This window comes from Plantibacter flavus, assembly GCF_900177615.1.
In the GTDB taxonomy this organism is placed as follows: Bacteria; Actinomycetota; Actinomycetes; order Actinomycetales; family Microbacteriaceae; genus Plantibacter; species Plantibacter flavus.
Genome location: NZ_FXAP01000005.1, coordinates 228,584 through 342,069, shown reverse-complemented (window position 1 = coordinate 342,069; position 113,486 = coordinate 228,584). Strand labels below are relative to the sequence as shown.

Annotated in this window: 99 protein-coding genes and 1 tRNA gene (2 of these 100 running past the window's edge); 58 read left to right on the top strand and 42 right to left on the bottom strand. The window is 70.4% G+C overall.

All coding sequences use genetic code 11. From position 1 onward, the window contains the following. Nucleotides 1-939, top strand: partial view of a sugar transferase gene (locus B9Y95_RS16330; RefSeq protein WP_159453435.1) — the 3' portion only. The gene continues 507 nt to the left of window position 1, outside the view; the window shows 939 of its 1,446 coding nt (coding positions 508-1,446); its start codon lies beyond the left edge, outside the window; the stop codon is at nt 937-939. A 22-nt stretch (nt 940-961) separates the two neighbouring features. Here the strand turns inward: B9Y95_RS16330 and B9Y95_RS16325 are convergent, their stop codons facing one another. Genes B9Y95_RS16325 through B9Y95_RS16315 form a run of 3 tightly spaced genes read right to left on the bottom strand, consistent with a single transcriptional unit; the run spans nt 962 to nt 4,909 of the window. Further along, on the bottom strand, nt 962-2,239 hold the full coding sequence (locus B9Y95_RS16325) for an O-antigen ligase family protein (protein WP_085513407.1): 1,278 nt from the start codon (nt 2,237-2,239) through the stop codon (nt 962-964). Nucleotides 2,240-2,246: 7 nt separating this feature from the next. Beyond that, nucleotides 2,247-3,674 (bottom strand): O-antigen ligase family protein, encoded by a 1,428-nt coding sequence (locus tag B9Y95_RS16320; protein WP_085513405.1) that lies wholly within the window; start codon nt 3,672-3,674, stop codon nt 2,247-2,249. A 56-nt stretch (nt 3,675-3,730) separates the two neighbouring features. Next, nucleotides 3,731-4,909 (bottom strand): acyl-CoA dehydrogenase family protein, encoded by a 1,179-nt coding sequence (locus B9Y95_RS16315; protein WP_085513403.1) that lies wholly within the window; start codon nt 4,907-4,909, stop codon nt 3,731-3,733. Between the two features lie 196 nt (nt 4,910-5,105). Here B9Y95_RS16315 and manA point away from each other — a divergent pair, with 196 nt between their 5' ends. Continuing rightward, complete coding sequence (gene manA / locus B9Y95_RS16310) at nt 5,106-6,305, top strand: mannose-6-phosphate isomerase, class I (RefSeq protein WP_085513401.1); 1,200 nt, start codon at nt 5,106-5,108, stop codon at nt 6,303-6,305. A gap of 31 nt (nt 6,306-6,336) precedes the next feature. On the opposite strand, the gene B9Y95_RS16305 is transcribed toward manA, so the two are convergent. After that, complete coding sequence (locus B9Y95_RS16305) at nt 6,337-7,317, bottom strand: GlxA family transcriptional regulator (protein WP_085513400.1); 981 nt, start codon at nt 7,315-7,317, stop codon at nt 6,337-6,339. Between the two features lie 93 nt (nt 7,318-7,410). On the opposite strand from B9Y95_RS16305, the gene B9Y95_RS20740 reads away from it, so the two are divergent. The 5 genes from B9Y95_RS20740 (at nt 7,411) to B9Y95_RS20735 (ending at nt 13,984) form a co-directional block, all read left to right on the top strand. Beyond that, entirely contained in the window at nt 7,411-7,554 is a 144-nt protein-coding gene (locus tag B9Y95_RS20740; protein WP_159453434.1) for a hypothetical protein, read from the top strand. A gap of 54 nt (nt 7,555-7,608) precedes the next feature. Continuing rightward, nucleotides 7,609-8,571: a UDP-glucose 4-epimerase GalE gene (galE, locus tag B9Y95_RS16300; protein ID WP_085513398.1), complete on the top strand. Its 963-nt coding sequence runs from the start codon at nt 7,609-7,611 to the stop codon at nt 8,569-8,571. A 186-nt stretch (nt 8,572-8,757) separates the two neighbouring features. Further along, complete coding sequence (locus B9Y95_RS16295) at nt 8,758-9,087, top strand: WhiB family transcriptional regulator (protein WP_079002812.1); 330 nt, start codon at nt 8,758-8,760, stop codon at nt 9,085-9,087. 111 nt (nt 9,088-9,198) lie between these two features. Further along, complete coding sequence (locus B9Y95_RS16290) at nt 9,199-12,561, top strand: glycosyltransferase (RefSeq protein WP_085513396.1); 3,363 nt, start codon at nt 9,199-9,201, stop codon at nt 12,559-12,561. Beyond that, nucleotides 12,551-13,984 (top strand): DUF5719 family protein, encoded by a 1,434-nt coding sequence (locus B9Y95_RS20735; protein ID WP_085513394.1) that lies wholly within the window; start codon nt 12,551-12,553, stop codon nt 13,982-13,984. Before B9Y95_RS16290 ends, B9Y95_RS20735 begins: the two co-directional genes overlap by 11 nt. Before the next feature lie 16 nt (nt 13,985-14,000). On the opposite strand, the gene B9Y95_RS16280 is transcribed toward B9Y95_RS20735, so the two are convergent. Then, nucleotides 14,001-14,438, bottom strand: a complete 438-nt coding sequence (locus B9Y95_RS16280; RefSeq protein ID WP_064295223.1) for a metallopeptidase family protein — start codon at nt 14,436-14,438, stop codon at nt 14,001-14,003. A 95-nt stretch (nt 14,439-14,533) separates the two neighbouring features. Between B9Y95_RS16280 and B9Y95_RS16275 the strand changes: the two genes are divergently transcribed. Next, complete coding sequence (locus B9Y95_RS16275) at nt 14,534-14,755, top strand: DUF3499 family protein (protein ID WP_064295224.1); 222 nt, start codon at nt 14,534-14,536, stop codon at nt 14,753-14,755. Between the two features lie 82 nt (nt 14,756-14,837). Next, nucleotides 14,838-16,328, top strand: coding sequence for an adenosylhomocysteinase (ahcY, locus tag B9Y95_RS16270; RefSeq protein ID WP_085513392.1), 1,491 nt, complete (start codon nt 14,838-14,840; stop codon nt 16,326-16,328). A 22-nt stretch (nt 16,329-16,350) separates the two neighbouring features. Here the strand turns inward: ahcY and B9Y95_RS16265 are convergent, their stop codons facing one another. Continuing rightward, the gene (locus B9Y95_RS16265) at nt 16,351-17,211 is read right to left on the bottom strand and encodes an RDD family protein (RefSeq protein ID WP_085513390.1); all 861 of its coding nucleotides are present in this window, start codon (nt 17,209-17,211) and stop codon (nt 16,351-16,353) included. 67 nt (nt 17,212-17,278) lie between these two features. On the opposite strand from B9Y95_RS16265, the gene B9Y95_RS16260 reads away from it, so the two are divergent. Further along, a complete protein-coding gene (locus B9Y95_RS16260) occupies nt 17,279-18,274 on the top strand; it encodes a stage II sporulation protein M (protein WP_085513530.1) in 996 nt (331 codons plus the stop codon). 3 nt (nt 18,275-18,277) lie between these two features. On the opposite strand, the gene B9Y95_RS16255 is transcribed toward B9Y95_RS16260, so the two are convergent. Beyond that, nucleotides 18,278-18,673: a DUF5997 family protein gene (locus tag B9Y95_RS16255; protein WP_056012681.1), complete on the bottom strand. Its 396-nt coding sequence runs from the start codon at nt 18,671-18,673 to the stop codon at nt 18,278-18,280. Nucleotides 18,674-18,771: 98 nt separating this feature from the next. Here B9Y95_RS16255 and B9Y95_RS16250 point away from each other — a divergent pair, with 98 nt between their 5' ends. Continuing rightward, nucleotides 18,772-19,638: a LysR family substrate-binding domain-containing protein gene (locus B9Y95_RS16250; RefSeq protein ID WP_085513388.1), complete on the top strand. Its 867-nt coding sequence runs from the start codon at nt 18,772-18,774 to the stop codon at nt 19,636-19,638. Between the two features lie 60 nt (nt 19,639-19,698). Here B9Y95_RS16250 and B9Y95_RS16245 read toward each other — a convergent pair whose 3' ends face one another. From B9Y95_RS16245 to B9Y95_RS16225, 5 genes are read right to left on the bottom strand one after another with little or no spacing between them, the layout of a single operon-like run. Next, nucleotides 19,699-21,006, bottom strand: coding sequence for a DUF58 domain-containing protein (locus B9Y95_RS16245; RefSeq protein ID WP_085513386.1), 1,308 nt, complete (start codon nt 21,004-21,006; stop codon nt 19,699-19,701). Beyond that, the gene (locus B9Y95_RS16240) at nt 21,007-21,996 is read right to left on the bottom strand and encodes an AAA family ATPase (protein ID WP_079707257.1); all 990 of its coding nucleotides are present in this window, start codon (nt 21,994-21,996) and stop codon (nt 21,007-21,009) included. It abuts the gene before it with no gap. Next, nucleotides 21,993-23,210: a DUF4350 domain-containing protein gene (locus B9Y95_RS16235; protein WP_123539732.1), complete on the bottom strand. Its 1,218-nt coding sequence runs from the start codon at nt 23,208-23,210 to the stop codon at nt 21,993-21,995. Before B9Y95_RS16235 ends, B9Y95_RS16240 begins: the two co-directional genes overlap by 4 nt. Further along, a complete protein-coding gene (locus tag B9Y95_RS16230; protein ID WP_085513383.1) occupies nt 23,207-23,875 on the bottom strand; it encodes a DUF4129 domain-containing protein in 669 nt (222 codons plus the stop codon). Before B9Y95_RS16230 ends, B9Y95_RS16235 begins: the two co-directional genes overlap by 4 nt. Continuing rightward, nucleotides 23,872-25,335, bottom strand: a complete 1,464-nt coding sequence (locus B9Y95_RS16225; protein WP_085513381.1) for a DUF7847 domain-containing protein — start codon at nt 25,333-25,335, stop codon at nt 23,872-23,874. Before B9Y95_RS16225 ends, B9Y95_RS16230 begins: the two co-directional genes overlap by 4 nt. Nucleotides 25,336-25,498: 163 nt before the next feature. Between B9Y95_RS16225 and mtrA the strand changes: the two genes are divergently transcribed. The 5 genes from mtrA (at nt 25,499) to hpf (ending at nt 31,194) form a co-directional block, all read left to right on the top strand. Continuing rightward, the gene (gene mtrA, locus B9Y95_RS16220; protein WP_064295232.1) at nt 25,499-26,182 is read left to right on the top strand and encodes an MtrAB system response regulator MtrA; all 684 of its coding nucleotides are present in this window, start codon (nt 25,499-25,501) and stop codon (nt 26,180-26,182) included. A 6-nt stretch (nt 26,183-26,188) separates the two neighbouring features. Beyond that, nucleotides 26,189-27,880: an MtrAB system histidine kinase MtrB gene (gene mtrB, locus B9Y95_RS16215; RefSeq protein ID WP_085513379.1), complete on the top strand. Its 1,692-nt coding sequence runs from the start codon at nt 26,189-26,191 to the stop codon at nt 27,878-27,880. After that, complete coding sequence (locus B9Y95_RS16210; RefSeq protein WP_159453433.1) at nt 27,873-29,612, top strand: LpqB family beta-propeller domain-containing protein; 1,740 nt, start codon at nt 27,873-27,875, stop codon at nt 29,610-29,612. The genes mtrB and B9Y95_RS16210 overlap by 8 nt, the downstream gene beginning before the upstream one ends. A gap of 94 nt (nt 29,613-29,706) precedes the next feature. After that, on the top strand, nt 29,707-30,408 hold the full coding sequence (locus tag B9Y95_RS16205; RefSeq protein WP_143736526.1) for a ComF family protein: 702 nt from the start codon (nt 29,707-29,709) through the stop codon (nt 30,406-30,408). 141 nt (nt 30,409-30,549) lie between these two features. Continuing rightward, nucleotides 30,550-31,194, top strand: coding sequence for a ribosome hibernation-promoting factor, HPF/YfiA family (gene hpf / locus B9Y95_RS16200; RefSeq protein WP_064295235.1), 645 nt, complete (start codon nt 30,550-30,552; stop codon nt 31,192-31,194). On the opposite strand, the gene B9Y95_RS16195 is transcribed toward hpf, so the two are convergent. Continuing rightward, nucleotides 31,169-31,789 (bottom strand): PadR family transcriptional regulator, encoded by a 621-nt coding sequence (locus B9Y95_RS16195; RefSeq protein ID WP_085513371.1) that lies wholly within the window; start codon nt 31,787-31,789, stop codon nt 31,169-31,171. The two genes, hpf and B9Y95_RS16195, sit on opposite strands and share 26 nt — an antisense overlap. 227 nt (nt 31,790-32,016) lie before the next feature. Here B9Y95_RS16195 and secA point away from each other — a divergent pair, with 227 nt between their 5' ends. Further along, the gene (secA, locus tag B9Y95_RS16190; protein ID WP_085513369.1) at nt 32,017-34,845 is read left to right on the top strand and encodes a preprotein translocase subunit SecA; all 2,829 of its coding nucleotides are present in this window, start codon (nt 32,017-32,019) and stop codon (nt 34,843-34,845) included. Between the two features lie 94 nt (nt 34,846-34,939). Here the strand turns inward: secA and B9Y95_RS16185 are convergent, their stop codons facing one another. Beyond that, entirely contained in the window at nt 34,940-35,440 is a 501-nt protein-coding gene (locus B9Y95_RS16185) for an Rv3235 family protein (RefSeq protein ID WP_200811431.1), read from the bottom strand. Nucleotides 35,441-35,587: 147 nt separating this feature from the next. Between B9Y95_RS16185 and B9Y95_RS16180 the strand changes: the two genes are divergently transcribed. Further along, nucleotides 35,588-36,178 carry a hypothetical protein gene (locus B9Y95_RS16180; RefSeq protein ID WP_085513367.1) on the top strand — a complete coding sequence of 197 codons (591 nt, stop codon included), beginning with the start codon at nt 35,588-35,590 and terminating at the stop codon, nt 36,176-36,178. 33 nt (nt 36,179-36,211) lie between these two features. Here the strand turns inward: B9Y95_RS16180 and B9Y95_RS16175 are convergent, their stop codons facing one another. Then, complete coding sequence (locus B9Y95_RS16175; protein WP_085513365.1) at nt 36,212-36,508, bottom strand: helix-turn-helix domain-containing protein; 297 nt, start codon at nt 36,506-36,508, stop codon at nt 36,212-36,214. Nucleotides 36,509-36,697: 189 nt separating this feature from the next. Between B9Y95_RS16175 and B9Y95_RS16170 the strand changes: the two genes are divergently transcribed. The 4 genes from B9Y95_RS16170 (at nt 36,698) to B9Y95_RS16155 (ending at nt 40,803) form a co-directional block, all read left to right on the top strand. Next, nucleotides 36,698-37,354 carry a hypothetical protein gene (locus B9Y95_RS16170; protein ID WP_143736524.1) on the top strand — a complete coding sequence of 219 codons (657 nt, stop codon included), beginning with the start codon at nt 36,698-36,700 and terminating at the stop codon, nt 37,352-37,354. Beyond that, complete coding sequence (locus B9Y95_RS16165; RefSeq protein WP_085513361.1) at nt 37,354-38,619, top strand: CpaE/TadZ family protein; 1,266 nt, start codon at nt 37,354-37,356, stop codon at nt 38,617-38,619. The genes B9Y95_RS16170 and B9Y95_RS16165 overlap by 1 nt, the downstream gene beginning before the upstream one ends. 209 nt (nt 38,620-38,828) lie before the next feature. Further along, a complete protein-coding gene (locus B9Y95_RS16160) occupies nt 38,829-39,164 on the top strand; it encodes a histone-like nucleoid-structuring protein Lsr2 (protein WP_085513359.1) in 336 nt (111 codons plus the stop codon). Nucleotides 39,165-39,303: 139 nt separating this feature from the next. Next, entirely contained in the window at nt 39,304-40,803 is a 1,500-nt protein-coding gene (locus tag B9Y95_RS16155) for a sensor histidine kinase (RefSeq protein WP_079002802.1), read from the top strand. 77 nt (nt 40,804-40,880) lie between these two features. Here B9Y95_RS16155 and B9Y95_RS16150 read toward each other — a convergent pair whose 3' ends face one another. Then, nucleotides 40,881-41,129, bottom strand: coding sequence for a WhiB family transcriptional regulator (locus tag B9Y95_RS16150; RefSeq protein ID WP_056012627.1), 249 nt, complete (start codon nt 41,127-41,129; stop codon nt 40,881-40,883). A 193-nt stretch (nt 41,130-41,322) separates the two neighbouring features. Here B9Y95_RS16150 and B9Y95_RS16145 point away from each other — a divergent pair, with 193 nt between their 5' ends. Next, entirely contained in the window at nt 41,323-41,748 is a 426-nt protein-coding gene (locus B9Y95_RS16145) for a hypothetical protein (RefSeq protein ID WP_143736522.1), read from the top strand. Between the two features lie 38 nt (nt 41,749-41,786). On the opposite strand, the gene bcp is transcribed toward B9Y95_RS16145, so the two are convergent. Genes bcp through aroA form a run of 3 tightly spaced genes read right to left on the bottom strand, consistent with a single transcriptional unit; the run spans nt 41,787 to nt 44,695 of the window. Then, entirely contained in the window at nt 41,787-42,266 is a 480-nt protein-coding gene (bcp, locus tag B9Y95_RS16140; protein ID WP_085513355.1) for a thioredoxin-dependent thiol peroxidase, read from the bottom strand. A gap of 13 nt (nt 42,267-42,279) precedes the next feature. After that, nucleotides 42,280-43,341: a ribosome small subunit-dependent GTPase A gene (gene rsgA / locus B9Y95_RS16135; RefSeq protein WP_085513352.1), complete on the bottom strand. Its 1,062-nt coding sequence runs from the start codon at nt 43,339-43,341 to the stop codon at nt 42,280-42,282. Between the two features lie 4 nt (nt 43,342-43,345). After that, nucleotides 43,346-44,695 carry a 3-phosphoshikimate 1-carboxyvinyltransferase gene (aroA, locus tag B9Y95_RS16130; RefSeq protein WP_085513349.1) on the bottom strand — a complete coding sequence of 450 codons (1,350 nt, stop codon included), beginning with the start codon at nt 44,693-44,695 and terminating at the stop codon, nt 43,346-43,348. Nucleotides 44,696-44,738: 43 nt separating this feature from the next. On the opposite strand from aroA, the gene B9Y95_RS16125 reads away from it, so the two are divergent. Further along, nucleotides 44,739-45,428 (top strand): sigma-70 family RNA polymerase sigma factor, encoded by a 690-nt coding sequence (locus tag B9Y95_RS16125; RefSeq protein WP_079707243.1) that lies wholly within the window; start codon nt 44,739-44,741, stop codon nt 45,426-45,428. Continuing rightward, the gene (locus B9Y95_RS16120; protein ID WP_079707242.1) at nt 45,425-45,676 is read left to right on the top strand and encodes a zf-HC2 domain-containing protein; all 252 of its coding nucleotides are present in this window, start codon (nt 45,425-45,427) and stop codon (nt 45,674-45,676) included. The genes B9Y95_RS16125 and B9Y95_RS16120 overlap by 4 nt, the downstream gene beginning before the upstream one ends. A 16-nt stretch (nt 45,677-45,692) precedes the next feature. Here B9Y95_RS16120 and B9Y95_RS16115 read toward each other — a convergent pair whose 3' ends face one another. Continuing rightward, nucleotides 45,693-47,396, bottom strand: a complete 1,704-nt coding sequence (locus B9Y95_RS16115) for a cation:proton antiporter (RefSeq protein ID WP_085513347.1) — start codon at nt 47,394-47,396, stop codon at nt 45,693-45,695. Nucleotides 47,397-47,550: 154 nt separating this feature from the next. Next, entirely contained in the window at nt 47,551-51,318 is a 3,768-nt protein-coding gene (locus B9Y95_RS16110) for a multifunctional oxoglutarate decarboxylase/oxoglutarate dehydrogenase thiamine pyrophosphate-binding subunit/dihydrolipoyllysine-residue succinyltransferase subunit (RefSeq protein ID WP_200811430.1), read from the bottom strand. 134 nt (nt 51,319-51,452) lie between these two features. Here B9Y95_RS16110 and guaB1 point away from each other — a divergent pair, with 134 nt between their 5' ends. After that, nucleotides 51,453-52,892 (top strand): GMP reductase, encoded by a 1,440-nt coding sequence (gene guaB1 / locus B9Y95_RS16105; RefSeq protein WP_085513526.1) that lies wholly within the window; start codon nt 51,453-51,455, stop codon nt 52,890-52,892. 48 nt (nt 52,893-52,940) lie between these two features. Beyond that, complete coding sequence (locus B9Y95_RS16100) at nt 52,941-53,240, top strand: hypothetical protein (RefSeq protein WP_085513341.1); 300 nt, start codon at nt 52,941-52,943, stop codon at nt 53,238-53,240. A gap of 15 nt (nt 53,241-53,255) precedes the next feature. Here the strand turns inward: B9Y95_RS16100 and B9Y95_RS16095 are convergent, their stop codons facing one another. Then, nucleotides 53,256-54,101: a LysR substrate-binding domain-containing protein gene (locus B9Y95_RS16095; protein ID WP_085513524.1), complete on the bottom strand. Its 846-nt coding sequence runs from the start codon at nt 54,099-54,101 to the stop codon at nt 53,256-53,258. 203 nt (nt 54,102-54,304) lie between these two features. On the opposite strand from B9Y95_RS16095, the gene B9Y95_RS16090 reads away from it, so the two are divergent. From B9Y95_RS16090 to B9Y95_RS16080, 3 genes are all read left to right on the top strand, one after another. Further along, complete coding sequence (locus tag B9Y95_RS16090; RefSeq protein WP_085513339.1) at nt 54,305-55,618, top strand: MFS transporter; 1,314 nt, start codon at nt 54,305-54,307, stop codon at nt 55,616-55,618. A gap of 149 nt (nt 55,619-55,767) precedes the next feature. Beyond that, a complete protein-coding gene (locus B9Y95_RS16085; protein ID WP_085513336.1) occupies nt 55,768-57,087 on the top strand; it encodes a hemolysin family protein in 1,320 nt (439 codons plus the stop codon). Then, complete coding sequence (locus tag B9Y95_RS16080) at nt 57,084-58,133, top strand: hemolysin family protein (RefSeq protein ID WP_064295254.1); 1,050 nt, start codon at nt 57,084-57,086, stop codon at nt 58,131-58,133. Before B9Y95_RS16085 ends, B9Y95_RS16080 begins: the two co-directional genes overlap by 4 nt. A 75-nt stretch (nt 58,134-58,208) precedes the next feature. Here B9Y95_RS16080 and B9Y95_RS16075 read toward each other — a convergent pair whose 3' ends face one another. Continuing rightward, nucleotides 58,209-59,285 (bottom strand): NADH:flavin oxidoreductase/NADH oxidase, encoded by a 1,077-nt coding sequence (locus tag B9Y95_RS16075; protein WP_085513334.1) that lies wholly within the window; start codon nt 59,283-59,285, stop codon nt 58,209-58,211. Between the two features lie 140 nt (nt 59,286-59,425). Here B9Y95_RS16075 and B9Y95_RS16070 point away from each other — a divergent pair, with 140 nt between their 5' ends. The 7 genes from B9Y95_RS16070 (at nt 59,426) to B9Y95_RS16040 (ending at nt 66,482) form a co-directional block, all read left to right on the top strand. Then, complete coding sequence (locus B9Y95_RS16070) at nt 59,426-60,289, top strand: ADP-dependent NAD(P)H-hydrate dehydratase (protein WP_085513332.1); 864 nt, start codon at nt 59,426-59,428, stop codon at nt 60,287-60,289. Between the two features lie 149 nt (nt 60,290-60,438). Beyond that, entirely contained in the window at nt 60,439-60,966 is a 528-nt protein-coding gene (locus B9Y95_RS16065) for an FMN-binding protein (protein WP_119863552.1), read from the top strand. 20 nt (nt 60,967-60,986) lie between these two features. Further along, entirely contained in the window at nt 60,987-61,874 is an 888-nt protein-coding gene (locus tag B9Y95_RS16060) for an FAD:protein FMN transferase (protein WP_085513329.1), read from the top strand. 58 nt (nt 61,875-61,932) lie between these two features. Next, a complete protein-coding gene (locus B9Y95_RS16055; protein WP_085513327.1) occupies nt 61,933-63,474 on the top strand; it encodes an FAD-dependent oxidoreductase in 1,542 nt (513 codons plus the stop codon). Between the two features lie 89 nt (nt 63,475-63,563). Next, nucleotides 63,564-64,793 carry a glycosyltransferase 87 family protein gene (locus B9Y95_RS16050; protein ID WP_085513520.1) on the top strand — a complete coding sequence of 410 codons (1,230 nt, stop codon included), beginning with the start codon at nt 63,564-63,566 and terminating at the stop codon, nt 64,791-64,793. Nucleotides 64,794-64,795: 2 nt separating this feature from the next. Continuing rightward, nucleotides 64,796-65,104, top strand: coding sequence for a thiamine-binding protein (locus tag B9Y95_RS16045; protein ID WP_064295260.1), 309 nt, complete (start codon nt 64,796-64,798; stop codon nt 65,102-65,104). Between the two features lie 76 nt (nt 65,105-65,180). Further along, nucleotides 65,181-66,482 carry an MFS transporter gene (locus B9Y95_RS16040; RefSeq protein ID WP_085513325.1) on the top strand — a complete coding sequence of 434 codons (1,302 nt, stop codon included), beginning with the start codon at nt 65,181-65,183 and terminating at the stop codon, nt 66,480-66,482. A 211-nt stretch (nt 66,483-66,693) separates the two neighbouring features. Here B9Y95_RS16040 and B9Y95_RS16035 read toward each other — a convergent pair whose 3' ends face one another. From B9Y95_RS16035 to B9Y95_RS16015, 5 genes are all read right to left on the bottom strand, one after another. Continuing rightward, a complete protein-coding gene (locus tag B9Y95_RS16035) occupies nt 66,694-67,344 on the bottom strand; it encodes a response regulator transcription factor (protein ID WP_056012577.1) in 651 nt (216 codons plus the stop codon). Beyond that, nucleotides 67,341-68,573 (bottom strand): hypothetical protein, encoded by a 1,233-nt coding sequence (locus tag B9Y95_RS16030; RefSeq protein ID WP_085513323.1) that lies wholly within the window; start codon nt 68,571-68,573, stop codon nt 67,341-67,343. The genes B9Y95_RS16035 and B9Y95_RS16030 overlap by 4 nt, the downstream gene beginning before the upstream one ends. Continuing rightward, complete coding sequence (locus B9Y95_RS16025) at nt 68,570-69,727, bottom strand: sensor histidine kinase (protein ID WP_159453432.1); 1,158 nt, start codon at nt 69,725-69,727, stop codon at nt 68,570-68,572. The genes B9Y95_RS16030 and B9Y95_RS16025 overlap by 4 nt, the downstream gene beginning before the upstream one ends. An 88-nt stretch (nt 69,728-69,815) precedes the next feature. Next, on the bottom strand, nt 69,816-71,021 hold the full coding sequence (gene metX, locus B9Y95_RS16020; RefSeq protein ID WP_085513319.1) for a homoserine O-acetyltransferase MetX: 1,206 nt from the start codon (nt 71,019-71,021) through the stop codon (nt 69,816-69,818). Nucleotides 71,022-71,306: 285 nt separating this feature from the next. After that, on the bottom strand, nt 71,307-72,632 hold the full coding sequence (locus B9Y95_RS16015) for a bifunctional o-acetylhomoserine/o-acetylserine sulfhydrylase (RefSeq protein WP_085513318.1): 1,326 nt from the start codon (nt 72,630-72,632) through the stop codon (nt 71,307-71,309). 204 nt (nt 72,633-72,836) lie between these two features. Between B9Y95_RS16015 and B9Y95_RS16010 the strand changes: the two genes are divergently transcribed. Continuing rightward, the gene (locus B9Y95_RS16010; RefSeq protein ID WP_200811429.1) at nt 72,837-73,613 is read left to right on the top strand and encodes an SDR family NAD(P)-dependent oxidoreductase; all 777 of its coding nucleotides are present in this window, start codon (nt 72,837-72,839) and stop codon (nt 73,611-73,613) included. A 71-nt stretch (nt 73,614-73,684) separates the two neighbouring features. Here the strand turns inward: B9Y95_RS16010 and B9Y95_RS16005 are convergent, their stop codons facing one another. Continuing rightward, entirely contained in the window at nt 73,685-75,223 is a 1,539-nt protein-coding gene (locus B9Y95_RS16005; RefSeq protein WP_085513316.1) for an MFS transporter, read from the bottom strand. Nucleotides 75,224-75,268: 45 nt separating this feature from the next. On the opposite strand from B9Y95_RS16005, the gene B9Y95_RS16000 reads away from it, so the two are divergent. From B9Y95_RS16000 to B9Y95_RS15970, 7 genes are all read left to right on the top strand, one after another. Further along, entirely contained in the window at nt 75,269-75,766 is a 498-nt protein-coding gene (locus B9Y95_RS16000) for a phosphoribosyltransferase (RefSeq protein WP_071262460.1), read from the top strand. Nucleotides 75,767-75,806: 40 nt separating this feature from the next. Continuing rightward, complete coding sequence (locus tag B9Y95_RS15995; protein ID WP_085513314.1) at nt 75,807-76,544, top strand: Type 1 glutamine amidotransferase-like domain-containing protein; 738 nt, start codon at nt 75,807-75,809, stop codon at nt 76,542-76,544. A gap of 3 nt (nt 76,545-76,547) precedes the next feature. Then, nucleotides 76,548-77,267, top strand: coding sequence for a uracil-DNA glycosylase (locus tag B9Y95_RS15990; protein WP_085513312.1), 720 nt, complete (start codon nt 76,548-76,550; stop codon nt 77,265-77,267). Between the two features lie 65 nt (nt 77,268-77,332). Continuing rightward, a complete protein-coding gene (locus B9Y95_RS15985; RefSeq protein WP_085513310.1) occupies nt 77,333-77,914 on the top strand; it encodes a GNAT family N-acetyltransferase in 582 nt (193 codons plus the stop codon). 171 nt (nt 77,915-78,085) lie between these two features. Continuing rightward, nucleotides 78,086-79,516, top strand: coding sequence for an amidase (locus B9Y95_RS15980; protein ID WP_085513308.1), 1,431 nt, complete (start codon nt 78,086-78,088; stop codon nt 79,514-79,516). Nucleotides 79,517-79,600: 84 nt separating this feature from the next. Next, nucleotides 79,601-81,082, top strand: a complete 1,482-nt coding sequence (locus B9Y95_RS15975) for an NtaA/DmoA family FMN-dependent monooxygenase (protein ID WP_234994140.1) — start codon at nt 79,601-79,603, stop codon at nt 81,080-81,082. A 75-nt stretch (nt 81,083-81,157) separates the two neighbouring features. After that, complete coding sequence (locus B9Y95_RS15970) at nt 81,158-82,123, top strand: oxygenase MpaB family protein (protein WP_234994139.1); 966 nt, start codon at nt 81,158-81,160, stop codon at nt 82,121-82,123. 182 nt (nt 82,124-82,305) lie between these two features. On the opposite strand, the gene B9Y95_RS15965 is transcribed toward B9Y95_RS15970, so the two are convergent. Genes B9Y95_RS15965 through B9Y95_RS15945 form a run of 5 tightly spaced genes read right to left on the bottom strand, consistent with a single transcriptional unit; the run spans nt 82,306 to nt 87,241 of the window. Then, nucleotides 82,306-83,091 carry an ABC transporter ATP-binding protein gene (locus tag B9Y95_RS15965; RefSeq protein ID WP_085513305.1) on the bottom strand — a complete coding sequence of 262 codons (786 nt, stop codon included), beginning with the start codon at nt 83,089-83,091 and terminating at the stop codon, nt 82,306-82,308. After that, a complete protein-coding gene (locus B9Y95_RS15960) occupies nt 83,084-83,872 on the bottom strand; it encodes an ABC transporter ATP-binding protein (RefSeq protein WP_085513303.1) in 789 nt (262 codons plus the stop codon). Before B9Y95_RS15960 ends, B9Y95_RS15965 begins: the two co-directional genes overlap by 8 nt. Further along, on the bottom strand, nt 83,869-84,780 hold the full coding sequence (locus tag B9Y95_RS15955; protein WP_085513301.1) for an ABC transporter permease: 912 nt from the start codon (nt 84,778-84,780) through the stop codon (nt 83,869-83,871). The genes B9Y95_RS15960 and B9Y95_RS15955 overlap by 4 nt, the downstream gene beginning before the upstream one ends. Next, complete coding sequence (locus B9Y95_RS15950; RefSeq protein WP_079707217.1) at nt 84,777-85,736, bottom strand: ABC transporter permease; 960 nt, start codon at nt 85,734-85,736, stop codon at nt 84,777-84,779. Before B9Y95_RS15950 ends, B9Y95_RS15955 begins: the two co-directional genes overlap by 4 nt. Further along, nucleotides 85,733-87,241 (bottom strand): ABC transporter substrate-binding protein, encoded by a 1,509-nt coding sequence (locus B9Y95_RS15945; protein ID WP_085513298.1) that lies wholly within the window; start codon nt 87,239-87,241, stop codon nt 85,733-85,735. Before B9Y95_RS15945 ends, B9Y95_RS15950 begins: the two co-directional genes overlap by 4 nt. A gap of 273 nt (nt 87,242-87,514) precedes the next feature. Here B9Y95_RS15945 and B9Y95_RS15940 point away from each other — a divergent pair, with 273 nt between their 5' ends. After that, nucleotides 87,515-87,970 carry an SIP domain-containing protein gene (locus tag B9Y95_RS15940; RefSeq protein ID WP_159453431.1) on the top strand — a complete coding sequence of 152 codons (456 nt, stop codon included), beginning with the start codon at nt 87,515-87,517 and terminating at the stop codon, nt 87,968-87,970. Nucleotides 87,971-88,016: 46 nt separating this feature from the next. Here the strand turns inward: B9Y95_RS15940 and B9Y95_RS15935 are convergent, their stop codons facing one another. The 5 genes from B9Y95_RS15935 to B9Y95_RS15915 form a co-directional block, all read right to left on the bottom strand. Further along, on the bottom strand, nt 88,017-88,427 hold the full coding sequence (locus B9Y95_RS15935; RefSeq protein WP_064295281.1) for a hypothetical protein: 411 nt from the start codon (nt 88,425-88,427) through the stop codon (nt 88,017-88,019). Continuing rightward, on the bottom strand, nt 88,424-89,839 hold the full coding sequence (locus B9Y95_RS15930; protein WP_085513293.1) for a dihydrolipoyl dehydrogenase family protein: 1,416 nt from the start codon (nt 89,837-89,839) through the stop codon (nt 88,424-88,426). The genes B9Y95_RS15935 and B9Y95_RS15930 overlap by 4 nt, the downstream gene beginning before the upstream one ends. Beyond that, entirely contained in the window at nt 89,836-90,696 is an 861-nt protein-coding gene (locus tag B9Y95_RS15925) for an arginase family protein (RefSeq protein ID WP_085513290.1), read from the bottom strand. The genes B9Y95_RS15930 and B9Y95_RS15925 overlap by 4 nt, the downstream gene beginning before the upstream one ends. 79 nt (nt 90,697-90,775) lie before the next feature. Then, the gene (locus B9Y95_RS15920) at nt 90,776-91,549 is read right to left on the bottom strand and encodes a PspA/IM30 family protein (protein WP_085513287.1); all 774 of its coding nucleotides are present in this window, start codon (nt 91,547-91,549) and stop codon (nt 90,776-90,778) included. 74 nt (nt 91,550-91,623) lie between these two features. Then, nucleotides 91,624-93,696, bottom strand: coding sequence for a TPM domain-containing protein (locus tag B9Y95_RS15915; protein ID WP_085513284.1), 2,073 nt, complete (start codon nt 93,694-93,696; stop codon nt 91,624-91,626). Between the two features lie 277 nt (nt 93,697-93,973). Here B9Y95_RS15915 and B9Y95_RS15910 point away from each other — a divergent pair, with 277 nt between their 5' ends. Further along, nucleotides 93,974-94,720 (top strand): gamma-glutamyl-gamma-aminobutyrate hydrolase family protein, encoded by a 747-nt coding sequence (locus B9Y95_RS15910; protein WP_085513282.1) that lies wholly within the window; start codon nt 93,974-93,976, stop codon nt 94,718-94,720. A gap of 184 nt (nt 94,721-94,904) precedes the next feature. Next, complete coding sequence (locus tag B9Y95_RS15905) at nt 94,905-95,735, top strand: DUF3097 domain-containing protein (RefSeq protein ID WP_071262446.1); 831 nt, start codon at nt 94,905-94,907, stop codon at nt 95,733-95,735. A gap of 225 nt (nt 95,736-95,960) precedes the next feature. On the opposite strand, the gene B9Y95_RS15900 is transcribed toward B9Y95_RS15905, so the two are convergent. Next, the gene (locus B9Y95_RS15900) at nt 95,961-97,295 is read right to left on the bottom strand and encodes an aminotransferase class III-fold pyridoxal phosphate-dependent enzyme (protein WP_412458834.1); all 1,335 of its coding nucleotides are present in this window, start codon (nt 97,293-97,295) and stop codon (nt 95,961-95,963) included. Nucleotides 97,296-97,454: 159 nt separating this feature from the next. On the opposite strand from B9Y95_RS15900, the gene B9Y95_RS15895 reads away from it, so the two are divergent. Beyond that, the gene (locus B9Y95_RS15895) at nt 97,455-101,459 is read left to right on the top strand and encodes a Pls/PosA family non-ribosomal peptide synthetase (RefSeq protein ID WP_085513277.1); all 4,005 of its coding nucleotides are present in this window, start codon (nt 97,455-97,457) and stop codon (nt 101,457-101,459) included. Next, nucleotides 101,459-102,793, top strand: coding sequence for a M1 family metallopeptidase (locus tag B9Y95_RS15890; RefSeq protein WP_085513274.1), 1,335 nt, complete (start codon nt 101,459-101,461; stop codon nt 102,791-102,793). The genes B9Y95_RS15895 and B9Y95_RS15890 overlap by 1 nt, the downstream gene beginning before the upstream one ends. Before the next feature lie 5 nt (nt 102,794-102,798). Here the strand turns inward: B9Y95_RS15890 and B9Y95_RS15885 are convergent, their stop codons facing one another. Further along, nucleotides 102,799-103,467, bottom strand: coding sequence for a 4'-phosphopantetheinyl transferase family protein (locus B9Y95_RS15885; RefSeq protein WP_085513272.1), 669 nt, complete (start codon nt 103,465-103,467; stop codon nt 102,799-102,801). A 55-nt stretch (nt 103,468-103,522) separates the two neighbouring features. Beyond that, nucleotides 103,523-103,597 (bottom strand) — tRNA-Arg (locus B9Y95_RS15880). Between the two features lie 90 nt (nt 103,598-103,687). On the opposite strand from B9Y95_RS15880, the gene B9Y95_RS15875 reads away from it, so the two are divergent. The 8 genes from B9Y95_RS15875 to rho form a co-directional block, all read left to right on the top strand. After that, nucleotides 103,688-104,521, top strand: coding sequence for a transglutaminase-like domain-containing protein (locus tag B9Y95_RS15875; protein WP_085513270.1), 834 nt, complete (start codon nt 103,688-103,690; stop codon nt 104,519-104,521). 60 nt (nt 104,522-104,581) lie between these two features. After that, on the top strand, nt 104,582-106,252 hold the full coding sequence (locus B9Y95_RS15870; protein WP_064295369.1) for an arginine--tRNA ligase: 1,671 nt from the start codon (nt 104,582-104,584) through the stop codon (nt 106,250-106,252). A 118-nt stretch (nt 106,253-106,370) separates the two neighbouring features. After that, complete coding sequence (locus tag B9Y95_RS15865) at nt 106,371-106,952, top strand: hypothetical protein (protein WP_085513269.1); 582 nt, start codon at nt 106,371-106,373, stop codon at nt 106,950-106,952. Between the two features lie 37 nt (nt 106,953-106,989). Beyond that, on the top strand, nt 106,990-107,757 hold the full coding sequence (locus B9Y95_RS15860) for an LmeA family phospholipid-binding protein (RefSeq protein WP_085513266.1): 768 nt from the start codon (nt 106,990-106,992) through the stop codon (nt 107,755-107,757). 323 nt (nt 107,758-108,080) lie between these two features. Further along, a complete protein-coding gene (gene lysA / locus B9Y95_RS15855) occupies nt 108,081-109,487 on the top strand; it encodes a diaminopimelate decarboxylase (protein ID WP_085513263.1) in 1,407 nt (468 codons plus the stop codon). Continuing rightward, nucleotides 109,484-110,803, top strand: a complete 1,320-nt coding sequence (locus B9Y95_RS15850) for a homoserine dehydrogenase (RefSeq protein ID WP_079002763.1) — start codon at nt 109,484-109,486, stop codon at nt 110,801-110,803. The genes lysA and B9Y95_RS15850 overlap by 4 nt, the downstream gene beginning before the upstream one ends. Nucleotides 110,804-110,868: 65 nt before the next feature. Beyond that, nucleotides 110,869-111,825, top strand: a complete 957-nt coding sequence (thrB, locus tag B9Y95_RS15845) for a homoserine kinase (protein WP_085513261.1) — start codon at nt 110,869-110,871, stop codon at nt 111,823-111,825. Between the two features lie 232 nt (nt 111,826-112,057). Continuing rightward, nucleotides 112,058-113,486 carry the 5' portion of a transcription termination factor Rho gene (gene rho, locus B9Y95_RS15840; protein WP_085513258.1) on the top strand. It continues 791 nt past the right edge of the window, so only the first 1,429 of its 2,220 coding nucleotides appear in the window; its start codon is at nt 112,058-112,060; its stop codon lies beyond the right edge, outside the window.

The following is a 113,486-nucleotide window of genomic DNA, read 5'->3' as shown; positions in this document are numbered from 1 at the left end:
GCTGAACGCATGCGCCGCGGCGACTGGGCAGGACATCTGGTGGTCGGTGTCGCGACCCCGGGCATCGTCGACGACGACCGCATCGTGGGTGCCCCCGTGCTCACCGGGAGACCCTCGATCGTCGATGCCGCCGAGGAGGTCCAAGCGGACACGGTGATCCTCGTCGGGCCCGACGAACTCACCCCGGTAGAGCTCCGACGCGTCGGCTGGGACTTGAGCGAGCGCGGGGTGAAGTTCATCATCGCCCCGACGCTCACCGGTGTGGCTCCGATGCGCCTGTATCTGCAAGCGGTGGCCGGCATCCCACTCATCCACGTCGACCACCTCGAGATGTCCGGTGGGAAGATGGCGGCGAAGCGGACGTTCGACATCCTCGGTTCCGCGACGCTGCTCGTGGTCCTGGCGCCGGTGATGCTCGCTGTCGCGGTGGCGGTGAAGACGACGAGCCGGGGGACCGTGCTGTATCGGCAGGAGCGCATCGGCTTGCGCGGGCGCCCGTTCCGGATCCTCAAGTTCCGCTCGATGGCCGCCGAAGCCGACGCCGGGGCCGCTCTGGCGGTGCAGCAGCATGCTGACGAACTGCTCACGAAGACGCAGGACAACCCACTCGTGACACCCGTTGGACGGATCCTCCGGAAGTACTCGCTGGACGAGCTGCCGCAGTTGTTGAACGTGCTGGGCGGTTCGATGAGCCTCGTCGGCCCGCGGCCTCACCGGGGGTGGGAGGTCGAACGGTACGACCTGCTCGCCCAGCGACGGCTGCTGGCCAAGCCGGGTATGAGCGGACTCTGGCAGGTCAGTGGGCGGTCCAACCTCTCCTGGGACGACTCGGTCGATCTCGACCTGTACTACGTGGAGAACTGGTCGGCCGCGGTCGATCTGAAGATCCTCGTGCAGACGGTGCGAGCGGTCGTCGCCCCCGGAACCGATGCACGGTGATCCGGCGCCGCGCGGGCCGGGTTCAGCGTTCCGGGAGCTTGCGCCGCCAGCTCAGCCCGCCGGCACCGATGACGGCGCAGACGACGAGGAGCAGCCAGCCGCCGCTCAGCAGCAGGCTGCTCTCGGCAGCGCCTGATGCGAGCAGGGTCACGACGATGAGCGCAGCCCAGACGTGCACGACGCTGCGCCGGTTGGTCGCGATCAGCCAGGTCCGGACGAGGGCCAGACCGGCGAGGAGCAGGAACAGGGCGAGCCCGATCAGTCCGAGCTGCAGGTACACGTCCAGGTAGGCGTTCAGCGCCGAGTCGTTCGTGCGGCCGAGGCTCGCGTCGATGAACCGGTACGGGACCGCATCGGAGACCCAGCCGCCCGTCCAGCCCCAGCCGTTGAGCTCGCTCGGGGCCAGGCGTCGCAGGGTCTCCTGCCAGAGTGCGTAGCGCTGCTCGATCTCGAGCCCGAGACCGAGGGCGCGGAACACCTCGGATCGGAACAGGTACCCGATGAGGCCGACGAGCGCGAGGACGGCGAGGAGGACGAACTGCCAGGTGCGGCGAGGTTCCGGTCGGAGTTGCCGGAAGACGTAGAGCACGGCGGTCGCGATGCCGAGGGCCGCGGCGAGGAGCGCGATGCTCGGCGAGCGCGTGCCGAGGATGAGGCCGGCGGCGAGCGCGATGGAACCGATCGTCACCCCGTGACGCACGGAACGGGTCCGCCATTCGACGACGAAGGTGACGAGACCGAGCAGGGCCGCGATCCCGAGGGCGCTCCGGGTTCCGAAGACCCCCTCCAGCGGACCGCCGAAGGCGAGGTTCCCGCTGATCCCGAGGAACGGCAACGGGGTGTCGATGAGGACGCCGCTCAACACCTCGAGCGCGAGAGACGTGCCGAGCAGGGCGCGGAACGCGCTCCCCGTCGCCCGGACGATCTGGATGGTGTCGCGCGTCAGCGCGATCACGATCGCGATGAACGCCCATGCGAGCTGGCCACCGACGGCAGGCACGGTCGCGAGCGGCGTGGCGCTCCACACCACCGACACCGCGCTCCACGCGAGGAAGAGCAGGACCGAGATCGGCAGGAGGCCCCGCCATTCGATGATGGGTAGGCGGGCGAGGAGGATGCCCGTACCGATTGTCGCGAGACCCACGAGCATCGCACTGAAGCCGGGGACACCGATCAGACTGGTAATGAGATGTTCGCCGAAGGCGGTTGCGACGGCGATGGCGGCGAACGCGGCGGCCAGCGGCGCGGATGACAGGACGCGCGCTGCGGTGGAGAACGCGTCGAAGTCCGCCGGTCTCACGCCGCGCTCATCCGCCGACGACGTCGCGGCGGGTCGCGGGTGCGAGGTCGGACGAGGCTGCGACGGCGGGGATCGGCCAGGCGGGTTCCTGCTTCGTCTTCACGACGAGGAGCACGAGGAGCACCCACCCGGACTCGATGAGCAGCCTGCTCTCCGCGACGGACTGCACGACGAGGGAGACCGCGATGAGGACCGGGGCGAGCGAGAGTGCCGTGTACGGCCGGTGTGCGTCGAGGTCGACGCGTGGGCGGTCGACGGCCAGGAACCAGGTGCGGGTCAACATGGACAGGACGACCGCGGCGAAGAGCACGAGGCCGACGACGCCGAGTTGGAACCAGACGTCGAGCCAGGCGTTGTGCGCCTGGAGCTGGCGGACGCCGCGTCGGATGACGAGGTCGGTGAAAAGCGGCTCCCACGGTGCCCACGGGCTCGAGAAGCCCCAACCGAAGACCGGCCGCTGTTCGATGAGGCGCCAGACGGTCGCCCAGATGTCGAGTCGACCGGTGAGGTCCGGGCTCTTCCCGAGGAGGCCGAGGAGTTGCGTCCGGAAGACGACCGCTCCCACCGCGCCGACGACCCCGATGCCGAGGAAGCCGAGGTACACCGGTGTCCTCGCCTCCGGGCGAGGTGCCCGGCGGATGGCGAGTGCAGCTGCCAGCACCACCGCCGTCACCACGGCGGCGAGCAGGATGGTGGTCGAGAAGCTCAGGAGGAACATCACGACGGAGAGACCGAGTCGGATGAGCAGGGTCCAGCGACGCTCCGGGCCGATCAGCGTGGCTGCGCCGGGCTCGTCGCGCCGTGCCGCCAGCCGGAGCCCGAAGACGATGATCCCGAGCAGCGCCACCACGGCGAGGAGGTTGGCGTTCCCCGAGATGCCCTGGATGCGCCCTCCGGAGAACAGGAGGTCCCGCGACCAGTAGTCGAGCAGGGGCGGGTCCGCCGCGTCACCGGCGTAGAAGTTCGGCAGCACCGGGTGGCGGATGATCGCCGCGACGACGAACTCGAAGACGAGGGAGAGTGACAGCACCCACGTCACGGCACGTCCGAGGACCCGGATGACCTCGGGCCAGGAGAAACAGCCGGCGAGGGTCATCCCGAGGATGGTGCACAGCCCCGCACCGAGCAGGGTCGCGGCCGTGCCGCTGGGGTAGGCGGACCAGGCGAGCGACACGACCGACAGTACCCCGTAGCCGACGAGTGACCATGGCACCCTGGTGCGCCGCCAGTTCGGGCGGACGGCCATCAGGCACGCGAGCGCGGCGCCACCTGAGACGAGCGCCACCGCCGTGTAGCCCCAGATGGTGAAGAGGTTCGTCCAGAACGTCCCGGCGAGCACCGCGAACGTCGCGAACACGGCGACGTGCCTGACGACGAGTGCGCGTGTCGTCAGCGCTGCCGGTGGGTGGGGCGGGGCGGGTTCGGTGGACAGCATCGTGCCCCCAGGGTAGCGGCTGCGGCCGCCACCCTGGCCCTGGTCCCGCGCGGTGGTCAGACGAACGCCGCGGTGCCGGTGATGGCCCGCCCGACGATGAGCGCGTTCATCTCCCGCGTGCCCTCGTAGCTGTAGAGGGCTTCGGCATCGGCGAAGAACCGTGCGGCGTGGTAGTCCAGCACGATGCCGTTCCCGCCCATGATCTCCCGTGCCCAGGCGACCGTCTCGCGCATGCGCGCGGTGCAGAACGCCTTGGCGAGCGCCGAGTGCTCGTCGCGCTGGGTGCCCTCGTCGAGCATCTGCGAGACCCGGACGCACATCGCCATCGATGCCGTGATGTTCCCGAGGCACTTCGAGAGGAGGTCCTGGATCAGCTGATGGCCCGCGATCGGCTTACCGAACTGTACGCGCTCCTTGGCGTAGGCGACCGCCGCCTCGTACGCGCCGACGGCGACGCCGACACTCGACCAGGCGACGCCCGCGCGCGTGAGTCGCAGCACCTTCGCCGTGTCGCGGAAGGAGTTCGCGTGCTGCAGTCGGAGGCGCTCGGGGACCCGGACGTCTTCGAGGGTGATGTCGGCGTTCTGCACCATGCGCAGGCTGATCTTGCCCTCGATCTTGGTCGCGGAGTAGCCGGGGGAGTCGGTCGGCACGATGAAGCCCTTCACCTGACCGTCGGCGGTGTCCTTCGCCCAGATGATCGTGATGTCGCTGAAGGTCGCGTTGCCGATCCACCGTTTCGAGCCGGACAGGATCCATTCGTCGCCGTCCCTGGTTGCTGTGGTGCGGAGCCCCTGTGCACTGTCCGACCCCGACTGCGGCTCGGTGAGACCGAAAGCCCCGAGGACCTCGCCCGAGGCGAGTTTCGGAAGCCACTCGTCCTGCTGCTCCTGGGAGCCGCACTCGCTGATCGACCCCATGGTGAGACCGTCCTGCACCCCGACGAAGGTGGAGATCGACGCGTCGATCCGGGAGAGCTCCATCGAGGCGAGGCCGCGGAACACGGCGCTGTTCTCGAACGGCGTCGTCTCCGGCCAGGCCCACCGGGCGACATCGAGCTCGAGGAGCGGGGTGATGAGGTGCTTCGGGAACTCGGCCCGCTCCCAGTACTCGTTCACGATCGGCTTCGCCTCGGTCTCGGCCCAGGCTCGGAGGCGGGCGATGGCCTCCTGCTCGGGAGCCGTCAGGAGGCTCTCGAAGCCGTAGAAGTCGCTGGCGAGGGGTTCGAAGATCATGGTCCGTTGCTCCATTGCGTCCGCTGGCGCCGGATCGGCGTCTCGGCCAGCCTAGGCAGGTGTGCTCGGCGCGGACAACGGCTTGGTAGTTTGGTGCACGGTGCCGGTCGACCGCGTCGCACGGCTTGTAGGACGACGCCAAGCGGCCCCAGGGTCCGGCTGGCGCGTCACCCTCGTCCGTCGAAAGGGCCCCACCATGTTCGTGCCGCTCCGTGCCACTCCCCGTGACTACGCGTGGGGGTCGTCGACGGCGATCGCGGAGGTGCTCGGGTCCGAGCCCTCAGGACGTCCGGAGGCGGAACTCTGGCTCGGCGCACACCCCGGGGCCCCGACGGCGATCGCGGATCCCTCGACGGTGGGGGGATACGCCGACCTCGAACGTTGGCTCGCCGCCGATCCCGCCGCGCTCGGCGGGCGCGGCTCGCTGCCGTTCCTCCTCAAGGTCCTCGCAGCGGCCCATCCGCTCTCGCTGCAGGCCCACCCCGACCTGGACCGGGCCGCCGCGGGCTTCGCCGCCGAGAACGCGCGAGGTGTGCCGCTCGACGCTCCGCACCGCAACTACAAGGACGCGCTCCACAAGCCGGAACTCATCGTCGCGCTCCGGGACGGCTTCGAGGCGCTCTGCGGGTTCCGCGAGCTCGCCGCGACCGATGCGCTGCTCGTCGAGCTGGTGGCCTCGGCACCCGATCCGGCTGCGGCAGCGCGCATCTCCATGCTCCGCGGGATGCTGGCCGCCCCCGACGGGCTCCGCGACACCGTGCGGATCCTGCTCGAACAGCTCCCCGGCGGGCTGCTCGACGCTCTCGTCGCGTCCGCCGCGGCTCCTGGTTCGGGTGCATTCGACGCCGAGCGGGCCCTGGTCGGACGGCTCGCGGAGGGGTATCCGGGTGATCCCGGCATCGCGGTCGCCCTCCTTCTCAACCTCGTCACGTTGCGAGCGGGGGAGGCGCTGTATCTCCCTGCAGGCAACATCCACGCCTACCTCCGCGGCATCGGCGTCGAGCTCATGGCCGCGAGTGACAACGTCCTGCGCGGTGGGCTCACGCCGAAGCACGTGGACGTGCCCGAGTTGCTCGAGGTCCTGGAGTTCGAGCCGCGGCCGGTGCCCTGGCTGACCCCGACGGACCTGGGCGGGGGATTCAGCCTCTTCGTCCCGGACGTGCCGGACTTCGAGCTGTTGCGGGTGGATCTGCCCGCCGAGCCGTCCGAGCGGGATCCCTCGTTCCGGCTGCCCGGACCCGGCATCGCCATCGTGACCGACGGTTCGGTGCGGCTCGCCGGAGCCACCTCGTCCATCGAGCTCGGTCGAGGTGGCTACGCGTTCATCACGCCCGATGAGGCGGAGCTGCGCTTCTCCGGGACCGGGACCCTCTTTTTGGCGACCACCCAGGCCTGATCGCCCGGGCGGGTGGTCCGGTCCACCCAGCTCAGGCGCTCTCCCGCACCCCGAAACTCCGCCGGTAGGCGGCGGGCGTGGTGCCGAGGACGCGGTCGAAGTGGTGACGGAGGACGGCTGCGGTGCCGAACCCGGTGTCCGCCGCGATCCGCTCGACACCGTGGTCGGTACGTTCGAGCATCTCCTGCGCTCGGAAGAGACGTTGCCGGTTCAACCAGGCGGCCGGCGTGCTGCCGAGTTCCGAGCGGAAGCGGCGTGCGAAGGTCCGCTCGGACATGTGCGCCTGCCGTGCGAGACGCCCGATGGGCAGGTCCTCGGCGAGGTGGTCGAGCATCCAGTCGACGACCGGGGCGAGCGACTCGCACTGCTGCGCCGCGACGGGGGAGAGGACGTACTGCGCCTGACCGCCGTCGCGCTGTGGCGGGACGACCATCCGGCGGGCGATGACGTTGGCGCTCGCCGCGCCGTACTCCTGTCGTACGAGGTGCAGACACGCGTCGATGCCGGCAGCGGTTCCCGCGCCCGTGATGACCTTGCGGTCCTCGACGAACAGCACGTCGGGGTCGACGGTGGTGCCCGGGAACATCGTCTGCTGCTCGCTGGTGTACATCCAGTGGGTCGTGCTGCGCCGACCGTCGAGCAGCCCCGCCTGACCGAGGACGAACGACCCACTGCACACGCTGAGGACCCAGGCGCCCCGCGCCTCAGCCGCTCGGAGGACGTCGAGGTAGGCCTCGTCGACCGCTCCGCCACGCGCTCCACCACGACCCGTGATCACCACGAGGTCCGCCTCGGCCGCGAAGGACAGGTCGTCGTCGACGATCATGTCGAAGCCCCGCGCACCGTCGTCGCTCAGGTTCATCCGGACCGGACCGGGGTCCTTCGTGACGATGCGGAGGTCGAAGGCAGGACCGCCCTGGTCCGACCGGTCGATGCCGAAGACCTCGCAGACGACGCTGAACTCGAACGGCTGGAGCCCCGGAATGGCGAGCAAGGCGACCTTCGACAGCATGGGACCTCCGGATGATCGATTTGACAGGAATGTGCTGCTTTGCGTACATCCTGCCACTGGTGGCAGTTTTTCGCCATTCCTAGAGTTTCAGACATGTCCATCATCGCACTCGTCGTCGGCCTCATCATCGTCATCGTCGCGGTCGGCGCCTCCGCCGCGACCGTCCGTGCCGTCCTGACCGACGGCTATCGCCGCGTCCCCAGCCGTCCCGCCGCACGGCGCACGCGCCTCCAGTAGTCTGGTCACTCCGTCTGCAGCAGGGCAGGCGGAGGACTCCCTGGAGGAAGCATCGTGGCGTGGCTGGTGACGGGCGGAGCCGGATACATCGGAGCCCATGTGGTTCGGGCCTTCCAGGCGGAGGGGATCGACGTCGTCGTCCTCGACGACCTGTCGAGCGGACACGAGCGCTTCGTCCCCGCCGGAGTGCCGTTCGTCCGAGGGACCCTGCTCGACGGTTCGGTCCTGGAGCGCACCTTCTCCGAGTTCGAGCTGAGCGGCGTCGTCCACGTCGCCGGGTACAAGTACGCGGGTGTCTCCGTGCAGCGCCCGCTCCACACCTACGCCCAGAACGTCACGGCCACCGCGATGCTGCTCGCTGCGATGGAGGAACACCGGGTGGAGCGCATCGTCTTCTCGTCGAGCGCCGCGGTCTACGGGACCACGGACGTCGACCTCGTCACCGAGGACACCCCGAAGGCCCCTGAGTCGCCCTACGGCGAGTCCAAGCTCATCGGCGAGTGGCTGCTCCGCGACCAGGGCGTCGCCACCGGGCTGCGCCACACCTCGCTGCGGTACTTCAACGTCGTCGGCTCCGGGACGGACGAGGTCTACGACACGAGCCCGCACAACCTCTTCCCGCTCGTCTTCGACGCACTCCTCGCCGGACGCACCCCCCGCATCAACGGCGACGACTACCCGACGCCGGACGGCACCTGCGTCCGCGACTACCTGCACGTCGCGGATCTCGCGGCCGCGCACGTCGCCGCAGCGAAACGGCTCGATGCGCATGAGTCCCTCGAGGCGGCCTACAACCTCGGGAGTGGGGACGGGTCGAGCGTCGGCGAGATCATGACCGCGATGGCAGACGTGACCGGGATCGACTTCACCCCCGAGATCATGCCGCGGAGGGCGGGCGATCCCGCACGGATCGTCGCGTCCGGCGCGCTCGCAGCTCGCGATCTCGACTGGCGGATGCGACACGATCTGCGCCAGATGGTGGAGAGCGCGTGGCGGGCGAGGCGCGCCGCCGACTGACGTCGCGCGGCCGCACGATCCGCCCCGACAGGCCCCGACACCCAGTTCGGGTCACGCCCGGCGCGTCGCGAACCCTCACCTCGTGATTGAGGCTTTACGATGTGCGACTTGACTCGACCATAACTACAAGGGTGTAATTATGTATCGCGCCGCGTGGCGCAGGGTACGACTAGGTGGGGAGACGGTATGGCGATTCCTGAGTATCGTGCCGGAGTACCCGACGACTGGTTCGTCGATCCGGTCAATCTCGGAGTCCCCGGCGTCCGTCAGCCCGCTGCGGAGGGCGAAGACGACACCCAGCTCTCCTGGCAGACCGACGCCCTGTGTGCTCAGACCGACCCCGAGGCGTTCTTCCCCGAGAAGGGTGGATCCACTCGCGACGCGAAGCGGATCTGCACCAGCTGCGACGTCAAGTCGCAGTGCCTCGAGTACGCGCTCGCGAACGATGAGCGCTTCGGCATCTGGGGCGGCCTCTCCGAGCGAGAGCGACGCAAACTGCGCAAACGCGCCGTCTGACGCTTTGCCGTACGCTGACCGTACTGCTGTCGGCTCACCCGAACGCCCCCGATTCGGGGCGCGCCCGCTCGGTTCCCGGTCTTCTCGCCGGACCCGCTTAGTCTGAATCCGATGTCTCCCCGAGTAACGGCGATTCTCGTGGTGCGCGACGGCTCAGAGCCGCTCGCACGCACGCTCGACGCCCTCCGTGCCCAGACCCGTCCGGCGGACGGGGTCATCGCCGTCGCCATACGCGGGAGCGAGGCGACGATCGAGGAACTCGGTCGCGTCCCCGGCACGAAGGTCGTGACCTCGACCGAGGACCTCAGCTTCGCGCAGGCCGTCGCCGCGGGCGTCCGCGTCACCGACCAACCGGAGGACGCCGAGCAGATGCTCTGGTTGCTCTCCGAGGACACGGCTCCCGAGCCGACGGCGCTCGCCGCCCTGTTGGGTGCCCTCGAGGTCTCGCCGTCCGTCGGTGTGGCAGGCCCGAAGATCCTCGACTGGGACGACGCGTCGTTCCTCCGTCGCTACGGCGAGACGATCACCACTCTCGGCGCGGCGGTCCCGGTGGTCGAGGACGAACTCGACCAGGCGCAGCACGACACGATGAACGACGTGATGGCGGTCGGCCCGGCCGGCATGCTCGTGCGTCATCAGCTGTGGGACCAGCTGGGCGGCTTCGACCAGGCCCTCGTGGCGGACGACGCCCTCGACTTCTGCATCAGGACCCGCCTCGCGGGCTATCTCGTCGCGGTCGTTCCGACGGCACGGGTCGCCTCCGCCGGTGAAGGGATCGCGGGGCCCTCGTGGTCGAACCGGCTCGGCGCACGTCGTCGTCGGCATCGCCAAGCCCGCGCAGCGCAGCTCCACCGTCGTCTCGTCTATGCGCCCGGGATCATGGTCCCCGTGCACTGGCTCAGTCTCGTGCCCCTCGCGATCCTGCGCGTCATCGGTCACTTCGTGAAGAAACAGCCCGAGCTCGTGTTCGGCGAACTGTCGGCGGCGTTCGCCGTCGCGTTCTCCGGGATGAAGGTCGGGAACGCGCGCCGCCAACTCGCGAAGAACCGGACGTTGGGCTGGTCCAGTATCGCGGGGTTGCGGATGCGACTCGACGAGGTGCGGCGCAAGCGCGCGCTCGCGCGGGAGGCGACGCAGATCGGCTTCATCGGCGAGGAGCGCGACCTCCACTTCTTCTCCGGCGGGGGTGCTTGGGTCGTCCTCGCCACCGCGGTCATCGGTGCGGCGATCCTCGTGCCGCTGCTCGGAGCCACCTACCTCACAGGCGGAGGGCTCCTCCCGCTGTCGGCGACGGTGGGCGACCTCTGGCAGCACATCGGCTTCGGGTGGCGCGACGTCGGTCTCGGTTTCGTCGGTGCCGCCGATCCGTTCAGCGCCGTGCTCGCGGTGCTCGGGACGATCACCTTCTGGCAGCCCTCGTTCTCCCTGGTGCTGCTCTTCCTGCTCGCACTGCCACTCTCCGCCCTTGGCGCCTGGTTCGCTGCCACGAGGCTCACGGAGCGCAGCGGTCCGCGCGCGGTCGCCGCGTTGCTCTGGGCGCTCGCCCCGACGCTCCTGACCGCGCTGGCCGAGGGCCGACCAGCGGCGGTCATCGTCCACCTGCTCCTGCCCTGGCTCTTCTATGCGGGTGTGGTCGCGTCCCGATCCTGGGCCGCAGCCGGCACGAGCGCCTTCCTGTTCGCCGCGATCGTCGCGAGTTCGCCGTCCCTCGCCCCGGCGTTGCTCGTCATCTGGGTCGTGGCGATGGTCTTCGCCGGTCGGGGCGTGGCCAGGGTCGCACTCGTCCCGATCCCCGCCCTCGCACTGTTCGCCCCGCTCATCTGGCAGCAAGGGATCCACCGCGCCAACTGGCTCGGGCTCCTCGCCGACCCGGGTGTCGCGACGCCCGCGACGGCGGCGTCAGGCTGGCAGCTGTCCCTCGGCTTCCCGGCAGGCAGCCTGGGCGGGTGGAGCCAGCTCGGTGCAGCGCTGGGGCTGCCGGGTGCGGCTCCGGCCATCGTGGTACCGGCGTTGCTCGCGCCGCTCGCGATCGTCGCGCTGGTGGCATTGTTCCTCCCTGGCTCCCGTCGGGCCATCCCGTTGCTGATCGCGGCGTTCCTCGGCCTCGTCTCGGCCGTGCTCGCCACGCACCTCCTCCTCGCCTCCGCCGGTGGAACGTCCGTGCCCGTCTGGGCCGGCGCCGCGATCAGCCTGTACTGGCTCGGCATCCTGGGCGCTGCGACGCTCGGCCTCGACCGCATCCCGAGGTTCAGGGCGATTCCTGCGCTCGTCATGGTCCTCGCCGCCGCGGTGATCGCCGTCCCGCTCGCCCTCGCCCAGCCGCTCGGCACCTCGGTGGTCCGCGAGAGTTCCGGTCGCCAGCTGCCCGCATACGTGACCGCCGCGACGCAGACCGATCCACGGCTCGGGACCCTCGTGATCACGCCCGGTGACGACGGATCGATCACCGCGGTCGTCATCCGTGGGCAGGGGGAGACCCTGGACGGTCAGTCCACCATCGCCCAGACAGCCCCCGGGATCTCCTCGGACGACCGCGTCGTCGCCGAACTCGCCGGCAACCTCGCGTCGCAGAGCGGACTGGACCCGACGAAGACCCTCGTCGAGCACAGCATCGCATTCGTGCTGCTGTCGCCGGTCGCCGACGGTGAGGAGCAGACGGTGGTGGGACAGACCGCCGGTCGCGCTGCGAGTGCGCTCGACGCCAACGCCGCGCTGGTCGCGGTGGGCGACACGACGAGCGGGACGCTCTGGCGCACCGTCGCGGATGTCGGGACGGGTCCCGAGCTCCCCAAGTCCAACCTGTTGGGCACCCTGATCGGTGTCGGCCTGGCCGTCGTGTTCCTCATCACCCTGCTGCTGAGCATCCCCAACGGTGCGTCGCGCGACGGTTACCGTGCGGGGTCTCGGAAGCCACCGAAGCTGAAGGGCCGCGCCGCCCGCAAGGCGGCCGCGTCCGGAGCCACGGTCGCGGTGATCGACGACGACGCGGCCGGCACCTACGACGACGAAAGACCGACCGCCGATCTCGACGACGAGGCGGCGGGATCCGAGCCGGCCACCACCGCCGACGCATCGAGCCGCCCGTCCAAGCCGCGCTGGTGGCGTCGGGGGCAGACCTCCGCCGGGGAGCCCGCTCCCGTGGCGGTGCAGGCCGAAGCAGCCGATGACGCCGTGTCGGGCGATGACCCTGCGTCGACCGCCGACGCCGCGTCGGCCGACGACACCGTCGCTCGCGATGGAACCGAGTCGGTCGCCGACGACGTCGTCGACGCGGACCGCGACGTGACCGGGTCGACGCCAGCCGCCGACGCGGACACGAACACCCCAGCCGACCAGGTCCCCGACGATCCGGCGGTCGCCGCGCGCGATGCCGCCGTTCCCGATCCGGATCCGACCGACTCGACCGAGACGACGCCGGATCCCGACACCACCCGCCGGGACACCCCGGGAACGGAGCAGCCGCATGCCCAGTAAGCGCGGAGTCGCCATCACCTCCGGCCGGATCGTCACTGGCCTCGTCGGGATCGGGATCGCTGCGGTCACGATCGCAGCGGCCGGGCAACTGCCCCTCCCGACGGTCGAGATCGCCCCTCAGGACATCCGAGTCACCCCGGTGGCCGGCGACCAGTCGGTCGTGTGCCCGGGGCCGCTGCTCGCCCTGGCCCAGGACGCGACGGCCGCCACGGCAGCCGGCTCCTTCGGCCCGGCAAGGGTCGACTTCGGAGCGAACGGGGTGACGCCCACGACGAGTGAGCTCACCGCACCCGACAACACGAGCGGCGGGGCGGACGGCGGACCCACCGTGATCACCGTCCCCGGCGCGACTGACGGGACGGTGACGCCGCTGAGCGGCGCGCAGTCGCAGATCGCCGCTGAGGCCGAGGTCGCCGGTCTGGCGGCCGCCGCCTGCACGCCGGCGTCGGCCGAGAGCTGGCTCGTCGGTGGTTCGAGCGACATCGGTCGTACCACCCTGATCCTCCTGAGCAATCCGTCGGCCGTCGACGCCAACGTGACCCTCCAGGTCTTCGGTGCCGCCGGACGGATCGACGCCCCGGGTGCCGCCGGGATCGTCGTCGCCACCGGTACGCAGCGGGTGATCGCCCTCACCGGCCTCGCACCCAACGAGCCGACCCCGGTCGTGCATGTGACGAGCGAGGGCGGCCAGGTGGTGGCCGCGCTCCAGCAGAGCACGGTACGCGTGCTCACCCCGGGCGGTGTCGAGGTCCAGGGGCCGACCGCGTCGCCCTCGACCGATCTCGTGATCCCGGGCGTCGTCGTCACTGCCCCGGCGGCCGCAGGGGCGAGCTCCGACACCGCGTCCGTCGACGACCGGGCCACGGCCCTCAGACTGTTCGCGCCGGGATCCGAGGCAGCGGACGTCGTGATCACTGCGACTCGTGAGAACGCGAAGGACGAGCCGATCGTCATCGACGCGACCATCCAGCCGGGCGTTCCCGGTGAGATCGCCCTGGCCGAACTCCCGGCCGGCGAGTTCTCGTTGGAGGTCACCTCGACCCGACCGGTGGTCGCCGCGGCCAGGACGAACTCGCGCGGTGACACGCTCGAGGACTTCGCCTGGTTCGGAGCGACGCCCGCACTCGACGACACCGCGGCCTTCACGGTCCCCACCGGGCCGGGGCAGAAGCTCCACGTCTTCAACCCGTCTGGCTCCGACGCCGAACTCACGTTGACGGGGGCTGACGGCAAGGAGACCACGGCGAAGGTCGGAGCCGGAGCGGCGGTGACCATCGGCGTCGGCGCCGGTCAGAGCTACGTCCTCGCCGGGGCCGACGGCCTCCACGCCTCGATCAGTCTCGCTGCGGCGGGGCGGCTCACGTCGCTGCCGGTCACTCCGCCGAACCCGCTGGCGGCGCCGATCAGCGTCTACCCGCGCTGACCGCAGTGGCCTCGGGTCAGAGGAACCGGTAGCGCTCCGGCCCGAGGTCCCAGGGGTCCTTGCCGAGGAGTTCGGCGACGGCGCGGAACACGCAGCTCTCCACCATCATGCGCTGATGCAGCTCGTCGTTCCGGTGGAGCTTGCTCATCCGCTGGATGGGCAACCGGTACAGGATGATGCGTCGGCGTGCTCGGTCGACGAACCAGCGGTCGACGCCGTCCGTCCCGGAGTTCTGCGCGGGCATCGCGCCGACCTCGAACCGGACGTCGGCGAGTTCGGCGGGCCAGGCTCCGCGGAGGTAGTCGGCGGTGGTGGCGACCGTCAGGTCGAACTGGTCGATCCGGGTGTCGATCGGTGGCACGTCCGGTCCGACGACGCTCGAACGACCGTTGCGACCGTGCCGTGATCGGCGGCGCGAGAGGGCGCCTCGCGTCTCCTCGTCAGCCTGCGCCATGCGTCCAGTCTAGGTGTGGTCGGCGGCCCGGTTCAGACCCGCTCGATCGGCGAGCCGGACGGTGCCGTCGGCGCCTGCGGGCTACGCTGGGGCAAATGGTTGACAGGATGTGTTCGAAGGTCGGCTGCTCGCGCGAGCCCGTGGCGACGCTGACCTACGACTACCGCGACTCGATGGCCGTCCTCGGTCCGCTGAGCATCGAGAAGAGCCCGCACAGTTACGACCTCTGCTCCATCCACGCCGTACGGCTGAGCGTGCCGCAAGGCTGGAGCGTCGTGAAGCACAGCGTCCTCGGCGACGTCGGCTACGGCTCCTGACCGTCGGCACGCCACCGCGCCGTGCCGATCTCGGGCCCGACATGAAGGTCCACGACGCCTGACGTTCTGCGAGAATGGCGTCATGAGTTCTTCCGCACCGTCTGCCCCCACGACCACCCTGCCCTTCAAGGTGGCCGACCTGTCGCTCGCCGAGGCCGGCCGACACCAGCTCCGCCTCGCCGAGAACGAGATGCCCGGCCTGATGGCCCTCCGCGAGGAGTTCGGCGCGAGCCAGCCGCTCGCCGGCGCCCGTATCGCCGGTTCGCTGCACATGACGGTGCAGACCGCGGTGCTCATCGAGACCCTCGTCGCACTCGGTGCCCAGGTGCGTTGGGCGAGCTGCAACATCTTCTCGACCCAGGATGAGGCGGCGGCCGCCGTCGCCGTCGGGCCGCACGGGACCGTCGAGGCACCGGCCGGTGTTCCGGTCTTCGCCTGGAAGGGCGAGACGCTCGAAGAGTACTGGTGGTGCACCGAGCAGATCTTCGACTGGTCGACCGAATCGGCCACCGCCGGCGCCGAGTGGACCGGCCCCAACCTCATCCTCGACGACGGTGGCGACGCGAGCATGCTCGTCCACCAGGGCCGTCGGTTCGAGCTGGCCGGAGCGGTCCCCGACACGACCGACGCCGACAGCCACGAGTACAGCATCGTCCTCGACGTGCTCCGTCGTTCGCTCGCCGGCAGCAGCGACCGTTGGACGAAGGTCGCCGCCGACATCCTCGGCGTGACCGAGGAGACCACCACCGGTGTCCACCGCCTCTACGAGCTGGCGAAGCAGGGTGAGTTGCTGTTCCCCGCGATCAACGTGAACGACTCGGTCACGAAGAGCAAGTTCGACAACAAGTACGGCATCCGGCACTCGCTGCCGGACGGCCTCAACCGCGCGACCGACGTGCTCATCGGTGGCAAGGTCGTCTTCGTCGCGGGCTATGGCGACGTCGGCAAGGGTGCGGCCGAGGCCCTCCGCGGCCAGGGCGCTCGGGTCATCGTCTCCGAGGTCGACCCGATCTGCGCCCTCCAGGCGTCGATGGACGGCTTCCAGGTCGCGACCCTCGAGAGCGTCGCCGACCAGGTCGACATCATCGTGACGTGCACCGGCAACTTCAACGTCGTCACCCTCGACCACATCCTCGCGCTCAAGCACCTCGCGATCGTCTCGAACGTCGGGCACTTCGACAACGAGATCGACATGGCCTCGCTCGAGGCGCTCGAGGGCGCCGAGAAGATCGAGATCAAGCCCCAGGTGCACGAGTGGCGCCTCCCCACGGGGCGCAGCGTCCTCGTGCTCAGCGAGGGACGACTCATGAACCTCGGGAACGCGACGGGGCACCCCTCGTTCGTGATGAGCAACTCGTTCACGAACCAGGTGCTCGCTCAGCTCGAGCTCTGGACGCGGATCGAGGAGTACCCGATCGGCGTGTACGTGCTGCCGAAGCACCTCGACGAGAAGGTCGCGCGCCTGCACCTCGACGCGCTCGGCGTGCAGCTGACGACGCTCACGGGCGAGCAGGCCGACTACATCGGTGTGCCGGTCGAGGGCCCGTACAAGGTCGACCACTACCGCTACTAGGCGGTGCCGCCGGTTCCCCGCCTCAGCGGTCGGGGAACCGGTGCGGTTGACCGCTCAGCACCGGCTGGAGGAGCGACAGGCGCTGACGGGCGGCGAGCTGGGCCTGGTACTCGCGCTCCCGGCGGATGACGGAGACCCCGACGAGGAACGCCTCCGGCGGAGCGATCGGCAGCGGCGACACGAATCGGGACACCTCTGCCGCGAGTTCGGCCGCCAGTCGGGTCCTCGTGGCCGGAGTGAGCGATCCGGCCTGTTTGAGGAACTGGGTGACGCGCCGCGCCAGCGGATCGGGTAGCCGGGCCACGTCGGCGCCGCCGGCCCAGGCGGCGAGCTGCGGTGGGATCATCGCGACGGGCTCCACCACCCGCGGCAGACGCTCACGTTGGCTGTAGGTCCCGGCGAGCACGTCGCCGAGACGCTTCGAGCGAGCACTGAGCAGACCCGTGAGCGCGGCGATGCCGCCGGCTGTGGCGTAGATCTCGAAGTACCCGGTGAGGGCACGGATGAACGCGTGCCGGAAGCCGGGTGCACCGCCGTCGTCCCGGACGATGCGGGCACCGACCACGAGTCTGCCGAGCGACCGCCCGCGGGTGGCGATCTCGACCGCTGCCGGCAGGACGACGAGGCAGAGCACCGTCAGGCCGAGCACGATGGCGGTGAACATCGCGGTGTCCATGGCGACCCCGGACAGGATCCAGGAGAACATCGCGAGCATGAGGCCGACGAACACGAGGATCGACACCACGTAGTCGATGATGGCGCCCGCCGCGCGCAGGATGAATCCGGTGGGCCGCACGTCGAGGGCGACCGCCTCGCCGGTGATCAGCTCGGTGCCGTCGTCCAGCGTCGTCTCGTGCAGCGGGACCCGGGCCGGTTCGGACATGTGCTCCATTCAAGCAGATGCGCGGGGGACCGGCCATGGAGCGCCACCACCGCGTAGCATGGCTGCGATGGACCTCGACGCCTACTCCGCAGCCCACCGCCAGGAATGGGACCGCCTCGACGCGCTCGGCAAGCAGCGGTTCTTCAGCGGGCCGGAGGCCGACGAGCTGATCGACCGCTATCAAGCCGGGGCGACCCAGCTCTCCGCGATCAAGACGACGGCCGGATCGACCCTCGTCGGCGACCGCCTCTCGGTGTCGCTGTCGCGGGCGCGACTCCGGTTCACCGGGGCCAGTGCGAACGTGTTGTCGAGTGTCCCGCGGTTCTTCGTCCTGGCGCTGCCGGCCGCGCTCTACCGGGTCCGGTGGGTGACCCTCGCGGTCGCGGTCGCGACGGTCGTCATCGCAACCCTGTACGCCGTGTGGATCGCCGGCAACCCGCAGGTCCTCGCGAACCTCGGCACCGACGCCCAGCTCAAGCAGTACGTCGAGGACGACTTCGTCGCCTACTACTCCAACAACCCGGCCGCGAGCTTCGCCGGCCAGGTGTGGACGAACAATGCGTGGATCGCAGCGCAATGCGTCGCGTTCGGCATCAGCGGTGTCTGGGTCCCGTACATCATCGTCACCAACGCCCAGGGGGTCGGGCAGGCCGCAGGGGTCATGTTCGCCTACGGCAAGGGCGACGTGTTCTTCGAGTACATCCTCCCGCACGGCATGCTCGAGCTCACGGCGGTGTTCGTCGCGGCAGCGGCGGGTCTCCGCATCTTCTGGGCCTGGGTGGCACCGGGGTCACGGACGAGGGGCCAGGCGCTTGCCGAGGAGGGCCGAGCACTGTTCACGATCGCCATCGGGCTGGTGATCGTGCTCTTCGTCTCGGGGCTCGTCGAGGGCTTCGTGACGCCGGCACCGTGGCCGTGGGCGGTCAAGATGATCATCGGCGGGGGAGCGCTCGCCGCGTTCCTGACCTACATGTGCTGGTGGGGCGGCCGCGCGTACCGCTCGGGCGAGCGCGGCGACCTGGCTGAGTTCGAGGCCGGCGCGAAGCGGATCGTCGCCGGCTGACGACTACTCGCCGGCTTCGGATCGTGCGCGACGCTCGGCGTTCCTGGCGTTGACCCGGGCGTTCTCGGCGTTCACCTCGGCGTGGACGGCGCGCTCCTGCACGAGCCAGGCGGGCAGCGTGCGGAGGAGCTCCTGGATCTGTTCGGTGGTCAACGCCTCGGTGATCTCGGCGCGGGCCAGACCGGAGGTCGACACGCCCAGCTTGCGGGCGACGACGTCGCGCGGGTGCGGTCCGTTCTTTCGGAGCTCGACGAGCCAGTCCGCCGGGTTCGCCTGCAGTTCGAGGAACGCCGACCGCGTGATCGGCTCCTCCTGGAACGACGCCGGGGTCGCCGGAAGGTAGACCCCGAGCTTCTTCGCCGCGGTCGCCGGTTTCATGATCTGTTCGCTCGCACCCATCCGCTCAGCGTACCTCGCTGCGGTGTCCTCGCCCAACCGGCCGGATCACCCGTCGACTGAGCTGCAGTAGTGTGGCAAGCCGAGCAGTGGAGGCTTCGATGGACAGGCAGGACGACCAGGTCGACGGGATCGATGTCGGCGACGACGGGCTCGGTGCCGACACGGCGCCGGAGGTCGTCCCGCCGGCGTTGACCGTCGCCTACGCGCGCGGCGTGAACCCGGGGAAGTGGGCGCGCATCTGGAGCGAGCGCCGTCCGGACGACGAACTCCGCCTGATCCGGGTGGACCTCGACGAGCAGCGAGCGGTCCTGATCACCGGTGCGGCGGACGTCGTGCTCGCCCGGGTCCCGATCGACCAGGACGGGCTGAACACCATCGCCCTGTTCGAGGAGCTCCCCGTCGTCGTGTTCGCCAAGGGCGCTGCCCTCGGAGCCGAGGACACGGTCGGGATGGCCGCACTCGCCGACGAGCAACTGATCATGACGCCGCTCGTCCTCGAGTGGGCCGAACGTGCCACAGCGCTCGGGTTCGACGCCCCGGCGGCCCCGTTGACCGCCGACCCGGAGGCAGCGGTCGAACTGGCCGCGTCCGAGGTCGGGATCGTCGTGGTCCCGCAGTCGGTCGCGCGACTGCACCAGCGGAAGGACGTGGAGTACCGTCCGATCGCCGATCTTCCATCGATCCCGGTCGTGCTGGTCTGGCCGCAGGACCGCGAGGACGAAGCCGTGGAAGAGTTCATCGGCATCGTGCGCGGACGCACGGCCAACAGCTCGCGACGGTCCGCCCCGACCGAGCAGGCTGCCGCTCCTGCACCGCAGCAGGCCGCGAGACGACGGAAGAAGCCGAAGGCCGGTTCGACCCAGGGCACCGCCGCCGGGACGAGCCGAGGCGCCCAGCTCGCCGCGCGCAAGGCCAAGCAGGAGGAGCTCGCCCGGGAACGCCGCAAGAAGCGCAAGGGCCGCTGATCCGTCCTCCCGGGTCCCACCGGCACGCGGAGGGAGCCGGTCCATCGGCGACGGATCGGGCTAGAGCCGACCGGAGGCCTTGAGCGCGATGTAGGCGTCGGCGAGCGCCGGGGGCAGGGTCTCCGGCGAACCGGTGACGACGTCGGCCCCGAGCTGTCTGATCGCCGCCGACACGCGTTCGATGTCCAGCAGGGCGCGTTCGGCCGCTGCGGCGCGGTAGACGGTCTCGCGGTCGCCGCGGTCGCGCGTGGCCTCGAGGGTCGCCGGGTCGACGACGCTCGTCACGACGACCGTGTGGCGCTGCGTGAGCTGGGGGAGGACGGCGAGGAGCCCGCGCGCGGCCCCGGGGGCGTCGATCGAGGTCTGCAGGACGACGAGGGCGCGCTGGTTCGTGATCTGCCTGACCTGGCCGGGGACGGCGTCCCAGTCGGTCTCGATGAGTTCCGGGTCGACGAGCGCCATCGCGTCGACCATCCTGGAGAGGAGTTCGGCGCCGGTCGCGCCCTGGACACGACCGCGCACCCGACGGTCGTAGGCGAGATAGTCGATGCGGTCCCCGGCTCGCGTGGCGAGGGCGGCCAGGAGGAGCGCGGCTTCGAACGCGGTGTCGATGCGCGGCTCGTCGGCGATGCGGGCGGCGGAGGTGCGGCCGGTGTCGGTGACGATGACGACCCGGCGGTCGCGCTCGGGCCGCCAGGTGCGGATCATGACGTCGCCGCGTCGTGCCGTGGCACGCCAGTCGATCGAACGGACGTCGTCACCTCGCACGTATTCGCGGAGAGAGTCGAACTCGGTGCCCTGACCGCGGACCATGACGCTCGTCGCGCCGTCGAGCTCGCGGAGGCGTGCGATCCGGCTCGGGAGGTGCTTCCGGGAGGTGAACGCCGGCAGGACCCGGAGGTGCCCGGGGCTGTTGAGCGTCGCCTGTCGTGCGAGGAGACCGAGCGGGCCGAACGACCGCACCGTGACCTGGGACACCCGTCGCTCGCCCCGACGGAACGGGGTGAGCACCAGGCTGACGCTCCGCCGCTCACCGGGCGGGAGGTCGACGCGGAGCCGCTCGGTGGGCGCGCCGGCCGACGGTTGCCAGGCGTCGCGCACCAGCGCCCGGACGCGGCGACCTCCGCGGTTGGTGAGGAAGAGGGTGCTCGTCGCCGAGTCACCGAGCCTGACCCGGGACGGCAGCTGCCGTTGCAGGACGATGTCCCGAGGCGAACCGGCGACCACGAGGTCGAGCGCTCCGAGCGCGGCGGCGAGCACGAGCCACACGATGAACGCCGGAGCGGCGTCGCCCGTGAGCACGCCGAGCACCACGATCGGCACGATGCCGAACGCGACGAGCGCGACGAACCTCCCGGTGACGGCCATCTAGATGGGCACCTGCACCTGCTGCATGATCGAACGCAGGATCGCGTCGACCGAGACACCCTCGAGCTCGGCCTCCGGTCGCAGCTGCATGCGGTGGCGCCACACCGGGAGGACCATCGTCTGCACGTGGTCGGGGGTGATCGACTGGTAGCCGCTCAGCCAGGCCCAGGCCTTCGCCGACGCGAGGAGGGCGGTCGTCCCTCGGGGGCTGACCCCGAGACGGACGGACGGGCTGCGCCGCGTGGCGCGCGCGAGGTCGACGATGTAGGCGAGGACGTCGGCGCTGGCACCCACCCGACCGACCTCGAGCTGCGCCGCCCGGAGATCGGCCGCGCCCATGACCGGCCTGACACCCGCAGCCGTGAGGTCGCGCGGGCTGAACCCGGCGGAATGGCGTCGGAGCACCTCCACCTCGACGTCGCGTTCGGGCACGTCGAGGACGAGCTTCAGCAGAAAGCGGTCGAGCTGCGCCTCGGGGAGCGTGTAGGTGCCCTCGTACTCGATCGGGTTCTGCGTGGCGGCCACGATGAACGGGTCGGGGAGGGGCAGCGAACGGCCGTCGACGCTGACCTGGCGCTCCTCCATCGCCTCCAGCAGGGCGGACTGAGTCTTCGGGGGTGTGCGGTTGATCTCGTCGGCGAGCAGGATGTTCGTGAACACCGGGCCCTCGCGGAACTCGAACTCGCCGGTCTTGGCGTCGTAGACGAGCGAGCCGGTGACGTCGCCGGGCATGAGGTCGGGCGTGAACTGCACGCGCTTCGTGTCCAGACTCAGCGCGTGGCTGAGCGATCGGACGAGGAGCGTCTTCGCGACGCCGGGGACGCCCTCGAGAAGCGCGTGGCCCTTGGCGAGGAGCGCGATGACGAGCCCGGTGACGGCGGCGTCCTGACCCACGACGGCCTTGCCGACCTCGACGCGGACCTGGGCGAGTGCTCGCCGGAGGTCGTCGGGGTTCGGTGCGGTGGATCCTGGCACGGGGGCGTCGGTCATGGATGGTTCCTTCCGGTGAGGTCCGTGGCGCGCGCGACGGCGGCTTCGAGATCGAGCAGGTGATCGGACAGGGAGACGAGGTCGGCGTCGCTCGTCGGTACGGCGTCGAGCAGGACGGACCGCACGTGCCGAGGGTCGAGCCCGGCGAGTCCGGCGACCGTGTCGGCGACCTCGACGACGGAGGCGTGGCGGGAGAGGCCTGTGGCGACCGCGAGGCGGGACACGGTGCCGATCCGCAGCGCGTCGAGCGCCCGCTGACGGTTGCCGGACCGCTGGTAGAGGCGCGCGCGCCCCTCCATCGTCTCGCTCGCGCGGACCGCGACGGGCAGGTCCTCGATGACGAGCGGGCCGAAGCGTCGCCCGCGCCAGAACATGGCCAGGATCGCCGTGACGACGACGGTGCCGGTGACTCCGGCGACCCAGCTCGGCGTCAGCTCGTCGAGGCTCGGGGGACCGGTGACGGGCACGTCGGCGAGGCTCGGCAGGTACCAGACCAACTGCTCGGTGGAGCCGAGCAGGCCGAGCGCGAGGGCGGCGTTCCCCGCACGGTCGACGACGTCGTTCGTCAGGGCGTCGGCGGAGCCGAGCAGCACCCGTGCGCCGTCCGCCTGCGTCACGACCGCGCTCCCGCCGCCGTCGGCGGTGAAGCAGCCCTCGGCGTCGGCGTCAGTGGTCGTGTACAGCGTCCAGCCACCGGTGACCGTCCCCGCCCGCTCGGCGGTGGGGTCGCCGCAGTCGGACGACAAGACGTCGGCGGTGTCCGAGCTGCCTGCGAACGAGACGCCGGGGAACAGGGTGCGGAGCGCCGCGGCTCGCGGGGTGACGACGACGAGTCCGGTGTCGGCGTCGCTCAACCGCTCGAGCTGCGAGACGTCGAGTAGTCCACTGGGGTCGAACAGGAGGACGGTGCTGTCGGTGTCCTCGACCGCCCCGAGCGTCGCATCGAGCGTGGTGGTCTCCGTCACGGTGACGCCCTCCTGACGGAGCACCTGCGCGAGCGCGCGACCGCCGTTCGGCGTCTGGTTGCCCGGGCTGAGCAGGGCCGCGTCGATCGACGCGCCTCGGGTCGCGAACATGAGCACGAGGGCGATCCCGACCGCGAACACCGCAGCGATGATCCAGAACCGGTTCCTCCGCAGCCGGGTTCGCAGCCGAGGCGTGGCGACGTCGGGCTCGGGCTCCCGCTGCATCGTGGGCTTCGTCGCGAGCGTCACCGGACCAGCTCCTCGGGGTCGGCGAGCAGCTGCGGCGCGGCGACGATGAGCCGGGCGTCGAGCGTTTCGAGCTCCCGGTACTGTGCCTCGGTGCCCGTCGCCTCGAGGTAGCGGACGGCGTCGAAGACGTCCGCGGCCTCCGCGAGCGCGCGCCCGTCCTGCGGGAACGCGGCCGCAGCCCGGGCGGCGAAACCGTGCGCCGTCGTGCCGGGGGTGACCACGACGATCGTCCGCTCGGACAGTCCGCGAGCGATCGCCCGATACAGCTCCTGGAGCGCGAGGGTCCAGTCGCCGGCCGCGGCGGCGGTCCTCGCGTCCTGGCGCAACCGATCGGCGGTCCGATCGTCGCGTTCGCCGAAGAGGTCGAGCTGACGGGCGCTCCGTCGGTTGAGGCGGGGGACGCCCCACACGATGAACGCGATGACGATCCCGACGACGACCACGGTCATCGCGATGATCGGGAACAGGCCCGTGAAGGGGCCCTCACCCGGCACCCGGAGCGAGTTCACCCAGTCCCAGAACGCCTTCGACACGATGTCCCACAGCGACGGTTGCGCTGTCTGGTATTCGGGCTTCGACAGCTCACGCTGCAGGAGGTCCCGGGCGCCCGGTGCATCCGGGACCAGCGGGACGTCGAGGCGCGACGCGAGGAACAGCGGGCTCATCGGGTCGCTTTGCCTCCGGCGGCGGCGACGTCGAAGGGGTTGTCGACCGTCTCGCGACCGCCGGCGCGCGCCTCGACGAACCGCGCGAGGTCCAGGTCGAGCCCCTCCTTGCGCATCCGCAGGTCCACATAGATGACCGCCGACGTGGCACTGATGACGACGACCGTGATCGCACCGATGATGACGGAGACGAGCAGGGACAGGCCCTGCGCGGCGATGGTGGCGACGATCATGGTCGCCTCCGAGTCCACCCCGACGAACAGCACGGGGACGAGACTCGCGAGCAGGCTGATCGGGGTCGCGACGACCTGCGACGCGACGCTGACGACCGAGGAGACGAGGAACTGGACGCCGAAGGTCCGCCAGAAATAGCCGTCGGTCAGGCGCCAGGAGCGGGCGAGCGAGGGGAAGACCTTGCCGTTCTCGAGGACGATGATGCTCGGTGTGAGGGAGAACTTCGTCCCGAGCCACACGGAAGCGGCTATCAGGACGAGCAGCGCGCCGATGCCCATGACCACCGTCAGGGCCACGCCCGCGGTCCCGCCGAGACCGGTCAGCACGAATCCGAGGCCCACCGCGACGGCGATGAACACCGTCACGACACCGATCAGGAGGAAGGTGTAGCCGATGAGTGGCACGAACCGCGCCTTGGTGCGCCGCCAGAGCACGCCGAGCGGCAACTTCTCGCCGAGGGTGCCGCGAGCGACCTCTTGCGCGATGATGCCCTGCAGGATCGCGCTGCCCGCGATCGAGACCGCCACCGGGATGAGGAAGGACAGGATGATGGCCGTGATCGCCCCGGCGCTGATGGCGTCCTCCTCGCCGGGCGCCGCCTGCGACAGCCGGCTCAACGAGAGCCAGGTGACGACGCCGACGATGACGAGGGAGAGGACGGCGGTGAGACCCTGCAGCAGCAGGGCGCTCCCGAACGTCGCCTTCGGGTTGCGTCGCAGCACGAGGAACGGGGCGCCGAACAGGTCGCTGAAGGACAGCGGCCGAAGCGGGATGAGCCCAGGCTTCGGCGGTGGGGCCCATCCCTGCTGGGGACCGGGGGCCCACGGCGCACCGGTCGCGTACGGGTTCGCGTCGTAGGCGGCGGTCGGAGCCGAGGGAAAGGTCCCGTACCCGGGCTGCTGAGCCTGAGGGTACGGCTGGGTGTACTGGGGCGGGACCTGCTGCGGATACGGCTGCTGGCCGTATCCCGGCTGTGGGTACGCCGACTGCGCCGGAAACCCGGGTTGCTGTGGGTATCCCTGCTGCTGCGGATACCCGGGTTGCGGTGGGGCCCCCTGCGGCGGCAGCGGCGGATAGCCGGGCTGCTGTGGATACCCCTGCTGCGGTGGGGGCGGCTGCGGTGTCGCCTGCTCCGCCGCCACCGGCTGTTGTGGCCCCTGCGGCGTCGCCCACGGGTTCGGATCCTGATCGCCCATCTCGCCCCCGGCTCGCTGTTCCGTGTCCATCAGCAACACCCCCTCGCCGTCTCGAACCCCTCCATGTTGTCACACCGAGCCTGCCCGCGACCGGCGCTTCGGCGGTTCTCCTGGACACTTCGACTACGCTGAGGCGAGACGTAAGGACACCGGTCAGGCAGCGCGGCCGGCCGGTCACACCCGAGACGGAGCTATGAACGCACGCATTCTCGTCGTCGACGACGACACCGCACTCGCCGAGATGATCGGCATCGTGCTGCGCACCGAGGGCTTCGAGCCGTCGTTCTGCGCGGACGGCGGCGGCGCGCTCCAGGCGTTCCGCGACACCAAACCCGACCTCGTCCTCCTCGACCTCATGCTCCCGGGGATCGACGGGATCGAGGTGTGCCGCCTGATCCGTCAGGAGTCCGGCGTCCCGGTCATCATGCTGACCGCGAAGTCCGACACCGCGGACGTGGTGAAGGGGCTCGAGTCCGGTGCCGACGATTACATGGTGAAGCCGTTCAACCCGAAGGAGCTCGTCGCCCGGATCCGCACGCGGCTGCGCGCACCGGCCGCTGACCTCGCGGAGACCCTCCGCATCGGCGACCTCACGGTGGACGTCGCCGGCCACGAGGTCCGTCGCGCCGACGGGGTCATCGGGCTCACGCCGCTGGAGTTCGACCTCCTGCTCGCACTGGCGAGCAAACCGCAGCAGGTCTTCACCCGCGAGATGCTGCTCGAACAGGTCTGGGGATACCACTACAAGGCCGACACCCGACTCGTGAACGTGCACGTGCAGCGGCTCCGCGCCAAGGTCGAGGAAGACCCCGACAACCCGAAGATCGTCATGACGGTGCGTGGCGTCGGATACCGCGCCGGCGCGGTCACCGGCTGATCCGACATGGCCTCCCGACTCGCCGGCTGGGCGGCCGACTGGCGGCTGTGGCGGAGGTGGCCGCAGCAGGTGCGCTCGCAGTGGCGGCGCTCGCTGCAGTTCCGGACGGTCGCCATCACGGTCGGCCTCTCGGGACTCGCCATCCTCCTGACCGGTGCCTACCTCTCGTTCAGCATCGGCAACGACCTCTTCCAATCCCGACTGCAGCAGGCGCTCGGCGGCTCCGGTCGTGCCATCGCGTCCGCGCAGAGCATCCTCGACGCCTCCGACGCTAGCGAGCGCGTCGCCCTCCAGCAGCTCATGGGGACCGTCCGGACCGATCTCCAGACGACCTCCGGCAGCAGCCTCATCGCCGCCTACCGAGCTCCGGGCCAGGACTTCAGTCAGGTCACGCCGCCGGGCTTCGAGTCCCCAGGGCTCGGCGGCGGCGTCATCTCCGACGCGCTGACCGCGGCGGTCCGGGCCGACCCGGACACGCTCCAGTGGCAGTCGGTCACCCTCACCGAGGCCGACGGCTCGTCGACGGCCGGCATCGTCGTGGGCTCGGAGGTCTCGATGCCGACCGCCGGCTCCTACGAGATCTACCTCGGCTACGACCTGAGCGAGTCGGAGCAGACGCTCGGCTTCGTCCAACGGACCCTCTTCGTCGCGGGCGTCGGCCTCATGATCCTCGTCGGTGGTGCCGCGTGGTTCATCGTCCGCTTCGTCGCGACACCGATCCGGTTCGCCGCCGAGACGAGTCAACGTCTCGCCGGCGGCGACCTGGACGTGCGGATGCCCGAGAAAGGCGAGGACGAGCTCGCCATCCTCGCCCGCTCCTTCAACGGGATGGCCGCCAGCATGCAGAAGCAGATCAAGGAACTCGCGGAGCTCTCGCTCGTGCAGCAGCGCTTCGTCTCGGACGTCTCGCACGAGCTGCGCACGCCCCTGACGACCATCCGCCTGGCCGGCGACGTGCTCTACGACCAGCGCGACTCCTTCCCACCGGCCACCGAGCGGACGGCCGAGCTCCTCCACGATCAGGTCGGGCGGTTCGAGGTCCTGCTGGCCGATCTGCTGGAGATCAGCCGCTACGACGCAGGCAGCATCGAACTCGAACTGGAACCGACGAGTCTCGTCCATCTCGCCGAGGAGGTCGTGGAGGAGCTCCGCCCACTCGCCGAGCCGACCGGCTCGGACCTCCGGATCGTCGCACCGGGTGGCTACTCGGCGGTTCCGATGGACCCGCGGCGCATCCGGCGGATCGTGCGCAACCTCGTCGGCAACGCCATCGAGCACGGCGAGGGCAAACCGATCGTGGTGTCGGTGGACAGCAACGAGTCCTCGGTCGCGATCGCGGTGCGCGACTACGGCCAGGGGATGACGGGTGAGGCGACCGAGCGCGTGTTCGACCGCTTCTGGCGCGCAGACCCGTCCCGCAAGCGCACCATCGGCGGCACCGGGCTCGGACTCGCGATCTCCCTCGAGGACGCGGTCCTGCACGAGGGGTGGCTGGAGGTGTGGTCGGAGCCCGCCGCCGGCTCGTCCTTCCGCCTCACCATCCCACGCGAACCCGGGACGGAGATCGTCCGCTCGCCCATCAGCCTGCCGCCCGACGATGCGATCGAGTCCATCGTCGACGAGCTCACCACGCCGACGACCCGCTCACTCCCGACCGTACGATCGGCCGACGACGACAAGGAGGGTGCTCGTGGTTGACGTTCCTGCACCCGCACGATCGCCGAGACGATGGTCCGCAGTACGTCGGATCGCTGCGGCGGCACTGCCGATGCTCCTCGTGGCGGTGCTCAGCGCCTGCGTGGGCATCCCGCGGGGCGGTTCCGTGCAGGACGGCGGCACGGTCGAGGGGGACGGCGGTGACGTCGACGTCAACTTCATCGCGCCGGGCCCCGCCGAGGGGGCGACGCCGGAGCAGATCCTCCGGGGCTTCATCGATGCCGCCGCGAGCCCGCAGAACAACTACGAGATCGCGCGGGAGTTCCTCGCACCGGCGCTCCGGTCCGACTGGGATCCCGACGCCGGAGTGACCATCGACCAGGGCGGCCGCACGTTCGCCCCGGTCGCCGACACGGTGCAACTCACCGTCAGTCCCGTCGCGGCGGTCGACGACCGGGGTGAGTACCGCGAATCGGGGAACTCGTCGCCGCTGAGCTGGACCTACTCCTTCGAGCAGGTGCGGGGGGAGTGGCGGATCGCGGCCGCTCCGCCGGGCATCGTGCTCGAGTCCTCGACGTTCGCCGACGTCTTCGCGGCCTACTCCCTGAGCTACTTCGACCCGAGTTTCACCCGCCTCGTGCCCGACCAGCGCTGGTTCCCCTCGCGGGCGTCGACCGCGACGAGGATCGTCGGGGCGTTGCTCGACGGACCGGCGGAGTGGTTGAAGGGCGCGGTGGCGACGGCGTTCCCCGAGGGGACCTCGCTCACGAGCGACGCCGTTCCGGTCGAGGCCGGGACCGCGCGTGTGGACCTGACCAAACCGGCTCTGCAGGCGGACGCGGTCACCCTCCAGCGGATGCAGCTCCAGCTGAGCAGCAGTCTCGTGCAGCTGTCGGGCAGCGTCGGTGGGGTCGCCGCCGTCTCGAACGTCGCGATCACCGTCGTCGGCAACTCGACGCAGACGGTCTCGCCGCTGTCGCTCGCCGCGCCGCGGGTCGACCCCCGGGCGCTCGTCCAGCGCGGGGACGAGTTCGGCTTCGCCTCGGGGAACCGGCTCGAGGCCGTGCCGGGGATCTCGACGGCTGTCGTGGCGGCCGGGGCCGACGCGGCCGTGCTGTCCGCCGACCATGATCAGGCAGCGGTCCGTTCCGCCGCCGGTGTCACGGTGATCCAGGCCGACGGCGACATCCGCCTCGTCGACAACCGCCAGGGGCTCCTCCCGCCGACGATGGACCCGTTCGGCTTCACCTGGACCGTGCCGGCGGCGGCGCCGTCCGCATTGCTCGCGCACGACGCCGCGGGTGGCACGGTGCAGGTCGCGACGAGCTGGACCGGCGCGTCCACGATCGATTCCATCCAGGTGTCGCGGGAGGGTACACGCCTCGTCGCGCTGCTCCGGGACGGGACGCAGTCGCGGCTCGTGGCTGCCGCGATCATCCGTGGTGACCGGAACGCGCCGTTGCGACTCGGCGATCCCGTGGAGCTCCGGGTGATGTCCACGGGGGCGACGGCCGTCACCTGGGTCGACGACATCACCGTCGCCGTCCTGCTGGGCGGCGCTGACGCGACGACGATCGTCACGCAGCAGATCGGCGGCCGCTCCGCACCCGTGCCGAAGCTGGCGGACGTCACGAACCTGGTCGGGGGCAACGGGCCGACGCAACTGCGTGCCCTCACGAGTGACGGCCGGCTGTTGCTGCCACGCGGGTCGAGCTGGCAGGAGGCGGGCAGCGACGTCCGGTTCATCGCGACCCAGCTGGGGTCGCCCGACTGAGTGAGCGCGCTCCACAGGGCGTCCGGACCTCGGAGCCGTCTCAGGCCCGGGCGATGCACCACCGGACGCGCTGCGTGGGCGCGACCATCGGATGATGCGATCCTCGTCGAGTCGAAGCACACCCCTCGCTCATGCCCGCGAGGCCTGCCTGGACGCGTGGGCCCTGCTCGTCCCGGCGACATGCGCCGGATGCGGTGCGCCGGACCGTGGGCTGTGCGACGACTGCCACGGGCGTCTGGTCCGGCCGGCGGCCTTCGACGACGACGCCCACCTCGTGCGGTGGAGCGATGCGGACGGTACCCCCGGTCTCGCCGCCCGTCGCTACGACGAGTTCGTCGGCGCCGTCCTCCTCGCCTACAAGGTGGATGCCCGGACAGGCCTCGTCCGACCGCTGGCCGCCGCGCTCGAACCGGCGTTCCGGCTCGCCCTCCTCGAGGCGAGCCGGGCGATGGGCGGCGTCTCGCCGGAGATCACGACGATCCCGGCCAGGCGACGCGCCGCCCGCGATCGGGGCTTCCACCCGGTGGAGCAGCTCGTGCGCCGACTCGGCGCCAGACCGTCGCGCCCGCTGCGATGGGCACGGCAGCCAGCCGACCAGCGGGACTTCGGCCGGGCCGAGCGTCTGGAGAACCTCGCGGGGGCACTGGTCGCGCCACGGCGGCTCGGCGGGCGCCGTTTCCTCCTCGTGGAGGACGTCGTCACGACAGGGGCCACCGTCGGGGAAGCCGTCCGGGCGATGCACGACGGCGGTGGCCTCGTGATCGGTGTCGTGGCCCTCGCCAGGGTCGGACCGTGAACCGACGACGGGTCACGAGGCCGGTAGATGAACGTTCCCTGAACACCGCTGATGACTTCCGCAGGCTCGGGCACTACGGTTGCAGAACGGCGTGAAAGGACCGCCCGGGACCGGGTGGTCAGCCGGATGAGGAGGTCGAACGTGGATATCAACATCGTCGGACTTGGACTCGGCATCACCGATCGGTTCCGCGAGTACGCGACCGAGAAGGCGGAGAAGGTCGCCCATCTGGTCGAGCAGGCGCAGTCGCTCGACATCAAGGTGTCCCGCCATCACGACGCCAACGGGCGCAAGGGCGAGGACCGCGTCGAGCTGACGCTCGTCGGCCCCGGACCGTTGGTCCGTGCGGAGTCGACCGGCTCGGACAAGTACGTGGCCTTCGATCTCGCGATCGCGCGGATGCTCGAGCGCGTCCGCCGCTCGAAGGACCGCAAGAAGGAGCACCGTGGCAAGCACCGCACCTCCCTGCACGCCGCCAGCAGCGAGGGGTTCAGCGGCGTCGACATCACGCCTGCCGCGCCGGAGCTGCTCGAGCAGGTCGCGACCGGCAGCGTCGCGACGCTGACCCACGAGGACGAGGAGCAGGAGGCGTACTCGCCCGTCGTCATCCGCACGAAGGAGTTCCCCGCGGAGTGGATGAGCGTCGAGGACGCCGTCGACCGCATGGAACTCGTCGGCCACGACTTCTTCCTGTTCATCGACGCCTCGTCGGAGCGGGCGAGCGTCGTGTACCGCCGCAAGGGCTGGGACTACGGCGTGATCAGCCTCGAGGACGGCTCGAACTAGCGTCCTGCACTCCGACCGACGCGGTCGCCCGGTTCGCCGGGCGGCCGCGTCGTGGCATGTCGGTGGCGACCTCGAAGACGGCGTCGTGCATGCGCAGGCGGGCCGAGGTCGCCTCGAGCCAGTCGAGCTCGGCAAGGGAGCGTCGCCGTCTGGCTTCGAGCCCGATCCACGCGATGTCACCCTGCGGCGTCGGGGGGAGCGCCGACAGATTCGCGTCGAGCTGCTGCACGAGATCGAGCGCCCACGCGCGTTGGACGGCGATGACCCCGAACACGTCCACGCCGTCGAGCGACGCCGCGAGGGCGACCTTGTTCGGGAGTTCGTCCCGCGAAGCGCTCGCCGTGACGGGTGTCGCCCACCAGCGTTCGAGGACGTCGCGCCCGTCGGCGGTGATGCGGTAGAAGACATGTCCCTGTGCATCCACGGCGGCGCGCTCGACGAGCCCGTCCCGCTCGAGACGATCGAGGGTCGCATAGGCCTGGCCGACGTTGAGCGGTGTGTCGGGCGTCGTCCGCCGGTCGAACTCACCGCGCAGGCGGTACCCGTAGTCGTCACCGAGCGCGAGGATCGCGAGCAGACCGTGCTTGACCGACATCGAACCTCCAGGAAATACCTACGCCGTAGGCTGTCGCCAGCCTAGCGAGCCGTCCGTCCCGCGCTGCTTCGGCGCTCCGTCGACATCCGTCCGCCCCTCGATACACAGCGTCCACTCAAGGGACTCCCCGCTAACATGTTCAGAGGACTGCCCCGTTCTGGTGCACCCCGTCCGTCCCGGTCAGTCGACCAGGACGGAGATCAGGAACACGTAATGGAGAGCAATTCGTGGCCTCACCACTTGAGAAGATCCTTCGCGTCGGCGAAGGTCGCATCCTCCGGAAGCTGACCAGCCTCACGAAGGCGGTCAATGCCCTCGAGGACGACTTCACGGAGTTGAGCGACGAGGAACTGAAGAGCGAGACCGTCGAGCTGCGCGAGCGCTTCGAGAACGGCGAGACCCTCGACGACCTCCTCCCCGAAGCCTTCGCCGCGGTGCGCGAAGCTGCACGCCGCACGATCGGCATGCGCCACTTCGACGTGCAGATCATGGGTGGCGCCGCACTCCACCTCGGCAACATCGCCGAGATGAAGACCGGTGAGGGCAAGACGCTCGTCGCGACCCTCCCGGCCTACCTCAACGCCATCGCCGGCAAGGGCGTGCACATCGTCACGGTGAACGACTACCTCGCGTCGTACCAGTCGGAGATCATGGGGCGCGTCTTCCGTGCGCTCGGCATGACGACCGGTGTGATCGTCGAGGGGCAGACGCCGGAGCAGCGCCGCGAGCAGTATGCGGCCGACATCACCTACGGCACGAACAACCAGTTCGGGTTCGACTACCTCCGCGACAACATGGCGTGGCAGGCGAAGGACATGGTCCAGCGCGGTCACTTCTTCGCCGTCGTCGACGAGGTCGACTCCATCCTCATCGACGAGGCGCGGACCCCGCTCATCATCTCGGGGAAGGCCTCCGGCGAGGCGAACCGCTGGTTCCAGGAGTTCGCCCGGCTCGCGGTACGACTCGAGTCCGGAGAGGACTTCGAGGTCGACGAGAAGAAGCGCACCGTCGGCGTGCTCGAGCCCGGCATCGAGAAGGTCGAGGACTACCTCGGCATCGACAACCTCTACGAGTCCGCGAACACCCCGCTCATCTCCTTCCTGAACAACGCCATCAAGGCCCGCGCGCTCTTCAAGAAGGACAAGGACTACGTCGTGATGAACGGCGAGGTGCTCATCGTCGACGAGCACACCGGTCGCATCCTGGTCGGACGTCGGTACAACGAGGGCATCCACCAGGCGATCGAGGCCAAGGAGGGCGTCGCCGTCCAGGCCGAGAACCAGACCCTCGCGACCGTGACGCTCCAGAACTACTTCCGCCTCTACGAGAAGTTGTCCGGCATGACCGGTACGGCCGAGACCGAGGCGGCCGAATTCATGTCGACGTACAAGCTCGGCGTCGTCCCGATCCCGACCAACCGCCCGATGCAGCGCATCGACCAGTCGGACCTCGTGTACAAGAACGAGGAGGCGAAGTTCGCGCAGGTCGTCGAGGACATCGTCGAGCGCCACGAGCAGGGCCAGCCGGTCCTCGTCGGCACCACGAGTGTCGAGAAGAGCGAGTACCTCTCGAGGCTCCTCGCCAAGAAGGGCGTCAAGCACGAGGTCCTCAACGCGAAGAACCACGCGCGTGAGGCCGCGATCATCGCCCAGGCCGGTCGACTCGGCTCGGTCACCGTCGCCACCAACATGGCCGGTCGTGGAACCGATATCATGCTCGGCGGCAACGCCGAGTTCCTCGCCGTCGCGGAGATGAACGCCAAGGGCCTCAGCCCGATCGACACCCCCGAGGAGTACGAGGCCGCGTGGGACGAGGTCTTCACCGAGGTGAAGGCCGCGGTCAAGGAGGAGGCCGACAAGGTCATCGACGCCGGCGGACTCTACGTCCTCGGTACCGAGCGCCACGAGTCGCGCCGCATCGACAACCAGCTGCGCGGTCGTTCCGGTCGTCAGGGCGACCCGGGCGAGAGCCGGTTCTACCTGTCCCTCACCGACGACCTCATGCGCCTCTTCAACGCCGGAGCCGCGGAGAGTCTCATGGGGCGCCAGAACGTCCCGGACGACCTCGCGATCGAGTCGAAGATCGTCAGCCGCGCTATCCGCAGCGCCCAGTCGCAGGTCGAGGCGCGGAACGCGGAGATCCGCAAGAACGTGCTCAAGTACGACGACGTCCTCAACCGGCAGCGCGAGGCGATCTACTCCGACCGCCGCCACATCCTCGAGGGCGACGACCTCCACGATCGTGCACAGCAGTTCCTGGAGAGCGTCGTCGACGACGTCCTCGACGAGCACACCGGCGAGGGCAACGGCGACGACTGGGACTTCGACGCACTCTGGGCTGAACTGAAGACGCTCTACCCCGTCGGCCTGACGATCGACGAGGTCGTCCAGGAGGCGGGAGCGAAGGGGCGGATCAACCGCGACTTCATGCGCCGCGAGATCCTCTCCGACGCCAAGCTCGCGTACACCAACCGCGAGGAGTCGCTCGGTGCCCCGGCCATGCGCGAGCTCGAGCGCCGCGTCGTCCTCCAGGTGATCGACCGCCGCTGGCGCGACCACTTGTACGAGATGGACTACCTGAAGGACGGCATCGGTCTCCGGGCCATGGCGCAGCGCGACCCGCTGGTCGAGTACCAGCGGGAGGGCTACGCGATGTTCCAGCAGATGATGGGGCAGATCCGCGAGGAGAGCGTCGGCTTCCTCTTCAACCTCGAGGTCGAGGTCGCCGGCGAGGTCGATGCCGGCACCGCTGCACCGGCGATCACGGCCAAGGGCCTGACGCAGGAGACCCCCGACACCGAGAAGCTCAGCTACTCCGCTCCGAGCGAGCAGGGTGGGGTCGAGGTCCGCAACCAGCGCGGGCAGATCGAGAAGGCGGCGACCGAACGGGCACAGCGTCTCCAGCAGACGAACCGTCCCGCCGGCGATGCGGCTCCCGCGACGAAGGCCGCCCCGGCCGCGAAGGCGTCGCGTGGGGCCTTCGGTCAGCAGTCCGAGGCGCCTGCGGCTGCTCCGAGCAACCGTTCGGACCGTCGCAAGCAGGGCAAGAAGAAGTAGGCCCACGCCGGCACGAACGGGAGCCCTCCGGACCATGGTGACATCGGTTCGGAGGGCTCCCGTCTGTCGGGTGCGGGCGGATGTGCAGCGGCGGTCAGAGCACGCTCACCGAGGTCGCCCGCCAGCGGCCGTCCAAGCCCTCCAGCCGGATGGCCACGGCTCGGGACCGCGCTCGTCCGTGGACGATGACCACGGACTCGACGACGCCGTCGCGTGGCTCGGAGACTGTCACGGTGCCGATCGAGACGACGGGGACGGTGCCCGGGACGCCGCGGACGCGTCGTGCCCGTTCGGCGAGGATCACGCGCTTCAGGAGGACGGTGTGCACGTCGGCGGTGATCCACCGCGCGAGCTGCGTGAGGTCGCGGGCTCCGGCGATCACCTCGATCACGCTCCGCGTGAGGTTCTCGAGCAGCGGTCGCGGATCGGGGAGTTCGGCTCGGGGCGCCGGCTGCGGCGCGAAGTAGTCGTCAGCACCGGTGCGCGCCGCCGCCCGCGCCTCCGGCGTGCGTCGCTCGGGGAGCGGAGGCGCCGGCCGGAGGCGAGCCGTGCGTGCTTCGGGCGCGTCGTCGTCGTGCCGGGCAGCGGTGCTCATGGGGCCTCCGAGGGGTGCGCGGCCACCACGAGTCGGGCGACCGGAATATGAAATGTCACACTCATCATGTCAGCTATCCCGTGTCCAGGACCAGAGGTCTGTGGACAACGCAGGACGCGGCCGCGCTCTGCGCACTACCGTCGGCGTATGCGTTGGGACAGCCTGTTCGACGATCTCGCCGGTCAGCTCGACGACGAGCTCGCCGTCGACGACGACGCCGTCCGCATCGAGGCCGAGCGGCTTCGGCGTGGGCGTCTCACCCTCCGCGAGCGGTTGATCGCCCTCTGCGGCGATGTCGGCGCGCCAGGACCGCTCGTCGTCGAACTCGTCGACGGGACGACCTGGCGGCTGCGGGTCCGGAGCATCGGGAAGGACTGGATGCAGGCCGATTCCGGTACCACGGGCGGTCGGGAGGTCGTCGTCCCGCTCGATTCGATCGCGGCGGTCGCCATGACGCAGACCCAGATCGATTGGAGTCTCGACGACGTCGTGGTCCGCGAACCGCGACTGCTCGACCGCCTGACCGTCTCGTTCCTGCTCCGTGATCTGTGCCGACGCCGTGCTGCAGTGGTCGTGCGGACCCGGACGGGGAGCTGGACGGGCACGATCGACCGGGTGGGCCGCGACCATCTGGATCTGGCCGTCCACGAGCCGGGGTCGCCGCGCCGCAGCCGGGGCGTCGAGCAGATCCGCGTCATCGTGCTCTCGGAGGTCGTCGTCGTCGAGCGTGCCGTCTGAGGCGTCACGTCGGGCGCTTGCCGGAACCGGAGCTCAGCCGAGGGGCGGCACCGGCCGGAGCATCGGCGCGCCGGAGAACTCGACGAGTTCGGTGAGCTGGGCCTGATGCCAGAGGGCTGCACGACGTGCCTCCTCGTATTGACCGCTGATGAAGGCTTCGAGCGCCGGGAACTCGATGCGCCACGGTCCGCTGCGCCCGATCCGGATGGCGGGCAGCTCACCGCTCGAGATGAGTTCGGCCACATGCTGGGCCGAGACGTTCAAGACCTCGGCCGTGTCGGCGACGGTGAGGAAGCGACCGAGCGGGGCCGCATCGCGCTGCGATTCCATTCCTCGATTATCCTCTCGCGCGGGCGGCGTCCGCCGGGCTGTGGATAACTTCGGCGCGATGTTCGGAGCTCGGGCAGCATGGGACCGGAGGCGGCGCACGGGGTGCCCATGAAGGAGGAGACGGTGCGGGGAAGCGAACGGGGACACGGATCGGAATCGGGAGGAGCGCGAATCGACGGCGGCGAGCGGATGACCGACCGTCTCGCCGGACTGCGTCATGGTGTCGGTGGACGGCAGGTGTCCCGGTCGCGCATCTGGGTGGACCCACGCTTCCTGGTGGGCCTCATGCTGGTGGTCGCGTCGATCCTGGGGGTGTGGTGGCTCGTCACGACCTCGAGCCGGACGACCCCGGTGTATGCGGCGTCAGAGACGCTGACGCCCGGAACGCGGCTCGACCGCTCCTCACTCCAGGTGATCGACGCACGACTGGGATCGGTCGAGGGCGGGTACCTCGGAGCCGGAGCGGCACCGCCGCCGGGAATCGTCGTCACCCGGACGATCGCAGCGGGGGAGCTCGTGCCGCTCGACGCGCTCGGCGAGGCGAGCGCCGTCGGCGTGACCACGCTCGTCGTCGAACCGGCCGGACGGCTCGGCGCCGACATCCTGCCGGGGACCGTCGTCGACCTCTGGGCGGCCGCGCCGGACGGCGACGGCTACGGTGTCCCGGAGGTGCTCGTCTCGGCCGCGACCGTCGTCCGGGTCGGCGAGGACGAAGGGCTCCTGTCGGGCCGTGGCTCGGTCACCCTCGAGCTCGCTGTCCCGCGCTCCGCCGTCGCGACGGTGCTCTCGGCGACGGCCGCAGCGCATCTGCTGTCCGTGGTCCCCACCGAGCCCGGCGAACGCTGATGCTGCGCGTCGGACTCGCCCTCGATCCGCGGGTCGAGGGCGAGATCCTCGCGACGATGCTCGACCTCGGACACCGCGTCGCCTGGCGCTGTCACGACGGTGCCGAACTCCAAGAGCGCATCGGCACCGGTACGCCCGTCGACGTGCTGCTCGTGTCACCCGGGGCCGACCGCCTGCGCGCCGAACTCATCGACCTCGCGGACCGCGTGGGCACGAGGGTCGTGGCGCTCGCGTCCGGCGAGTCCGAGCGTCGCCTTGCAGCAGGGCTCGGTCTGGTCGACATCGTCGTCCTTCCGGTCGATCCCGAGGAGCTCGATCGGAGCATCGCGCCGCTCGACCTCGCCGACGACGGCCCTCGTCCGGTCGCCCAGGCCGCGGGGCGGGTCATCGCCGTGTGGGGCGCGGCCGGGTCGCCCGGCACGTCCACCGTCGCCGCAGGCATCGCCAGCGAGCTGGCCGCGCGCGGACGCCGGGTCGTCCTCATCGACGCGGACACCTACGGGGCATCCGTCGCGGCCATGCTCGGCCTCCTCGACGAGGCGCCCGGGTTCGCCGCGGCCTGCCGACTGGCCGGAAGTGGGGCGCTCGACCTCGAGCAGCTCGAGCGGATCGCGGTCGTCCATCCGTCGCCGTCCGGCGCGTTCCGGGTTCTGACCGGCATCTCACGTGCGGCACGCTGGACCGAACTGTCGACGGAACGCGTCGCGACGACCATCGAACGGTGTCGGGCGTGGATGGACGACATCGTGATCGACACGGCGTTCTGCCTGGAGGCGGACGAGGAGATCTCGAGCGACCTCTTCGCGCCCAGGCGGAACGGGGCGGCGTTCGCCGTCCTCGGGTCCGCGGACCGGGTGGTGGAGGTCGGTGCGGCCGACCCGGTCGGGGTCACGAGGCTGCTCCGCGGCCACGCGGAACTCGTCGAACTCGTCGACCCGTCGCGCATCTCGGTGGTGGTGAACCGGCTGCGTGGCGTCGCGCTCGGTGCCGGCCCGGCCGGTCAGCTGGCGTCCACGCTCTCCCGCTTCGGCGGGATCGAGGCGGCCGCGCTCCTGCCGGAGGACCAGCGGGTGGTGGACGCCGCGGTGATCGCGGGGAGGACCCTCCGCGACCAGGCCCCGCGCGGGGCGCTTCCCGTCGCGTTGCGGCGGTTCGTGTCCACCGTCCTCGACCAGGAGCCGGCGCCGGTGCGGGACCGCTCGCGACGCTCGGCGGGTGGAGCACGAGGGCGTCGTGCGCGGAGCCGGTCACGCCGAGTGGAATAGTCTCAACGGAGTCACTCAATACACTTGGGTGATCAACCGAATATGCATTTGCTCGCCGATATATGCATCTGCATTCTTCTCCGACGCATCGCTATCCGTTGGGTGATGAATTACTCCGGTATCGCGTCGATATTCAGATTCGCTTGGTGGTGTTCGATATGATCGGATAACCGTCGGACTCACCACGGATATCTTCAGGAGGATCCCCCATGGCTCAGAAAGTCATCACCACATACATCGACGATCTCGACGGCAGCGAACTCGCCTCTGGTGCAGGAGAGACCGTCCGGTTCGCGATCGACGGAACCGAATACGAGATCGATCTCGGTGCAGACAATGCGAAGAACCTCCGCGAGTCGCTGAAGCCCTACATCGGAGCCGGACGCCCGGTCAAGCGTGGGCGCCGCACCTCGAGCACCAGCACCCGCAACAGCGCCGAGAACCTCGCTGCCATCCGCGAGTGGGCCGCGAAGAACGGGCACGCCGTGTCGTCGCGCGGACGCATCCCCCAGGCGGTCCAGGACGCCTACCGCGCAGCCAACTGACACAGTCACGTCCGGCGACGGCGCTCAGTGGCCCCCCACGGGCCGCTGAGCGCCGTCGCCGTTCCATGTCTGCCTACCAGTGGTCGTCAGGGCACGCCCGGCGCACTCGGTGTCGGCCGGCCGAGCCTAGACTGGAATCGTGTCGACGCTCAGTGATCTCGTTCTCGCCCAGGGCCGCTCCAGTGCGGCCGACGTGGAGTGGCTGCACATGCTGCTCGCGGACAGCCAACTCCTCGCGGATCTTGCGTTCGCCGATATCGTCATCTGGGTGCCGACCGATTCCGGCAGTTTCATAGCGGTCGCGCATTCGCGTCCGTCGAGTGCCGCGACACTCTTCTATCGCGACTTCGTCGGGCAATCCATCAAGCAGGAATGGCGCAAGCAGGTCACCGACTGTTTCGAGAGTGGACGGATCATCGAGTCCTCCGCGCCGGACTGGTACGAGGAGACCCCGACCAGGGTTCGTGCCGTGCCCGTCGCCCGGCGGATATCCCCGACCGAGACGACCAATGCCGACGGACCGATCGCGGTCATCACCCGCCACACCAATCTCGGTGAGGCTCGGACGCCCAGCCGCCAGGAACTCACCTTCAACGACTGCGCGAGCGACCTGTTCGAGATGATCGCGGTGGGCGACTTCCCGGATCTCGGAGCGCCGACCGGACCGCGCCGGGGCGCGCCGCGCGCGAGCGACGGCCTGATCCGTCTCGATGTCGACGGCACCGTCACCTTCGCCAGCCCCAACGCGCTCTCGGCCTTCAACCGGATCGGATTCGCCGAGGAACTCGAGGGCGAGTCGCTCGCGGACGTCACGACCCATCTGCTCTCCGGGACGGGGACCGTCACCGTCGACGAGTCCCTGCCGCTCGTCGTCACCGGTCGGGCGCCGTGGCGGACCGACATCGAGGACAAGGGCGTGACGGTCTCCCTCCGGGCGATCCCGTTGCGGAGCCGCGGCGAGCGGGTCGGCGCGATCGTGCTCTGCCGCGACGTCAGCGAACTGCGTCACCAGGAGCAGGAACTCATCACCAAGGACGCGACGATCCGCGAGATCCACCACCGGGTGAAGAACAACCTCCAGACCGTCGCATCGCTCCTGCGGATCCAGGCCAGGCGGACGCACTCGGAGGACGCCCACGACGCCCTCACGCAGGCCATGCGACGCGTGGCCGCCATCGCGGTCGTGCACGACACGCTGTCCGAGGGGCTCAATCAGAACGTCGACTTCGACGAGGTCTTCGAGCGCGTGCTCCTGCTCATCGCCGAAGTGGCGAGCTCGCACAACACCACGGTCCGCCCGAAGTCCTCCGGCTCGTTCGGCGTGCTCCCGAGCGAGTACGCGACGCCGCTCGCCCTCGCGCTCACCGAACTCGTCACCAACGCGGTGGAGCACGGACTCAACGGCCGCGACGGCGACGTGGAGATCACGGCCGACCGTACGGACGAGCTGCTGAGCGTGCAGGTCCGCGACAACGGCGTGGGGCTCCCGGAGGGGAAGGTCGGGTCCGGTCTCGGCACCCAGATCGTGCGCACGCTCATCCAGGGCGAGCTGGGCGGGACGATCGACTGGCACACGCTCATGGGGAGCGGAACCGAGGTCACGATCGCGATCCCGATGCGCTGGGTCGCCAAGAGCTGAGGTCCTGGTCCGTCGCGAACGGCCGCAGACATGCGAGAACCCCGGGGCTGTTCGGCACCCGGGGTTCTCGTCTGCGACTAGGAGGCGCGGCGGGCGCGAGCCGCGCGACGCTTGAGGGCGCGACGCTCGTCTTCGCTGAGGCCGCCCCACACACCGGAGTCCTGGCCGGTCTCGAGCGCGTACTGGAGGCACAGCTCCGTGACACTGCAGGTGGCGCACACGGCCTTCGCCTTGTCGATCTGATCGACCGCCGGACCGGTGTTCCCGACCGGGAAGAACAATTCCGGGTCGACGGTCAGGCAGGCAGCTTTATCGCGCCAATCCATAGGGGAGCTCCTTTTATTGCATGGTGAGATTTCTTCAACCGAGTGAGGGGTCTCGGGAAGCGAAAGCCGAAATGCGAGGGGGATGATCGTCCGGGATTCGGGATCTGTCCACACCCTCGTGGACCTCATGTCGGCCTCAAACATGGTTTCATATCGGTAAGAGCAAATCAATAGTCAAGTTTGGGTGAACCCTGTGAGTACCGATCGAAACGCCGCCTCCGCTCCGAACCCGCAGGGGCATCGTCAGCCCGCGGTGCTGGCCTTCATCGTCCTGCTCGTCGCCGAGGCGCTGCTCATGATCGGGCTCTCGGCCTGGTTCCTCTTCGAGCTGGTCGCGGCGACGCCGGCCTCGTTCACGAGCGCACTGGCGATCTTCGTGATCCTGCTCATCGCCACGGCGTTCGTCACGGCGCTCGCCCTCGGCGCGATCCGCGGACGGAGCTGGATCCGCGGAGGAGCGGTCACCTGGCAGCTCGTGCAGATCGCCGTCGCCGTCGGCGCGTTCCAGGGGGTCTTCGCGCAACCCGTGATCGGGTGGTTCCTGCTACTGCCGTCGCTGGCCGTCCTCGGGCTCCTGTTCACGCCGGCGGTCGCCGCCGTGACCCGACGCGACATCTGAGCGCGACGCGTCGGTCGTGATGGTCCAGCCGCGACGCGTCAGGCGTCGAGGCCGAGGGCCTTGCGGAGGCTCTTCACGTGGCCGGTGGCCTTGACGTTGTACCGGGCGAGGGTGAGGGTGCCCGTCTCGTCGATGACGAACGTCGAGCGGAGGACCCCCGTGACGATGCGTCCGTACGAATTCTTCTCACCGTAGGCTCCGTACGCCTGGTGGACCGTCAGCTCCGGGTCGCTGAGGAGCGGGAACGTGAGCCCGTCCTCCTCCTGGAAGGCCTTGAGCTTCCCGACGGAGTCCTTCGAGACGCCGAGCACCACGTACCCGGCACCGCCGAGCGATGCGAGGTTGTCGCGGAAGTCGCACGCCTGGGTGGTGCAGCCGGGCGTCATCGCGGCGGGGTAGAAGTAGAGGATCACCCGTCGTCCGGCGAAGTCGGACAGGGACACGCTGGTGCCGTCCTGGTCGGCGAGGGTGAACGCGGGGGCCGGGTCGCCGGCGGAGAGACGGAGTGCTTCAGGCATACCCCAAGCCTAGTCAGGAGTACTGGTCGGCTTTGATCGTCGCGAAGGTGCCCAGCAGCCGCTGGAGCGAGTCGAGGCGTGCCGGGCCGTTCTCCCCGAGCCGCCCCTCGGCGACGGCCTCGATGATCGCGCAGTCGGGGGCGTCGGGCAGATGGGTGCAGCCACGCGGGCACTCGAGCGCGATCTCGGCGAGGTCGGTGAACGACTTCAGGATGTTGGCGGTGTCGACGTGTCCGAGACCGAACGAGCGGACGCCCGGGGTGTCGATGACCCACCCGGATCCTCCGGGCGCCTCGATGCGCAGCGAGACGGTCGACGAGGAGGTGTGACGGCCACGCCCGGTGACGACGTTCACATGCCCGGTGGCGCGCTCCGCGGTCGGCACGAGGGCGTTGACCAGGGTGGACTTGCCGACGCCCGAGTGGCCGACGAAGACCGTGTCGTGACCGACGAGGGCTTCGGTGATCTCGGCGAGGGGGACGTCGTCCTCCCGGCTGCGGAACACGCGCAGGCCGAGCCCGGCGAAGTTCGCGAGGAACTCGTCGGGGTCCTGGAGGTCGGTCTTCGTGATGCAGAGGATCGGGGTGATCCCCGCGTCGTAGGCGGCGACGAGGTAGCGGTCGACGAGTCGGGCCCGTGGTTCGGGGTTCGCGGCGGCGACGACGATGAGCATCTGGTCGGCGTTGGCGACGACGACACGCTCCATGGCGTCGGTGTCGTCGCCACTGCGGCGGAGCAGCGTCGTGCGCGGCACGATCCGCACGATGCGCGACAGCGTGCCCTCGGCACCCGAGGTGTCGCCGACGACATCGACCCGGTCGCCGGTCACGATGGCCTGCTTGCGGAGTTCACGAGCGCGTGTCGACGTCAGGACGCGCTCCTCGGGCGTGCCCTCGTCGAGGAGCACGGTGTAGCGACCGCGGTCGACCGCGAGGACGCGTGCGGTCAGTGCATCGAGGTGCTCGGGCCGCGTCTTCGTCCGTGGGCGGTTCGCCTTCGGGTTCGGCCGCATCCTGATGCTCGACTCGTCGAGTTCCGGCTCGTCGTCGTCGACGCCGTCGTCCCACCAGCTCATCGGCTCAGCCCCCGAGCATCGCGTGCCACAGTTCGGTGAACTGTGGGAGCGTCTTGGCGGTCGTCGCGACGTTCTCGATGGTGACCCCGGGCACGACGAGACCGAGGATCGCTCCCGTGGTCGCCATGCGGTGGTCGTGGTAGCTCGACCACTCGCCGCCATGGAGGGGGCGCGGCTCGATGCGGAGACCGTCCGGCAGCTCCGTCACGGCGCCACCGAGCTTGTTGATCTCCGTCGCGAGCGCCGCGAGGCGGTCGGTCTCGTGATGACGGATGTGCCCGATGCCCGTGATGGTCGACGGTCCGTCGGCGAGTGCCGCGAGTGCGGTGAGGGCTGGCGCGAGCTCACCGCCGGTGGTCAGGTCGAGGTCGACCGCGGTGATCCGCTCGCCGCCGGTGACGGTGAGGCGGTCGCCGTCCAGGGTGACCGTCGCGCCGAAGCGGGGCAGGAGGTCCGCCAGGTCGGCACCGACCTGGGTGGTGGAGGTGGGCCAGCCGCGGAGCGTGACGCTTCCGCCGGTGACGAGCGCTGCAGCGAGGAACGGTGCGGCGTTGGAGAGGTCGGGCTCGAGGTCGACGTCGAGCGCGGCGATCGTGCCGGGGGCTACGACCCACTCACCGACGGCCGGTTGTTCCACGGTCACCCCGCGGGCCGCGAGGGCCGCGATGGTCATCTCGATGTGCGGCAGGCTCGGCAGACGCTCGCCCTCGTGGACGAGGTGGAGACCCTGCTCGAAGCGGGCCGCGGCCAGCAGGAGGCCGGACACGAACTGGCTCGACGACGAGGCGTCGATCGTGAGCTTGCCACCCGCGACCGTGCCCGTGCCGTGCACCGTGAAGGGGAGCGCCTTCCGGCCGTCGTCGCTGATGTCGACGCCGAGCGCCTGGAGCGAGCCGATCATGGTGGCCATCGGCCGGTTCCTGGCCGAGGGGTCGGCGTCGAACACGGTCGGCCCGAGGGCGAGGGCGGCCAGCGGCGGGACGAACCGCATGACGGTGCCGGCGAGCCCGCACTCGACGGTCGTGCTGCCGAACAGCTCGCCCGGCGTGACGAGCCAGTCCTTGCCGAACGCGCCCGACGCCGGTCGCTCGACGATGGTGGTCCCGAGTGCGCGCAGCGCCTCGACCATGTTGGTGCTGTCCATCGAGTGGAGCGGGGCGCGCAGGAGGGAGGGCCCGTCGGCCAGAGCGGCCAGGACGAGCTCGCGGTTCGTGAGCGACTTCGAGCCTGGGAGCGAGACGGTCGCATCGACCGGACCGCCCGCGACGGGCGCCGGCCAGGCTGCGTCGTCGTGCTCGGGTTCGGCATCGCCGTACACGTCGAAATCTGGTGCGGAATACGGATTGGTCAACATTGGTTCCAACAGTAGTCGGGGTCGAGAGCAGAAGGAGGAGCGGATGTCCACAGCGGTACTGGAACGACCGGTGACGGAGGCCGATCACGGCCGTCTGGCGCTGGCCGTAGACTGGCCGGTGATGACCTCCGTCGACCCAGAAGCCCTTCCGGCCGAGCCGGACCCCCGATCACTGTTCGAAGCACAGGCACTGCCGTTCATCGATCAGTTGTACGGCGCTGCCATGCGCATGACGAAGAACCCGTCGGACGCCCAGGACCTCGTCCAGGAGACGTTCGTGAAGGCCTTCGCCGCGTTCGCGCAGTTCGAACAGGGCACCAACCTCAAGGCGTGGCTCTATCGCATCCTCACGAACACGTACATCAACACGTATCGGAAGAAGCAGCGCGAGCCGTACCAGGGCACCATCGACGACCTCGAGGACTGGCAGTTGGGCGGCGCCGAGTCGATCAGCGCCACCTCCAGCCGCTCCGCCGAGGCCGAAGCGATCGATCACCTGCCGGACAGCGACGTGAAGAACGCGTTGCAGGCCATCCCGGAGGACTTCCGCCTCGCGGTGTACCTCGCCGACGTGGAGGGCTTCGCCTACCAGGAGATCGCCGACATCATGAAAACGCCCATCGGGACCGTGATGAGTCGTCTGCACCGTGGCCGACGACTCCTCCGCGACCTGTTGGCCGACTACGCCGAGTCCCGGGGGTTCACCGTGACGAAGCAGGGGAGCAAGAAATGAGCGACTGCGGCTGCGACAAGGCCAAGAAGGACCTCGAGGAGTACCTCCGTCACGAGGTGTGCACGACCGAAGCGGCCGACATCCGCGAGCACCTCGCGAACTGCCCGGAGTGTCAGAACGAGGCGCTCGTGGCCCAGACCCTCACCGAGGCCGTCCAGCGGGCGTGCAAGGAGACGGCACCCGAAGACCTGAAGAACCAGGTCCTGGCGTCGCTACGGGCCACCCAGGCCACCCACGAGAGCGCCTGACGGCGGACCGACCGCGTCAGCCGGCGCCGTCGAGGCGTGACTCCTCGACGTCCAGCATCCGCTGTGCCTTCGCCAGTACCTCGGAGGAGTAGCTGCCGGTCGCCCGCGCGTCGAGGAGCGCATCGCGTTCGGCGTCGAGCACTCGGCGTCGCAGCTGTCGGAACTGCTCATGCGGGCCCACGCCGGCATCGGTCCGTTCCGCCGCCGACTCGACGCGGATGAGGCTGCTCGTGCGCACCCGGTCGACGACCGCGGAGTCGAACGGCTCCCCGCCGTCCGTTCGCAGTTGCGGGTCGTCGAGGGCGGCCACACCGACGGTCGAGATCTCCTCGACGAGACCGGCCAGTTCCGCCATCGCCGCCTGCTCGTCCGTCCCGCCGACCCGGGTCAGCCGGATGACGAGCGGGAGGGAACCGCCCTGGAGCAGGAGGGTGACGATCGCGACCGTGAACGCGATGAGCACCAACTCCGCCCGATACGGGGTGTCGAGCGGGAGCGACTGCGCTGCGGCGATCGTGACGACACCACGCATCCCCGCCCAGGCGAGGACCGCGCCACCCCGCCATCCGAGTCCCTCGCGTTGCAGGAAGTCCAGGTCGGCGCTCCGCCGGGCGATCGACCTCGAGAAGGCGGCCTTGCGCTTGGCTGAACGCGCGTTCTCCGTCGGATGCTCCTCGAGGCGTGCGGAGACCTGCTCCAGTCTCGGCCGCCGGGCGAGAGCCTCCCGTTCGTCGCGTCGCAACGACCAGACGAGGACGCCGACGAACACGATGCGGACGACGATGAGGGTGATGGCGGTCAGCAACCCGAGACCGATCGACGACCAGATGCCGAGGTCGTCCTGCTCCACCTGCGAGACGATGGCCTCGAGCTCGAGCCCCATGAGCAGGAACACCCCGTTCTCGAGGAGGAACTGCGTCGTCCGCCAGTTGATGCGTTCGCTGATGCGGTCCTGGGCGGTGAAGTACTTCGCGCTCTGATGCCCGGTGTAGAGTCCTGCGACGACGACCGACAGGACGCCTGAGGCGTGGAAGTGCTCGGCGGGCAGATACGCGATGAACGGCACGGCGAAGGAGATGACCGTCGTCAGGACCGGGTCGCCGAGGCGGGATCGGATCCGGACCGTGATGAACCCGACGACGATCCCGATCGCGATCGCGAGCGCCACCGCATAGGCGAAGTCGCCCAGGACACCCCACAACGAGACCGTGCCGGCGGTCGCGGCGATGGCGGAGCGCAGGAGGACGAGGGCCGAGGCGTCGTTCACGAGGCTCTCGCCCTCGAGGACGCTCACGAGTCGCGACGGCATGCCCAGCCGCTTACCGATGGAGGTCGCGGCGACCGCGTCGGTCGGGCTGACGACGGCACCGAGGGCGATGCCGGCGGCCAGGCTCAGGTCGGGGAGGATCGTCGACAGGATCCAGCCGATGAGGACCGATGACACAACGACGAGGACGACCGAGAGTCCGGAGATCGCTTTGAGGTTGCGGCGGAAGTCGACCAGGGGCACGTTGACGGCGGCCGAATAGAGGAGCGGGGGCAGCACGCCGGCGAGGATCCACTCCGGCTTGACCTCGACGTCCGGCACGAACGGCAGGTAGCTGAGGGCGAGCCCGACCAGGACGAGGATGAGCGGGGCTGCCACGCGCAGCTTGTTCGCGAAGCGGGCCACCGCGACGATGGTCACCACCGCGACGACGGCGAGGAATGCGAAGTCCATGGCGTCAGCCTATTGGCGGTGGCTCACCACCCACTCACGGATCGCTGTCGCCGTGCTGACCACCCGCGCCGTGCTGACCACCCGCGCCCGGACGACGACGCAGACGACGACGACCGCCCGTCGGAACGGGCGGTCGTCGGTCGTGCGGCTGAGGTCAGAGCGCCAGCGCGGTGCGGAGGAGCTCCGCCTGCTCGGCGGCGTGACGCTTCGCCGAACCCGTGGCTGGGGAGGCGGACGCGGTGCGCGACACGTTGCGGATCGTCCGACCCTCGAGGTGCTTGGCAGCCTCCAGGCAGATGAACGGCCACGCGCCCTGGTTCTCCGGCTCGTCCTGCACCCACACCAGTTCGGCGTTCGGGTACTGCGCGACCACGGCGTTCAGCTCGGCCACCGGGACCGGGTAGAACTGCTCGACGCGGACGAGGGCGATCTCGTCGTTCGGCTGCTTCTGCAGCTCGCTGAGGAGGTCGTAGTGGATCTTCCCGGAGTGCAGGAGCACCCGCTTGACCGCGGCCTTGTCGGTGATCCGTGCGTCGTCGATCACCGGCTCGAAGCGGCCGGACGTGAAGTCCGCCACCGGGCTGGTCGCGCCACGCAGACGCAGCATCGCCTTCGGGGTGAAGACGACGAGCGGCCGACGCGGGCGGGCGTACGCCTGGCGACGCAGCAGGTGGAAGTACGACGCGGGGGTCGACGGCCGTGCGACGGTCATGTTGTCCTCGGCGCAGAGCTGCAGGAACCGCTCGATCCGCGCGGACGAGTGGTCGGGGCCCTGGCCTTCGTAGCCGTGGGGGAGGAGGAGCGTGACACTCGACCGCTGCGACCACTTCTGCTCGGCGGAGGAGATGAACTCGTCGATGATCGTCTGCGCACCGTTGGTGAAGTCGCCGAACTGCGCCTCCCACAGCACGAGTGCGTCGGCACGTTCGACCGAGTAGCCGTACTCGAAGCCCATGACCGCGTACTCGCTGAGGAGCGAGTCGTAGATCCAGAAGCGGGCCTGGTTGTCGCTGAGGTTCGCGAGCGGCAGCCACTCCTGGCCGTTGACCCGGTCGTGGAGGACGGCGTGACGCTGCACGAAGGTGCCGCGGCGGGAGTCCTGTCCGGACATCCGCACCGGGGTGCCCTCGATGAGCACCGATCCGAGTGCGAGCAGTTCTCCGAAGCCCCAGTCGATGTTGCCGTTGCGGCTCATGTCGAGTCGCTTCTCGAGGAGCTGCTGCACCTTCGGGTGCACGGTGAACCCGGCCGGCTTGTTGTTGAACGCGTCGCCGATGAGCTGCACGACGCCCTCGGAGACGCCGGTCGTCTCGAGTTCGCCGGAGTAGCCGTCCTCGTCGAGGACCTCGGTCGGGATCGGCGTCGGCGAGGTCTGCTCGGCGTGCGTCTCCATGAAGGCGCGTTCGAGGCGGTCCTGGAAGTCGCGGTGCGCGGCCTCGTACTCTTCCTCGGTGATGTCGCCGCGGCCGACGAGCGCCTCGGTGTAGAGCTTGCGCACGGAGCGCTTCGCCTCGATGAGGCTGTACATGAGCGGCTGCGTCATCGACGGGTCGTCGCCCTCGTTGTGGCCGCGTCGGCGGTAGCACACGAGGTCGATGACGACGTCGCGCTTGAACTCCTGGCGGTACTCGAAGGCGAGCTCCGCGACCCGCACGACGGCCTCGGGGTCGTCGCCGTTCACGTGGAAGATCGGCGCCTGGATGGTCTTCGCGACGTCGGTGTTGTAGATGGAGGAGCGGCCCTCGCCAGGAGGCGTGGTGAAGCCGACCTGGTTGTTGATGACGACGTGGACCGTGCCGCCCGTGCGGTAGCCGCGCAGCTGGGACAGCTGCATCGTCTCGAGGACGACGCCCTGACCGGCCATCGCCGCGTCGCCGTGGATGAGGATCGGGAGGGTGCCGAACGCGCCGATCGGCCCGCGGTCCTGCTTCGCGCGGACGATGCCCTCGAGCACGCCGTTGACGGCCTCGAGGTGCGAGGGGTTCGCTGCCAGGTAGACCGGGATCTCGCGGCCGTCCTCGGCCTTGAAGGTGCCCTCGGTGCCGAGGTGGTACTTCACGTCGCCGGAACCGTGGCTCGCCGGGTCCTGGGTGCCCTCGAACTCGCGGAAGATCTGACCGTACGTCTTGCCGGCGATGTTCGTGAGGACGTTGAGGCGGCCGCGGTGGGCCATGCCGATCGCGACCTCGTCGAGCTGGGCCTGCGACGCACCCTGGAGGATGGTGTCGAGGAGGGCGATGGTGGACTCGCCGCCCTCGAGACTGAAGCGCTTCTGGCCGACGTACTTCGTCTGCAGGAAGGTCTCGAAGGCCTCGGCCTCGTTGAGCTTGCCGAGGATGCGCATCTGCTCGTCGTGCGTCGGCTTCTCGTACTTGCGCTCGACCTTGCTCTGGATCCACTTGCGCTGCGCGGGGTCCTGGATGTGCATGTACTCGATGCCCGTGGTGCGGCAGTACGAGTCGCGGAGGACGCCGAGGATGTCGCGCAGCTTTGCCGTGCGGGCCGAGCCGAAGGCGCCCGTGACGAACTCGCGGTCGAGGTCCCAGAAGGTCAGGCCGTGGGTCTCGATCTCGAGGTCGGGGTGCGAACGCTGCACGTACTCCAGCGGGTCGATGTCGGCCATGAGGTGGCCGCGGACGCGGAACGCGTTGATGAGCTCCTGGACGCGGGCGGTCTTGTCGACGGCGTCGGCGAGGTCGACGCTGATGTCGGGCGACCAGTGGATCGGGTCGTACGGGATGCGGAGCGCGGCGAAGATGTCCTGGTAGAAGCTGCGGCTGCCGATGAGCAGCTCGTGGACGACCTTGAGGAACTCGCCCGAGCCGGCACCCTGGATGACGCGGTGGTCGTAGGTGCTCGTGAGCGTGATCGTCTTGCCGATCGCCAGCTCGTTGAGCGTGCGCTCGGAGGCGCCCTGGAACTCGGCCGGGTACTCGAGGGCGCCGGCGCCGATGATGCAGCCCTGGCCCTTCATGAGACGGGGGACCGAGTGCACGGTCCCGATGCCACCGGGGTTCGTGAGTGAGATCGTGACGCCCTGGAAGTCGGCTCCGGTGAGCTTGCCCTTGCGGGCGCGGGTCACGAGGTCCTCGTAGGCCGAGAGGTACTCGTTGAAGGTGAGGGTGTCGGCACGCTTGATGCCCGGCACCATGAGGGCGCGGGAGCCGTCGGGCTTCGGGAGGTCGATGGCGATGCCGAGGTTGATGTGCGCCGGGGCGACGACCGTGGGCTTGCCGTCGGTCTCCTCGTAGTAGACGTTCTGGCTCGGGAAGTCCTTCAGCGCCTGGATGAGGGCCCAGCCGATGAGGTGGGTGAAGCTGACCTTGCCGCCTCTGGCGCGCTTCAGGTGGTTGTTGATGACGATGCGGTTGTCGATCATCAGCTTCGCCGGGATGGTGCGCACGCTCGTCGCGGTCGGGACCGTGAGGCTCGCGTCCATGTTGGTGGCGAGCGACTTGGCCATGCCCTTCAGCACGGTGACCTTGTCGACGTCCTCCGGAGCGGGCTCGGTCTGGTCGCTCTTCGGCTGCTGGACCTGGTTCGGGCTCGTCATCGGGGCGTCGGCCGGGATCGGGGCCGGCTTCGCCTGGACCGAGGTGGTGCGGGCGACCGGCTGCGCGCCGATGACCTGGATCGGGGCCGTCGGCGGGTTGACCCGGGCCGCCTCGTCCGCCACTGCGGGGGCGGGGGCCGACGCCGTGGTGCCGGCGGATGCCGCACCGTCGTCCGGCTGGCCGCCCGTCGTTCCCTGGGCTGCGCCGTTCACCGGCCGGTAGTGCTCGAGGATCGGCCACCAGGAGCGGTCCACGGAATCCTTGTCGACGAGGTACTGCTCGTACATCTCGTCGACGAGCCATTCATTGGCTCCGAATTCGTTCGTTGCGCCGTCATCGGCGCCCACTCCGGTCATCTGGCTCGACACCGTCGATCGCCCACTCTCTCCGTTGAATTCTCACTGTTTGCAGGCAGGGAACATGCCCGCACGATCCAGTCATCAAGCCTAAACCCATTCCGTCGTCGGTGCGGCTCGGACGCCGGTCGGGATACGGTGTTCTCATGCGGTTCATCGGTGAGATTCCCAGCCACGACCTGACGTACTCGGACGTGTTCCTCGTCCCCAGCCGCTCCGGGATCACGAGTCGACTCGACGTCGACCTGGCTCCGGACGACGCCACCGGCGCCACGATCCCGATCGTGTCCGCCAACATGAACTCCGTCACCGGGCCGCGCCTCGCGGCAGCACTGGCGCGGCGCGGCGGTCTCGGCGTCCTGCCGCAGGACATGCCGCTCCAGGAACTCGACGCGGCGATCCGCTGGGTGAAGGAGCAGCCGGTCGCCTTCGACACCCCGCTGATCATGCGAGCCGATCAGACCGCGGCCGACGCCCTGCGCCTGATCCCAGCGGTCGCCGGCCACGGCATCGTGCTCCACGACGAGCACGACGCCTTCGCCGGCTGCATCCCGGCCGCGCGTCTCGCCACGGCGCTGCCGGATGCGCGACTCGGCGACCTCGCTCGCGGGTCGCTCGCCTCGATCGACGCCGACGACGTGACCGGTGGCCGGGCCGCGTTCGACCTCATGGTCGCCGCCGACCTCGAGTTCGCGCCTGTGCTGCACCACGGCGCGGTCGTCGGCACCCTCAGCCGGACGAGCGCGCTCCGGTCGACCATCTACACGCCGGCGCTCGACGCGTCGGGCCGGTTGCGGGTCGCCGCGGCGATCGGCATCAACGGCGACGTCGCCGTGAAGGCGCAGGCGCTCGCCGCCGCCGGGGTGGACGTCCTCGTGATCGACACCGCCCACGGGCACCAGGAGGGGATGCTCCGGGCGATCGCGGCCGTCCGTGCCCTCGGTCTCGGCCTCCCGATCGTCGCCGGCAACGTCGTGTCCGCCGTCGCGGTGCAGGACCTCGTCGACGCCGGTGCGGACATCCTCAAGGTCGGTGTCGGACCCGGTGCGATGTGCACCACGCGGATGATGACCGCGGTCGGACGTCCGCAGTTCTCGGCCGTGCTCGAGACGGCCGCGACCGCCCGCGCACTCGGCGCGAAGGTCTGGGCGGACGGTGGCGTCCGCTACCCCCGCGACGTCGCCCTCGCCCTCGCGGCCGGCGCGTCCTCGGTCATGATCGGTTCCTGGTTCGCCGGCACGATCGAGGCTCCTGGTGAACTGCAGCGCGCCGCCGACGGATCGCTCTACAAGGAGAGCTGGGGCATGGCGTCGACCAAGGCCGTGCACGAGCGCTTCGGCCGACTCGATCCCTTCGAACTCGCGCGGAAGACGCTCTTCGCCGAGGGCATCTCGTCCTCCCGCATCACGATCGACCCGCTCCGGCCCTCGGTCGAGGACCTCCTCGACATGATCACCGCCGGTGTGCGCTCGTCGTTCACCTACGCGGGTGCCGACTCGGTGCCCGGCTTCCACGAGCGCGCCATCGTCGGCGTCCAGTCGGCCGCCGGGTACGAGGAGGGCAAGGCGCTGCCCGTCTCCTGGTGAGCCGCGGTGCTGGTGCGGCACGCACGACCGCGGTGGGATGATGGGCCCATGGTGGTGAACGGCGGGACGCACGGGTTCGGTGTCGGCATGCAGGTCCTCGTGCTCGTGGACCCGGGATCCGATCCCTCGACGGGGGAGCGTGCCTCCGGGGTCATCGTCGCACCCGGCCGCCAGCGTGCCGCGGCGTTCATCTCGGTGTGGACCGAACAGCTGACGACCTGGATCGTCGAGTTCGACGAACCCTTCACCGCGCCCGACGGCAGCGGCCCGCACGGATCGGCCGAGGTCCGCGAGACCTACCTCATCCCCGCACCCTTCGCCGAGGCGTCGGAGTCCGTCGACGCCTGACCGCCGTGTGCTCGCTCAGGCGAGCGACCGGTCCATGATGGCCGAGGAGAGCGCCTCCACCGGGCCGGCCGCCGCCAACGGGTTCGCGAGCAGGGTGAAGTCGACGCCGCCCAGGGTCGGGAGTTCCAGCCGGTTGCTCAGCATGACGAGGTCGCTCGGGATCAGGCTGCGCGGGAAGACCGCGACGCCGAGCCCGGCCCGCACCGCCGCGAGGACGCCGTTCACCTCCCGGGTGCTGCAGGTGATCCGCCAGGTGCGCCCGGCTGCCTCGAGGGCGTCGATCGCCAGCTGCCGGGAGAGACTCGGATCCTGATAGGCGATGAGGGGGACGGGCTGGCCCGGTTCGATCGTGGTCCTCTCGAGACCGACCCAGACCATCGAGTCGGTCCGCACGAGCTTGCCCTCGTTCTGGCCGGGGTGCATCTTGATGAAGATGAGGTCGATGGCGCCCGCCTTCAGCCGGCGGTAGAGCGGTCCGCTCTGGTTCACGGTGAGTTCGAGGTTCAGCTGCGGGTTCCCCTGACGGAAGTGCCGCAGGATCCGGGGGAGCTGGGTCATCGCGAGGTCGTCGGCGGCCCCGAAGCGGAGTCGGCCGCTCATCGCCGAGCCGGTGAAGTAGCTCTCCGCCGAGGCGTGTGCAGCGAGGATGGTGCGCGCGAACCCGGCCATCGCATCACCGTTGTCGGTCAGGCGGACCGCTCTCGTGTCCCGGACGACGAGCCACCGGCCGGCAGCCTCCTCGAGCCGTCGGATCTGCTGACTGACCGTCGGCTGGCTCAACCCGAGCTGCGCGGCGGCGCGGGTGAAGTTCTTCGTCTCGGCGACGGCCAGGAAGGTGCGCAGCAGGGCGGGGTCGAACATGCGTGAGCCGATCATTCGGGAATCGAATAGGACTGATAGGGATCATCCTGCTCGGAAATGGTCGCGTCGGCAATAGCGTGGACGGGAGCCGACGGCCTCCGCGGCTCCACCCATACGACACGCACTCGACATACGAAACGCTGGCCCTCTCCGTGACCCCTCCATCCGACACCGCCGTCGCTCCACCGCCGCCCACCGCCCCCATGCCGATCGTGGGGGAGCGTCCCGCCTGGCGGGACACCTTCTCCTCGCTCCGCGTCCCGAACTTCCGACTCTTCACGATCGGGCACATCGTCGCGACGACCGCGATCGGGATGCAGCGCATCGCGCAGGACTGGCTCGTCCTCGAGCTCTCCGGCAGCGTCGCCGCCGTCGGGATCACGGTCGCCATGCAGTTCGCGCCCATGCTGCTGTTCGGACTGCTCGGCGGCGTGATCGCGGACCGCTACTCCAAGCGCGTGCTGCTCATGATCACGCAGTCGCTCGCCGCCGTCCTCGCGGTCGCGCTGTCGATCCTGACGCTCAGCGGCGCGGTCGAGGTGTGGCACATCTACGTCATCGCCTTCATGCTCGGCCTCGTCACCGTCGTCGACAACCCCGCGAGACAGGTGTTCGTGAACGAGCTCGTGGGCCCGGCGAGACTGCGGAACGCCATCAGCCTCAACTCCGCCGTCTTCCAGCTCGGCCAGCTCGTCGGTCCGGCCGTCGGCGGTGTCCTCATCACCGCCGTCGGTTCCGGCTGGTCCTTCGCGATCAACGCCCTCGCCTGCTCCGGCGTCGTGCTCACCCTGGCGCTCATGCGTGTCTCGGAACTCGTCCCGACCCCGGTCGTCGCGAAGGCGAAGGGCCAGCTCAAGGAGGGACTCGGCTATGCCATGCGGAAACCGGCCATCCGGTGGACGGTCATCATGGTCGCGTTCATGTCGGTGTTCGCCTTCAACCTGCCGGTCCTACTCGCCGCCTACGCCTCGGACGTCTTCGACATCGGCGCGAGCGGCTACGGGTTCCTCAACGCCCTCGTCGCCGTCGGCGCGCTGACCGGGGCGCTCGCGTCGACGAGGCGTGGGGGTGTGGACCTGCGCATCGTGATCGTCGCGGCGGCGGCGGTCGGCGTCCTGCAGGCGGCCGCCGGGGCGATGCCCGTGCTCCTCCCCTTCGCCCTCCTGCTCGTCGCGGGCGGGGTCGCGAACCTCCTCTTCATCACGGCGGCGAACTCGCTCGTCCAGCTGTCGTCCAACATGGCGATCCGCGGCCGGGTGATGTCGCTGTACATCCTCGTGCTGCTCGGCGGACAGTCGATCGGCGGTCCGCTCATGGGGTGGCTCGTCGAGGTCGCCGGGGCACACGTGGGCATGATCGTCTCGGGCGGGGTCCCGGCGCTCGCCGCGGCGTGCATCGGCGTGCGGTTCCTCCTCGTGCGGCGTCGGAAGCGTCGCGCGGCCGAGGAGCGTCGGCGTCTCGCGGAGGCTGAGAAGAACCCCGGAAATCCGGGCTCCACAGCCGCGGATGTCCGATAGACTCGTCCGCACAATGGACGACCCTCCTTCAGACAGATCCCCCGGCCACCATCCCAGCCCCGTGCTGACCCGATCACGGGAGACGATCGCCCATCCGGGCGACGGAACCCCCACTCCGGCATCGACCGCTCAGCACGGACGGGATCGTCATGTCTGAGTGGATCATGCTCGGCGTCGGCCTCGTGCTGACCATCGGGACGGGCTTCTTCGTCGCCTCCGAGTTCGCGCTCGTGAACCTCGACCGCGCCGACCTCGAGGCCCGCCGCGACCGTGGTGAGACCCGCCTGTCGATGACGATCGCAGCGCTCAAGATCACCTCGACGCACCTGTCGAGCGCGCAGCTCGGGATCACCCTGACCACCCTCCTGACCGGTTACACCATGGAGCCGGCGCTGTCGTCGATGCTCGCCGGCCCGCTCGGCTCCATCGGGATCCCCGAGGGCGTCGTCGCCGTCGTGGCGACGATCGTCGCGATCACCCTCGCCACGCTGCTCAGCATGATCATCGGCGAGCTCGTCCCGAAGAACTTCGCGCTCGCGTTGCCCCGACAGACCGCCAAGTTCGTCGTCCCGTTCCAGACGGCCTTCACCTGGGTCTTCAAGCCCGCCATCGTCGTCCTCAACGGCAGCGCCAACGGCTTGCTGCGGTCGATGGGCATCGAACCCAAGGAGGAGCTGTCCGGAGCCCGGACGGCCGAGGAGCTGTCGTCCCTCGTGCGTCGATCGGCACTCGAGGGCACACTCGAGGCCGACACCGCGACCCTGCTCAACCGCACCCTCCGCTTCTCGAGCCACGATGCGTCGGACGTCATGACGCCCAGGCCGCGCATCGCGTCGATCCAGCGCGGCGAACCCGCCCAGGCGGTGCTCGCCCTCGCGAGGTCGACCGGTCACTCGCGCTTCCCGGTCACCGATGCCGACGTCGACGACATCACCGGTGTCGTGCATGTGAAGCAGGCCATCGCGGTCCCGCGCGACCGCCGCGGCGAGGTGCCCGTCTCCGCCCTGCAGTCCCCTGCACTGCGCGTCCCCGAGACGATGAAGCTGGACGTGCTGCTCTCGCAGCTGCGCGGACGCGGCTACCAGATGGCCGTCGTGGTCGACGAGTACGGCGGCACCGCCGGCGTGACCACCCTCGAGGACCTCGTCGAGGAACTCGTGGGCGAGGTCGCCGACGAGCACGACCGCTCGCGTGCCGGGGTGGTCCGCGGACGCGACTCCACGACCTTCCCGGGCAGCCTCCGTCCCGACGAGCTCCTCGAGCGCGCCGGCGTGCGTGTCCCCGAGGACGGTCCGTACGAGACGGTCGCGGGCTACGTCATGAGCGAGCTCGGACGACTCGCGGTCTCAGGCGACGAGCTCGAGCTCGAGGACGGCACGCTCCGCGTCGAGCGACTCGACGGCCGACGGATCGATCGGATCCGGTTCACCCCGAGACCCGTCGTGTCGGAGGACGGTGGTGACGCATGAGCGACTGGGCAGGAATCGCCTGGCTCGTGGTGCTGCTGCTCGCGAACGCCTTCTTCGTCGGTGCCGAGTTCGCGGTCATCTCCGCGCGACGGTCACAGATCGAACCCCTCGCCGAGCAGGGGAGCCGGAGCGCCAAGACCGCGCTGTGGGCCATGGAACACGCCACGCTCATGTTGGCGACGAGTCAGTTGGGCATCACCGTCTGCTCGCTGCTCATCCTGAACGTCTCCGAGCCGGCGATCCACCACCTGCTGGAGGTGCCGTTGGCGCTCACCGGCTGGCCCGAGGAGACCATCGGTACGGTGGCGTTCATCATCGCGCTGCTCCTCGTCTCCTACCTCCACGTGGTCTTCGGTGAGATGGTCCCGAAGAACCTCTCGTTCTCGATCCCGGATCGCGCGGTCCTGCTGCTCGCTCCGCCGCTCGTCTTCGTGGCGCGCGTCTTCCGTCCGATCATCGTGTCCCTCAACGCGACCGCGAACGCCGTCCTCCGTCTGTTCCGGGTGGAGCCGAAGAACGAGGCTGCGAGCGCGTTCACGCTCGACGAGGTGGCGACCATCGTCGACCAGTCCACCCGCGAGGGTGTGCTCACCGACTCGACGGGTGCGCTCGTCGCGGCGTTCGAGTTCACCGAGAAGAAGGTCCACGATGTGGCTCTGCCGCTCGGGAGCCTCATCACGCTGACGGAGGAGGCGACGCCCTCGGACGTCGAGCGCGCGGTGGCGAAGTACGGCTACTCCCGCTACGTGATCGTCGACGACGAGTCGGTGCCGATCGGGTACCTCCACCTGAAGGACGTCCTGCGGTACGACGACCTCGACGGCAGTGGCGACGAAGAGCGCCCTGTGCCCGCGAAGCACATCAGGCAGCTGGTGTCGGTGTTCGAGGACTCGGACGTCGAAGACGCGCTGACCACGATGCGTCGTTCGGGGGCACACGTCGCCCGGGTGTTCGACGAAGCGGGCGCCACCACCGGGGTCCTCTTCCTCGAGGACATCATCGAGGAACTCGTCGGAGAGGTCCAGGACGCCACCCGGCGTCGCTGATCGGACGACGAAGCGCTGACACGACGACGGCCCGCACGCGATCGCGTGCGGGCCGTCGTCGTGTCAGGGTCGCGCTCAGGTGCGCGGCTTGGCCCGCTCGTACTGGCCCGGCCAGGCCACCTCAACGCCGAGCTCGGTGGCGGCGCGCAACGCGAAGTGCGGATCACGGAGCGCCTCGCGGGCGACCATGACCGCCTCCGCCTGCCCGTCGGCGACGATGGCCGCGGCCTGCTGGGCGTCGGTGATGAGCCCGACGGCGCTCGTGTCGACACCCGTCGACCCGATGTGCGCGGCGAACGGGACCTGGTACCCGGGGGAGAGCGGGATGCGGACGCCGCCGACGGCCCCGCCGGTGGAGATGTCGAAGAAGTCGGCACCGCGCTCGGCGCACCATGCCGCGACGGTCGCGGTCTGGTGTTCGTCCCATCCGTCGTCCACCCAGTCGGTGGCAGAGAACCGGACGAACAACGGCAGTCCGGCCGGGAGGACCTCGCGCACCGCCTCGACGACTCGCAGGAGGAGCTTGGCCCGGTTCTCGAGCGAGCCACCGTAGCCGTCCTCGCGGTGGTTGACGAGCGGGGAGAGGAACTGGTGCAGCAGGTAGCCGTGCGCGGCGTGGAGTTCGATCACCTGGAAGCCGGCGTCGACCGACCGGACGGCCGCCGCCCGGAAGTCGTCGACGACGCGGTCGATGCCCTCATCGTCGAGGGCTTCCGGGACCGCGTAGCCCGGGAAGGCCTCGGGCGACGGGGCGACGGTCGACCAGCCGCCGTCCTCGATCGGGACGCTGCCCTGACCGTCGGTGCCCCAGGGGGCGAACGTGGAGGCCTTCCGGCCGGCGTGCGCGAGCTGGATGCCGGGGACGGAACCTTGCTCGGTGATGAACGCGGTGATCCGTCGCCAGGCGTCGCGCTGTTCGTCGTTCCAGATGCCTGCGTCCTGGGGCGAGATCCGGCCCTCGGGGCTGATCGCCGCCGCCTCGGAGATGACGAGACCGAAGCCGCCCGCCGCGAACTGGCCGAGGTGCATGAGGTGCCAGTCGGTCGGCACGCCGTCCCTCGCTGTGACGCTGTACTGGCACATCGGGGCGATCCACAGGCGGTTGGGGATGGTGAGGTCACGGATGGTGATCGGATCGAACAGCTGGGGCACGGAACTCCTCGGGTCTCGGGGCGACGGGCGTCGCCACCCGGCCCAACGTTCCGGAATGCGTTCGGATTCCCGCCTCCGGGATGACCGACGATCGACGGCTCAGAGCCGGACCGCCGCGACGACTGGCCTAGGGTGATGGCATGGCCGAACCGCGACTCTGGACCCCTGCCGACGCACGCGAGTGGATCGCCGTGCCCGACGCCGAATCGGACAAGTACTCCCGGGGTGTCCTCGGCGTCGTGACCGGGTCCGACCGCTACCCGGGTGCCGCCGTCATCGGTGTCGAGGCGGCGATCCGCACCGGCGTCGGCATGGTCCGCTACCTCGGCGCGGACCGACCGGCGAACCTCGTCCTGCAGCGCCGCCCCGAGATCGTGACGGCGGAGGGGCGCGTGCAGGCCTGGCTCATCGGCTCCGGCATGGACCCCGGCAAGCTGACCCGCGAGGAGAGCTCCCTGCTCGACGCCGCCCTGCACGGGGGCGAGCCGGTCGTCGCCGATGCCGGGTCGCTCCGTCGCGTCGCCGCGGGTGCCCACCAGCGGGCGTTCGGTGTCGACGAGTCGTGGCGCATCGTGGCCACACCCCACGTCGGTGAACTGGCGACCATGTTGAGCGGCCTGGGGAGCCCGGCCGAGGTCGGGGCCATTCGTGCCGACCCCGTGTCGTACGCGGCCGACGTCGCCGCCCGCCTCGGCATCGTCGTGGTGCTGAAGGGCGGCACGACCCACGTCGTCGCGCCGGACGGTGACGCCATCGCGATCTCCGGCGGATCGCCCTGGCTCGCGACCGCCGGCACCGGCGACGCTCTGGCCGGGATCATCGGGGCGCTCGTCGCGACGAACGCCGAGCGCGTGCTCGCCGACCCCGGATGCCTGGCGAGCGTCGCCGCCAGCGGGGTGCTCTTGCACACGGCTGCCGGGGACGCCGCGGCTACCGAGGGCCCGCTGGCCGCGCTCGACGTGGCCGAAGCGGTGCGCGGTGTCGTCGGTGGTCTCCTGCGCTGAACGAGCGTTCATCGGTGGACGAAGGACAACTCCCAGAACGCTCATAGCTCGCCCATAGGGAAGCTCAGGACACTGGTGCCACCGCGGCAGAGACCTCGCCGCGGCGGCCGCCGCACCGTGGCCCACACATCGCCCGAGGAGATTGAACGATGCGCAACCCCACCACCACCCAGCCTCCCGTCCGCACGCCACGCCTGTCCGTGGCGGCGAAGAAGACGACCTTCGCGGCCCTGACCGGCCTCACCCTCGTCGGCAGCCTGGCCGGTTGCTCGGCAGCCGACGCCGGCAGCGCGACCACGACCACGTCGCCCGAGACGAAGAGCACGGCGGCGCCGGAAGCGACCACCTCCACCGACGCCGCGGCGGGCTCCGGCTCCACCGACTACCAGGACGGCTCCTACACCGCGGACGGCAGCTATCAGTCGCCGAACGGCACCGAGTCGATCACGGTGACCGTCACGCTCGCCGAGGACAAGGTCACGGCGGTCGACGTCGTCTCGCACGCCGAGAGCGCGAACAGCAAGCGCTACCAGGCGGAGTTCATCTCCGGGATCGCAGCCGAGGTGGTCGGCAAGGACATCGACAGCCTCAAGGTCTCCAAGGTCGCCGGTTCCTCGCTCACGAGCGGCGGCTTCAACGCGGCCATCGACACGATCAAGACCGAAGCGAAGGGCTGAGCCGCGGGGCCGGACCGACGATGAGCGAGACGACACTGCGCTTCGAGGCGATCGGCACCGGATGGGAGCTCGACACGGCTCTCCCGCTCGAGCCTGAGACCGTTGAGGCCGTCGCCGCGTGCATCGACCGGTTCGACCGGACCTGGTCGAGGTTCCGGGACGACGCGTTCATCGCGCGGTTCGCCGCCGGCCCGGCCTCGACCGCCTTCCCCGATGACGCGCGCGAGGATGCGATCGCACTGCTCGACACGTACCGGCGTCTGCACGATGCCACCGCCGGAGCCGTGACGCCGTTCATCGGCACCTCGCTCGAACGGCTCGGCTACGACGCCTCCTACTCGCTCGTGCCCCAGGGCCCGGCGGTCGCCGCCCCGCACTGGGACGACGTGGCCCGGTGGGACGGCGAGGTGCTCGAGACGAGCCTCCCGCTCGTGATCGACATCGGTGCGGCCGGCAAGGGGCGGCTCGTCGACCTCGTCGCCGACCTCCTCCGCAGCCACGGCCACGAGTCCTTCACGGTCGACGCCTCGGGCGACCTGCGTCACGAGCACGGATCCCGCGCGGCGGACCCGCTCCGCATCGCGCTCGAGCATCCGTACGATCCCAGGAAAGCCATCGGGGTCGCGACGATCGACGACGGAGCCCTGTGCGCCTCCGCGACCAATCGTCGTGCCTGGGGCGACGGGCTCCACCATGTCATCGACGGCCGGACCGGCGAACCGACGAGGACCGTCGCGGCGACCTGGGTCACCGCCCCGGACGCGATGGTCGCCGACGGACTGGCCACCGCGCTGTTCTTCACCGACCACGAGACCCTTGCGGAGGCGTTCGCCTTCGAGAGCGTCCGCATGTTCACGACCGGTCTCACCGACCGGTCCGTCGGGTTCCCCGGCGAACTCTTCACCTGAGTCACGCGCCACAGGGCCCGAGCCCGGACGGCACCATCTCCCAGAAAGCAGACCGCACATGAACGGCCGCACCGGCTCCTTCTTCGGCACCGTCCTCGGGCGGGTCACCATGTACCGCCTCGTGACGCTGTCACTCGGCACCCTCGCGATCTACGCCTTCGTGCTGTCGCTGTTCGGGCAGGTGTTCTACAAGCCGCTCGAGCTCCTCGCCACCCTGGCCACGCTGCTCGTCGTCGGCTACCTGACGAACCGCTTGTTCGGTGCGCTGTTCCAGGTCCAGCCGCACAGCGAGTCGTCCGTCATCACCTCCCTCCTGCTGTTCTTCATCCTGTGGCCGACGAGCGAGCCCACCGCGCTGGCCTGGATCGCCCTCGCCGCCACGGTCGCCTCGGCGTCGAAGTACCTGCTCGCGATCCGGGGCCGACACGTCCTCAACCCGGCGGCCATCGCCGCACTGGTGATGAGCGTGCTGGCGAGCTACGTCACCCTCCCCGGCGTGTCACCGTCGGTCTGGTGGGTCGCCAACCCGTGGCTGCTGCCCGGTGTCGTCATCCTCGGTGGCCTCGTCCTCATCCGGACCAAGCGACTCACGATGGCACTCGTCTTCATCGTGCTCTCCTGGGCGCTCGTCACCGTCCGGCTCGTCACCGGCGGTCAAGAGCTGGGACCGGCACTGCTGGCTCCGCTCACGTCCTACCCGATCCTCTTCCTCGCGGCGTTCATGCTCACCGAGCCGCTCACGCTTCCACCGCGGCGCTGGCAGCAGCTCGCCGAGGCGGCGATCGTCGCGGTGCTGTTCTCCATCCCGTTCACGCTCGGCCAGGTGGCGTCGACCCCCGAGCTCGCGCTCGTCGTGGGCAACGTGCTGGCCTTCGCCGTCGCCCGTCGTCGGGGGATGCGACTGACGCTCGAAGGCACCCGCGCCCTCACCCCGACGGCGGTCGAATACCAGTTCAGCTCGAAGCGGTCGATCCCGTTCGCGGCCGGCCAGTACCTCGAGCTGTCGTTGCCGCACCGCGGGGCCGACGTCCGCGGCTCGAGGCGCGTCTTCAGCATCTCCTCGCCGCCCGACGACGACCGAACGATCCGCGTGGCCATGCGTGTGCCCGAGCGGGCCAGTAGCTTCAAGCGGGCGCTGAACGCGCTGCCGGTCGGCGCGAGCCTCTCGGCGACCGGCGTGTGGGGCGACTTCGTCCTGCCGAAGGACGCGAACAAGCCGATCCTGCTCATCGCCGCCGGGATCGGGATCACCCCGTTCGTCAGCCAGCTCTCCCGGCTGCACCTCCGTGCCGACCAGCGTGACGTCGTCCTCGTCTACGTCGTGTCCGACCCGCAGGAGCTCGCCTACGCGGCCGAGCTCGAGACCTGGGGGACTCCGGTGCTCGTCGTGGGACCGACGGACGACGTCCGGCTGCCGGACGGCTGGCGTGGCCTCGGACCCGGGCGCCTCGACCACGAGCGCCTCGCCGAGGCCGTCCCCGACCTTGCTGAGCGTGAGGTCTTCATCTCCGGTCCGCCCGCGATGATCGAGGCCCTGAAGCCCGCCCTGCGCGGGATCGGCGTCGGACACGTCCGCACCGACGCCTTCAGCGGGTACTGATCGACAGGCTCGTGGACCCGACCCGCTCGGGCGTCGAGCGAGTGGCGGACCGGTCCCATCGGCGGCACGAGCCTAGGATGGTCCACGTGATGCGGCGTTGGCTCCTCTGGTGCGGGTTCGGCCTCGTGCACCTCCTCGTCGGGTGGCTGTGTCTCGTGGCGGAGGGCCTCCCGCTCGGCGACGTCGTCCTCGTGTACCGGCCGTGGGTCGAACAGGCGACGTCCGGCGGCCCGATCCCCGCCATCGACGAGCCCTGGGTCTATCCGATCCTCGCGATCGTCCCGATGCTGATCCCCCTGCTGCTCGGCAGTGCCTGGTACGGCGTCGGCTGGCTGCTGCTGGTGACCGCGATGAACGCCGGGGCCTTCGCGGTCCTCCTCGGCAACGGCCACTCTCGCCCACGGCTGATCGCGGCATGGTGGTGGCTCGCGTTCCTCCTCCTGCTCGGACCGATCGCGCTCGCCCGGATCGACTCCGTGACCGTCCCCATCGCGATCGTCGGGCTCCTCTGGGTCGCCGGCCGCCCGCGGGTCGCCGCCGTCCTCCTGACGCTCGCCGCCTGGATGAAGATCTGGCCGGCGGCGCTGATCGGCGCGATCGTCCTGGCGCACCGCCATCGTGGACAGGTCCTGGTCGCGGCGGCGGCGACGTCGGTCGTGGTCCTCGGGATCGGCCTCGTGCTCGGCGGTGCGAACGCGGTCAGCTTCGTGACGGAGCAGACCGGTCGTGGTCTCCAGATCGAGTCGCCCATCGGCAACGCCTACCTGTGGCTCGCCGTCCTGGGTGTCCCGCAGAGCTTCGTCTACTACGACCGCGACATCCTGACCTTCCAGGTGACCGGCCCGGGTGTCGACACGGCGATCGCCGTCATGACACCGCTCCTCGGCCTCGCCGTCGCCGGCGCGGTGCTGCTCGGCGTGCTCGCGGTGCGGTCCGGACGACCCCTCGTGCAGGTGCTCGCGCCGTTGTCGCTCCTGTTCGTCCTCACGCTCATCATCTTCAACAAGGTCGGGTCACCGCAGTTCGCGATGTGGTTGGCGGCACCGGTGATCCTCGGGATCGTCCTGCAGCGTCGGCGCTTCGTCGCGCCGGCCGTGCTCGCGCTGATGATCGCCGCGCTCACGCAGCTCGTCTACCCCTACCTCTACCTGTGGTTGCTCAACGTCGACCCGGTCCTCGTGACGGTGTTGACGGTCCGCAACCTCGCCTACCTGGTCCTCGCCGGCTGGGCCGTCCACGCGCTGTTCACCCCGTCCCATCACGACGAAGACGTCTCCTCGGAGTCCGTCCCCGTCCCCGCTCGAACCCACAAGGAGTGACCATGCTCGTCGCCTTCTCCGTCGCCCCCAGCGGCACCGGCAACTCGGACGGTTCCGTCCACGACGCGGTCGCCGCGGCCGTGCGGATCGTCCGCGAGTCCGGCCTGCCCAACCGGACCGACTCCATGTTCACGACCATCGAGGGGGAGTGGGACGAGGTGTTCGCGGTCATCAAGGACGCCACCGAGGCGGTCGGCGCCTACGGCAGCCGGGTCTCGCTCGTGCTGAAGGCCGACATCCGTCCCGGCTACACGGGTGAGCTGACCGCCAAGCTCGACCGCCTCGACGCCGCTCTCGAGAACGACGGCTGAGCCCATCGGGAGGCGGTCGTCCGGTTTCGCCGGTCGGGGACTCGAATCGATTCGAGGATTCCCGTACACTCGATCCATGCCCACCATCCTGGACGGGTCGACGCAGCTGTCGCCGACCCGTGTTCGTCTTGCCATCCTCGCGCTCGCCGTCGGGGCCTTCGGCATCGGCACGACCGAGTTCGTGGCGATGGGTCTGCTGCCGAACATCGCGACCGACCTCCTGCCCGAGCTGGCCGCGCGCAGCCAGGAGCAGGCGAACGCGCAGGCCGCCTGGTTGATCACGGCGTACGCGCTTGGCGTCGTCGTCGGTGCGCCGACGATCGCCGCACTCGTCGCGCGATACCGGCGCAAGACCGTCCTGCTGTGGCTGGGCGTCGCGTTCACCGTCGGCACGCTCGCGTCTGCGCTCCTGCCGAGCTTCGGCCTCGTCCTCCTCGCCCGGTTCGTCGCGGCACTGCCGCACGGCGCCTACTTCGGCATGGCCGCCCTCGTCGCCGCGAGTCTCATGGGGCCCGGGAAGCGCGGCAAGGGCGTCGCGCTCGTCATGACCGGGCTGACGATCGCGAACGTCGTGGGCGTGCCGTTCGCGACCTGGGTGGGCCAGGAGTTCGGATGGCGTTCCGCCTACCTCATCGTCACCGGCATCTTCGCGCTCGCGACCGTGACCATCTGGTTCGCCGTGCCGGTGCAGGCGGGCAACCCGCAGCAGACGATGCGTCGGGAGCTCCGTGTCTTCCGACGCGGCCAGGTGTGGTTCGTGCTCGGGTTCGGGTCCATCGGGTTCGGCGGGCTCTTCGCCGTGTACAGCTATCTCGCGCCCCTCGTGACCGAGGTCGCGGGGGAGTCGGCGACGCTCGTCCCGTGGGCGCTCGCGACCATGGGGGTCGGCATGACGATCGGCAACCTGGTCGGCGGACACCTCGCGGACCGCGGGGTGAAGCGGGCCCTGATCGTCTTCTTCGCGCTCATGATCGTGGTCCTGACCGCCCTCGCGCTCACCGCGACGTGGACCCCGACCATGTTCCTCTTCGTCTTCGCGGTCGGCTTCGCGTCGCAGGGCCTCGGTCCGGCCATCCAGACGAGGCTCATGGACGTCGCGGGTGACAGTCAGTCGCTCGCCGCCGCGCTCAACCACTCGGCGCTGAACATCGGCAATGCGCTCGGGGCGTTCCTCGGCGGTGTGGTCATCGCCGGTGGACTCGGCTACCTCGCCCCGGTCTGGACCGGTGTGGCGCTGACCGTGATCGGCCTCGGGATCGTCATCACGAGCTTCACGGTCGAACGTCGGCAGCTCCGGCGCGAACTCCTGCTGGCGAACGACGCCGAGGAGCGCCGGATCGCGGACCGCAACCCGCCGACGGCGCCGATCCCCGTCTGACCGCCCCGGCGCCGATCGTGTCGTGCGGGGTGGGGTCTGGCGTGGTGCCAGCGCGGTGCGCTCGCGCGAGCGCGCCCCGCACGCGTGAGCGCGGGTCTCCGGAGACCCACGCTCACGCCCCCGGGGAGCGCTCACGCCGAACGGCGCGGCCTCGCGTCAGCGCACCGCGCTGGCACCGGCACCCGCACGCTCGCGTCGGCGCACCGCGCTGCTAGTCGACGATGATGCCGTCGAGGATCGCCCGCTTGCGCAGGGCGACCTTCGTGCCGACGTCGATGCCGGCGTTGCGGTACTTCTCGCGGATGCGCTTGAGGTAGCTCTTCGCGGTCTCGTCGGAGATGCCGAGGCTCTCGGCGACCATCTTCACGGGCTCACCCGCGGCGTACAGCGCCATGACGCGACGCTCCTGCGCGCTGAGGCGAGGGCCGGTGCCGGAGGCGCCGCTCGCGAGGGCGAGGTCGAGCTCGGGGGAGATGTAGGACTCACCGCGTGACGCCGCACGGAGGGCGTGCACGATGGTCTCGGCGTCCTCGCTCTTCGCGAGGTAACCCAGGGCGCCGGCGGCCAACGCCTCGCGGACGACCGCCGGGTCGCTGTAGGTGCTCATGAGGACGGTCGTGACGCCCGTCGTCTTCAGCGTCGCGAGCTTCACGGCGACCGGGACGTTGTCCTTGAGGTCGACGTCGAGCAGCAGGACGTCGACGGGGAAGGCGGGGTGCGTCAGCAGCTCCGGCCAGGACGGGGTCACGACGACGAGTTCGATGTCGTCGGCGACGCTCCTGATCCATTCGGTGAGCGCACCGAGCAGCATCCGGTGGTCATCGACGATGCCGACCCTGATGCGAGACTCCTGTGACGTCATTGACGTTCCCCTTTCCGCTGGCCCTCAGCAGGATTGTCGACGGTGCTGTCGATCTCGATCCTGATCCGGGATTTCTGGTACGTGTCCGTAGAGCTGCCCACTCGTCCGAGCGCTTCCCACACCGCGGGATCCACCTTGGCGCGTTGCACTCCGACCGCTTCGAGGACGATCGGGATGACGAGCGCACCAGATCGGCCCGGTCGTTCGGAGCGGTCGACCGGTCCGAGCGTCAGCACAGCTCTGGCACTCTGCGCATCTGCTTCCCCGAGGAGCAACCATACTGCAGAGAGCAGCCCATCCCGCTGATCCGTTGCGAGATACGTCGCAAGTCGCTCGGGGTCGCGCAGGGTCGCGCGGTCCGACAACACGGACGACTCCTGGAACGCGTGCTCGAGCCAGGACTCCTTGCCCTCGGACATGAGATGACGCCGGAGCTCGGTCGCGAGGCGGGAGGCCCGCGCCGCGAGCTCGGGGCTGAGCGGGAGGTCGACCGAACCGTCGGCGACACCGACGAACAGCTCCTCCGCTTCGAGGTCGAGGGTGACGAGTTCCTCCGAGTCGAAGAACCCGAGTGCGTCCCGGACGCTCGCGACCGTGGAGGCGACCATGACCCGGTCGAGTTCGAGGCGGACGATCCGGCGGTACTGGGAGACGATCGCGCAGGCGATGAGCGGGGGGACGACGGCGACCGCCGCGAAGAGCAGCTCCGCCCCGAGCGTCGCGGTCTGGGTCCGCGTGATCGTGAGGATCGACCCCACGAGCATCAGTCCGAGCACCACGGTCGCGGCGGCGATGTCGCGGACCGGTCGGAGGGTGACGATCGCGAGCAGGACGCCGCCGACCGCCGCGGCAGCCGTCGGATAGACGCCCACGGCGTCGCGACTCCAGACGCTCGCCAGGTCGAGCGCGGCGACCACCACCAGCTGGATCAGCAGCGCGACGAACAGCCGATCCGAGAGGTGGAACGCGGAACGGCGGAGCATGAGGAAGGTCGACGCGATGGCCGCGGTGAGCAACAGCCAGGCGACGACGCTGAGCAGTGGCCGCGGGTAGTGGTGGACCGAGCCGACGAAGCGGATCGCGGCGTAGACGACGAGGATGACACCGGACACCGAGAGGCCGATGCCGAGCTGTGTCGTTCCGAGTGATGAGCGCTGCCGGTCGATGGTGCGCCGATGACGGTAGCGCCGGGTCGGTCCGGTGGTCTCCTCGAGGGCGTCGACACTCATGCTTGCGGGACCTCCAGGATGACGGTCGTCCCGGCCCCGGGGGCGGAGAAGACGCGCGCCTGTCCGCCGACCTCCTGGATGCGCGCGACGACCGATTCCGCGACGCCGAGGTGGCCGTCCGGCACGGCCGACGGATCGAACCCGGTGCCGGTGTCGGTGATGAGGAGTCGGGCCGTCAGCTCGTCGATCGAGACCGTGACGTCGGCCGAGTCCACCCCGGAGTGGCGCCGGACGTTCTCCAGGCACTCCCCGAGTGCGAGGAGGAACGCCTCGCGCACGCGTGGGTCGAGGTTCGCCTGTCCACCGCCGTAGACGTTGACCGTGAGGCCGAGCCCGGCGAACCGGTCCGTCACGGCCTCGATACCTTCGTCGAGGGTGAAGTCGGCGCCGCGCTGCAGGATGTACGAGCCGGAGGAGACGGGGCTCAGCTCCTCGCCGAGGCGGAGGCTGCGGAGCAGATGCGCGTCGTTCCCTGCCTGCGAGCGGAGGGCGGCGGCATCGACGCCTCGTCCGGAGTGGGCGAGCATGGTGAGGGTCGCGAGCGCGGTGTCGTGCAGGAGTCGTGCGTCCTGTCGCCGCTGCGACTCTGCCTGACTCGCGAGCCGCTCGGCGTTGTAGGCGCTACCGATGGTGTCGACCCGTCGGATGAGCCGGGGGATGCTCGTATCGAGCCACCCGCCGAAGGCGCCGATCGCGACCCACACGACCGCGGTCAGGCCGATGGTCGGGATCGTGAGTGCGGTGGGCCCGGTGACGACGATGATCGTGACCGCCGTCACGACGAACGCGGTCAGGAGCAGCGGCCAGGTGCGCCGGAGCGGCACGAGCCGGGCCGCGACAGCGCCCAGGCCGAGGGAGGTGATCGCGGCGATCGCACTTGCGGAGCCGACTTGGCCGGTGTTCCCGTCGGACAGACCGATGACGACGACGACCCCGACACCGACCAGGAACACCAGCACCAGCCAGCGACGGCCGTCGTACTGCTCCGCGGCCACGTGGGTGAGCGCGAGGGCGGCGACGAGGATGAGGAGGACGGTGTACCGACCTCCCGAGACGACGCCCGGGACGCTGAGGATCATCGCGGCCGTGACGCAACCCGCGAGCCCGAAGAGACGCGTCGTGCGCAGCAGCAGACGTCGCTGGGTCCTCGCCACCCGATCCATGCTCACGCTCCTCTGAGGAGTCACCTTATCGGGTGACACGACCGCCGCGGAACGGTGTCGGACAGACGGGGCGCGGCCGTCAGACGGCGAGGAGTCGGCCGAGATGCGGCGCGACCAGCGCGTTCTCGATGAGGAAGCCGTCGTGCCCGAAATCGGACCGGAGGACCGCCGGCCGGGTGCCGTCGAGGTTCCCGGGGAGATGGAGGGCGATCTCCTCCTGCCCGCTGACCGGGAAGAGCCGGTCGCTGTCGATCCCGAGCACGAGCGACGGACCGGCGTAGGCCCGCAGCGCCGCCCCGACGCCGCCCCGACCGCGTCCGACGTCATGCGAGTTCATCGCCTCGACGAGGGTCACGTAACTCCCGGCGTCGAAGCGTCGGGTGAACTTGTTGCCGTGGAAGTCGAGGTAGGACTCGACGGCGAAGCGTCCGCCGTGCCCGAGCGGGCTCACGCTCGACTGCCAGCTACGCTCGAAGCGGGCGTTCAGCTCACCCGGGCTGCGGTAGTTGAGCAGGGCCATCCGGCGGGCGAGCGCGAGGCCGCGGTGCGGGCCCTCACCGTCCGGGGCGTCGTAGTAGTCGCCGCCCTGGAAGTGGGGATCCGTGCGGACCGCTTCGAGCTGCACGAAGTTCAGGGAGATCTGGTCCGCTGTCGTGACCGGGGGTGCCGCGATCACGGCCAGTCGGTCGACGAGCTCGGGGTGGGTGGCTGCCCACTCGAGGGCGTGCATGCCGCCCATCGACCCGCCGATCACCGCGGCCCAGCGGTCGAGTCCGAGGTGGCCGAGCAGTCGGTGCTGGGCCTCGACCTGGTCGCGGATCGAGGTGTATGGGAACCGCGAACCCCACTCGACGCCGTCGGGCGCGAAGGAGGAGGGGCCGGTGCTGCCCTGGCAGCCGCCGATCATGTTCGGCGCGACGACGAACCAGCGGTCCGTGTCGACGGCGAGCCCCGGACCGACGATGCCGGCCCACCACCCGGCGGTCGCATGCCCGTTGCCGGCGCCACCGAGGACGTGGCTGTCTCCGGTGAGCGCATGGAGGACGAGGACCGCGTTGCCGCCGTCGTCGTCGAGCGTGCCCCAGGTCTCGTAGGCGAGTCTGGCGTGCGGGATGCTCCCGCCGTGCTCGAAGTCGAGGCGGCCGAGTGGAGCGAAGAGCCGGTCGCCTGGCCGGTCGCCGTCACGCCAGGCGCCGCTCGAAGGCGGGTTCGCGAGCAGGGCGCCGACCTCGGCTTCGGTCACGAAGCGGGAGGGCACGCTGTCTTCCGGGGTCTGCCAGTCCATAGGTCTCCATTGTGGCGTGCCCCGGGGCGTCGACCGGCCGTGTTACGTCACCCGGTCGGTCGAGGTCGGCGCGGTGCGCTGGCGCGAGGGCGCTCCCGCCGGCTCCGGCGCACCGGAACGGGCTCGAGTGACGGGGAACGGGCCCGAGTGACGCGGGACCGGCCCGAGTGCGCAACGAACGACGCGAGCGCGGGTCTCTGGAGACCCGCGCTCGCGGTTGTGGGGTGCGCTCGCGTCAGCGCATCGCGCTGGCGCAACCCGGGAGGGGGAGGGCTCGGGACGGAATCAGACCCGGGCGGCCTCGACGACCTGCTTCGCGGCGGTCAGCCCGGCCTGGAGGTCGGCCGTGATGTCGTCGATGTTCTCGAGCCCCACCGAGAGCCGCACGAGCCCGGGCGTGACGCCGGCCGTGAGCTGCTGCTCCGGGGTGAGCTGCGAGTGCGTCGTCGACGCCGGGTGGATGACGAGCGAACGGACGTCGCCGATGTTCGCGAGGTGCGAGAACAACTGCAGTGAGTTCACGAAGGCGCGGCCCGCGTCGACCCCGCCCTTCAGCTCGAAGGACAGAACCGCTCCGACACCCTTCGGGGCGTACTGGTTGGCCGCCGCGTACCAGGGGCTCGACGGCAGACCCGAGTAGTTGACGCTCGCGATGTCGGGGTGGGCGTCGAGCCACTCCGCGACCTGCTGGGCGTTCTGCACGTGGCGCTCGATGCGGAGGCTGAGCGTCTCGATGCCCTGGATGAGCTGCCAGGCGCTCGCCGGGGCGATGGCCGCACCCAGGTCGCGCAGGAGCTGCACGCGCGCCTTGATGATGTAGGCGAGCGGGTCACCCACGGCGTCCGTGTAGACCGCCCCGTGGTACGAGGGGTCCGGCGTCGTGAGGCCCGGGAACTTGTCCGCGTGCCCGGTCCAGGAGAAGGTGCCGCCGTCGACGATGACCCCGCCGATGACCGTGCCGTGACCCCCGAGGAACTTCGTCGCCGAGTGGACGATGATGTCCGCTCCGTGCTCGAAGGGACGGATGAGGTACGGCGTGGCGATCGTGTTGTCGACGATGAGCGGCACACCGGCCTCGTGCGCGACGTCGGCGACGAGGCGGATGTCGAGGATGTTGATCTTCGGGTTGCCGATCGTCTCCGCGAAGAACAGCTTCGTGTTCGGGCGCACCGCACGCCGCCACTCCTCGGCGTCGTCCTGGTTCTCCACGAAGGTGGTCTCGATGCCGAGCTTCGCGAGCGTGTACTTGAAGAGGTTGTACGTGCCGCCGTAGATCGACGAGGACGACACGATGTGGTCGCCCGCCTGCGCGATGTTGAGGACCGCCGAGGCCTCTGCCGCCTGCCCGGAGGCGAGGAGGAGGGCGCCGCTGCCACCCTCGAGCGCGGTCAGGCGCTCCTCGACGACGGCCTGCGTCGGGTTCTGGATGCGCGTGTAGATGTTGCCGAACTCCGCGAGGGCGAAGAGGTTCTTCGCGTGGTCGGCGTTGTCGAACACGTAGCTCGTCGTCTGGTAGATCGGCGTGGCCCGAGCCTTCGTGACCGGGTCGGGCGCAGCTCCGGAGTGGATCTGCTTCGTCTCGAACTTCCAGTCGTTCGTGGCATCGCTCATGATGGATGGTCCCCTCTGCTCGGGTGGTCGGTGCTGCTCGGGTGATGGGTGCCGCCGGTGTGGCCGCTCGGTCCGACAGCGATGTCGCCGGGCGTGGCTCCGGGTGGTGCTCCGTCGTGACCCCGAGGCTACCGGCCCCACCTGCACGCGCCAACCACGCGGAAACACGGCGTAACGCCTCGGACCGGTGGCTACCCTGGAGGCATGACGACGAGACGTGTGGTGGTGACCGGTGCGAGTTCAGGGATCGGGGAGGCGACCGCGAGGCGATTCGCCGCCGACGGCTGGGACGTCGTGGCGGTGGCCCGTCGAGCGGAACGGCTCGAGGCGCTCGTCGCGGACATCGGCGGTACGGCGGTCGTCGCGGACCTGACCGTGCAGGCGGACGTCGACGCGCTCGCCGCCCGGGTGGAGGAGCTCGGCGGCGCCCAGGCGCTCGTCAACAACGCGGGCGGTGCCTTCGGCCTCGCGTCCGTCGAGGATGGGGACGCCGAGGACTGGCGGCGCATGTTCGACATCAACGTCCTCGGCACGAAGCGCGTGGTCCAGGCGCTCCTGCCGATCCTCCGTCGGAGCATCCCCGAGGGTGGTGCCGCCACCGTCGTCGGTGTCACCTCGATCGCGGGCCACGTCGCCTACGTGGGTGGCGGCGGGTACAACGCGGCGAAGTTCGCCGAGCGCGCCCTGTTCGAGGTGCTGCGGCTCGAGCTCAACGGCGAACCGATCCGGGTGATCGAGGTGGCGCCGGGCATGGTCCACACGGAGGAGTTCTCGCTCGTGCGCTTCGGTGGCGACCAGGACCGCGCCGACGCCGTCTACGAGGACGTGCCGGATCCGCTCTCGGCCGACGACGTCGCCGAGGCGATCGTCCACGCGACCTCCCTGCCGCCGCACGTCAACCTCGACCTCATCACGATCAAGCCGGTCGCCCAGGCCGCCCCGTACCGCCTGGCGAAGGGGCCGTTGCGCGTCGCGGAGTAGGCCCTTCGACAGGCTCAGGGACCGGTCGGGAGTTCAGGGACCGGTCGGGAGTTCAGGGACCGGTCGGGAGTTCAGGGACCGGTCGGTCGCTCGGGGGCGGGATCGATGCGTGGCTCGGGTTCCACGTCGACCGGGGCCGCATCCGCGAAGGCGAGTTTCGGGACGAAGCAGAGCAGGACGGCGGCGACGAGCGCCCCCGCCCCGCAGATCGCCCAGACCGTGAGGTAGCCGGACAGGCTCGACGCCCCGGCGGTGACGGCCTGCGCGGCGCCGGCGAACAGCACCACACCGAAGACGGCCGAGGCGAACGAGCCACCGATCGTCTTCGTCGTGTTGGTCAGCGCCGACGCGACACCCGTCTGCCCGCGAGGCGCGGCAGCTGCGGCCGCGGCCGGCATGGCTCCGACGAGCGCACCGGAGCCGAGTCCCGCGATCGCCATGTTCAGGAAGACCTGCCACGTCTCGAGGTGGAACGGGAGGAACAGCAGGTACCCGACCGCGACGAGTGAGGCGGCGATGATGAGCGCGATCCGAGGCGTCGCCCAGCGCGACACGAGTGGGAACAGGAGCGCACCGACGATCATCGAGATCAGGTAGGCGCCGATGAGCGTGGAGATGTCGCCGGCGTCGAGCCCGAGTCCGTATCCGTTCTCCCGGGGTGTCCCCGCATAGGTGCTGAGCGGGGCCTGGGCGCCGAGCAGGCTGATCCCGATGAGCCCGGCGGTCAGTTGCACCGGCCACATGTTGGGTTGCCGGAGCACGCGGAGGTCGATCGCCGGGTCGGGCTGCCGCAGTTCATGTCGCCCGAACGGCAGGAACGCGAGCACGCCGATCGCGATGAGCCCCCACACCCACCACGTCTGCGGACCGTTGAGTCGCAGGAAGGTGAGCCCCGAGGTGATGAGCAGGAGCGCGAGGCTGAGGAGTACGAAGCCCGCGAGGTCCAGGGTCCTGCCCGGCAGGGGCTCTGACTCGGGGACACCGAAGAGGATGGCGAAGAAGACGAGGGTCACCGCGACGGCCGGCAGCATCATCGTGAGCGGGATGTCGCCGCCGAGGGCGGTGAGGATGCGGCCACTCGACAGCGCACCGATGATGGCGCCGGCCTCGAGCGCCACGACGAGGAGTCCGGCGGCCCGGCGGGTCTGCGAGGCCCCGGTGCCGGAGCGACGGCCCCGCTCGAAGATGAGTGCGATCTCGAGTGGCAGCCACACGACGTAGAAGCCCTGCAGCGCCCAGGCCGCGAGGAACGACCAGAAGTCCCCGGCGACGACGAGCCACCAGCTGGCGCCGGCCGTCAGCACGGTGGAGACGAGGAGGACCCGCTTGTGCCCGAACATGTCGCCGAGCTTCGCGAGGATGGGGACGACGAGCGCCGACAACAGCAGTTGCGCGGCCTCGAACCAGTTGAAGTCCGCGTCGTGGATGCCCAGGTGCTCGACGAGGTCGGGGATGAGTGGGACGTAGTAGCCCTGCAGGACGCCGCTCGTGATCTCGACGAGGAACAACCAGCCGATGAGTCCTGCGGTGATGCCCGCTGCCGAACCACGGATCGACGTCCGCCATCCGGTCGCCGAGGCTCCGCCGGTCGTCGTGCTGTCTCGCGCCATGTGGGGATGGTACAGGCGGCCCGGCCGGCAGGATAGCGTTGGAGGATGTCGACCGAGAACCCCAGCGCAGCGTCCCCGGAGCGAGAGGTCCTCGACTGGCCCACGTTCGGTGACGCGGCCCGCGAACTGTCCAGTGCGATCGTCGCGAGCGGGTTCCGGCCCGACTCCGTCGTCGCGATCGCGCGCGGTGGGCTCCTGCTCGCCGGTGCCATCGCCTACGCCCTCGACGTGAAGGCGTGCGGCGCGCTGAACGTCGAGTTCTACACCGGGGTCGACGCGCGTCTCCCCGAGCCCGTCGTGCTCCCGCCGCTGCTCGACGTGGCCGGGTTGCCGGGGAGCCGGGTGCTGCTCGTCGACGACGTGTCCGACTCGGGTCGCACGCTCGCGATGGTGCTGGAACTCATGCAGGCGAGCGGCGCGGAGGTCCGCACGGTGACGCTGTACGAGAAGCCGCAGACGGTGCTCCGCCCCGACTACGTGTGGAAGCGCGTCGACCGTTGGATCTCCTTCCCCTGGTCGACGCTGCCGACGATCACGGCCTGATCGTCCCCGCCTGATCCGGGGTGCCGGGTAGGGTCTCAGAGTGAGTGTTTTCCTCCTCGGCGGTCCGGCCGCCCCAGAGACCGAGTCGACCGTCTACGCAGCGTTCATCGCCGAGGCGGCCGCGCTCGCGGTCGTCGCCGGTCGGTTGGCCCCGCGCATCGCGATCGTCGTCGTGCACGACGGTGACGGGCTCGAGCAGTCCGCCGCCCTGGAACGTGCCGTCGCACGCTCCGGTGAGATCGAGGCGATCCGCGTGGTCGTCCGCGAAGGCGGCGTGGTCGCGCAGGCTCAGCTGGCCGAGGTCGACGGGATCGTCGTCGGCGGCGGACTGCCCTCGGCTTACGCGGAGGCGGTCGCGCCGGTCGCCACCGACATCCGACGGCTCGTCGCGTCCGGTCTGCCCTACCTCGGCATCTCGGCCGGCGCGATGATCGCCGCCGAGCACGCGATCATCGGCGGATGGCGTGTCGGCGAGGTCCCCGTGAGCCCCGAGGCGGCGTCCGAGGAGCTCGACGATGTCACGATCGGCGACGGTCTCGGGCTCGTCGACATCGCGGTCGAGGCGCATGCCGCACAGTGGGGCACCCTCGGGCGGCTCGTCGCCGCGACGGAGGCCGGGGTCGTCGACGGCGGAGTCGCGATCGACGAGAACACCGCGCTCGTCGTCGGGCAGGGGGCGCTCTCCGTCCTCGGTGGCGGCAGTGTCTGGCAGGTCTTCACCGCCGAGCACGGGGTCGTCGTCCGCACGATCGGTGCCGAGCAGCCGCAGCAGCAGTAGTCCATGACGAACGGGATCCTCGGCGGCAGCCCGGCACAGCTCGCCGCGGCGGGGTCGATGGACGAGGGCTGGGCCGACGCGCTCGCACCCGTCGCCGACCGCCTCGCGACGATCGACCACTGGCTCGCGGCCCAAGCGGCTGCCGGCGCCCGATGGTTGCCGGTACCCGAGCTCGTCCTGCGGGCCTTCCGCACGCCGTTCAACGCCGTCCGGGTCCTCATCGTCGGGCAGGACCCGTACCCGACGCCGGGTCATCCGATCGGCCTGTCGTTCGCTGCAGACCGGGAGGTCCGCCCGGTGCCGCGCAGCCTCGCGAACATCCACCGGGAACTCCGCGAGGACCTCGGTGTCCCGACGCCGGAACACGGCGATCTCAGTTCGTGGACCAGACAGGGCGTGCTGCTCCTCAACCGCGTCCTCACGGTCGAGGCGGGTTCCGCCGGGTCGCATCGCCGACACGGCTGGGAGGCGGTCACGGAACAGGCGATCCGCGCGCTCGCCGCACGCCCCGCACCGCTCGTGTCGATCCTCTGGGGCAAGGACGCCGAACGACTGGCACCGCTGCTCGAATCATCGGGCGACCCCGACCGCCACGTCATCGTCTCGGCGCACCCGAGTCCGCTCTCCGCCTCGCGGGGCTTCTTCGGTTCCAAGCCGTTCAGCCGCACGAACGACTTCCTCGTCTCCCGCGGCGTGGACCCGATCGACTGGTCCCTCGACTGACGACCGGGTCGTGGCGTCGGCCGCAAGGGCTGTCCGCCGACCCACCCCCTCGTTAGGCTTGGGGGATGCTGGAAGAGGAGTACGAGCCGAGGCGCCGGCTGCCGCCGCACCTGCGCAAGCCGCCGACCCCCGAGACCCCCTTCGCGTTCACGATGCGCGACGCCACGGCGGCCGACCTGCCCGACATCCGGGCGATCTACAACCACTACGTCGCCAACAGCATGGTCACCTTCGACGAGGACGCGATGACCCTCGCCGAGTGGCGCTCCAAGTTCGCCTACCTGCAGCGGCTCCAGCTCCCGTTCATCGTCGCCGTCAACCCGACCGGACAGATCCTCGGGTACGCGCTGTGCGCGCCGTGGAAGCAGAAGCGCGCCTACCGCTTCACGGTGGAGAGCTCGATCTACCTCGGAGCGGCGGCGACCGGCAAGGGCCTCGGCACCGATCTGCTCGGTGAGCTCATCGAGCGCTCGAAGGCCGCGGGGCTCAAGGAGATGCTGGCCGTCATCGCCGACAAGGGCGCCGAGTCGTCGATCGCCCTGCACGAGAAGTTCGGGTTCACCGAGGTGGGCCGGATGGGCCGAGTCGGGTTCAAGTTCGACCGCTGGATCGGCACGGTCCTCCTCCAGAAGTCCTTGAAGCGCTGAGCCGGTCGACGCCCTTCGACAGGCTCAGGGACCGGAACGGACAGGGACCAGGGACCGGAACGGACAGGGACCAGGGACCGGAACGGACAGGGACCAGGGACCGGAACGGACAGGGACCGGAACGGACAGGGAACGGTGACCACAGGAGGGCGCCGCCTCTAGGCTGGTCGCATGGCGGAACTCCACGAGCTGACGGCGCTCGAGCAGTGGCAGGCGTTGCAGCGGGACGAGGTCTCGCCGACGGAGCTGGCCCGGCATTACCTCGACCGCATCGAGCGCCTCGACGACGCGATCGGTGCCTTCACCTCGGTCGCCGCCGGATCGCTCGCCGAACGCGTGGAGGCGGTCGAGGCGCTGCCCCGGACCGCACCGCTCTGGGGACTCCCGATCGGCGACAAGGACCTCGTGTCCCGTGCCGGTCAGCCCGTCCGCTTCGGGTCGCGGCTCACCGCGGAGGTCGTGGCGACGACCGACGACGAGCTGGTCGGCGTCCTCGACCGGGCCGGAGCGGTGAGCCTCGGGAAGACCGCGACCCCGGAGTTCGGGCTCTACGGCTACACGGAGCCGCTCGACGGGGTGCCGACGCGGAACCCGTGGGCCCTCGACCGAGGGGCGGCCGGGTCGAGTGGCGGGGCCGCAGCCGCCGTCGCCGCGCGGCTCCTCCCGTTCGCCCCCGGCTCCGACGGTGGCGGCTCCGTCCGGATTCCGGCGGCCGCCTGCGGGCTCGTCGGCCTGAAGCCCACGAGGGGGCTCGTCCCCGCGGGCTCCGGTGTCGACCGACTCGCCGGCCTCGTCGTCCCCGGGCCGATCGCCCGGACCGTCGCCGACGCGGCGCTCCTGCTCGACGCGATGATCGAGCGCGTGCACGGACGCATCGACCATCACTTCACGCTGCGAGCACCCGACGCCGATGACGGACCCCTGCTCGGGCACGCCGTCCGCGGCGAGGGACGGTTCCAGCTCGCGGTGCTCGACGGGTCACCCTGGGACAGCGCCTTCGAGCTCACGGTCGACCCGGAGGCCCGCGCCGCCGTCGACGTCGCCACCCGGGCGTTCACCGCGATGGGGCACGGCTTGGAGGAGCTCACCCTGCGCGACGCCGAACGGTACCCGGCCGACTTCACGACGATCTGGCAGGCCTCAGCGGCCGGTGTCCCGGCGTCCTCGGAGGCGGAGCTGGCGCTCCTCGAACCCATCACGAGGTCCCTCGTCGAGCGCGGTCGGGCGCTGCCGGCGACCCGGCTCATGGAGACGCTCGCCAGTCTCCACCGGTTCGAACGCAGCGTCCTCGCGCAGTTCGCGCCGTTCGACGCGATCATCACGCCGGCGCTCGCCCAGACACCACGGCCGATCGGGTGGTACGACCAGGGGTCGCCCGAACTGAACTTCGAGCAGCAGGTGCGTTACGCGCCGCACACCTCCTTCGTGAACGCGACCGGCTTGCCGGCCATCACCCTCCCGGTGCACGAGACGTCCGAGGGGCTGCCGATGGGCGTCCAGCTGATCGGGCGTCCCGGAGGCGAGGCGACCCTGCTCGCCCTCGGGGCGCAACTGGAGCGGCGACTGCGTTGGCAGGACCGCGTCCCGTCCGTCGCCCGCTGACCGATCGTCGCCCTCGCGTCGCCGGGTGGCGTATGACGGGATGTGACACCGCGGCCGGACCCCGTCCCTCCCGCTGCGCCTAGGGTGCTCAGGCGGCCCGGTCCGGACGGACCGATCGCCGCTCCACCGGAGGAGTCGATCATCAGCGCACAGTCCAGTCCAACGCAGTCCAGCCCCAAGCAGCTCATCCTCAACCTGTTCGAGATGAACTGCGTCAGCCACATCACCCACGGCCTCTGGCGCCTGCCGGACAACCGACGCGACCAGTACACCGACATCCGGTACTGGACGACACTCGCCCGGACGGCGGAGGCGGGCGGGTTCGACGCGATCTTCATCGCGGACGTGGTCGGCACCTACGACGTGTTCCGTGGCGGCCCGGCCGACGCCCTGCGCGAGGGCCTGCAGATCCCGAACAACGACCCGCTGCTCGTCGTCCCGGCGATGGCCGCCGTGACCGAGCACCTCGGTTTCGGTATCACCTTCTCGACGAGCTACGAGCCGCCGTTCGCCTTCGCGCGTCGCATGAGCACCCTCGACCACCTGACGAACGGCCGCGTCGCGTGGAACATCGTCACCTCGTACCTGCCGAACGCCGCACGGAACTTCGGCCTCGCCGAGGAGATCCCGCACGACGAACGGTTCGCGATCGCCGAGGAGTACCTGGACGTCCTCTACAAGCTCTGGGAGGGCTCCTGGGACGACGACGCCGTCATCCGCGACCGGGAGGCCGGCGTCTACTCCGACCCCGACAAGGTGCGGTACATCGATCACGTCGGGCGCTACTTCCAGGTCGCCGGACCGCACCTGTCCGAGCCGAGCGCGCAGCGGACACCGCTGCTCTACACCGCGACCGCCTCACCGGACGGCATCGCGTTCGCCGGACGGCACGCCGAAGCGGTGTTCACGGGCGTGCGGGGGCCTGGTGGTGCAGGCCCCCTCCTGGAGCGGTTCCGTGCGGCAGCGGCCGACAACGGACGCGACGGGGCCGCGCTCAAGATCGTCGTCCAGGCCGCCGTCATCGTCGCGCCGACGCAGGAGGAGGCCGAGGCCAAGGCCGCGCAGTACCGGGAGCACGCGAGCATCGTCGGCCGGTTCGTGCACGCCGGGCTGCCGTTCGACCCGCTGGCGCACCCGGAGGACCGGACCGTCGCCGAGGCGCTCGCCGCAGAGGGGGTCCCGGCGGACGCCCTGCCGCCGCAGGTGACGGCCGGCACCGTCGGCGAGTTCATCGTGCGGGTCGGCAGCGACCTCGAACGGGACTTCTTCGCCGTCGGCACCCCCGAGGTCGTCGCCGACGAGATCGAGCGATGGTTGGACGAGGTCGGTATCGACGGGATCAACCTGCGGCAGTACCACAGCCTCGACACGCTCATCGACTTCGTCGAACTCGTGGTGCCGGAGCTGCGTCGCCGAGGGCGGCTGCGCGACGCGTATCGACCGGGGGAGACGCTCCGCGAGCGCCTGACCGGCGGGGCGGCCCGGCTCCCGGACGACCACCCGGCCGCACGATACCGCGGAGGGGGGAACCTCGGCGGTGGGCCCGCGGAGGCCGCCGACGTGTGAGCAGCCCGCTACAGGTCCGGCCACCGGCATCCCGACGTAGGCTCGTCGTGACGGTGAGTGGAGGACGATCGAGTGGTGGATGTCGGCACTGGACGGCGACCGGTCTCCCGCCTGCGCACCCGCCTGCTCGCCGGGCTCCGCTCACGGATCCTCGCGGTCTTCGCGGTGGAGCAGGACCGCCCGCCGCAGTGGACCCTCGATCTCGAGGACGGCATCGACACGGGGTTCTTCACTCCCGACTCAGCGGCCTGGACGGTGCACGGCGGTGTCGAGACCATGGTCGCCGGCATCCGGGCGCTCCTCCTGCAGGCGGCGCACCCCGGGGCCCTGGCCGGCGTGCACGACTGGTCCCGGTACCGGGAGGACCCCCTCGGACGGCTCGACGGCACCATCCGTTGGATCTTCACCGTCACCTACGGCGACTGCGACACGGCGCGTCGGACGAGCGACTACGTGCTCAAACTCCACGAACGCGTCGTCGGGGAGTACCTCGACGCCCATGGCGTGGTGCGCCCGTACGCGGCCAACGACCCGGACCTCCTGCGCTGGGTGCACCTGGCGTTCACCGACGCCTTCCTGAGCGTGCGACAGACCTGGGGCGGCCGGATCCCCGGTGGTGCGGACGCCTATGTGGCCGACTGGGCGCTCGCGGGCGAGCTCATGGGCGTCGTCGACCCGCCCCGCTCGGAGGCCGAACTGGCCAGGCAGCTGCGCGGGTACCTCGACGCCGGCGACCTGACCGGCGGCCCGCGGGTGGACGAGACCCTGGCGTTCCTCCGTCGACCGCCGCTCGACCGCTCGCTGCTCCCCGCCTATGGGATCCTCTTCGCGGGAGCCGTCGCGACGATCCCACCCGAGTACCGCCGCATCCTCGGGCTCCGCACCGCCCATCTCGGCCCGATCCCGCTGCCGGTCGTGACGGCGACGCGGGTCGTCCTGTGGGTCGTGGGGCTCGTCCTGCACGGTGAGTCACCGAGCCAGCGCGCGGCACTGCGCCGGCACCGGCGCCTGGCGGACCCGCCGGCCGTTCCCGGTCCCTGAGCTTGTCGAAGGGCTGCGCTCCGTGTTCCGGGCTGTGCCCTTCGACAGGCTCAGGGACCGGATGGTGGCTCAGGGACCGGGTGGTGGCTCACGGGCCGGATGGTGGCTCAGAGACCGGGTGGTGGCTCAGGGACCGGATAGTGGGTCGGGGAGCGGTTCGCGGCGCAGAGACCGTGACGTCGTCAGAGGCGGGGGACCGAGGCGAGCAGCTGGGTCGTGTACGGGTGCGAGGGTCGACTGAGGACCTTGGTGACCGGGCCCTCCTCGACGATCGCCCCGTCGCGCATGACGACGACCCGGTCGCAGAGATGCTGCACCACGCCGATGTCGTGCGAGACGAGCACGATCGCGAGCCCGAGCTCCTGCCGCAGCCCGCCGAGCAACTCGAGGATCTGCGCGCGGACGGTGACGTCGAGCGCGCTGAGCGGTTCGTCGCCGACGAGGAGGCGCGGGCGGTGCACGATCGCGCGCGAGAGGGCGATGCGCTGGCGCTGACCACCGGAGAACTCGTGCGGGAAGCGCTCGGCCGCGTCGGCGTCGAGACCGACGAGCCGGAGGACCGCGCGGACCTTGGAACGGTGGTCGCCCTCGATCCCGAGCGCCGAGAGCGGCTCGGCGACGATCCGCCCGACGCTCATGCGCGGGTCGAGCGATGCGTACGGGTCCTGGAACACCACACCCGTCTGTCGACGGAACCAGTGCAGACTCCTGGCGCTCGCCGCAGCGCTGACGGGACGGCCGTCGAACTCGACCGTGCCGGAGCTCGGGGTGTCGAGCGCGAGCAGGAGGCGGACGAGCGTCGACTTGCCCGACCCCGACTCACCGATGATGCCGACGGCCTCACCGGGCGCGACGACGAGGTCGCTCGGGTGGAGCGCGACGGTGCGGCTCGGGCGCTGGAAGAGCGACTCCCGAGGGTTGGTGTAGACCCGTCCGAGCCCCTGGGCGTGGAGCAGCGGCTCAGTCATCGTCCTCGCCCTTCCAGCTCATGGTCTTCGCGGCGGCCAACAGCCGCTGCGTCACGGGCGACACCGGCGTCGACAGCAGCTGGGCCACCGGCCCGGCCTCGACGACCTTCCCCTGCGCGAGCACCACGGCGTCACTGGCGATCCGGGAGAGGACCGCGAGGTCGTGGGTGATGAAGACGAGGGACGCCCCGGTCTCGCTCACGAGACGTTCGAAGAGGCCGAGGATCTCCGACTGGATGGTGACGTCGAGCGCTGTGGTCGGCTCGTCCGCGATGAGCAGGGAGGGTCCGCAGGCGAGGGCGATGGCGGCCGCGACCCGCTGTCGTTGTCCGCCCGACAGTTGGTGCGGGTACCGCCGGACGATGCGCTCAGGATCGGGCAGACGGACCCGCGCGGCGAGTTCGATGGCCCGGTCGAGCGCTTCCCGTTTCGACAGCCCCTCGTGGATGCGCAGCGGCTCGCCGATCTGCCGTCCGATGGTGCGGATCGGGTTGAGTGCCGTCCGAGGCTCCTGGAACACGATCCCGATCTCACGCCCGCGGATCCGCGCGAGTTCGCGGTCGTCGCGGCCGAGGAGCTCCTCGCCCTGCCAGCGGATGCTGCCGCTCACCGAGGCGCCGTCGGGGAGCAGTCCGAGGATCGCCAGCGCCGTCAGCGACTTCCCGGATCCGGACTCGCCGATGAGGCCGAACCGTGCGCCCGCCGGCACGCTGAAGCTCACGCCGTCGACGACCCGGCGACCGCCGAGCGTGACGACGAGGTCCTGGACGTCGAGACTCATGCGGTCACCCCCTGGGGCGAGGTGGGGGTCGACGCGGGTCCTCGGCGACCGAGGGTCGGATCGGTCGCGTCCCGCAGGGCGTCTCCGAGGAGGTTGAGGGCGAGGACGGTGATGGTGATGGCGAGCCCCGGCCACAGCACCGACAGCGGGTGCACGGCGAGGTAGGTCTGCAGCTCACTGAGCATCCGACCCCACGACGGGACGCTGGAGGGGGCGCCGTAGCCGAGGTACGACAGGCCCGCCTCGGCGAGCACCGCGACCGCCATCGACCACGACAGCTGGACGATGAACACCGGTGCGACGTTCGGCAGGAGATGCCGCGTCAGGTTCCTCACCGGTCCGAGACCGGCGGCCTTGCCGGCGAGCACGTACTCGCTGTGCGAGACCCGGCGGATCTCGGGGCGGGTCACCCGGGCGATGTTCACGCCGAAGCTGATGCCCACCGCCCAGACGACGACCCACAGCGATCCGCCGAAGACCGAGGCGATCATCATGGCGATGAGGAGGGTCGGGAACGCGATGAGGATGTCGATCAGCACCGCGACCGTCTCCCGGACCCAGCGCCGCGTGAGCGAACCGAGGGCGGCGAGGGCGACCCCGATGACCGTCGAGACGACTGCGGACCCGATCGCGACGGCCACGGTCACCCGCGCACCGACGAGCAGCAGGCTGAAGATGTCGCGTCCGACCTCGTCCGTGCCGAGCAGATGGGCCGGCGACGGAGCCAGCCACTTCGCGAACGGATCGGTGAGCTGGGGGTCGTACGGCGTCCAGAGGAAGGAGACGCCGGCGCTCAGGAGGAGCAGGGTGACCACGACGAGCCCGAACACGCCGGCCGGGCCGGACACGAGGGTGCGGAGTCCGCCTGATGCCGCGCGCCGACGCGGGTGATCCTGAGGGGCGGTCATGTGGTCCGCTCCCGTTCTCGGAGTCGGGGGTCTGCGAGACGGTGGACGACGTCCACGACGGCACCGATCACGAGGACCACCCCGGTGAGGACGAGGAGCTCGCCCTGCACCTTCACGAGGTCGCGGTTGCCGACGTCGGCGACGAGCATGCGCCCGATGCCGGGCAGCGTGAAGAGCTGTTCGATGATGACGCTGCCGACGATGAGCCCGGCGATCTGGAGCCCGAGCACGGTGACGACCGAGAGCGCCACGTTCGGCAGCCCGTGGCGGATGAGCGCCTGCGAACGGGTCAGCCCCTTCGCCGCCGCCGTCCTGACGTAGTCCTGGCCGATCGCGTCGAGGGCGGCGGAACGGACGAAGCGCAGCAGGACCGCGCCCTCGACGACGCCGATCGTGAGTGCCGGGAGGAGGAGGGCGCGGATCGCCGCCAGCGGATCGTTCCAGCCCGCGCGCGGGAAGCCCTGCGCCGGGAGCCAACCGAGCACGACGGCGAAGAGGAGCACGAGCATCATGCCGGCCCAGACGACCGGGACGGCGGCGAGCCCCTGCGACGCGAAGGAGATGACGACGCCCGTCGCGCGGGTGCGTCGGACGGCCGCCAGCACCCCGAGCGGCACACTGAACGCGAGGGCGATGACGAGGGCCATGATGCCGAGCGGGACGGTCACCTGCGCCTTCTGGGCGAGTTCGCTGGCGACGGGGGTGCCCGTGATGAGCGAGTTCCCGAGATCGCCGCGGAGCAACCCGCCGATCCAGTCGAGGTACTGCAGGAGGACGGGCTGGCCGAGTCCCAACTGTTCACGGATCGCGGCGACCGCTTCGGGTGTCGCGTCCGTTCCTGCGATGACCTGGGCGACGTCGCCCGGGAGCACCCTGATGGTGAAGAAGATCAGGGCGCTCGCGGCGAGGAGCCCGACGAGGAGGAGTACCAGCCTCGTCAGGATGAACCGGGTCACCCGGTCACGGCGACCTTCGCCAGGTTGATGCGCGAGTTGACCGAGTCCACGGGGAAGCCGGTCACGCCGTCGCGCACCACCGTGAGGGTGATCGCGGTGTAGAGCCAGTCGGCGGCGTTGTCCTTGGACACGAGGTACGCCGCCTCCTTGAGCTTCTGGGCTGCGACGGCCGGATCGGTCGCCGCTACGGATTCAGCATAGAGCGACTGGACCTGCGCGTTGTCGTAGCCGAAGTAGTAGTTCGGGTTCGCCCAGTTCTGGAAGTCGCGTGCCTCGACGTGGTTCACGTAGCTGAGGTCGTAGTCCTTGTTCGTGTAGACGTCGTTGAGCCAGGTCGGGAACTCGACGCTCTTGACCGTGAGGGTGACACCGATGGCCTTGAACTCGGACACCAGGACGTTGGCCACCGAGGTGCCGTAGAAGCTCGGGATCGTGAGCGTCAGGGACAGGTTCTCCTGGCCGGCCTGGGCGAGGAGCGCCTTCGCCTGGTCGGGGTCGTACTTCACGAGCTCGCTGAGGTTCTCGTAGCCCGGGTCGAGCTCGGGGATCGGTCCGTACTGCTCGACCGCGGCGCCGCCGACGGCCTCGACGATCGCGGCGTGGTCGATGGCGGAGCGGAGCGCCTGCCGGACGAGGGGGTCGTTCAGGGGAGCGCGCTGGTTGTTGAAGGCGAGGGTGTACTTGTCGGTCGTCTTGCCTTCGGTGATGCTGAACCCGTCGGCGCGGGTGATCTGGTCCTTGAGGTTCGCGTCGAGCGCCGTCTGCACGTCGAGTTCGCCGGCGAGGGTGGCGTTGACGGCGGAGGAGGCGTCGGGGATGTAGCTGAAGACGACCTCCTTGACCTTCGGAGCGTCGCCCCAGTACTTCGCGTTCCGGTCGAAGGTGATGCTGTCGCCCTGCTTCCAGGTCTTCAGGGTGAACGGCCCGGTGCCGTTGGCGGTCGTCGACAGGTCGTTGGTGGCGCCCGACTCCAGCACGAGTCCTGCGCGTCCGGTCAGGGTCCACAACAGGTTGGAGTCGGGCGAGGTGAGCTGCAACTGCACGGTCGAGTCGTCGACGGCCGTGATCGAGGCGACCTTCTGGAGCGCCACGTTGTCGACGAACGTCGGGTCCTGCTGCACCTGGGTGATGGAGTCGACGACGTCGGCCGCGGTCAGGGCTGCGCCGTCGTGGAAGGTCACGCCGTCGCGGAGGACGAAGGTGTAGGTGAGACCGTCGGCGCTGATGTCGTGGCTCTTGGCGAGCGTGTCGACGATCTGGTTGTCCTCGGTGCGGGACACGAGGCCCTGGTAGACGTTGTCGATGAGGATCTGGTCGAGCGCGGCGCCCGAGGTGGTGCGGATGTTGAGGTCGGAGGGCTCCAGGACGAGACCGACCCGCAGGGTCGCGTCGGCGTCGGGCGTCGGCGTCGTGGCCGGGCCTGCGCAGCCGGTGAGGACGAGGGCGGCGCCGGTGACCGCGATCGCGGCGGTGAGGAGCTGACGACGCAGCTGACGATGACGCATGGAGGTCCTTTCGGGGATGCTGGAGTGGCCGGCATCTGGAGACGCACAACCGGTTCCGGGCAGCGGGCATTCCCGCCTGGGCCGCGCGAATACTGGACCGCGTCCGGAAAGCCGCATCGCTGGGGCTCCAGCGAGCGTACCCAGTCGACGTGTGTGGTGCCAGCCACGGTGTCAGGGGGCGTCACAGAGTGATCGGATCGTGATGTGCCCCGCAGCCTTGGAAGACCCTGCGCAGGGGATCGAAGTGAGCTTAGGCTCGCCTATACTGATCGCGTGAGTTATTTCGAGGATCCGGCGGAGTTCGCCGTCGCGGACGCACGGCACGTGCTGCTCGCGGGCGACGAGTCGTCGGTCGGCGAGCTTGCCGAAGTGCTCGCACTGCTCCCCATCTGTGCCCGTGGTCAGGTGTTCGTCGAGGTCGACGACGCCGCGTCGATCACCACGCTCGACTCGCCGGGACGCGTCGTCGTGACGTGGCTCGTCCGCGCAGCGCGTTCGGGGGAACCCGGAACGGGCAGCCGGTGTGCACGCGGTCAGGCCGTCGCGCGAGCGACCCGGGCCTGGGCGAGCGAGATGCTCGACGTCGACGGACACGACGCGGCCGACTACCACGTGTGGATCGGCGGCGAGACGGAGCACCTGACGGGTCTCCGGAACGACCTCAGGATGACCCTGGCGAGCATCGGCGCGCGTCAGCGATCGAGTTCGGTCGAGCGCGCATCGCACTGACACGACCTCGCACCGGCACGGCATCGCGCGGACGCCGCGACGCTCGTCAGCGGCGCTTCGGCAGGTAGCCACCCGCTTCGAGACCGGCTTCGATCTCGAACCGGTTCCGGAGCGGATCACGACCGGCGATCGCGTACATCAGCGGGAAGAGCATGCCGTACCGCTGCCACTGCCGCTTGTGAACCGCCTCGTGTTCGAGCACCCGGGTCGACACGTTCCGGTCGGTGAGGTACACCCCGCCGACGCACGAGCCACCTCGGCCGAACGTCCACGACGGCATCCCGCGGAAGACGATCATCCCGCCCCGCCGTTCGACCGGACCGGTGCTCCAGAGTGCGCCCCAGACGAGCCCGGTGAGCGTGGCGTACCAGTACCCGATCCGGCTGAGCGGTGAGTCGAGCCACGGGCCGCCGGAACGACGGCTCCGCGGCTCATCGACGTCGCCGGGACGCGTCACGCACCGCTCCGGTAGGTTTCGAGGAGTCGCAGCCAGATCTCGCTCATCGTCGGGTAGGACGGCACCGCGTGCCAGAGGCGGTGCAGCGGCACCTCACCCACGACGGCGATCGTCGCCGCGTGGACGAGTTCGGCGACGTCCTGACCCACGAAGGTCATCCCGATGATCACGCCGCGCTCCTCGTCGACGACCATCCTCGCCTGCCCGGTGTAGCCGTCGGCGTGGAGGCTCGAGCCCGCGATGCCACCGAGGTCGTAGTCGACCACCCGGTGGTCGATCCCCGCCGCCTCGGCCTGCGCGGCCGTGAGTCCGACGGCGGCGACCTCCGGTTCGGAGAAGACGACCTGCGGCACGGCACGGTGGTCGGCGGTCGCCGCGTGGTCGCTCCACGGGCTGGTGTCGACGTCCGCGCCGTTCGCCCGTGCCGCGATGACCGCTCCCGCGGCGCGTGCCTGGTACTTGCCCTGGTGCGTCAGGAGAGCCCGGTGGTTGACGTCGCCGACGGCGTACAGCCAATCGCTGCCGTGAGCGAGGAGCTGATCGTCGACCTCGATCCAAACACCCGGTTCCAGGCCGAGGGTCTCGAGCCCGAGGTCGTCCGTCCGTGGCGTCCGGCCGGTGGCCACGACGAGTTCCGCCGTCGTCACCGCGTCCCGGTCGTCGAACTCGAGCGTGACGGCACCGTCGGCGGCCCGGGAGACGGCGGTGGGGGAGGCGTGCACGATCGTCACGCCGAGCTCACGCAGGGAGGACTCGACGAGCTCGCCGGCGAACGGCTCGGTGTTGCCGAGCAGGCCACTGCGGGCGACGAGCGTGACGTCGACCCCGAGTGAGCGGTAGGCCGTCGCGAGCTCGACGGCGACGACGCCGCCACCGAGGAAGGCGACGGACGCTGGCAGGGTCTGGACGCCCGTGGCCTCGCGGCTCGTCCACGGCTCCACCGCCGACAGCCCTGGGATGTCGGGCAGGAGCGCGGCGGATCCGGTGCAGACCGCGACGGCGTGCGTCGCCGTGAGTACGGTCGTCGAGCCGTCGGCGGCGGTCACGGTGACCTCGCGCTCGCCGGTCAGCCGACCGTGCCCCCGCACCAGCTCGATACCGGCGCCCTCGAGCCACTCGACCTGGCCGTCGTCCGACCAGTCGCTCGTGAACGAGTCCCGTCGCGCGAGGACCTTGAGCGGGTCGAGCGCGGTGTCCTCGGGGATGGCTCCACCCGTGCGCTTGGCGGCACGCAGGGCGGCGCCCGATCGGATGAGGGCCTTGGACGGCATGCAGGCCCAGTAGGAGCACTCACCGCCGACCAGTTCGCTCTCGACGATGACGACGCTCAGACCGCTCTGGTGGGCGTAGTCGGCGACGTTCTCGCCGACGGGTCCGGCTCCGATGACGACGAGATCGACGGTACGGCTCATGGGGTGACTCCTGTCGGGTTGGTGCTGTCGGGTTTCGGTTCGCGACTGATCGCGCCGATGATGCGGAGGATGGTGCCGAGGTCGTCGGCTGCGGCGTCGGGGGAGCCGGGGGAGAAGCCCGTGACCCCGGCCCCGGCGAAGCCGAAGCGGGCGCGGAGGGCGGTGATGCAGTCGAGCAGGGTGCCGAGTTCGAGACCGAAGGGGACGGCCGAGCTGACACCGGCGATGACGGCGGGGTCGAGGACGTCGACGTCCACGTGCAGGTAGACGCGGTCGGCGCCCGTCGTCTCGACGGCCGCGACCACCTCGGCGGCGCTCGTCATCACCGAGGAGACCATGGGGATGCCACGCTCCTCGACATGGGCGAGTTCACCGTCGTCGAGGTCGCGCACCCCCACGAGGACGAGCCGGGCGGGATCGAGCGGGGCCTCGGGCAGCAGCATCGCGGCGCCTTCGCCGGTCAGTGCCCGGGCGACCATGCCGCTGAACGACCCGGACGGCGAGCTGAGCGGGGTGTTGAGGTCGCCGTGGGCGTCGAACCAGACGACGGCGATGCCGGGGTCGCGTCGGAGGGCCTCACCGACCGACGCGAGTTCGACGCCGCAGTCCCCACCGATGGTGATGACGGGCTCGTCGATCCCGACGAGCGCCTGACGTTGGAGTTCCGCGGTCGTCACGAGGGAACTGGCGCGCCGGATGTCGGTGTCGAGGGCCTCGCCCGCCTCGGTCGGCACGTGCACGAGTGTCGTGGCCGCCGTGGGCAGGTCGCCACGGATCGCCTCGGCTCCATCGATCAACTGCATGGCCCTGGACGAGCCGGAGCCCTGCCACTGGGGGACGACGACGAACTTCGTCATGCGGTGCCTTCCTGGAGATGGTGCGAGGGGGCGAGGGCGACGGGCCCTCGGGAGGTCCCGAGGGCCCGTCGGATCGGCACTACTGGCCGGCGTTCGGCGTGTACTCGGGGCCGGAGGACTCGATCGCGGGTGACGTGGAACCGCCGCCCTTCAGCGCGGCGAGGCGGGCCTCGACCTCGGTCAGCTCACCGAGGTCCTCGAGGTCGTTGAACTGCGCGTCGAGGCTCGATGCGGCGAGCTCCTGCTGGCCGAGCACCTTCGCCTCCTCGCGGCGGATCTTGTCCTCGTAGCGGCTCAGGTCGCTCGTCGGGTCCATGATGTCGATGCTGCCGACCGCGTCCGCGACCTTGCGCTGCGCCTCGGCGGTCTTGGCCCGGGCGACGAGCTCGCTGCGCTTCGTCTTCAGCTGCTCGAGCTTCGTCTTCATGCCGTTGAGGCCGTTCTTCAGCTGCTCGACGACCTTCGTCTGCGAGGCCAGCTGCGGCTCGGCCTGCTTGGCCTCGTTCTCGGCGCCGATCTGGCGCTGGAGCGCGATCTTCGCGAGGTTGTCGAACTTGTCGGCGTCCGCGGCGTTACCCGCCTGACGGTACTCGTCGGCCTTGCGGCTCGCGGCCAGCGCCTTGGTGCCCCACTCGGAGGCCGCCTCGACGTCCTGCTGGTGGTCCTGTTCGAGGAGCCGGAGGTTGCCGATCGTCTCGGCGATCGCGCTCTCGGCGTCGGCGATCGAGTTGGTGTAGTCCCGGACCATCTGGTCGAGCATCTTCTGCGGGTCCTCGGCGGAGTCGAGCAGCGCGTTGATGTTGGCCTTGGTCAGCTGGGCGATGCGTCCGAAGATGGACTGCTTCTCTGCCATGGTGTGGTTCCTCTCTCGTGTCCTGCTGGGTCGTGTCGGTCGGAGTCTGGTGATGATGTGGGTGGTGCAGCGGATCAGAAGCGACCGCCGCCGCGTCGGGAACGGGTGCCGCCGCCACCGAAGCTGCCGGCGCTGCGTGAACGGCCGGAGCCGCCGCCGAACATGCCGCCGCTCGATCCGCCGCCGCCGAACATGCCGCCGCCGGAACGGGACCCGCCGCCGCCGAGGACGGAGTTGATCAGGATGCCGCCGAGGACGGCACCGAGCATCCCGTTGCCACCGTGCTGACCCTGGCCGCCACCGAACATCCCCTCGAGTCCGCCCGCCGACTGGCTCTGGAACTGCCCGAGGTCGGCCTGGGCGAGCTGCACCGCCTGACTCGCGAGCGAGTTGGCACGCTGGGCGAGGGAGAGCGCCTGCGTCGGGTCGTTGGCGGCGAGGCCCTGGGCCTGCACGAGGGTGCGGCCGGCCTCGGCGAGGCGCGTCCGGGCCTCCGGGCCGACGGCTCCACGCCGCGAGACGATGAAGTCCTCCGCAGCCGACACCTGCGCGCCCGCCGTCTGCAGGGTCTGTCCGAGGGCGGCTGCGGCGCGTTGTCGCTGCTCCGCCGCGGTGCGCACCCCCTTTAGCGCGCCGTCGATCTGCGTGTTCGCCGCATCCAGGCGGGCGAGGAGGGCGATCGGGTTGTTCGGTGCGCCGAGCGCGCCGCGAACCTGGGAGACCGTCGCGGTGGTGCTCGCGACCGCCGCGGCGAGGGTGCCGGTCGGATCCGGTTGGCCGCCAGCCGCGGCGACGTCCCCGTCCAACTCGGCCAGTCGGGCGGCGAGGTGCTGCTCGGCGGTCGTCAGGTCGGCCTGCAGCCGCTTCACGGCCCCGGTGAGCTGGGTGGCCTGGTCGAGCGCTTCCTCGGCGGCTCGGATGCCGACGGCGGCCTCGCCCGAGTCTCCGGCGGCGAGTCGTGCAGCTGCGTCGGAGATCGCCGCGGTGGCGAAGGCGAGTCGCTCGGTCGCCTGCGCCGGGTTGTCGATCACGGTGATGAGCGCATCGGGGCTGTAACGCTGCTGCAGGGCGTGCACCGCGTCTTGCGCGGCCGTCACCGTCGGTCCGGCCGCAGCCGCCCTGGCTCGCAGCTCCTCGACCGCGGCGGGTGCGTTCTTCTCGAGCGCGCGGAGCTCGTCGAATGAGGCGGCTTGTTCGTCGAGCACGTGGTTCGCGTGCTCGCAGAGCCGGATGATCTGGAGGTTCCAGTCGCGCTGTTGCTGCTCCGTGTCCGGCTCGGCGTCGTCGAGCCGCTGCTTGAGTGCGAAGGCCTGCGAGAGGTCGTCCTTCGCTCCGGCGAGGGCGGCGGTGAACGCCGCCGTGGCCTGTTCGCCGTAGGAGGCGGTCGCGAAGCCGAGCTCCTCCTCGCTCGTCCGGACGGCGTCGTCGGTCTGGACGAGCGCACTGCCGGCGAGTCGTTCGAGCTCGGGGATCGGGGCGATGGTCAGCGGGTCGGCCGGTGCCCCCTGCTGGCCCGCGGTCACGGCGCTGCCGCCGTTCGCACCGCGGCGCCGGCGGAGGAAGACGACCAGGAGGACGACGGCCACGACGGCGACGACCACGATCAGCAGGATGGTCAGCCACCCGGCCGAGCCCCCTGAGCCGCCACCGGTGCCTCCGATCGACCCGCCGCCGACGGCGGCACCCAGGCCTTCGGCGGCAGCGACGCCGGCCCCGGCCCAGTTCTCGTCACGCAGCTGCGGCAGGATGCGCTGCTGCTCGATCTCGGTCAGCTGATCGCCGCTCACCGGTCCGCTGGAGTCGCCGGAGAGGTAGTAGGCGCGGTCCTCGGTCGCCACGGCCAGCAGGTACTGGTTCGGTCCGAGGTTGTTGTCCTTGGCGGTCTGGTTCGCCCAGGACTCGGCATCGCTCGGGTCGGTGAAGGTCGGCACATAGACCACCCAGAGGTCGACGCCGTGATCCGCGGCCAAGTCGTCGACGGCCGTCGTGACCTCGGTGACCTCGCCGCTGCTGAGGACGCCCGCGCTGTCGCTCACGCGCCCGGCCCCGAGCTGCACCGGGCTCTCCGCCCAGGCGGCGGTGGTCCCCGCTCCGAGGAGCACGGCCACGCAGAACGCCCAGATCGATACCGCCCAGCGAACCCGCATCGGCCACCTCGTCACTCGTTCGGACCCTGGAGCCCCACCCCGCGGCTCGGTTCCGAGTCTAGGTCCGGGCCCTCGACATCTCTACAGCGGGCTCCCAGTGAGCGCACCGAACCAGAGCTGTGCTATACGGCGGTGACGGGACGTGGCCGACACCGACCGCGACGCTGTCACCGACCGTGACGGACTCTGTTACCGACCGTGACGCGGCCACTCGCGCGAGGGCATCCGCCCGGCGAGACTGGTCGAGTCACATCACGGAACCCCTGGAAGGAGCATCATGCAAGGACACGTCTCACCCATGCTGGCGCTCGTCGAGGTCACCAGGTTCCGTGAGGACGACCAGGCATACCACGAGTACGTGCAGATCCTCGTCGGACGGACCATCGCCGCCGCCGAACGGGCCGGCTGGCGCGTGACCCGGTTGGCCGCGCACGACCTCGGGACAGATGCGCTCCTCGCCTCGACCGACGGGGCCTCCGCCGTCGTCATCATGGGCGGAGCCGACATCGATCCCGCCCAGTACGGCGGAACCACCGGCTACCGCGCCGAGGGGCAGCACTTCCCCGAGGCCGACCGCGCCCAGCTGGCGGTCGCCCGTCGCGCCGCCGAGCGGGGCACACCGCTGCTCGGGATCTGCCGCGGTCACCAGATCATCAACGTCGCCCTCGGCGGGACGCTCGTGCAGGACCTCGGTGAGCACAGCGCCCACCGCAACGAGGGTGTCCCGGTCGATGAGAGCATGACCCCGCACGAGGTCGAGCTCGACGCCTCGAGTGCCCTCGCGTTCCGACTCGGTGCCCGTCACCTCCAGGTGCAGAGCGCCCACCACCAGTCGGTCGGCGAGCTCGGCGAGGGTCTGCGTGCCGTCGCCTGGGCCTCCGACGGCACCGTCGAGGCGATCGAGCACCGCACCCTGCCGATCACCGGCGTGCAGTGGCACCCGGAGGACCCCGGCACCGTGGACGACCAGCTCGGGCTCCTGCTCGGCGGTCTCGCCCGCGAGGCCGAGCGCGCCGCAGCCTAGTCGGGGTGTGTCTCCGCACCGGGCGGCTTCCCCTGCCAGGAGGCCCTCCACTGCAGACGACCCACCGCTCGACCTGTCCCCAACTCAGGACGGCGTCGGCGTGTCGAGCCTGGATCGCGGCGTGTCGGCCGCGCCACGCCGAGGCCGTCCTGAGAAAGGTCGGAGGGTTGGTTAGCGTTGACGGGTGTTCGAAGACAGGTACGGTCAGGACGTCCTCGCGGGGGACTGGCGGAAGAAGAACCGCGTGGTGGCCCGTGAGGTCGAGGCGGTGACCGACCTCGTGGTCGAGGAACTCGGCGGCTTCTGCGGCGCGATCACGCGCGTCGAGGCGAAGACGGTCGAGCTCGAGGACTACCGCGGCAAACGGCGCGTGTTCCCCATGGGGGCAGGGTTCCTCCTCGAGGGTGAGCCCGTCGTCCTCGTCGTGCCGAAGCGTGCACCGACCGGGCGGGCGCGCACCGCCTCCGGGTCCTTCGCCGTGGAGACGACCGCTCGGGTGGCTCGCGCGAGCCGGATCTTCGTCGAGGGCCGCCACGATGCGGAACTCGTCGAGCGGGTCTGGGGCGACGACCTGCGCGTGGAGGGCGTCGTCGTCGAATACCTCGCGGGCGTCGACCACCTCGACGCCGCGCTCGCCGAGTTCCGGCCGGGCCCAGACCGCCGTGTCGGCGTCCTCGTGGACCATCTGGTCCCCGGCTCCAAGGAGCAGCGGATCGCCGACGCCGTCATGGCCGGACCGAACGGCCGGAACGTCCTCATCGTCGGGCACCCGTACGTCGACGTCTGGCAGGCCGTGAAGCCCGCCAGGGTCGGCCTGCGCGAGTGGCCGACCATCCCTCGCTCCATCGAGTGGAAGAAGGGCATCTGCCAGGCGTTCGGCTGGCCGCACGACTCGCAGGCCGACATCGCCCGTGCCTGGAAGCGCATCCTCGGTCAGGTCCGGACCTTCAACGACCTCGAGCCGGAGCTCCTCGGTCGCGTCGAGCAGCTCATCGACTTCGTCACCGTCGACTGACCCGTTCGTCGGTTGCACCAGCGCGGTGCGCTGACGTCACCGCGAGGCGCAGCCGCGAGCGCGCCCCTCCGGAGGCCCGCGCTCGCGTGCCCAGGCCGCGCCCGCGCCGATTCGGGAGGGTTCGCGTCAGCGCACCGCGCTGACGGAAGGGTTCGGCGGGCAGAGACTCGCGCTCGCGTCAGCGCACCGCGCTGACGACCTCACCATCGACGGCGACCGCTGCCGCTAGGAGGCGACCTGACGCAGGGCGTCCTCGAGGACGGACACCGCGTCGCGGAGGAGCTCGTCGGACATGACCGCGCTCGGGAGGAGTCGCAGCACCGAGTCCCAGGAACCGGCGTCGAGCACGAGCACACCCTGGGCGATCGCCGCGTCGATGACGGTCTGCAGTGCCGTGGGGTGCGGCTGCTTCGTGCCGGGGACGACCAACTCGACGCCGGCCATGGCACCGATGATCCGGACCTCGCCGACGATGTCGAAGCGCTCGGCCCAGTCACCGATGAGCGATCGCAGGGTCGCCTCCACCCGACGGGCCTCGCCCAACAGGTCCTCGCGCTCGATGACCTCGAACGTCGCGAGCGCGGCCGCCGTGGACACCGGGTTGCCGCCGAAGGTGCCGCCGATGCCACCGGGCTGGACGGCGTCCATGATCTCGGCACGCCCGGTCACGGCCGACAGCGGGAAGCCGCCGGCGATGCCCTTGGCACTCGTGATGAGATCGGGCACGACGCCGTGGTGCTCGATCGAGTACCAGGCACCCGTGCGTCCGATGCCGGCCTGGATCTCGTCGGCGACGAACACGATCCCGTTCTCGGTGCACCACTCGCTGATGCGCGCAAAGTAGCCGGGCGCGGGGATGACGATGCCGCCGTCGCCGAGGACCGGTTCGGCGAAGAACGCGGCGACCTCACTCGCACCGATGTGCCGCTCGATGTAGTCGATCGTCACCTCGGCAGCCGCCGGTCCGTCGAGTCCGTCGCGGAAGGGGTAGGAGAGCGGGACACTGTAGATCTCGCCGGGGAACGGACCGAACCCGAGGCGCTCGGGCGCCGACCGGTAGGTCATCGCCATCGTCAGGTTCGTGCGTCCGTGGAAGGCGTGGTCGAGGGCGACGATCGCGCGACGTCCGGTGTACTTCTTCGCGATCTTCACCGCGTTCTCGACGGCCTCGGCACCGGAGTTCAGGAGGATCGAGCGCTTCTCGAAGTCGCCCGGCGTGATCTCGGACAGCTTCTCCGCGACGCGCAGGTAGTTCTCGTACGGCGTCACGGTGAAGAGCGTGTGCGTGAGCTTCGTCGCCTGCTCGGCTGCTGCCGCGGCGACATCGGGGTTGGCGTGTCCGATGGTCGTCACACCGATGCCCGTTCCGAGGTCGATGATGTGGTTGCCGTCGACGTCCACGAGGATGCCGCCGGAACCGTGGTCCATCCACACCGGCGCGAGGTTGCCGGCACCGCGTGACACCGCCCGGCGGCGCCGTTCCGTGAGGGCGAGCGATCGGGGGCCGGGGATGGCGGTCACGAGCTGGCGTTCCTGGGGCACGGAGTAGTCGATGGTCATGCAGGCCATGGTAGGCGCGCGCCCTCCGAGGACGCCGGGGGCTGACGGAGCGTCGCCGACGATTCCACGACATCTGGCGGTTGACTGGTGTTCACCAACCGTCCATGCGCGCTGCCTACCGTTGGCGGCGCTGAACAGCCGGACGACAGGGGATCGCGTATGGACGCCGACACCAGCACCGCCCTCCTCATCGAGCGGCAGCCCGCGCTGCTCGGTGGCGTGCGCGCACCGGCCGAACGCACCCTGCTCGACGTCCTCCGTGACGTCGCCGCGTCGCACCCCGAGGCCTCGGCGATCGAGGACGCGGAGGGGGCGCTCAGCTACCGCGAGCTCGTCCTCAGCGCCGAGCGGGTCGCGGCCGGGCTGTTCGCCGCCGGGGTCCGGCGCGGTGACCGGGTCGGTGTCCGGATCGCCTCGGGCACCCGCGACCTCTACCTCGGGATCCTCGGGATCCTGTTCACCGGAGCGGCCTACGTGCCCGTCGACGCCGACGACCCGGAGGAGCGGGCACGACTCGTGTTCGGTGAGGCGGCCGTCGTCGGCGTCCTGGTCGACGGCGGTGTCTTCGAGCGTTCGCGCCGAAGCACGGAGGACCCGGCCGATGACGGCGCCGATCCCGACCGGGTGCAACTCGCGACGGGCGCGGCACCCCACCCGGGCACCCGGGCGATCCCGGTCCTCGAACCACCGCGACTCGACGACGACTCCTGGATCATCTTCACCTCCGGATCGACGGGCACGCCGAAGGGCGTCGCCGTCTCGCACCGCTCTGCTGCCGCGTTCGTCGATGCCGAGGCGCGGATCTTCCTCCAGACGGAACCCCTCGGCCCCGGTGATCGTGTGTTGGCCGGCCTGTCCGTCGCCTTCGATGCATCCTGCGAGGAGATGTGGCTCGCCTGGGGACACGGCGCGTGCCTGGTCCCGGCGCCGCGCTCGCTCGTCCGCAGCGGCATGGACCTCGGACCCTGGCTCACCGCGAAGGGCATCACCGTGGTGTCGACGGTGCCCACGCTGGCGGCGATGTGGCCCGCCGAATCCCTCGAGAACATCCGCATGCTCATCTTCGGCGGCGAGGCCTGCCCGCCGGAGCTCGCCGCCCGGCTGGCCGTGGACGGCCGCGAGGTCTGGAACACCTACGGACCAACCGAAGCCACCGTCGTCGCCTGCGCCGCGCTGCTGACCGGCGAGCAGCCCGTGCGGATCGGACTGCCGCTCGACGGGTGGGACCTCGCCGTGGTCGACGCCGAGGGCATCCCGGTCGAGGAGGGCGGCGTCGGCGAGCTCATCATCGGCGGCGTCGGACTCGCCCGGTACCTCGACCCCGCGAAGGACGCCGAACGGTATGCGCCCATGCCGAGCATCGGGTGGTCGCGGGCGTACCGGAGCGGCGACCTCGTCCGCTACGAGGCCGCAGGACTCGTGTTCCAGGGGCGCGCGGACGACCAGGTGAAGATCGGCGGCCGACGCGTGGAACTCGGGGAGATCGAGGCCGCCCTGCAGGCGCTGCCGGGCGTCTCGGGTGCGGCAGCAGCCGTCCAGCGCACCGCCGCCGGGAACGCCGTCCTCGTGGGGTACCTCGCGGTGCCCGACCGCGACGGGTTCTCCGTCGAGCGGGCGCTCGACACCCTCCGTGAGCAGCTCCCGGCACCGCTCGTCCCGCTCCTCGCGGTCGTCGGCGAGCTGCCCACCCGCACCTCCGGCAAGGTCGACCGGGCCGCGCTGCCGTGGCCGCTGGACGCCGCCGACGGGGAGGACGCCTCGACCCTGTCGGGCACCGCCGCGTGGCTCGCCGAGCAGTGGACGGCCGTCCTCGGTGTCCGGGTCACAGCCGAGAGCGACAACTTCTTCAGCCTGGGCGGCGGGAGCCTGGCAGCCGCGCAGCTCGTCTCGCTCATCCGCACCCGGGACGCCGAGTTCACGGTCGCCGACATCTACGGCCACCCCCGACTCGGCGCGATGGCCGCCGAACTCGACGGCCGACGCCCCGAGCGTCGCAGTCGGGCGGCCGTCGCGGACCCCGTGCTCCCGACGCCGCTCGCGACTCAGTGGGCACAGACCCTCCTGGGTGTCCCGCTCCTCATCCTCGTCGGACTCCGGTGGCTCGTGTACCTGCTCGCCGGCAGTCGGGTCCTCGGCCTCGTAGCGGATGTCCCGTACCTCCCCATGGTCTCGTGGTGGTGGATCGCCCTCGGCTTCCTCGTGGTCATCACTCCGATCGGACGCATGGCGATCTCCGTGATCGCGGCGAAGCTCCTCCTCGTCGGCGTCCGCCCGGGCGACTACCCGCGCGGCGGCTCGGTCCATGTGCGACTCTGGCTCGCCGAACGCGTCGCCGACACGGTCGGCGCGGTGAGTCTCGCCGGAGCCCCCTGGATCTCGAGCTACGCCAGGGCGCTCGGCGCGAAGATCGGTGCCGACGCGGACCTCCACAGCGTGCCGCCGGTCACCGGGTTCCTCACCGTCGGGGCGCGCGCATCGATCGAGCCCGAGGTCGACCTCCGCGGCTACTGGGTCGACGGCGACACGCTCCGACTGGGCCACGTCCACATCGGCGCCGAGAGCACGGTCGGCGCTCGCAGTACCCTGCTCGCCGGCACCCGGATCGGCAAGCGTGCGGAGATCGCTCCAGGATCGTCGGTCTTCGGCCGCGTCCCCTCCGGACACCTGTGGTCAGGGTCGCCCGCCGTCCGCGTCGGTAAGGCGAAACCGGTGTGGCCGACCGAACGACCCCCGCGCCGCCGACACTGGCTGTTCGCGTACGGCGCGGGATCGGCGCTGCTGTCGGTGCTGCCGTTCCTCGCCTTCGTGCTGGCGGCGGCGGTCGTGGCGGCCGGCGCGTCGGGAGCGACCAGCCTGCTCGAGTTCTCCTGGCGCGCGCTGCTCTGGGTGCCCGTCGCCACCCTCGTGTGGTTCATCGTCCTGGCGATCAGCACGATCGGCCTGGTCCGGCTGCTCGGACTCGGTCTCAGCGAGGGCTACTTCCCGGTGCGCAGTCGGGTCGGTTGGCAGGTGTGGGCAACGGAGCGGCTCCTGGACGCCGCGCGCACCCTCCTCTTCCCCCTGTACGCGAGCCTCTTCACGCCCGTCTGGCTCCGCCTGCTCGGGGCGAAGGTCGGGCGCAACGTGGAGGCGTCGACGGTGCTCCTCCTCCCGCGGATGACGACCGTCGGCGACGGTGCGTTCCTCGCGGACGACACGATGGTGGCCTCCTACGAGCTCGGCGGCGGGTGGATGCGGATCGCCGGTGCGTCCGTCGGCAAGCGCGCCTTCCTCGGCAACTCCGGCATGGCGGGCCCCGGCATGCACGTTCCCAAGAACGGGCTCGTCGCTGTCCTGTCGGCCGCACCGCGGAAGGCCAAGTCCGGCTCGTCCTGGCTCGGGAGCCCACCGATGCGGCTCCGGCGGCAGGTGTCCGACGCCGATCTCGACCGCACCTACGACCCGCCGCTCCGGCTCCGGATCGCCCGTGCACTGTGGGAGCTGTGCCGCATCGTCCCCGTCATGGTGACGACGGGCATCGCGCTCCTGGTGCTCCTCGCCCTCGCTTGGTTCGCCGACACCTGGGGTCTCGGCGTCGCGATCGCCGTCAGCGGAGCCGTGCTCCTGGCCGCCGGCGCGGTCGCGGCGGGGATCACGACCGTCGCCAAGTGGGTGATCGTCGGCCCGATCCGGACAGGGGAGCACCCGCTCTGGTCCTCGTTCATCTGGCGCAACGAGGTGTCCGACACCTTCGTCGAGATGGTCGCGGCGCCGTGGTTCGCGGCACCAGCCACCGGCACCCCCGCCCTCACCTGGTGGTTGCGCTCGCTCGGAGCCCGCATCGGTCGTGGGGTCTGGTGCGAGAGCTACTGGCTTCCGGAGGCCGACCTCGTCCGGCTCGGCGACGGCGCGACGGTCAACCGGGGCTGCGTTGTGCAAACGCACCTGTTCCATGATCGAATCATGAGTATGGATCAGGTCGAACTCGCATCGGGCGCCACGCTCGGGCCGCACAGCGTCATCCTCCCCGGAGCGCGGATCGACGACGACGCGACGGTCGGACCGGCCTCGCTCGTCATGCGCGGAGAACGCGTCCCGGCGGGCACCCGGTGGAGCGGCAACCCGATCGGCCCGTGGCGCGAGGTGACGACGGCGGAGTACCGGGAGCCCCAGGTCGCGTCCTGATGGGGGAGGCTCTCGCCCGTCTGCGGAGCGCAGGCGACCCCTACACGCCCTCCAGCGGGAACCGTGGCTACCGTGTCGTACGGTACGAGCTGGAACTCGACTACGACGTCGACCGCAACGCCCTGTCCGGGACGGCTCGACTCACCGCCGTCGCGACGGAGGAGCTCACGCGCTTCTCGCTCGACCTCGCCGCGCTGCGCGTCACGCGTGTCCAGGTCGACGGGGTCGAGGCGAAGCGGACGCACGGCTCGGGCAAGCTCACGCTGACGCCCCGGAACACCATCGCGGACGGCGCCGAGTTCTCCGTGCTCGTCCGGTACTCGGGTGCGCCCCGTCCTGTGCGGAGCCCCTGGGGCGAGATCGGCTGGGAGGAACTCGAGGACGGGGTGATCGTGGCGTCTCAGCCGTGCGGCGCATCGAGTTGGTTCCCCTGCAACGACCACCCCTCGGACAAGTCGTCCTACCGGATCAGTGTCACGGCATCGTCGGCGTACACGGTCGTCGCCCCCGGAGAGCTGGTGTCGCGGGTCGCCCGCGCGAGCCGGACCACGTGGGTCTACGAGCAGCCCGAACCGATGGCCGCCTACCTCGCGACGGTGCAGATCGGCCGGTACCAGCGGCTCGCCGTCAGCGCTCGGGTCGCGACGAGCACGGTGCCGGTCGTCGCGCACCTGCCGCGCGACCTCACCGCGCGGTTCCGACACGACTTCGCCGACCAGGTCGACATGCTGGCGTGCTTCGAGCGCGCCTTCGGCCCCTACCCCTTCGGCAGCTACGGCGTCGTCGTCACCGACGACGTGCTGGAGATCCCACTCGAGGCGCAGGGGATGAGCGTGTTCGGCCGCAACCACGTCGACGGCGTCAGCGGTTCGGAGCGGTTGATCGCGCACGAGCTCGCCCACCAGTGGTTCGGGAACAGCCTGACGATCGCCGCCTGGCGGGACATCTGGTTGCACGAGGGCTTCGCCTGCTACGCCGAGTGGCTGTGGTCGGAGGAGTCGGGGGCCGAGAGCGCCGACGCCTGTGCCCGGGCGCACTACGCAGCGCTCCGACGGGCACCGCAGGACCTCGTCGTCGGCGATCCGGGCCCAGCGGACATGTTCGACGACCGGGTCTACAAGCGGGGCGCGATCGCCCTGCACGCCGTGCGCCGACTGCTCGGCGACGAGGCGTTCTTCGACCTCCTGCGTGACTGGGTGGCGTCCTTCCGGCACTCGAGCGTGTCGACGGACGACTTCATCCGGACGGCCGATCGACATGCACCGGCACCGGTCGAGCCGCTCCTCGACGCGTGGCTCTTCCAGGAGACGCTCCCGCCCTTCCCCGTCGGCTGAACCGGTCAGCGGAGCAGGAGGGCCGTCGCGACGACGAATCCCGGCGCGGGCTCCGGGTGGTCGATGACGAAGCGGTGACCCGCGGTCTCGGAGACGTGTGGTGTGGCACCCGGCCCGAGGTCGATCGTCGCGGGATCGGTCGTGAGGCCCGTACCGAGAGCCTTCGTCACGGCCTCCTTCGCCGTCCAACGCTCGGCGAGCGCCCGGAGGCGTCGTCGGTCCGGGAGCCGCTGCCACTGCTCCCGTTCCGCGGGGGTGAGGGCGACGTCCTCGACCCCGGCGAACCGGGCCGCGTCGAGCCGTTCGACGTCGACACCGACAGGGTGCTCGATCGACACCGCCACGGCGGAGGCGTCGGCGGTGTGGGAGACGCTCACCTGGACGGTCCGGTCTCCGAAGCGCACCCGTGGTCGTCCGTGCGCGCGAGCGCAGTCCGGGCAGAACGCCGTGACCTCGATCCGCTCGGGGTCGGTGCCGATCGTCTCCGCGACGGTGCGCACGAGCAGTGCGCGACCGAACAGGAACCGACGGGCCGCGGTCGCGGACGAGGTGTCGAGGCGGTCACGGGCGGACGGGTCCAGCCGGGCGGCCGTGCCGGCGAGGTCGAGCTCAGCGGCGCCGGCCCAGCGCAGGAAGCGGACCGTCGGCCGCGGGAGGGGATCGGCTCGGTGCATGGCCCCCGCGTCCCGGAGTCGGAGCGATGCGAAGCAGGACCTCGCGAGATGGTGATGGTGCCCTCGACTGGATTCGAACCAGCGACTTCTTCCTCCGGAGGGAAGCGCTCTTCCGCTGAGCTACGAAGGCGGAACGTGTCCAAGCTACCAGAGTCGGGACCCACGCCGGTACCGGAGGCGTGCGGGTTTCGCGTCGCCCGTCGCGTGGAACAATGAGGTCATGCAGCGCACCCTGACCGCGTCGCTCGATCTGCGGGTGCACGATCGAGCCGACCTCATCTTCTCCATCGCTGCAGCCGGCGGCACCCCGCTGGCGAGCGAGCGACTGCAGGTGCACTCCTCGGACGGCCCGTGCGCCGTCACCGAGATCGTGGGTCCGGACGACACACGACTCCACCGGGTCATCGCCGAGCCCGGCCGGTTGCAGGTCGACTACGAGGCGGTGGTCGTCGGGCAGGCCGTGCCGCGTCCCGTGGACACCTTGGAGACCGTGACCTACCTCCGTCCCAGCCGGTACTGCGAGTCGGACGCGCTGTTCTCGCTCGCGCGCTCCGAGCTCGGCTACCTCCTCGAGCACCGTCGCCTGCACGAGGACGGCACGGTGTCCGGCGGTCTGCAGGTGCTGCCATGGGTGGCAGCGTGGGTCGGGCGACACCTCTCCTACGTCTCCGGCTCCACGACCGTGTCGGACAGTGCGGTGTCGACTCTGGCCGCGGGGCGTGGCGTGTGCCGGGACTTCGCGCACTTGACCATCGCGATGCTGCGGGCGCTCGACATCCCGGCCCGGTACGCCGCGGTCTACGCCCCGGGTCTCGTCCCCATGGACTTCCACGCGGTCGCCGAGGGCTTCGTCGACGGCGCCTGGCACGTGGTCGACGCGACGGGCCTGGCACCGCGCCAGTCGCTCGTCCGCATCGCCACCGGACGCGACGCCGCGGACGTGGCCTGGTTGAGCAACCATCACGGCAACGTGACCGTCGAGGACATGCGGATCGACGCCCTGATCGACGTCCTGCCCGCCGACGACCCGGTGCAGGCGGTCGTGCTCGCCTGACGGTCGCCCCCGAGGACCACCGTGTCGCCGGTGCGACGCGCCCGGGTAGAATCGCTCCTCGTGACTCCTGAAGACCTCGCCTCCGCCCTGCACGCCATCGTCGTTCCGATCGTCGAACGACGACGCGAGGCGGCGGGCATCACCGACGAGGTCGCGGTGTCGGTCGACGACGTGGTGCTGGAGCGTCCGAAGAACCGCGATCACGGCGACTGGGCCTGCAACATCGCGATGAAGCTCGCGAAGCGGGTGGGTGCGAACCCGCGCGAGCTCGCGCAGGAGTTCGCCGACGCGCTCGTGCAGGTCGACGGCGTCGCCTCGGTCGAGGTCGCCGGACCCGGGTTCATCAACGTGCGCCTCGACGCCGCTGCCGCGGGTGCGCTCGCGAAGGTGATCGTCGACGCCGGCGACGCGTTCGGCCGCAACGACAGCCTCGCCGGCCAGACCATCAACATCGAGTTCGTCTCAGCCAACCCGACCGGCCCGCTCCACATCGGCCACACACGCTGGGCCGCGCTCGGCGACTCCCTGGCGCGCGTCCTGAGCGCGTCCGGCGCGACGCTCGTCAGCGAGTACTACATCAACGACGCCGGCAACCAGATGGACACCTTCGCGGACTCGATCCTCGCCGCGGCCAAGGGGGAGCCGACGCCTGAGGGCGGCTACCCCGGGGCGTACATCGGCGACCTCGCGAAGACAGTGCTGGCCGAGATCCCCGACCTCCTCGAGCGTCCGGACGCCCGCGAGGTCGCGCGGGAACGCGCCTACGCCCTGCAGCTCGGTGAGATCCGCGCGTCCCTCGAGCGCTTCAACGTCCACTTCGACGTCTGGTTCAGCGAGCGCACGCTCCACGCGACGGGCGAGGACGGCACGAGCCTCATCGACCAGGCCGTGGACCGGTTGCGCGAGCAGGGGCACGTGTTCGACGAGGAGGGCGCCGTCTGGGTGCGCACGACCGACTTCGGCGACGACAAGAACCGCGTCATCCGTCGCTCCAACGGCGTATACACCTACTTCGCCGCCGACGCCGCGTACTACCTGAACAAGGGCGACCGCGGCTTCCAGCACAAGATCTACCTGCTCGGCGCCGACCACCACGGCTACGTCCACCGGCTGAAGGCCCTCGCGGGTGCGGCCGGAGACGATCCGGACCGCGACATCGAGGTGCTCATCGGGCAGCTCGTGAGCGTGAACGGCGCCCGACTCTCCAAGCGGGCCGGCAACATCATCGAGCTGGACGACCTGCAGGCCTGGATCGGGACGGACGCCCTGCGGTACTCGCTCGGTCGCTACCCGGCCGATTCGCCGTTGGCCCTCGACCCGGAGCAGCTCCGCAGTCGGACGAACGACAACCCCGTCTTCTACGTCCAGTACGCGCACGCCCGCACGAACTCGGTGGCGCGCAACGCCGCATCCGCCGGGGTCGACCGCAGCGCCTTCGCACCGGAGCTGCTCGTCCACGAGACGGAGTCGGCGCTCCTCGGCGTCCTCCAGGAGTTCCCGCGGATCGTCGCGCAGGCCGCACAGCTGCGCGAGCCGCACCGCGTCGCCCGGCACCTGGAGGAGACCGCGAGCCTGTACCACAAGTGGTACGACAGCTGCCGGGTCGTCCCGATGGGTGAGGAGCCGGTCACCGACCTGCACCGCACGCGCCTCTGGCTGAACGACGCGACCGGCACTGTCATCCGCAACGGGCTGGCGCTCCTCGGCGTCTCCGCGCCGGAGCGTATGTAGCTTCCCCGCAGCAGGAGATCCGCGCGAGCGCAGGACGGTTCCTCGGGAACGGTCCTGCGCTCGCGCCGTCCTCCGGTGTGCGCTGTCCGTGCGGCGAGTCCTTCGGTAGCGTGACAGGATGCGCAGCCTCACCTCCCGCCCATCCCTCGTCGTCGTCGTGATCGCGGCGGCCCTGTCGCTCGCCGGCTGTGTCGGCCAGGGCTCGGGCGTTCCCGGCACTGCGACGCCGAGCGCGACCTCCGCGTCGGCCGCGGACCTCCGAGCGTTCGCACCGTTCGGGACGGAAGGGTCCGGCGTCTCGATCCGCCTGCAGTTCCCCGACGGCCTGCACGCCGGCAGCGTCGGCACCATGGACTACCTCCAGAACATCGTCTCGCCTCCGGTGCAGTGCGCGCCGTTCGAGATCGAGCTCGAGGAGGTGGGCGCAAGCATGCTGCAGATCGACGGGGCACTCTCCGTCGTCGTCCGGGGCGAGGGCGGGAAGACGGTCGCGCCGGCCTTCGTCATCCCCGGTGACCCGGTTCGTGCGGCGTTCACCTCCCCGGAGGTCCTGACGAAGAGTTCCTTGGAAGACTCGAACCTCACCGAGCTGGAAGGGTTCACGCTGGCTGCCTTGTACCCCACTTCGGCTGCCGACTGGGAGCGATTCAGCGGCAGGGTGCTCGACATGCCGGAGGTCGAGCTCGACCAGGCCTGCTGACGCGTCCACGGAGACGACGGTTCGCTACCCTCGGAACATGAGTGAGCAGCAACCGTCGGGTAAGCGCAGGCGTCCCTGGCTTCCGATCGTCATCGTCGTCGGGGTGCTCGTCATCCTGGTCGGCGCGTTCCTGATCGCCGACACGATCGTGCGCGGCGTCGCCGAGGAGCGCGTCGCGACGCAGATCGAGCAGAGTCTGCCCGACAACGTCGACGCCGACGTGGCCGTGTCGATCGGCGGTGCCTCGGTCATCGCCCAGTACCTCGCCGGAACGTTCGAGCACGTCGACCTGCGTGCACCGGACGCGAGCGTCGACGGCGTCCCGCTGGACCTCCGCGTCAGTGCCGACCGGGTCCCCCTCGACCCGGAGCAGACCATCGGTCGGGTGGTGGCGACCATCAGGATCGACGCTGCCGGAGCGGCGGACCTCGCCAAGACGGCCGGGCTCCCGGGTACGCTCACCCTCGGCGACGACGAGATCGGGTACGCGGGTGAGGCGACCGTCCTCGGGTTCACGATCCCGTACGACTTCTCCGTGGCGCCGACCACCACGGCCGACCGCGTGAACCTCATGCCGACGTCCGTGAACGTCGACACCGGCCTCCTCGGCGTCATCGACCTACGGGCGCTCGTGACCGGCTTCCTGCAGGGCGAGCCGCCGAGCATCTGCGTCGCCCAGTACCTGCCGGAGGGGGTCGACCTCGACGGACTCGCGGTGACGCCGGAGGCGGCGACCGCCACCCTGACCTCGACGACGCTCCGGCTCGACGAGGCGTCGCTGCAGACGCTCGGCAGCTGCGACTGAACCTCGCCCCTCCACCCGGCGGCGGAGGGGAGCGGGCCACCCGACGTCACGATGCTGCACGGGCACGCACGTCTCGCTAGACTTTCCACACACCCACTGCTCCGACCGGGCGGTGAGGTGTGCCGTCGGGCCTTGCGGCCCGTGTTCCACCTCAGTCGTTCCAACCGAGCGACGATGGATGCGGACGACCGGGATCACCAACCACCGGGCCGTACGCATCCACCTTCTTCGGTGCTCTGCAAATCGGTGCTTCAGGGGCCAAACCGGGTCCGCTCGCCCAACGAGAACCTCCTTTTCCGCTCAACAGGACTCAGGACACCCCCGTGGCCAGAAACCCCCTCGCCCCCGACTGGCTCGCCGAGCCCGTCGATCCGAACGCGCTCGATCCAGCCGTGTGGCCGGCGTCGGCCGCCCGCGACACCGACGGCCTCCTGCAGCTCGGCGGCGTCGACGTCCGCACGCTCCAGGAACGCTTCGGCACGCCGCTCTACGTCGTCGACGAGGACGACGCCCGGGCCCGCGCCCGCACGCTGCGAGAGGCGTTCGAGCGTGAGGCGGCCGCCCGCGGCACGAGTGTCGCCGTCTACTACGCGGGGAAGGCGTTCCTCTCGGCCGAGGTCGCGCGCTGGATGACGGCGGAGGGCCTCCGCATCGACATCTGCAGCGGCGGAGAACTCGCCGTCGCACTCGCCGCCGGGACCGATCCGGCCCAGCTGGGCTTCCACGGCAACAACAAGTCGGTCGCGGAGATCGAGCGAGCCGTGGGCGTCGGGATCGGCGCGATCGTGCTCGACAGCCTCACCGAGATCGACCGTGTGGCCGCGGCGGCCGAGCGCGCCGGCCGGGTCCAGTCGGTGCGCCTGCGCGTGAACAGCGGCGTCCACGCCCACACGCACGAGTACCTCGCGACCGCCCACGAGGACCAGAAGTTCGGCCTGCCGCTCGAGGACGCCGCCGCCGCCGTCGCGCGCATCCGGTCCCACGCCTCGCTCGACTTCCTCGGACTCCACTGCCACATCGGCTCCCAGATCTTCGGGTCCGACGGGTTCGCCGAATCCGCCGCCCGGCTGCTCGCCGTCCACGCCCGCCTGCTCGAGGGCGGCCCCGTGCCCGAGCTCAACCTCGGTGGCGGCTTCGGCATCGCCTACACCAGCGCCGACGACCCGACGCCGATCGAGCAGCTCGCGGCGGACATCCTCGCCGGTGTCCAGGCGGCGGCAGACCTCCACGGCGTCCGGATCCCGAAGCTCGCCTTCGAACCGGGACGCGCGATCATCGGCGGCGCCGGCATCACGCTCTACGAGGTCGGCACGATCAAGGACGTCGTCGTCGCCTGGAACGACGAGGGCGAGACGGCCGTCCGACGCTACGTCAGCGTCGACGGCGGGATGAGCGACAACGCCCGGCCGTCGCTGTACGGCGCGGACTACACGGTCCGGATCGCCGATCGGGTGAGCGACGCGTCCCCCGCGCTCGTCCGGATCGCCGGCAAACACTGCGAGTCGGGCGACATCGTCGTGAACGCCGACTACCTGCCAGCCGACGTCCGCGACGGCGACCTCCTGGCCGTCCCCGCGACCGGTGCCTACTGCTGGTCCCTCGCGAGCAACTACAACTACCTCGGTCGCCCGGCCGTCGTCGCCGTGTCGGGTGGCGCGGCCCGCGTCATCGTGCGGGGCGAGACCGAGCACGACCTCCTCAGCCGCGATGCGGGATTGGACACGGAATGATCGAATACCGCGGACTGAAGGTCGCCCTCCTGGGCGCTGGATCGGTGGGCTCGCAGGTGGCGCGTCTGCTGCTCGAGCATGCCGACGAACTGGCGTCCCGAGCCGGAGCGAGCCTCGAGCTCATCGGCATCGCCGTGCGCGACGTCGACGCACCTCGCGACGTCGACCTGCCGAAGGAGCTGTACACGACCGATGCCGAGCAGCTCATCCTGAGCGCCGACATCGTGATCGAGCTCATCGGCGGCATCGAGCCGGCGCGCAGCCACATCCTGCAGGCCATCAACGCCGGTGCCGACATCGTCACCGCCAACAAGGCGCTGCTCGCGACGCACGGCCCAGAACTGTTCGACGCCGCCGAGCAGGTCGGCGCCCAGCTGTACTACGAGGCGGCCGTCGCCGCGGCGATCCCGATCATCCGACCCCTGCGGGAGAGCCTCGCGGGCGACCGCATCAACCGGGTGCTCGGCATCGTCAACGGCAGCACGAACTACATGCTCGACCGGATGGACCGCTTCGGCGACACGATGGAGGACGCGGCAGCCGTCGCGAGCGAGCTCGGCTACCTCGAGGCCGACCCGACGCTCGACGTCGAGGGCTACGACGCGGCGCAGAAGGCGACCATCCTGGCGAGTCTCGCCTTCCACACCACCGTCCCCGTCGAGGCCGTCCACCGTGAGGGCATCACCGGGATCACGAAGGCGCAGGTCGACCTCGCCCGCAGCGAGGGCTACGTCATCAAGTTGCTCGCGATCGCCGAGCGCATCGTCGACGAGACCACCGGCGAGGAGGGCCTGTCCGCCCGCGTCTACCCGGCGCTCATCGGTCGGGAGCACCCACTCGCCGCAGTGCACGGCGGCAACAACGCCGTGTTCGTGGAGGCCGAGAACGCCGGGAGCCTGATGTTCTACGGCGCCGGCGCCGGTGGCAAGGAGACCGCATCCGCGGTGCTCGGCGACCTCGTCTCGGCGGCCCGCCGTCACGTCGCCGGCGGCCCCGGTGTCGGCGAGTCCACGCACGCCGACCTGCCGGTCCTCGAGATCGGCCGCGTCACGACGCGATACCAGGTCACCCTCGAGGTGGCCGACGAACCCGGCGTGCTCGCCGCGGTCGCGGGGATCCTCAGCGACGGCGGCGTCTCGGTCGAGACCTTCCAGCAGTCCGTGGCCTCCTCGGACGGGACGCTGTCGACCGCTACCCTGGTCATCGGCACCCACCGGGCGCTCGAATCGGCCCTCGCGGCCACGGTCGAGCAGCTCGCCTCGAACGCCCACGTCGAGCGGGTCGTGTCCGTGCTCCGGGTCGAAGGAGCCGAGTAGGTGCCGAACCGCACGACCACCGACCGCGTCGCTCGCCGACCTCTCACCAGATTGCAGGCATCCCTATGAGTCACACCGAACCGCTTGCGATCGGACGCACCGTCACCGTGAAGGTGCCGGCGACCACCGCCAACCTCGGCCCCGGCTTCGACACGCTCGGTCTGGCGCTCGCGCTGTACGACGAGCTGACCGTCACGGTCCGCGAGGAGCCGGGCGTGTTCGTGGAGGTCATCGGCGTCGGCGCCGGCGAGGTGCCGACCGACGCGTCGAACCTCGTGATCACCGCGATCGCGCATGCTCTGCGTGCCTACGGCCACGACCTCCCCGGCCTCGACGTCGTCGCTCGGAACGTCATCCCGCACGGCCGCGGCCTCGGTTCCTCGGGCGCCGCGATCGTCTCCGGCATCATGGCGGCGAAGGGGCTCCTCGAGGGTCGGGTCGAGCTCGGTCCGGACGACCTCCTCAGGCTCGCGACGGAGATGGAGGGTCACCCCGACAACGTCGCTCCGGCGCTGTTCGGCGGTCTGACGATCGCGTGGACGACGGAAGACGGTCCGCAGCACAAGAAGCTCATCGTGCACCGCGGGGTCTCGCCGCTCGTGCTCGTCCCCGAGCACACGATGTCCACGGAACTCGCCCGCAGCCTGCAGCCCGCCAACGTGCCGCACGCCGACGCGGCGTTCAACGTCTCGCGATCGGCGCTCCTCGTCGCCGCGCTCACGCAGAGCCCAGAGCTCCTGCTCGCGGCCACCGAGGACCGCCTCCACCAGAGCTACCGCGCCGCAGCGATGCCCGAGACGAACACCCTCATCACGCTGCTGCGCGAGCACGGCTTCGCCGCCGTCGTGTCCGGCGCCGGTCCGTCGATCCTCGTGCTCGCAGACGATCCCGGACGACGCCTCGAAGCCACTGCACTGGTCGCCGAGCACGCCACCACCCCGTGGCAGTCGCTCATGCTCGCGGTCGACTTCAAGGGTGCTACAGTGGGAGGGCACCCGGCCCATCCCGCCTCTTCGGCGTAACCGGCTTCCGGGGCAATTCCGCACAATCATCGCTTTCGCACCAATTGATCGCGTCTGTTCGGGTCCCACCGTGTTTCCATCCTGCTGAGCAGCGCTCCGCCGGGTCGTCGCACCGGGCTATCCGCACAGGCTCTGCGTCGTGTGAACATCACCCACCCGCCGCACAGGATTCCGGTGCGATCGCCGCCTGCGCGAGACAGCTCTGTCTCGACGCAAGGGAAGGAAGACACACGTGACAGACGTCAACGAAGGCGCCTCAGGCGTCTCGCTGGATGCCGACCCGAAGACGCTCAAGGTCGCCGACCTGCAGCGTCTCGCCGCCGCTCTCGGAGTGGCCGGAGCCTCGAAGCTCCGCAAGGGCGAGCTGGTCGAAGCCATCCAGACCATCCAGAACAGCACCGACACCGACACCGACGCCGCGGCCACCGAGACCGCCGACGTCATCGAGTCGGTCTCCGCGCTCGAAGTCGCGCCGGAGGCACCGGTGCAATCCAAGCTGCCCGAGCTCGACCTCGCGCTCGACCAGGCCTTCGGTGCCGAGAAGGCGGCCCCGCCGGCGCGACGCAAGTCCCGCCGGGCCACGACGGCCACCGTCGCCCCGAACGCGACCCCGATCGTCGGCGCCCCCGTCGTCGAGGCACCGGCTGCGCCGGGTGCCGCTCCCGCCCCGGTCGAGGCCGAGGCGCCGTCCGCTGCCGCCGACGCGGCTCCCACCGAGCAGCCCGATGACGCCGCCACGACCGCTGAGTCGCAGAGCGCCGAGGAGACGACCCCCGAGCAGACGCCGAGGCGTTCGCGCGGCAACCGTCGTGGTCGCGGACGCGATCGCGACCGCAACGCCGACGACGCCGAGCAGAACACGGCTGAGCAGGGCGCCGGCGAGCAGGCCGGCGGCGAGCAGAACCGCGCCGCCCAGAACGCCTCCGAGCAGGACTCGAACGACGACGCCGCGAACACGGACGCCGACGACACCCAGGACGGCGAGCAGCAGGACGGCCAGTCGTCCGGCGGACGTCGCGGTCGCGGCCGTGGCCGTAACCAGAACAACGGTGGCCAGAACAACGGCAACCAGAACAACGGTGGACAGAACGCCGACGCCGGCCAGAAGGCCGACGCCAAGCAGGAGCAGCAGGGGCAGAACCGCGGCAACCAGGGCGGTCAGGGCAACCAGGGTCCCCAGGGTGACGAGTCCGAGGGTCGTGGCGGCCGCAGCCGCTACCGCGACCGCAAGCGTCGCGGATCCGTGCAGAACGACGACGTCGAGCCCGAGATCGCCGAGGACGACGTCCTCATCCCGGTCGCCGGCATCCTCGACGTCCTCGACAACTACGCCTTCGTGCGCACCTCCGGCTACCTCCCGGGCACCAACGACGTCTACGTCTCCCTCGGCCAGGTGAAGAAGTACCACCTGCGCAAGGGCGACGCCGTCGTCGGGGCCATCCGTCAGCCGCGCGACAACGACAGCAGCAGCCGCCAGAAGTACAACGCGATCGTCAAGGTCGACTCCGTCAACGGCCTGTCCGTCGACGAGGCCGGCGCCCGCGTCGAGTTCGGCAAGCTGACCCCGCTGTACCCGCAGGAGCGCCTCCGTCTCGAGACGGAGCAGACGAAGCTCACGCAGCGCATCATCGACCTCGTCGCACCGATCGGCAAGGGCCAGC

Bases quoted from the DNA above. Each gene is read 5' to 3' on its own strand.
- B9Y95_RS16305 (WP_085513400.1), bottom strand. From the start codon at position 7,317: ATGCTGTCGAAGGTCGCCTTGCTCGCCATTCCGGGGCTCCAGCCGTTC.
- B9Y95_RS16170 (WP_143736524.1), top strand. From the start codon at position 36,698: ATGACCGACCGTCTCGCCGGACTGCGTCATGGTGTCGGTGGACGGCAG.
- B9Y95_RS15895 (WP_085513277.1), top strand. From the start codon at position 97,455: ATGGACGCCGACACCAGCACCGCCCTCCTCATCGAGCGGCAGCCCGCG.
- B9Y95_RS16095 (WP_085513524.1), bottom strand. From the start codon at position 54,101: ATGTTCGACCCCGCCCTGCTGCGCACCTTCCTGGCCGTCGCCGAGACG.
- thrB (WP_085513261.1), top strand. From the start codon at position 110,869: ATGAGTCACACCGAACCGCTTGCGATCGGACGCACCGTCACCGTGAAG.
- B9Y95_RS15985 (WP_085513310.1), top strand. From the start codon at position 77,333: ATGCTGGAAGAGGAGTACGAGCCGAGGCGCCGGCTGCCGCCGCACCTG.
- B9Y95_RS15890 (WP_085513274.1), top strand. From the start codon at position 101,459: ATGGGGGAGGCTCTCGCCCGTCTGCGGAGCGCAGGCGACCCCTACACG.
- B9Y95_RS15925 (WP_085513290.1), bottom strand. From the start codon at position 90,696: ATGACGAAGTTCGTCGTCGTCCCCCAGTGGCAGGGCTCCGGCTCGTCC.
- B9Y95_RS16085 (WP_085513336.1), top strand. From the start codon at position 55,768: ATGTCTGAGTGGATCATGCTCGGCGTCGGCCTCGTGCTGACCATCGGG.
- B9Y95_RS15920 (WP_085513287.1), bottom strand. From the start codon at position 91,549: ATGGCAGAGAAGCAGTCCATCTTCGGACGCATCGCCCAGCTGACCAAG.
- B9Y95_RS20735 (WP_085513394.1), top strand. From the start codon at position 12,551: ATGCCCAGTAAGCGCGGAGTCGCCATCACCTCCGGCCGGATCGTCACT.
- B9Y95_RS15990 (WP_085513312.1), top strand. From the start codon at position 76,548: ATGACGAACGGGATCCTCGGCGGCAGCCCGGCACAGCTCGCCGCGGCG.
- B9Y95_RS16125 (WP_079707243.1), top strand. From the start codon at position 44,739: ATGTCCACAGCGGTACTGGAACGACCGGTGACGGAGGCCGATCACGGC.
- B9Y95_RS15955 (WP_085513301.1), bottom strand. From the start codon at position 84,780: ATGACCGCCCCTCAGGATCACCCGCGTCGGCGCGCGGCATCAGGCGGA.
- B9Y95_RS15850 (WP_079002763.1), top strand. From the start codon at position 109,484: ATGATCGAATACCGCGGACTGAAGGTCGCCCTCCTGGGCGCTGGATCG.
- B9Y95_RS16000 (WP_071262460.1), top strand. From the start codon at position 75,269: ATGTCGACCGAGAACCCCAGCGCAGCGTCCCCGGAGCGAGAGGTCCTC.
- manA (WP_085513401.1), top strand. From the start codon at position 5,106: ATGTTCGTGCCGCTCCGTGCCACTCCCCGTGACTACGCGTGGGGGTCG.
- B9Y95_RS16040 (WP_085513325.1), top strand. From the start codon at position 65,181: ATGCCCACCATCCTGGACGGGTCGACGCAGCTGTCGCCGACCCGTGTT.
- B9Y95_RS16175 (WP_085513365.1), bottom strand. From the start codon at position 36,508: ATGGAATCGCAGCGCGATGCGGCCCCGCTCGGTCGCTTCCTCACCGTC.
- B9Y95_RS16070 (WP_085513332.1), top strand. From the start codon at position 59,426: ATGGCCGAACCGCGACTCTGGACCCCTGCCGACGCACGCGAGTGGATC.
- B9Y95_RS16060 (WP_085513329.1), top strand. From the start codon at position 60,987: ATGAGCGAGACGACACTGCGCTTCGAGGCGATCGGCACCGGATGGGAG.
- B9Y95_RS16230 (WP_085513383.1), bottom strand. From the start codon at position 23,875: ATGAGCCCGCTGTTCCTCGCGTCGCGCCTCGACGTCCCGCTGGTCCCG.
- B9Y95_RS16195 (WP_085513371.1), bottom strand. From the start codon at position 31,789: ATGTCGGTCAAGCACGGTCTGCTCGCGATCCTCGCGCTCGGTGACGAC.
- B9Y95_RS16260 (WP_085513530.1), top strand. From the start codon at position 17,279: ATGGACCTCGACGCCTACTCCGCAGCCCACCGCCAGGAATGGGACCGC.
- B9Y95_RS16160 (WP_085513359.1), top strand. From the start codon at position 38,829: ATGGCTCAGAAAGTCATCACCACATACATCGACGATCTCGACGGCAGC.
- B9Y95_RS20740 (WP_159453434.1), top strand. From the start codon at position 7,411: ATGTCCATCATCGCACTCGTCGTCGGCCTCATCATCGTCATCGTCGCG.
- B9Y95_RS16180 (WP_085513367.1), top strand. From the start codon at position 35,588: ATGCGTTGGGACAGCCTGTTCGACGATCTCGCCGGTCAGCTCGACGAC.
- aroA (WP_085513349.1), bottom strand. From the start codon at position 44,695: ATGTTGACCAATCCGTATTCCGCACCAGATTTCGACGTGTACGGCGAT.
- B9Y95_RS16225 (WP_085513381.1), bottom strand. From the start codon at position 25,335: ATGGACACGGAACAGCGAGCCGGGGGCGAGATGGGCGATCAGGATCCG.
- B9Y95_RS16320 (WP_085513405.1), bottom strand. From the start codon at position 3,674: ATGCTGTCCACCGAACCCGCCCCGCCCCACCCACCGGCAGCGCTGACG.
- ahcY (WP_085513392.1), top strand. From the start codon at position 14,838: ATGAGTTCTTCCGCACCGTCTGCCCCCACGACCACCCTGCCCTTCAAG.
- bcp (WP_085513355.1), bottom strand. From the start codon at position 42,266: ATGCCTGAAGCACTCCGTCTCTCCGCCGGCGACCCGGCCCCCGCGTTC.
- B9Y95_RS16245 (WP_085513386.1), bottom strand. From the start codon at position 21,006: ATGGCCGTCACCGGGAGGTTCGTCGCGCTCGTCGCGTTCGGCATCGTG.
- B9Y95_RS16080 (WP_064295254.1), top strand. From the start codon at position 57,084: ATGAGCGACTGGGCAGGAATCGCCTGGCTCGTGGTGCTGCTGCTCGCG.
- B9Y95_RS16275 (WP_064295224.1), top strand. From the start codon at position 14,534: ATGGTTGACAGGATGTGTTCGAAGGTCGGCTGCTCGCGCGAGCCCGTG.
- B9Y95_RS15900 (WP_412458834.1), bottom strand. From the start codon at position 97,295: ATGACCATCGACTACTCCGTGCCCCAGGAACGCCAGCTCGTGACCGCC.
- B9Y95_RS15965 (WP_085513305.1), bottom strand. From the start codon at position 83,091: ATGACTGAGCCGCTGCTCCACGCCCAGGGGCTCGGACGGGTCTACACC.
- B9Y95_RS16265 (WP_085513390.1), bottom strand. From the start codon at position 17,211: ATGTCCGAACCGGCCCGGGTCCCGCTGCACGAGACGACGCTGGACGAC.
- metX (WP_085513319.1), bottom strand. From the start codon at position 71,021: ATGGACTGGCAGACCCCGGAAGACAGCGTGCCCTCCCGCTTCGTGACC.
- B9Y95_RS15960 (WP_085513303.1), bottom strand. From the start codon at position 83,872: ATGAGTCTCGACGTCCAGGACCTCGTCGTCACGCTCGGCGGTCGCCGG.
- B9Y95_RS16290 (WP_085513396.1), top strand. From the start codon at position 9,199: ATGTCTCCCCGAGTAACGGCGATTCTCGTGGTGCGCGACGGCTCAGAG.
- B9Y95_RS16050 (WP_085513520.1), top strand. From the start codon at position 63,564: ATGCGGCGTTGGCTCCTCTGGTGCGGGTTCGGCCTCGTGCACCTCCTC.
- B9Y95_RS16115 (WP_085513347.1), bottom strand. From the start codon at position 47,396: ATGGACTTCGCATTCCTCGCCGTCGTCGCGGTGGTGACCATCGTCGCG.
- B9Y95_RS16055 (WP_085513327.1), top strand. From the start codon at position 61,933: ATGAACGGCCGCACCGGCTCCTTCTTCGGCACCGTCCTCGGGCGGGTC.
- guaB1 (WP_085513526.1), top strand. From the start codon at position 51,453: ATGCGGTTCATCGGTGAGATTCCCAGCCACGACCTGACGTACTCGGAC.
- B9Y95_RS16315 (WP_085513403.1), bottom strand. From the start codon at position 4,909: ATGATCTTCGAACCCCTCGCCAGCGACTTCTACGGCTTCGAGAGCCTC.
- B9Y95_RS15885 (WP_085513272.1), bottom strand. From the start codon at position 103,467: ATGCACCGAGCCGATCCCCTCCCGCGGCCGACGGTCCGCTTCCTGCGC.
- B9Y95_RS16185 (WP_200811431.1), bottom strand. From the start codon at position 35,440: ATGAGCACCGCTGCCCGGCACGACGACGACGCGCCCGAAGCACGCACG.
- B9Y95_RS15945 (WP_085513298.1), bottom strand. From the start codon at position 87,241: ATGCGTCATCGTCAGCTGCGTCGTCAGCTCCTCACCGCCGCGATCGCG.
- B9Y95_RS15910 (WP_085513282.1), top strand. From the start codon at position 93,974: ATGCAAGGACACGTCTCACCCATGCTGGCGCTCGTCGAGGTCACCAGG.
- B9Y95_RS16015 (WP_085513318.1), bottom strand. From the start codon at position 72,632: ATGAGCGATGCCACGAACGACTGGAAGTTCGAGACGAAGCAGATCCAC.
- B9Y95_RS16150 (WP_056012627.1), bottom strand. From the start codon at position 41,129: ATGGATTGGCGCGATAAAGCTGCCTGCCTGACCGTCGACCCGGAATTG.
- B9Y95_RS16030 (WP_085513323.1), bottom strand. From the start codon at position 68,573: ATGAGTGTCGACGCCCTCGAGGAGACCACCGGACCGACCCGGCGCTAC.
- B9Y95_RS16255 (WP_056012681.1), bottom strand. From the start codon at position 18,673: ATGGGTGCGAGCGAACAGATCATGAAACCGGCGACCGCGGCGAAGAAG.
- B9Y95_RS16035 (WP_056012577.1), bottom strand. From the start codon at position 67,344: ATGACGTCACAGGAGTCTCGCATCAGGGTCGGCATCGTCGATGACCAC.
- B9Y95_RS16005 (WP_085513316.1), bottom strand. From the start codon at position 75,223: ATGGCGCGAGACAGCACGACGACCGGCGGAGCCTCGGCGACCGGATGG.
- rsgA (WP_085513352.1), bottom strand. From the start codon at position 43,341: ATGAGCTGGTGGGACGACGGCGTCGACGACGACGAGCCGGAACTCGAC.
- B9Y95_RS16090 (WP_085513339.1), top strand. From the start codon at position 54,305: ATGCCGATCGTGGGGGAGCGTCCCGCCTGGCGGGACACCTTCTCCTCG.
- B9Y95_RS16120 (WP_079707242.1), top strand. From the start codon at position 45,425: ATGAGCGACTGCGGCTGCGACAAGGCCAAGAAGGACCTCGAGGAGTAC.
- B9Y95_RS15865 (WP_085513269.1), top strand. From the start codon at position 106,371: ATGCGCAGCCTCACCTCCCGCCCATCCCTCGTCGTCGTCGTGATCGCG.
- B9Y95_RS16250 (WP_085513388.1), top strand. From the start codon at position 18,772: ATGGACAGGCAGGACGACCAGGTCGACGGGATCGATGTCGGCGACGAC.
- mtrB (WP_085513379.1), top strand. From the start codon at position 26,189: ATGGCCTCCCGACTCGCCGGCTGGGCGGCCGACTGGCGGCTGTGGCGG.
- B9Y95_RS16165 (WP_085513361.1), top strand. From the start codon at position 37,354: ATGCTGCGCGTCGGACTCGCCCTCGATCCGCGGGTCGAGGGCGAGATC.
- B9Y95_RS15860 (WP_085513266.1), top strand. From the start codon at position 106,990: ATGAGTGAGCAGCAACCGTCGGGTAAGCGCAGGCGTCCCTGGCTTCCG.
- B9Y95_RS16205 (WP_143736526.1), top strand. From the start codon at position 29,707: ATGCGATCCTCGTCGAGTCGAAGCACACCCCTCGCTCATGCCCGCGAG.
- B9Y95_RS15980 (WP_085513308.1), top strand. From the start codon at position 78,086: ATGGCGGAACTCCACGAGCTGACGGCGCTCGAGCAGTGGCAGGCGTTG.
- B9Y95_RS16065 (WP_119863552.1), top strand. From the start codon at position 60,439: ATGCGCAACCCCACCACCACCCAGCCTCCCGTCCGCACGCCACGCCTG.
- mtrA (WP_064295232.1), top strand. From the start codon at position 25,499: ATGAACGCACGCATTCTCGTCGTCGACGACGACACCGCACTCGCCGAG.
- B9Y95_RS16295 (WP_079002812.1), top strand. From the start codon at position 8,758: ATGGCGATTCCTGAGTATCGTGCCGGAGTACCCGACGACTGGTTCGTC.
- B9Y95_RS15930 (WP_085513293.1), bottom strand. From the start codon at position 89,839: ATGAGCCGTACCGTCGATCTCGTCGTCATCGGAGCCGGACCCGTCGGC.
- B9Y95_RS16240 (WP_079707257.1), bottom strand. From the start codon at position 21,996: ATGACCGACGCCCCCGTGCCAGGATCCACCGCACCGAACCCCGACGAC.
- B9Y95_RS15915 (WP_085513284.1), bottom strand. From the start codon at position 93,696: ATGCGGGTTCGCTGGGCGGTATCGATCTGGGCGTTCTGCGTGGCCGTG.
- B9Y95_RS16280 (WP_064295223.1), bottom strand. From the start codon at position 14,438: ATGGCGCAGGCTGACGAGGAGACGCGAGGCGCCCTCTCGCGCCGCCGA.
- B9Y95_RS16100 (WP_085513341.1), top strand. From the start codon at position 52,941: ATGGTGGTGAACGGCGGGACGCACGGGTTCGGTGTCGGCATGCAGGTC.
- B9Y95_RS16010 (WP_200811429.1), top strand. From the start codon at position 72,837: ATGACGACGAGACGTGTGGTGGTGACCGGTGCGAGTTCAGGGATCGGG.
- B9Y95_RS16045 (WP_064295260.1), top strand. From the start codon at position 64,796: ATGCTCGTCGCCTTCTCCGTCGCCCCCAGCGGCACCGGCAACTCGGAC.
- B9Y95_RS15875 (WP_085513270.1), top strand. From the start codon at position 103,688: ATGCAGCGCACCCTGACCGCGTCGCTCGATCTGCGGGTGCACGATCGA.